The 112,431-nt window shown below is 65.0% G+C and carries 108 protein-coding genes and 4 tRNA genes (1 of these 112 only partly in view); 39 read left to right on the forward strand and 73 right to left on the reverse strand.

The annotated features are described in order from the left end of the window. The coding region (locus tag CQ050_RS00005; RefSeq protein ID WP_233213766.1) for a PhoH family protein at positions 1 to 1,473 on the forward strand (1,473 nt) is incomplete at its 5' end. A 79-nt stretch (positions 1,474 to 1,552) separates the two neighbouring features. Here the strand turns inward: CQ050_RS00005 and CQ050_RS00010 are convergent. The 7 genes from CQ050_RS00010 to CQ050_RS00040 all read right to left on the reverse strand — a co-directional run bounded on the left by CQ050_RS00010 (position 1,553) and on the right by CQ050_RS00040 (position 7,016). Further along, positions 1,553 to 1,684, reverse strand: coding sequence for an entericidin A/B family lipoprotein (locus tag CQ050_RS00010; RefSeq protein WP_008164311.1), 132 nt, complete (start codon positions 1,682 to 1,684; stop codon positions 1,553 to 1,555). A gap of 78 nt (positions 1,685 to 1,762) precedes the next feature. Continuing rightward, entirely contained in the window at positions 1,763 to 2,458 is a 696-nt protein-coding gene (locus CQ050_RS00015) for a fumarylacetoacetate hydrolase family protein (protein WP_105554848.1), read from the reverse strand. A gap of 120 nt (positions 2,459 to 2,578) precedes the next feature. Then, positions 2,579 to 2,881 carry a Dabb family protein gene (locus CQ050_RS00020; RefSeq protein WP_105554849.1) on the reverse strand — a complete coding sequence of 101 codons (303 nt, stop codon included), beginning with the start codon at positions 2,879 to 2,881 and terminating at the stop codon, positions 2,579 to 2,581. Next, entirely contained in the window at positions 2,881 to 4,758 is a 1,878-nt protein-coding gene (locus CQ050_RS00025; RefSeq protein WP_105554850.1) for an ABC transporter permease, read from the reverse strand. Before CQ050_RS00025 ends, CQ050_RS00020 begins: the two co-directional genes overlap by 1 nt. Before the next feature lie 13 nt (positions 4,759 to 4,771). Then, positions 4,772 to 5,464 carry an ABC transporter ATP-binding protein gene (locus CQ050_RS00030; protein ID WP_105554851.1) on the reverse strand — a complete coding sequence of 231 codons (693 nt, stop codon included), beginning with the start codon at positions 5,462 to 5,464 and terminating at the stop codon, positions 4,772 to 4,774. Position 5,465: 1 nt separating this feature from the next. Next, entirely contained in the window at positions 5,466 to 6,227 is a 762-nt protein-coding gene (locus CQ050_RS00035) for an ABC transporter ATP-binding protein (RefSeq protein WP_105554852.1), read from the reverse strand. A gap of 9 nt (positions 6,228 to 6,236) precedes the next feature. Then, positions 6,237 to 7,016 carry an SDR family NAD(P)-dependent oxidoreductase gene (locus CQ050_RS00040; protein WP_105554853.1) on the reverse strand — a complete coding sequence of 260 codons (780 nt, stop codon included), beginning with the start codon at positions 7,014 to 7,016 and terminating at the stop codon, positions 6,237 to 6,239. A gap of 174 nt (positions 7,017 to 7,190) precedes the next feature. Here CQ050_RS00040 and CQ050_RS00045 point away from each other — a divergent pair, with 174 nt between their 5' ends. The 4 genes from CQ050_RS00045 (at position 7,191) to CQ050_RS00060 (ending at position 10,495) form a co-directional block, all read left to right on the forward strand. Beyond that, a complete protein-coding gene (locus tag CQ050_RS00045) occupies positions 7,191 to 7,589 on the forward strand; it encodes a cupin domain-containing protein (protein ID WP_006225001.1) in 399 nt (132 codons plus the stop codon). 81 nt (positions 7,590 to 7,670) lie between these two features. After that, positions 7,671 to 8,882 (forward strand): ABC transporter substrate-binding protein, encoded by a 1,212-nt coding sequence (locus tag CQ050_RS00050; RefSeq protein ID WP_105554854.1) that lies wholly within the window; start codon positions 7,671 to 7,673, stop codon positions 8,880 to 8,882. Beyond that, positions 8,882 to 9,643 (forward strand): SDR family NAD(P)-dependent oxidoreductase, encoded by a 762-nt coding sequence (locus CQ050_RS00055; RefSeq protein ID WP_105554855.1) that lies wholly within the window; start codon positions 8,882 to 8,884, stop codon positions 9,641 to 9,643. Before CQ050_RS00050 ends, CQ050_RS00055 begins: the two co-directional genes overlap by 1 nt. 15 nt (positions 9,644 to 9,658) lie before the next feature. Then, complete coding sequence (locus CQ050_RS00060; RefSeq protein WP_105554856.1) at positions 9,659 to 10,495, forward strand: IclR family transcriptional regulator; 837 nt, start codon at positions 9,659 to 9,661, stop codon at positions 10,493 to 10,495. Here the strand turns inward: CQ050_RS00060 and ppa are convergent, their stop codons facing one another. The 14 genes from ppa to metE all read right to left on the reverse strand — a co-directional run bounded on the left by ppa (position 10,496) and on the right by metE (position 27,420). Beyond that, a complete protein-coding gene (ppa, locus tag CQ050_RS00065; protein WP_006225005.1) occupies positions 10,496 to 11,026 on the reverse strand; it encodes an inorganic diphosphatase in 531 nt (176 codons plus the stop codon). It lies immediately after the preceding gene. Between the two features lie 32 nt (positions 11,027 to 11,058). Beyond that, on the reverse strand, positions 11,059 to 12,678 hold the full coding sequence (locus tag CQ050_RS00070) for a heme biosynthesis HemY N-terminal domain-containing protein (RefSeq protein WP_105554857.1): 1,620 nt from the start codon (positions 12,676 to 12,678) through the stop codon (positions 11,059 to 11,061). Positions 12,679 to 12,683: 5 nt separating this feature from the next. Continuing rightward, on the reverse strand, positions 12,684 to 13,877 hold the full coding sequence (locus tag CQ050_RS00075; RefSeq protein ID WP_105555533.1) for a uroporphyrinogen-III C-methyltransferase: 1,194 nt from the start codon (positions 13,875 to 13,877) through the stop codon (positions 12,684 to 12,686). Between the two features lie 37 nt (positions 13,878 to 13,914). Beyond that, complete coding sequence (locus CQ050_RS00080; RefSeq protein WP_105554858.1) at positions 13,915 to 14,715, reverse strand: uroporphyrinogen-III synthase; 801 nt, start codon at positions 14,713 to 14,715, stop codon at positions 13,915 to 13,917. Next, the gene (gene hemC, locus CQ050_RS00085; protein ID WP_105554859.1) at positions 14,715 to 15,662 is read right to left on the reverse strand and encodes a hydroxymethylbilane synthase; all 948 of its coding nucleotides are present in this window, start codon (positions 15,660 to 15,662) and stop codon (positions 14,715 to 14,717) included. Before hemC ends, CQ050_RS00080 begins: the two co-directional genes overlap by 1 nt. A 9-nt stretch (positions 15,663 to 15,671) precedes the next feature. Continuing rightward, positions 15,672 to 15,794, reverse strand: a complete 123-nt coding sequence (locus CQ050_RS31235) for a hypothetical protein (RefSeq protein ID WP_006218348.1) — start codon at positions 15,792 to 15,794, stop codon at positions 15,672 to 15,674. Continuing rightward, positions 15,781 to 16,497: a TerC family protein gene (locus CQ050_RS00090; RefSeq protein ID WP_105554860.1), complete on the reverse strand. Its 717-nt coding sequence runs from the start codon at positions 16,495 to 16,497 to the stop codon at positions 15,781 to 15,783. The genes CQ050_RS31235 and CQ050_RS00090 overlap by 14 nt, the downstream gene beginning before the upstream one ends. A 114-nt stretch (positions 16,498 to 16,611) precedes the next feature. Next, a complete protein-coding gene (locus CQ050_RS00095; RefSeq protein WP_105554861.1) occupies positions 16,612 to 17,310 on the reverse strand; it encodes a TerC family protein in 699 nt (232 codons plus the stop codon). A 282-nt stretch (positions 17,311 to 17,592) separates the two neighbouring features. After that, a complete protein-coding gene (gene sucD, locus CQ050_RS00100) occupies positions 17,593 to 18,474 on the reverse strand; it encodes a succinate--CoA ligase subunit alpha (protein WP_006218345.1) in 882 nt (293 codons plus the stop codon). 22 nt (positions 18,475 to 18,496) lie between these two features. Then, a complete protein-coding gene (gene sucC, locus CQ050_RS00105) occupies positions 18,497 to 19,657 on the reverse strand; it encodes an ADP-forming succinate--CoA ligase subunit beta (RefSeq protein ID WP_105554862.1) in 1,161 nt (386 codons plus the stop codon). Positions 19,658 to 19,667: 10 nt separating this feature from the next. Further along, on the reverse strand, positions 19,668 to 20,270 hold the full coding sequence (locus CQ050_RS00110) for a DUF2889 domain-containing protein (RefSeq protein ID WP_105554863.1): 603 nt from the start codon (positions 20,268 to 20,270) through the stop codon (positions 19,668 to 19,670). 82 nt (positions 20,271 to 20,352) lie between these two features. Continuing rightward, positions 20,353 to 20,955 (reverse strand): 4'-phosphopantetheinyl transferase superfamily protein, encoded by a 603-nt coding sequence (locus CQ050_RS00115; RefSeq protein WP_105554864.1) that lies wholly within the window; start codon positions 20,953 to 20,955, stop codon positions 20,353 to 20,355. Next, positions 20,952 to 24,950 carry a Pls/PosA family non-ribosomal peptide synthetase gene (locus CQ050_RS00120; RefSeq protein ID WP_105554865.1) on the reverse strand — a complete coding sequence of 1,333 codons (3,999 nt, stop codon included), beginning with the start codon at positions 24,948 to 24,950 and terminating at the stop codon, positions 20,952 to 20,954. Before CQ050_RS00120 ends, CQ050_RS00115 begins: the two co-directional genes overlap by 4 nt. Positions 24,951 to 25,122: 172 nt before the next feature. Beyond that, a complete protein-coding gene (gene metE / locus CQ050_RS00125) occupies positions 25,123 to 27,420 on the reverse strand; it encodes a 5-methyltetrahydropteroyltriglutamate--homocysteine S-methyltransferase (protein WP_105554866.1) in 2,298 nt (765 codons plus the stop codon). A 186-nt stretch (positions 27,421 to 27,606) separates the two neighbouring features. Here metE and CQ050_RS00130 point away from each other — a divergent pair, with 186 nt between their 5' ends. Beyond that, on the forward strand, positions 27,607 to 28,524 hold the full coding sequence (locus CQ050_RS00130; protein WP_105554867.1) for a LysR family transcriptional regulator: 918 nt from the start codon (positions 27,607 to 27,609) through the stop codon (positions 28,522 to 28,524). A gap of 590 nt (positions 28,525 to 29,114) precedes the next feature. Here CQ050_RS00130 and recX read toward each other — a convergent pair. Together recX and recA are read right to left on the reverse strand one after the other, a co-directional pair. Further along, positions 29,115 to 29,804 (reverse strand): recombination regulator RecX, encoded by a 690-nt coding sequence (gene recX, locus CQ050_RS00135; protein ID WP_105554868.1) that lies wholly within the window; start codon positions 29,802 to 29,804, stop codon positions 29,115 to 29,117. A gap of 124 nt (positions 29,805 to 29,928) precedes the next feature. After that, positions 29,929 to 30,990 carry a recombinase RecA gene (gene recA / locus CQ050_RS00140; RefSeq protein ID WP_105554869.1) on the reverse strand — a complete coding sequence of 354 codons (1,062 nt, stop codon included), beginning with the start codon at positions 30,988 to 30,990 and terminating at the stop codon, positions 29,929 to 29,931. A 388-nt stretch (positions 30,991 to 31,378) separates the two neighbouring features. On the opposite strand from recA, the gene CQ050_RS00145 reads away from it, so the two are divergent. From CQ050_RS00145 to CQ050_RS00155, 3 genes are all read left to right on the forward strand, one after another. Continuing rightward, positions 31,379 to 32,068, forward strand: coding sequence for a response regulator transcription factor (locus CQ050_RS00145; protein ID WP_006218337.1), 690 nt, complete (start codon positions 31,379 to 31,381; stop codon positions 32,066 to 32,068). A gap of 115 nt (positions 32,069 to 32,183) precedes the next feature. Further along, positions 32,184 to 33,560, forward strand: a complete 1,377-nt coding sequence (locus tag CQ050_RS00150) for a sensor histidine kinase (RefSeq protein ID WP_105555534.1) — start codon at positions 32,184 to 32,186, stop codon at positions 33,558 to 33,560. A 220-nt stretch (positions 33,561 to 33,780) separates the two neighbouring features. Further along, positions 33,781 to 35,442 carry an MFS transporter gene (locus CQ050_RS00155; RefSeq protein WP_369868244.1) on the forward strand — a complete coding sequence of 554 codons (1,662 nt, stop codon included), beginning with the start codon at positions 33,781 to 33,783 and terminating at the stop codon, positions 35,440 to 35,442. 513 nt (positions 35,443 to 35,955) lie between these two features. Here CQ050_RS00155 and CQ050_RS00165 read toward each other — a convergent pair. After that, on the reverse strand, positions 35,956 to 36,165 hold the full coding sequence (locus CQ050_RS00165) for a hypothetical protein (RefSeq protein WP_105554872.1): 210 nt from the start codon (positions 36,163 to 36,165) through the stop codon (positions 35,956 to 35,958). Between the two features lie 151 nt (positions 36,166 to 36,316). On the opposite strand from CQ050_RS00165, the gene CQ050_RS00170 reads away from it, so the two are divergent. Continuing rightward, the gene (locus tag CQ050_RS00170) at positions 36,317 to 37,216 is read left to right on the forward strand and encodes a recombination-associated protein RdgC (protein ID WP_088590243.1); all 900 of its coding nucleotides are present in this window, start codon (positions 36,317 to 36,319) and stop codon (positions 37,214 to 37,216) included. 89 nt (positions 37,217 to 37,305) lie between these two features. On the opposite strand, the gene CQ050_RS00175 is transcribed toward CQ050_RS00170, so the two are convergent. The 5 genes from CQ050_RS00175 to CQ050_RS00195 all read right to left on the reverse strand — a co-directional run bounded on the left by CQ050_RS00175 (position 37,306) and on the right by CQ050_RS00195 (position 41,365). After that, entirely contained in the window at positions 37,306 to 38,727 is a 1,422-nt protein-coding gene (locus tag CQ050_RS00175) for a diguanylate cyclase (RefSeq protein ID WP_105554873.1), read from the reverse strand. A 134-nt stretch (positions 38,728 to 38,861) separates the two neighbouring features. Next, on the reverse strand, positions 38,862 to 40,154 hold the full coding sequence (locus CQ050_RS00180) for an aspartate carbamoyltransferase (protein ID WP_105554874.1): 1,293 nt from the start codon (positions 40,152 to 40,154) through the stop codon (positions 38,862 to 38,864). Positions 40,155 to 40,262: 108 nt separating this feature from the next. Beyond that, positions 40,263 to 40,673, reverse strand: coding sequence for a hypothetical protein (locus CQ050_RS00185; protein WP_105554875.1), 411 nt, complete (start codon positions 40,671 to 40,673; stop codon positions 40,263 to 40,265). 3 nt (positions 40,674 to 40,676) lie between these two features. Beyond that, the gene (locus tag CQ050_RS00190; RefSeq protein ID WP_105554876.1) at positions 40,677 to 41,108 is read right to left on the reverse strand and encodes a BPTD_2524 family lipoprotein; all 432 of its coding nucleotides are present in this window, start codon (positions 41,106 to 41,108) and stop codon (positions 40,677 to 40,679) included. Positions 41,109 to 41,233: 125 nt separating this feature from the next. Beyond that, the gene (locus CQ050_RS00195) at positions 41,234 to 41,365 is read right to left on the reverse strand and encodes an entericidin A/B family lipoprotein (RefSeq protein WP_105555535.1); all 132 of its coding nucleotides are present in this window, start codon (positions 41,363 to 41,365) and stop codon (positions 41,234 to 41,236) included. 260 nt (positions 41,366 to 41,625) lie between these two features. Between CQ050_RS00195 and CQ050_RS00200 the strand changes: the two genes are divergently transcribed. The 4 genes from CQ050_RS00200 to CQ050_RS00215 all read left to right on the forward strand — a co-directional run bounded on the left by CQ050_RS00200 (position 41,626) and on the right by CQ050_RS00215 (position 44,268). Beyond that, a complete protein-coding gene (locus tag CQ050_RS00200; RefSeq protein ID WP_105554877.1) occupies positions 41,626 to 42,261 on the forward strand; it encodes a glutathione S-transferase family protein in 636 nt (211 codons plus the stop codon). Between the two features lie 64 nt (positions 42,262 to 42,325). Then, the gene (locus CQ050_RS00205; protein ID WP_369868179.1) at positions 42,326 to 43,366 is read left to right on the forward strand and encodes an LLM class oxidoreductase; all 1,041 of its coding nucleotides are present in this window, start codon (positions 42,326 to 42,328) and stop codon (positions 43,364 to 43,366) included. Between the two features lie 71 nt (positions 43,367 to 43,437). Continuing rightward, positions 43,438 to 43,797 carry a hypothetical protein gene (locus CQ050_RS00210; protein WP_105554879.1) on the forward strand — a complete coding sequence of 120 codons (360 nt, stop codon included), beginning with the start codon at positions 43,438 to 43,440 and terminating at the stop codon, positions 43,795 to 43,797. 69 nt (positions 43,798 to 43,866) lie between these two features. Next, positions 43,867 to 44,268 (forward strand): hypothetical protein, encoded by a 402-nt coding sequence (locus tag CQ050_RS00215; protein WP_105554880.1) that lies wholly within the window; start codon positions 43,867 to 43,869, stop codon positions 44,266 to 44,268. A gap of 19 nt (positions 44,269 to 44,287) precedes the next feature. Here CQ050_RS00215 and CQ050_RS00220 read toward each other — a convergent pair whose 3' ends face one another. The 4 genes from CQ050_RS00220 to CQ050_RS00235 all read right to left on the reverse strand — a co-directional run bounded on the left by CQ050_RS00220 (position 44,288) and on the right by CQ050_RS00235 (position 46,982). Next, positions 44,288 to 45,544, reverse strand: a complete 1,257-nt coding sequence (locus CQ050_RS00220) for a TIGR03862 family flavoprotein (protein WP_105554881.1) — start codon at positions 45,542 to 45,544, stop codon at positions 44,288 to 44,290. A 423-nt stretch (positions 45,545 to 45,967) separates the two neighbouring features. Beyond that, entirely contained in the window at positions 45,968 to 46,312 is a 345-nt protein-coding gene (locus CQ050_RS00225; protein ID WP_105554882.1) for a hypothetical protein, read from the reverse strand. A 183-nt stretch (positions 46,313 to 46,495) separates the two neighbouring features. After that, positions 46,496 to 46,572 (reverse strand) — tRNA-Met (locus tag CQ050_RS00230). A gap of 20 nt (positions 46,573 to 46,592) precedes the next feature. Beyond that, complete coding sequence (locus tag CQ050_RS00235) at positions 46,593 to 46,982, reverse strand: hypothetical protein (RefSeq protein WP_105554883.1); 390 nt, start codon at positions 46,980 to 46,982, stop codon at positions 46,593 to 46,595. A gap of 169 nt (positions 46,983 to 47,151) precedes the next feature. On the opposite strand from CQ050_RS00235, the gene CQ050_RS00240 reads away from it, so the two are divergent. Together CQ050_RS00240 and CQ050_RS00245 are read left to right on the forward strand one after the other, a co-directional pair. Then, positions 47,152 to 48,591, forward strand: a complete 1,440-nt coding sequence (locus CQ050_RS00240) for a PLP-dependent aminotransferase family protein (RefSeq protein ID WP_105554884.1) — start codon at positions 47,152 to 47,154, stop codon at positions 48,589 to 48,591. After that, entirely contained in the window at positions 48,588 to 49,151 is a 564-nt protein-coding gene (locus tag CQ050_RS00245; RefSeq protein ID WP_105554885.1) for a DedA family protein, read from the forward strand. The genes CQ050_RS00240 and CQ050_RS00245 overlap by 4 nt, the downstream gene beginning before the upstream one ends. A 7-nt stretch (positions 49,152 to 49,158) precedes the next feature. Here the strand turns inward: CQ050_RS00245 and CQ050_RS00250 are convergent, their stop codons facing one another. Then, entirely contained in the window at positions 49,159 to 49,392 is a 234-nt protein-coding gene (locus CQ050_RS00250; RefSeq protein WP_105554886.1) for a hypothetical protein, read from the reverse strand. A gap of 225 nt (positions 49,393 to 49,617) precedes the next feature. Beyond that, complete coding sequence (locus CQ050_RS00255) at positions 49,618 to 49,863, reverse strand: hypothetical protein (protein ID WP_006225041.1); 246 nt, start codon at positions 49,861 to 49,863, stop codon at positions 49,618 to 49,620. 170 nt (positions 49,864 to 50,033) lie between these two features. Between CQ050_RS00255 and CQ050_RS00260 the strand changes: the two genes are divergently transcribed. The 5 genes from CQ050_RS00260 to CQ050_RS00280 all read left to right on the forward strand — a co-directional run bounded on the left by CQ050_RS00260 (position 50,034) and on the right by CQ050_RS00280 (position 53,704). Next, positions 50,034 to 50,639 carry a hypothetical protein gene (locus tag CQ050_RS00260; protein ID WP_105555536.1) on the forward strand — a complete coding sequence of 202 codons (606 nt, stop codon included), beginning with the start codon at positions 50,034 to 50,036 and terminating at the stop codon, positions 50,637 to 50,639. 148 nt (positions 50,640 to 50,787) lie between these two features. Next, complete coding sequence (locus tag CQ050_RS00265; RefSeq protein WP_006225043.1) at positions 50,788 to 51,246, forward strand: Lrp/AsnC family transcriptional regulator; 459 nt, start codon at positions 50,788 to 50,790, stop codon at positions 51,244 to 51,246. Between the two features lie 82 nt (positions 51,247 to 51,328). Then, complete coding sequence (locus tag CQ050_RS00270; protein WP_105554887.1) at positions 51,329 to 51,637, forward strand: hypothetical protein; 309 nt, start codon at positions 51,329 to 51,331, stop codon at positions 51,635 to 51,637. Next, complete coding sequence (pdxA, locus tag CQ050_RS00275; RefSeq protein WP_105554888.1) at positions 51,634 to 52,614, forward strand: 4-hydroxythreonine-4-phosphate dehydrogenase PdxA; 981 nt, start codon at positions 51,634 to 51,636, stop codon at positions 52,612 to 52,614. Before CQ050_RS00270 ends, pdxA begins: the two co-directional genes overlap by 4 nt. Before the next feature lie 112 nt (positions 52,615 to 52,726). Further along, positions 52,727 to 53,704, forward strand: a complete 978-nt coding sequence (locus CQ050_RS00280; protein ID WP_105554889.1) for a bile acid:sodium symporter family protein — start codon at positions 52,727 to 52,729, stop codon at positions 53,702 to 53,704. Between the two features lie 63 nt (positions 53,705 to 53,767). On the opposite strand, the gene CQ050_RS00285 is transcribed toward CQ050_RS00280, so the two are convergent. The 12 genes from CQ050_RS00285 to CQ050_RS00340 all read right to left on the reverse strand — a co-directional run bounded on the left by CQ050_RS00285 (position 53,768) and on the right by CQ050_RS00340 (position 63,916). After that, positions 53,768 to 55,150, reverse strand: coding sequence for a replicative DNA helicase (locus CQ050_RS00285; protein ID WP_006218311.1), 1,383 nt, complete (start codon positions 55,148 to 55,150; stop codon positions 53,768 to 53,770). Then, positions 55,147 to 55,986, reverse strand: coding sequence for a hypothetical protein (locus CQ050_RS00290; RefSeq protein WP_105554890.1), 840 nt, complete (start codon positions 55,984 to 55,986; stop codon positions 55,147 to 55,149). Before CQ050_RS00290 ends, CQ050_RS00285 begins: the two co-directional genes overlap by 4 nt. Positions 55,987 to 56,113: 127 nt before the next feature. Further along, positions 56,114 to 56,569: a 50S ribosomal protein L9 gene (gene rplI / locus CQ050_RS00295; protein WP_105554891.1), complete on the reverse strand. Its 456-nt coding sequence runs from the start codon at positions 56,567 to 56,569 to the stop codon at positions 56,114 to 56,116. A 14-nt stretch (positions 56,570 to 56,583) separates the two neighbouring features. Then, positions 56,584 to 56,856 (reverse strand): 30S ribosomal protein S18, encoded by a 273-nt coding sequence (gene rpsR / locus CQ050_RS00300; RefSeq protein WP_006218308.1) that lies wholly within the window; start codon positions 56,854 to 56,856, stop codon positions 56,584 to 56,586. A 108-nt stretch (positions 56,857 to 56,964) separates the two neighbouring features. Beyond that, complete coding sequence (priB, locus tag CQ050_RS00305; RefSeq protein ID WP_105554892.1) at positions 56,965 to 57,288, reverse strand: primosomal replication protein N; 324 nt, start codon at positions 57,286 to 57,288, stop codon at positions 56,965 to 56,967. 51 nt (positions 57,289 to 57,339) lie between these two features. After that, positions 57,340 to 57,714, reverse strand: coding sequence for a 30S ribosomal protein S6 (gene rpsF / locus CQ050_RS00310; RefSeq protein ID WP_006225050.1), 375 nt, complete (start codon positions 57,712 to 57,714; stop codon positions 57,340 to 57,342). A gap of 247 nt (positions 57,715 to 57,961) precedes the next feature. Then, on the reverse strand, positions 57,962 to 58,885 hold the full coding sequence (locus CQ050_RS00315; protein WP_105554893.1) for a DUF817 domain-containing protein: 924 nt from the start codon (positions 58,883 to 58,885) through the stop codon (positions 57,962 to 57,964). Between the two features lie 7 nt (positions 58,886 to 58,892). Further along, the gene (gene folE2, locus CQ050_RS00320; RefSeq protein WP_105554894.1) at positions 58,893 to 59,690 is read right to left on the reverse strand and encodes a GTP cyclohydrolase FolE2; all 798 of its coding nucleotides are present in this window, start codon (positions 59,688 to 59,690) and stop codon (positions 58,893 to 58,895) included. Between the two features lie 186 nt (positions 59,691 to 59,876). Next, positions 59,877 to 61,739: a 1-deoxy-D-xylulose-5-phosphate synthase gene (gene dxs, locus CQ050_RS00325; RefSeq protein ID WP_105554895.1), complete on the reverse strand. Its 1,863-nt coding sequence runs from the start codon at positions 61,737 to 61,739 to the stop codon at positions 59,877 to 59,879. A gap of 53 nt (positions 61,740 to 61,792) precedes the next feature. After that, positions 61,793 to 62,704 carry a polyprenyl synthetase family protein gene (locus tag CQ050_RS00330; protein ID WP_105555537.1) on the reverse strand — a complete coding sequence of 304 codons (912 nt, stop codon included), beginning with the start codon at positions 62,702 to 62,704 and terminating at the stop codon, positions 61,793 to 61,795. A 7-nt stretch (positions 62,705 to 62,711) separates the two neighbouring features. Beyond that, positions 62,712 to 62,978, reverse strand: a complete 267-nt coding sequence (locus CQ050_RS00335) for an exodeoxyribonuclease VII small subunit (RefSeq protein WP_105554896.1) — start codon at positions 62,976 to 62,978, stop codon at positions 62,712 to 62,714. An 83-nt stretch (positions 62,979 to 63,061) separates the two neighbouring features. Then, a complete protein-coding gene (locus CQ050_RS00340; RefSeq protein ID WP_105554897.1) occupies positions 63,062 to 63,916 on the reverse strand; it encodes an IclR family transcriptional regulator in 855 nt (284 codons plus the stop codon). Between the two features lie 170 nt (positions 63,917 to 64,086). On the opposite strand from CQ050_RS00340, the gene CQ050_RS00345 reads away from it, so the two are divergent. The 3 genes from CQ050_RS00345 to CQ050_RS00355 all read left to right on the forward strand — a co-directional run bounded on the left by CQ050_RS00345 (position 64,087) and on the right by CQ050_RS00355 (position 67,719). Next, on the forward strand, positions 64,087 to 65,055 hold the full coding sequence (locus tag CQ050_RS00345; RefSeq protein WP_105554898.1) for a tripartite tricarboxylate transporter substrate binding protein: 969 nt from the start codon (positions 64,087 to 64,089) through the stop codon (positions 65,053 to 65,055). A 214-nt stretch (positions 65,056 to 65,269) separates the two neighbouring features. Next, positions 65,270 to 66,280 (forward strand): acyltransferase, encoded by a 1,011-nt coding sequence (locus CQ050_RS00350; RefSeq protein WP_105554899.1) that lies wholly within the window; start codon positions 65,270 to 65,272, stop codon positions 66,278 to 66,280. A 293-nt stretch (positions 66,281 to 66,573) separates the two neighbouring features. After that, entirely contained in the window at positions 66,574 to 67,719 is a 1,146-nt protein-coding gene (locus CQ050_RS00355) for an aromatic ring-hydroxylating dioxygenase subunit alpha (protein WP_105554900.1), read from the forward strand. 90 nt (positions 67,720 to 67,809) lie between these two features. Here CQ050_RS00355 and CQ050_RS00360 read toward each other — a convergent pair whose 3' ends face one another. The 5 genes from CQ050_RS00360 to CQ050_RS00380 form a co-directional block, all read right to left on the reverse strand. Continuing rightward, positions 67,810 to 68,940, reverse strand: coding sequence for a TIGR03364 family FAD-dependent oxidoreductase (locus CQ050_RS00360; RefSeq protein ID WP_105554901.1), 1,131 nt, complete (start codon positions 68,938 to 68,940; stop codon positions 67,810 to 67,812). Positions 68,941 to 69,042: 102 nt separating this feature from the next. After that, positions 69,043 to 70,065, reverse strand: a complete 1,023-nt coding sequence (locus CQ050_RS00365) for a putative 2-aminoethylphosphonate ABC transporter substrate-binding protein (protein ID WP_105554902.1) — start codon at positions 70,063 to 70,065, stop codon at positions 69,043 to 69,045. A gap of 122 nt (positions 70,066 to 70,187) precedes the next feature. Beyond that, complete coding sequence (gene phnX, locus CQ050_RS00370) at positions 70,188 to 71,009, reverse strand: phosphonoacetaldehyde hydrolase (protein ID WP_369868188.1); 822 nt, start codon at positions 71,007 to 71,009, stop codon at positions 70,188 to 70,190. 24 nt (positions 71,010 to 71,033) lie between these two features. Continuing rightward, positions 71,034 to 72,848 (reverse strand): putative 2-aminoethylphosphonate ABC transporter permease subunit, encoded by a 1,815-nt coding sequence (locus CQ050_RS00375; protein WP_369868189.1) that lies wholly within the window; start codon positions 72,846 to 72,848, stop codon positions 71,034 to 71,036. Next, on the reverse strand, positions 72,826 to 73,899 hold the full coding sequence (locus CQ050_RS00380) for a putative 2-aminoethylphosphonate ABC transporter ATP-binding protein (protein ID WP_105554904.1): 1,074 nt from the start codon (positions 73,897 to 73,899) through the stop codon (positions 72,826 to 72,828). The genes CQ050_RS00375 and CQ050_RS00380 overlap by 23 nt, the downstream gene beginning before the upstream one ends. A 147-nt stretch (positions 73,900 to 74,046) precedes the next feature. Between CQ050_RS00380 and CQ050_RS00385 the strand changes: the two genes are divergently transcribed. Together CQ050_RS00385 and CQ050_RS00390 are read left to right on the forward strand one after the other, a co-directional pair. Next, positions 74,047 to 74,910 carry a LysR family transcriptional regulator gene (locus CQ050_RS00385; RefSeq protein WP_105555539.1) on the forward strand — a complete coding sequence of 288 codons (864 nt, stop codon included), beginning with the start codon at positions 74,047 to 74,049 and terminating at the stop codon, positions 74,908 to 74,910. Between the two features lie 54 nt (positions 74,911 to 74,964). After that, on the forward strand, positions 74,965 to 75,534 hold the full coding sequence (locus CQ050_RS00390) for a phosphonate degradation HD-domain oxygenase (protein ID WP_105554905.1): 570 nt from the start codon (positions 74,965 to 74,967) through the stop codon (positions 75,532 to 75,534). Positions 75,535 to 75,611: 77 nt separating this feature from the next. On the opposite strand, the gene CQ050_RS00395 is transcribed toward CQ050_RS00390, so the two are convergent. Continuing rightward, positions 75,612 to 76,463, reverse strand: a complete 852-nt coding sequence (locus CQ050_RS00395) for a sulfurtransferase (protein WP_105554906.1) — start codon at positions 76,461 to 76,463, stop codon at positions 75,612 to 75,614. Between the two features lie 30 nt (positions 76,464 to 76,493). Beyond that, on the reverse strand, positions 76,494 to 77,348 hold the full coding sequence (locus CQ050_RS00400; RefSeq protein WP_035213204.1) for a DMT family transporter: 855 nt from the start codon (positions 77,346 to 77,348) through the stop codon (positions 76,494 to 76,496). Between the two features lie 154 nt (positions 77,349 to 77,502). Between CQ050_RS00400 and htpX the strand changes: the two genes are divergently transcribed. Continuing rightward, positions 77,503 to 78,384, forward strand: coding sequence for a protease HtpX (htpX, locus tag CQ050_RS00405; RefSeq protein ID WP_105554907.1), 882 nt, complete (start codon positions 77,503 to 77,505; stop codon positions 78,382 to 78,384). 92 nt (positions 78,385 to 78,476) lie between these two features. On the opposite strand, the gene CQ050_RS00410 is transcribed toward htpX, so the two are convergent. Continuing rightward, positions 78,477 to 79,868 (reverse strand): L-serine ammonia-lyase, encoded by a 1,392-nt coding sequence (locus CQ050_RS00410; RefSeq protein WP_105554908.1) that lies wholly within the window; start codon positions 79,866 to 79,868, stop codon positions 78,477 to 78,479. A 174-nt stretch (positions 79,869 to 80,042) separates the two neighbouring features. On the opposite strand from CQ050_RS00410, the gene CQ050_RS00415 reads away from it, so the two are divergent. After that, entirely contained in the window at positions 80,043 to 81,704 is a 1,662-nt protein-coding gene (locus CQ050_RS00415; protein ID WP_105554909.1) for a Na/Pi cotransporter family protein, read from the forward strand. Positions 81,705 to 81,755: 51 nt separating this feature from the next. On the opposite strand, the gene CQ050_RS00420 is transcribed toward CQ050_RS00415, so the two are convergent. From CQ050_RS00420 to polA, 3 genes are all read right to left on the reverse strand, one after another. Continuing rightward, the gene (locus CQ050_RS00420; protein WP_105554910.1) at positions 81,756 to 82,544 is read right to left on the reverse strand and encodes a dienelactone hydrolase family protein; all 789 of its coding nucleotides are present in this window, start codon (positions 82,542 to 82,544) and stop codon (positions 81,756 to 81,758) included. A gap of 58 nt (positions 82,545 to 82,602) precedes the next feature. Next, positions 82,603 to 83,445: a ZIP family metal transporter gene (locus CQ050_RS00425; RefSeq protein WP_105554911.1), complete on the reverse strand. Its 843-nt coding sequence runs from the start codon at positions 83,443 to 83,445 to the stop codon at positions 82,603 to 82,605. A 113-nt stretch (positions 83,446 to 83,558) separates the two neighbouring features. Further along, complete coding sequence (polA, locus tag CQ050_RS00430) at positions 83,559 to 86,276, reverse strand: DNA polymerase I (protein WP_105554912.1); 2,718 nt, start codon at positions 86,274 to 86,276, stop codon at positions 83,559 to 83,561. Between the two features lie 64 nt (positions 86,277 to 86,340). On the opposite strand from polA, the gene CQ050_RS00435 reads away from it, so the two are divergent. After that, complete coding sequence (locus CQ050_RS00435; protein WP_105554913.1) at positions 86,341 to 86,967, forward strand: TIGR00730 family Rossman fold protein; 627 nt, start codon at positions 86,341 to 86,343, stop codon at positions 86,965 to 86,967. A 77-nt stretch (positions 86,968 to 87,044) separates the two neighbouring features. On the opposite strand, the gene CQ050_RS00440 is transcribed toward CQ050_RS00435, so the two are convergent. Then, a complete protein-coding gene (locus CQ050_RS00440; RefSeq protein WP_105555540.1) occupies positions 87,045 to 87,908 on the reverse strand; it encodes a LysR family transcriptional regulator in 864 nt (287 codons plus the stop codon). A gap of 107 nt (positions 87,909 to 88,015) precedes the next feature. Here CQ050_RS00440 and CQ050_RS00445 point away from each other — a divergent pair, with 107 nt between their 5' ends. After that, on the forward strand, positions 88,016 to 88,414 hold the full coding sequence (locus CQ050_RS00445) for a 4-oxalocrotonate tautomerase (protein WP_105554914.1): 399 nt from the start codon (positions 88,016 to 88,018) through the stop codon (positions 88,412 to 88,414). A 95-nt stretch (positions 88,415 to 88,509) separates the two neighbouring features. Here CQ050_RS00445 and typA read toward each other — a convergent pair whose 3' ends face one another. The 8 genes from typA to scpB all read right to left on the reverse strand — a co-directional run bounded on the left by typA (position 88,510) and on the right by scpB (position 100,277). Continuing rightward, complete coding sequence (gene typA / locus CQ050_RS00450; RefSeq protein WP_105554915.1) at positions 88,510 to 90,333, reverse strand: translational GTPase TypA; 1,824 nt, start codon at positions 90,331 to 90,333, stop codon at positions 88,510 to 88,512. Beyond that, a complete protein-coding gene (gene truB, locus CQ050_RS00455) occupies positions 90,330 to 91,082 on the reverse strand; it encodes a tRNA pseudouridine(55) synthase TruB (RefSeq protein WP_006218274.1) in 753 nt (250 codons plus the stop codon). The genes typA and truB overlap by 4 nt, the downstream gene beginning before the upstream one ends. Positions 91,083 to 91,120: 38 nt before the next feature. Next, positions 91,121 to 91,522, reverse strand: coding sequence for a 30S ribosome-binding factor RbfA (gene rbfA, locus CQ050_RS00460; protein ID WP_006218273.1), 402 nt, complete (start codon positions 91,520 to 91,522; stop codon positions 91,121 to 91,123). Positions 91,523 to 91,545: 23 nt separating this feature from the next. Continuing rightward, positions 91,546 to 94,608: a translation initiation factor IF-2 gene (gene infB, locus CQ050_RS00465; RefSeq protein WP_105554916.1), complete on the reverse strand. Its 3,063-nt coding sequence runs from the start codon at positions 94,606 to 94,608 to the stop codon at positions 91,546 to 91,548. A 95-nt stretch (positions 94,609 to 94,703) separates the two neighbouring features. Next, the gene (gene nusA, locus CQ050_RS00470) at positions 94,704 to 96,182 is read right to left on the reverse strand and encodes a transcription termination factor NusA (protein WP_006225085.1); all 1,479 of its coding nucleotides are present in this window, start codon (positions 96,180 to 96,182) and stop codon (positions 94,704 to 94,706) included. Continuing rightward, positions 96,179 to 96,679, reverse strand: a complete 501-nt coding sequence (rimP, locus tag CQ050_RS00475) for a ribosome maturation factor RimP (protein ID WP_105555541.1) — start codon at positions 96,677 to 96,679, stop codon at positions 96,179 to 96,181. The genes nusA and rimP overlap by 4 nt, the downstream gene beginning before the upstream one ends. A gap of 521 nt (positions 96,680 to 97,200) precedes the next feature. Beyond that, entirely contained in the window at positions 97,201 to 99,030 is a 1,830-nt protein-coding gene (locus CQ050_RS00485; protein WP_199196700.1) for a pseudouridine synthase, read from the reverse strand. A gap of 35 nt (positions 99,031 to 99,065) precedes the next feature. Beyond that, positions 99,066 to 100,277 (reverse strand): SMC-Scp complex subunit ScpB, encoded by a 1,212-nt coding sequence (gene scpB / locus CQ050_RS00490; protein ID WP_105554919.1) that lies wholly within the window; start codon positions 100,275 to 100,277, stop codon positions 99,066 to 99,068. 62 nt (positions 100,278 to 100,339) lie between these two features. Between scpB and CQ050_RS00495 the strand changes: the two genes are divergently transcribed. Next, positions 100,340 to 100,416 (forward strand) — tRNA-Met (locus CQ050_RS00495). A 780-nt stretch (positions 100,417 to 101,196) separates the two neighbouring features. Here the strand turns inward: CQ050_RS00495 and CQ050_RS00500 are convergent. The 3 genes from CQ050_RS00500 to CQ050_RS00510 all read right to left on the reverse strand — a co-directional run bounded on the left by CQ050_RS00500 (position 101,197) and on the right by CQ050_RS00510 (position 103,573). Then, complete coding sequence (locus CQ050_RS00500) at positions 101,197 to 102,120, reverse strand: LysR family transcriptional regulator (protein WP_105554920.1); 924 nt, start codon at positions 102,118 to 102,120, stop codon at positions 101,197 to 101,199. A 118-nt stretch (positions 102,121 to 102,238) separates the two neighbouring features. After that, the gene (locus CQ050_RS00505) at positions 102,239 to 103,240 is read right to left on the reverse strand and encodes a GTP-binding protein (RefSeq protein WP_105554921.1); all 1,002 of its coding nucleotides are present in this window, start codon (positions 103,238 to 103,240) and stop codon (positions 102,239 to 102,241) included. Positions 103,241 to 103,497: 257 nt separating this feature from the next. Next, positions 103,498 to 103,573, reverse strand: a tRNA-Asn gene (locus tag CQ050_RS00510). A 232-nt stretch (positions 103,574 to 103,805) separates the two neighbouring features. Here CQ050_RS00510 and CQ050_RS00515 point away from each other — a divergent pair. The 4 genes from CQ050_RS00515 to CQ050_RS00530 all read left to right on the forward strand — a co-directional run bounded on the left by CQ050_RS00515 (position 103,806) and on the right by CQ050_RS00530 (position 107,532). Beyond that, positions 103,806 to 103,881 (forward strand) — tRNA-Thr (locus CQ050_RS00515). Positions 103,882 to 104,020: 139 nt separating this feature from the next. Next, a complete protein-coding gene (locus CQ050_RS00520) occupies positions 104,021 to 104,680 on the forward strand; it encodes a response regulator (RefSeq protein WP_105555542.1) in 660 nt (219 codons plus the stop codon). Beyond that, positions 104,677 to 106,011 (forward strand): ATP-binding protein, encoded by a 1,335-nt coding sequence (locus tag CQ050_RS00525; RefSeq protein WP_105554922.1) that lies wholly within the window; start codon positions 104,677 to 104,679, stop codon positions 106,009 to 106,011. The genes CQ050_RS00520 and CQ050_RS00525 overlap by 4 nt, the downstream gene beginning before the upstream one ends. A gap of 78 nt (positions 106,012 to 106,089) precedes the next feature. Beyond that, a complete protein-coding gene (locus CQ050_RS00530; protein ID WP_105554923.1) occupies positions 106,090 to 107,532 on the forward strand; it encodes a DegQ family serine endoprotease in 1,443 nt (480 codons plus the stop codon). Positions 107,533 to 107,547: 15 nt separating this feature from the next. On the opposite strand, the gene maiA is transcribed toward CQ050_RS00530, so the two are convergent. The 3 genes from maiA to CQ050_RS00545 all read right to left on the reverse strand — a co-directional run bounded on the left by maiA (position 107,548) and on the right by CQ050_RS00545 (position 109,710). Then, positions 107,548 to 108,192: a maleylacetoacetate isomerase gene (gene maiA, locus CQ050_RS00535; RefSeq protein ID WP_105554924.1), complete on the reverse strand. Its 645-nt coding sequence runs from the start codon at positions 108,190 to 108,192 to the stop codon at positions 107,548 to 107,550. A gap of 62 nt (positions 108,193 to 108,254) precedes the next feature. Next, positions 108,255 to 109,232, reverse strand: coding sequence for a 4-hydroxy-3-methylbut-2-enyl diphosphate reductase (ispH, locus tag CQ050_RS00540; RefSeq protein ID WP_105554925.1), 978 nt, complete (start codon positions 109,230 to 109,232; stop codon positions 108,255 to 108,257). Between the two features lies 1 nt (position 109,233). Next, complete coding sequence (locus CQ050_RS00545) at positions 109,234 to 109,710, reverse strand: peptidylprolyl isomerase (RefSeq protein WP_105554926.1); 477 nt, start codon at positions 109,708 to 109,710, stop codon at positions 109,234 to 109,236. Between the two features lie 49 nt (positions 109,711 to 109,759). Here CQ050_RS00545 and radC point away from each other — a divergent pair, with 49 nt between their 5' ends. The 4 genes from radC to CQ050_RS00565 all read left to right on the forward strand — a co-directional run. Then, positions 109,760 to 110,437, forward strand: a complete 678-nt coding sequence (gene radC / locus CQ050_RS00550) for a DNA repair protein RadC (RefSeq protein WP_105554927.1) — start codon at positions 109,760 to 109,762, stop codon at positions 110,435 to 110,437. 95 nt (positions 110,438 to 110,532) lie between these two features. Continuing rightward, positions 110,533 to 111,159 (forward strand): arylformamidase, encoded by a 627-nt coding sequence (gene kynB / locus CQ050_RS00555; RefSeq protein ID WP_105554928.1) that lies wholly within the window; start codon positions 110,533 to 110,535, stop codon positions 111,157 to 111,159. 152 nt (positions 111,160 to 111,311) lie between these two features. Then, positions 111,312 to 112,160, forward strand: a complete 849-nt coding sequence (gene kynA / locus CQ050_RS00560) for a tryptophan 2,3-dioxygenase (protein ID WP_105554929.1) — start codon at positions 111,312 to 111,314, stop codon at positions 112,158 to 112,160. 244 nt (positions 112,161 to 112,404) lie between these two features. Continuing rightward, positions 112,405 to 112,431, forward strand: the 5' end (the start) of a protein-coding gene (locus CQ050_RS00565) for a type B 50S ribosomal protein L31 (RefSeq protein ID WP_006225101.1). 240 nt of this gene lie beyond the right edge of the window; only the first 27 of its 267 coding nucleotides appear in the window; the start codon lies at positions 112,405 to 112,407; its stop codon lies beyond the right edge, outside the window.

Genomic DNA, 112,431 nt, shown 5'->3' on the forward strand with positions numbered 1-112,431 from the left:
GCTCCTGCCGCCGTCCCCGCCCCCACGCCAGCGCGAGCGGCTGTGGCCAAGACCGCTTCTTCCAAGCGCGGCAAGGCCCGCGCCCAGAACGCGCCGCGCAAGCTGTTCGTGCTGGACACCAACGTGCTGCTGCACGATCCCAGTTCGCTGTTCCGCTTCGAAGAGCACGACATCTTCCTGCCGATGATGACGCTGGAAGAACTGGACCACCAGAAGAAGGGCATGTCGGAAGTGGCGCGCAACGCGCGCCAGGTCAGCCGTTCGCTGGATGCGCTGGTGCAGGACGCCACGCAGCTGGACGAAGGGCTGGAATTGGCCAAGCTGGGCAACAAGGACGCCACCGGGCGCCTGATGTTCCAGACGACGGCCATCCATAGCACCCTGCCCTCCGACCTGCCGATGGGCAAGGCCGATAACCAGATCCTGGGCGTCGTCCGGGCCTTGCAGGAAAAGTACCCGCAGCGCGAGGTCGTGCTGGTGTCGAAAGACATCAACATGCGCCTGAAGGCGCGCGCGCTGGGCATGGCCGCCGAAGACTACTTCAACGACCACGTCCTGGAAGACTCGGACCTGATGTATTCGGGCGTGATGCAGCTGCCCGAAGACTTCTGGAACAAGCACGGCAAGGACGTGGAGTCCTGGCAGCAAGGCGGCACCACCTTCTACCGCATCCACGGCCCGCTGTGCTCGCAGTTCGTCGTTAACCAGTTCGTCTACTTTGAAGGCCAGATGCCGCTGTACGCGCAGGTGCGCGAAGTCAGCGGCAAGATGGCGGTGCTGGCGACCTTGCGCGATTACACCCACGGCAAGAACAACGTCTGGGGCATCACCGCGCGCAACCGCGAGCAGAATTTCGCCATGAACCTGCTGATGAACCCCGAATGCGACTTCGTGTCGCTGCTGGGCCAGGCAGGCACGGGCAAGACGCTGCTGGCGCTGGCCGCGGGCATCACACAAGTGCTGGAGACCAAGCGCTACACCGAGATCATCATGACGCGCGTCACGGTGCCCGTTGGTGAAGACATCGGTTTCCTGCCCGGCACGGAAGAAGAGAAGATGCTGCCGTGGATGGGCGCGCTGGAAGACAACCTGGACGTGCTCAACATGGGCGACGGCGAAGGCAACGGGGACTGGGGGCGCGCCGCCACCATGGACCTGATCCGTTCGCGCATCAAGGTGAAGTCGCTGAACTTCATGCGCGGCCGCACGTTCTTGAACAAGTATCTGATCATCGACGAAGCGCAGAACCTGACGCCCAAGCAGATGAAGACGCTGGTGACCCGCGCGGGCCCTGGCACCAAGGTGATCTGCCTGGGCAACGTCGCCCAGATCGATACGCCGTATCTGACCGAAGGCAGTTCGGGCCTGACGTTCGTCGTCGACCGCTTCAAGGGCTGGCCGCATTCGGGGCACGTCACGCTGCAGCGCGGCGAGCGTTCCCGTCTGGCCGACTACGCCGGGGATGTGCTGTAGGGCATCCGCGGTCAAGCATGAAAAAAGCCCCTTGAGCGATCAAGGGGCTTTTTTTCTTGCCTGGGCAACGGGCCGACGGTTACTTGTCGGCCGCGTTGGTGATGGCATTGCCGGCCCGAGACATATCCTTGCCCATGCCCGCGACGGTATTGCAACCGGCGAGCACGAACCCGAACACGACAAAGGCGGTCAGCACGATCTTGCCGCGCATGCTGGAACTCCTGAACAAAAAGAAAGAAAAAGGTGCCAGGTCAGGCGGACTGCACGTGCAGTCCGCCCGGGGCCGGGATCAGGCGATTTGGACGCGCAGTTCGCCCAGGCCTTCCACGCCGCCGGTGATCACATCGCCCTGCACGACTGCGCCCACGCCTTCGGGGGTGCCGGTGAAGATGATGTCGCCCGGCTGCAATTCGAACAGGCCCGACAGGTACGAGATGCTTTCGGGAATGTTCCACAGCATCTGCGAAATGTCGCTGGATTGCTTGCGCTGGCCGTTCACGTCCAGCCAGATCGCGCCCTTGTCCAGCGTGCCCACGACGCTGCGCGGGTGGATCGGGCCCATCGGGGCGGATTCGTCGAACGCCTTGCCGATTTCCCAGGGGCGGCCCTGCTTCTTCATTTCGCCTTGCAGGTCGCGGCGGGTCATGTCCAGGCCCAATGCGTAGCCCCACACGCATTCGTTGGCTTCTTCGACCGGAATGTCGCGGCCGCCCTTGCCCAGCACCACCACCAGCTCCATTTCGTAGTGCAGGTTGGAGGTCTTGGGCGGATAGGCCATCTTGCCGGTTTCTCCGTCGGCCACGCTCAGCACGGCATCGGCCGGCTTGCAGAAGAAGAACGGGTCTTCACGGCCGGTGAAACCCATTTCCTTGGCGTGTTCGGCGTAATTGCGGCCAACGCAATACACGCGACGGACCGGGAACAGCGCGGCGCTGCCGGCGACGGGGACCGCCACGGGCGGCTGGGGAGGTAGTACGTAGTCCATGAGCGATCAACCTATGACAAATACGTGAGGCGGGCGGGCTTATCCTGGGGCGGCCCGGATATCAAAAAATCATCCGCGAGTTTATCGCTTTCCCGGGCGCAAGGCGCGCCCCTTGCGCGTTCAGGAAAACGTAGGGATATCCCCATCGAACACCACCAGGCGTTCGATGAAAGCCGCCATGTACGCCTTCATCTCCTGGTGGGCGGCGGACACCTGGTAGCGGTCATGCGCCGCGCCGTCCGCGAAAGCGGCCACAACCGCATGGGTCAACCCGTCTGCGCGCCCCGCCCGGTTGGGCCGGAACGCATACCCCGCCACCCCGTCGCATTCCGCCAGTATCCGGTCGCAATACCCCTGGACCCGCCCATGGAAATCGGCGTCGGCCGCGGCCGACAGTTGCAACATCACGACATGCAGGAACATCAGGACTCCTTTTTCACGCGGGTCGCGGCCCGCCAGGCGCGCGACACCAATCCCATGATGCCGTCTCGCAACAGGAGCACGCACAAGACAAAAATCGCGCCCTGGACGATCAGCACCCAGGACCCCAGCGGCGCCAGGTAGTTCTGCAGCGACACGAAAGTCAGCGCGCCGGCGAGCGGCCCGAACACCGTGCCGATGCCGCCCAGCAGCGCCATCAGCACGACCTCGCCGTTCGCATGCCAGTGCACGTCGGTCAGCGAGGCCACGCCGAACACCAGCACTTTCAGCCCGCCCGCCAGCCCGGCCACGGACGCCGACAGCGTGAACGCGATCAGCTTGTAGTGCGACGTGGAGTAGCCCAGAGACCGCGCGCGCTGCTCGTTGTCGCGAACCGATCGGATCACTTCGCCGAAGGGCGAATTCAGCACGCGCAGGACAAACGCGTAGCCCAGCGCGAACACCGCCAGCGTGAAGTAGTACATCGGCATCACGTTTTCCAGGTCGAACACGCCGAACAGCTTGCCGCGCGGCACGCTTTGCAGGCCGTCCTCGCCCCCCGTGAACCCGGCCTGCACCGCAATGAAATAAACCAGTTGCGACAGCGCCAAGGTGATCATCGCGAAATAGATGCCCTGGCGGCGGATGGCGATGGCTCCGAACAGCAGGCCCAGCAGCCCGCCCGTTACCACGCCGGCCAGCAAGCCGAGTTCCGGCGTGGCGCCGAACAGCTTCATGACGATGCCGGTCGCGTAGGCCGCCGCGCCGAAGAACGCCGCATGGCCGAACGACAGCAGGCCCACATAGCCCACCAGCAGGTTGAAAGCCGCCGCGAACAAGGCGAAGCACAGCACCTTCATGAGGAACGTGGGATAGACGAACCAGGGCGCGATCAGCGCCACCACCGCCAGTGCCGCCATCGACACCCGCATCGCGCGCCGGCTCAACTGCACGGGCTGACGCGTCGCTTCCGCGGCCAGCACGTTCTGCACTTGCAAGGGCTTGCCGAACAGCCCCGCCGGCTTGCACAACAGCACCAGCACCATGATGATGAAGATCGCCAGGTTGGCGGCCTCGGGGTAGAACACCTTGGTCAGGCCTTCGATGATGCCCAGCCCGAAGCCGCTGACGATGGCGCCCATGATGGAGCCCATGCCGCCAATGACCACCACCGCGAACACGACCACGACCAGGTTCGATCCCATCATCGGGCTGACCTGGTAGATGGGCGCCGCGATCACGCCCGCGACCGACGCCAGGGCCACTCCCAACGCATAGGTCAGCGTGATCAGCAGCGGCACGTTGATGCCGAAGGAGCGGACGATCGTGGGGTTCTCGGTGGCAGCGCGCAGCATCGCCCCCACGCGTGTCTTTTCAATCAGCACCCAGACGGCCAGGCACAACACCAGCGACACCGCCACGGCCCAGCCGCGATACCAGGGCAAGAACATGAAACCCAGATTGACGCCGCCGGTCAGCGCCTTGGGGATGGTGTAGGGCAGGCCCGACACGCCGTAGGCCTGCCGCAGGCCGCCTTCGATCAGCAGCGCGATGCCGAAGGTCAGCAGCAACCCGTACAGATGGTCCATGCGGTAGGTGCGAGAAATCAGCAAGCGCTCCGTCACGATGGCGAACACCGCCATGATGAGGGGCACCAGCACCAGCGCTGCCCAGTAGTTCACGCCCAGATAATTCAGCAGCATCCAGGCCAGGAACGCGCCCGCCGTGTACTGCGCGCCATGGGCAAAATTGATGATGTTCAAGAGGCCGAAAATGACCGCCAGGCCGATCGACAGCAAGGCGTAGAAGGACCCGTTGATCAGGCCGAGCAATAGCTGGCCGAACAGCGCCGTGGACGGCACACCGAAAATTTCGAACACAGGCATTCTCCTTTCAGACGCCCAGGCGGCGCGCGATCCGGGCGGGATCGCGGCGCGCCTCATCCGCCGACAGCTGGTCAACCACGCAGCCGTGCTCCATGACGTAGTGGCGGTCCGCCACCTTGGTGGCGAAGCGGAAGTTCTGCTCGACCAGCACGATGGTGAAGCCCCGCTCCTTCAAGGTGCGGATGGCCTGCCCGATCTGTTGGACGATGACGGGTGCCAGCCCTTCGGTGGGTTCATCCAGCAGGATCAGTTGGGCGCCCGTGCGCAGAATGCGCGCAATCGCCAGCATCTGCTGTTCGCCGCCGGACAGGTTGCCGCCCGAACTGGCGCTGCGTTCGCGCAGGTTCGGAAACAGTGTGTAGATCTCGTCCAGCGACATGCCGCCGGCGGCCAGCCGCGGCGGCAGCATCAGGTTTTCGGTGACGCTCAGGCTGCGGAATACCGCGCGTTCCTCGGGGCAATACACCACGCCCAGCCGCGGAATGCGGTGCGGCGCCATGCCTACCGTTTCTTGCCCGTTCAGCCGGATGGATCCGCGCCGCTTGTCCAGGATGCCCATGATGGCGCGCAACGTGGTCGTCTTGCCTGCCCCGTTGCGGCCCAGGATGGTAACGAGTTCGCCCCGATTCACATCGATGTCCACGCCGTGCAGCACATGGGATTCGCCATACCAGGCGTTGAGGTCTTTGATCGCCAGCATCTCAGTGCACCTCCTCGTCGGAGCCCATATAGGCGGTGATGACCCTTTCGTCTTGCGAGACAGCGGCGTAGTCGCCCTGCGCCAGCACCGCGCCGCGCGCCAGGACGGTGATGGTGTCGGACAGGTCGGCCACCACCGACAGGTTGTGCTCGACCATGAGGATGCTCCGGTTCACCGACACGCGCCGGATCAGGGCCGCGATGCGTGCGACGTCTTCCTGGCCCAGCCCCGCCATGGGTTCGTCCAGCAGCATGACCTCGGGCTCCAGCGCCAGCGTCATGGCGATTTCCAGCGCGCGCTTGCGGCCATAGGGCAGCAACGCGGCGGTGGTATCCGCCAGCGGCGCCAGACCAACCGCGTCCAGCAACTCCATGGCGCGGCCGTTCAGGCGATCGACGCTTCGGCGGCTGCGCCAGAAGCGCAGCCCGTCGCCGTGCTGGCGCATCAGGGCCACGCGCATGTTCTGCAATACGGTCAACCCCAGGAAGACGGCGGAAATCTGGAATGAACGGACGATACCCAGCCGCGCGATCTGCTCCGGGGCCAGCGAGGTGATGTCGCGCCCGCGGTAGTGGATGACGCCGGCGTCCGGCGCCAGGAATTTGGTCAGCAGGTTGAAGCAGGTGGTCTTGCCGGCGCCGTTGGGGCCAATCAGCGCGTGGATGGAGCCTTCTTGCAGGGCGAGGGTCACGCCGTCCACGGCATTGAAGCCGCCGAACCGCTTGACCAGCCCCTGCGCGGACAGAACCGCTTGGGTGCTCATGGGTCGCTCCTACATGCGGGCCAACAGGCCGCCGTCGATCGCCAGGACATGCCCGTTGACGAACGACGCGCCCGGCGACGCCAGATACACGACCGCGGGAGCAATGTCTTCGGGCGCGGCCCAGCGCCCGGTCGGCACGGCGGTGGACAGGAACGACTGGAACTGCGGATTGTCCTGCAGCCCTTGCGTGAAATCCGTGCGGACGAAACCCGGCGCGAGCGCGTTGCACGTCACGCCGCTGGCGCCGTATTCCACGGCCAGCGCCCGCGCGAACGCCGCGATGGCGCCCTTGGCGGTCGCATAGGCGGCGATGTTCGGCATGGTCGCCTGCCCCGCCACGGACGACATCAGGATGATGCGGCCAAAGCCGCGCCGGCCCATCCCAGGCAGGACGGCGCGGGCGCAATGGAAGGCGCCGTTGACATGCACGTTCTGTAGCGCCTGCCATTCGGCGGGGCTCATCTCGACCACCGGTTTGCGATTCTGGTTGCCGGCGTTGCTGACCAGCACATCGATGGCGATTCCAGCGGCCTCCAATTGCGCGACGGCGGCGGCCACCGCCGCCCCGTCGGCCACGTCGAAGGCGGCGCCGCGGGCCTTGATGCCATCATTCGCCAGCTGGGCGCAGGCGGCATCGCAGGCCTCGGTCGACAGGTCGTTGACCACGACCTCCGCGCCAGCCATTCCCAGGCCCCGCGCGATGGCGAAGCCCAATCCCCTGGCGGCCCCCGTCACCAGCGCGACGCGCCCTGCCAGACCGAACGTCTGGTTCAGATAGTCGTGTTTCAAGCTTGTCTCCTTGTCTTATATGCACCGGATCTCTGGGTCCGGCCTGTGTCGCCTTGCTTTCTGGATGCAAAAACAAAGTTGACATCAATCTCAATATACGCGACTATTTTTAAACACTCAATAACAAGATTTTTGCTTTATCTTCAATAACGAGTTACGGCTAGGAGACAAACCATGGCCCTCGAAACCCCCGGCTGCCCTGCGGCCAATGCGCTGCCGCCGCTGGCCTCGCGCTTCCTGAAAGTCGCCGACCTGCCTTGGAAACCCACCCAGGTGGAAGGCATCGAGATGAAGGTGCTGATGCAGGACAAGGAGTCCGGCCTGCTCACTGCCCTGTTCCGCTGGCAGCCCGGCACCGAACTGCCGCTGCATGAACATGTGGAGGTCGAGCAGACCTACGTGCTGGAGGGGTCCATCGTGGATGCCGAAGGCGAAGTGTGCGCGGGCGACTACGTCTGGCGTCCGCGCGGTAACCAGCACGTGGCGCGCGCACCCAACGGCGCGCTGGTGCTGAGCTTTTTCCTGAAACCCAACCTGTTTATCGACGCCTACGCCGGCCAGACGCTGGAATAGGCCTGACCGTTCCGCATGACCCCGCGCGACCGCCCGGCACAGGGCGGCGCGCAAAGAACCAAGCCCCCGAGGAGACACCCCATGAAGACCCGAATCAAGAACAGCCTTGCCGCCTGCGTGCTGGGCACCCTGTCCCTGTCCGCTCAGGCGCAGGTGTCCGACGATGTCGTGAAAATCGGCGTGCTGGGCGACCAGTCCGGCATGATGGCCGACCTGTCCGGCAAGTTCGGCGTGGAAGCCGTGAAGATGGCCGTCGAGGATTTCGGCGGCAACGTGCTGGGCAAGCCCATCGAAGTGATTTCGGCCGACCACCAGAACAAGGTGGATATCGGCGTATCGGTCGCCCGGCGCTGGTACGAGAACGACAAAGTGGACTTGATCCTGGACGTGCCGAACTCGGCCATCGCGCTGGCGGTGCAAGACCTGACCCGGCAGAAGAAGCGCGTCGTGATCTTCACCAGCGCGGGGTCGGCGGACCTGACGGGCAAGGCCTGCTCGCCCAACGGCATGCACTGGACGTACGACACCTACGCCTATGCCACGGGCGTGGCCAACGGGGTGATGCAGGACGGCGGCAAGAGCTGGTACTTCATCACGTCCGACTACGCCTTCGGCCATTCGCTGGAACGCGACGCAATGGCGGTGGTGAAGGCCAACGGCGGCCAGGTAATCGGCAGCGTGCGCCACCCCATCGCCAGTTCGGACTTCTCGTCGTTCCTGCTGCAAGCACAGGCGTCCAAGGCGCAGGTGATCGGCCTGGCCAATGGCAGCGGCGACACCATCAACAGCATCAAGCAGGCGTTCGAATTCGGCATCATGGGCAGCAAGCAACGCGTGGCCGCGCTCTTCATGAGTATCGTGGACGTGCGCAGCGTGGGGCTGGAATACGCCCAGGGCCTGAATCTGGTTGAACCCTTCTACTGGGATCAGGACGACAAGGCGCGGCAATGGTCCGAGCGCTACTTCAAGCGCACCGGCCGCATGCCCTCGATGGTGCAGGCCAGCAACTACAGCGCCACCATGCATTACCTGAACGCCGTCAAAGCCGCGGGCACCGACGGGTCCGAAGCGGTGCTGAAGAAAATGCACGACACGCCCATCAATGACTTCATGACCGAAAACGGCCGCATCCGCGAAGACGGTCGGGTGATGCGCGACCTGTACCTGTTCCAGGTGAAGAAGCCGTCGGAGTCCAAGCGCGACTGGGACTACTACAACCTGGTGCGCAAGATCCCGGCCGAGCAGGCGTTCCGACCGCTGAAGGACGGCGGCTGCTCGCTGGTGAAGTCGTGATGGACGGCGCGCTTGGCCTCTTGGCCGGCAAGCGCGCCGTGGTCACGGGGGGCGCCAACCCCCGTGGCATCGGCGCGGCCGTCGTCGACCTGTTCCTGGCGCAGGGCGCGACCGTGGCGGTGCTGGACCAGGCCTATCCCGAACGCGCAGGCGCCGGGCTGGCGGATGGCCGCGTGGACGTGCATTGCGACGTGTCGCGGGGCGAATCGTGCGAAGCGGCCCTGGCGCAAGCCACGCAAGCGCTCGGCGGCGTCGACGTGCTGGTCAACAACGCGGGCATCGTCGCCGCGACCCGCATCTGGGACCTGGCCGAGGACGAATTCCGCCGCATGATTGACGTGAACCTGACCGGCACGTACAACGTCACGCACGCAGCCTTGCCGGCCCTGCTGGAAAGCACCCGGCGGCCAGCCATCGTGAACCTGGGCTCCACGGCCGCGCTGCGCGGCGGCGGCCTGCTGGGCGGTTCGCACTACGCGGCCTCCAAGGGCGGGGTCATCAGTTTCACCAAAGCGCTGGCACGCGAACTCGGCCCGCGCGGCGTGCGCGCCAATTGCGTGGCCCCGGGCATTATCGAAACCGACATGACGCTGGGAAAATTCGGCGAAAATTGGGAACAAGAACTCAAACAGGGCATTCCGCTGCAACGCTTCGGCCTACCCGCCGACGTCGCGCAGGCCATTCTCTTCCTGGCTTCGGACCTGTCCTCCTACTCAACCGGCATCGTGGTCGACGTCAACGGCGGCTTCCACATTCACTAGGCATTCCCAGAAGCAATGAGCACTCCCGACCGCATGCTGTCCATCCTCGACCTCTTTCGCGACGGCACCACCGCCGCGTTCCAGGAAGACGTCATGGCACATCTGGAGTGCTCGCGCGCAACCGCCTACCGGTACCTGAAATCGCTGACCGAAAGCGGTCTGCTCGCGCCCACCGCGGGCGGCGCGTATGTGCTGGGATCGCGCATCATCGAACTGGACCGACACCTGCGCCAGCATGATCCGTTGATGCGCGCCGCGCGCGACGTCATGCGCGCCACGGGCGACGAACTTCACGCCAACTTGATGCTGTGCAGCTATTACGGCGACAAGGTCCTGTGCGTGGACCGCTATTGGACCGACAACTCCATCGAATCCAGCTATGCGCGCGGCCGCCCTTTTCCGATGTTCCGCGGCGCCACCGCCAAACCCATCCTGGCCAACCTGCCGCCCTATCAGCTGCGCAACCTGATGCTCTGGCATGCGGCCGAAATCCGCGAGGCGGGGCTTGGGGACGACTGGGACGCGTTCAGGGCGAACCTGAAGCGGTTGCGCACGGCTGGCGTGTGTGTCTCGCACGGCGAGGTCGACCGTGGCCTGATGGGTATCGGCGCGGCGATATTCAGCGCTGAACAGAAGGTCGTGGGCAGCCTGGTGTTCATCGCATCGCAAGCACACACCCCGCCCGAGCGCCTGGATCTGCTGCAGGCGCGCATCCAGGTCGCCGCGGCCGAGGTATCCCGCAATCTGCAGGCGCCACAAAGCAACGGCGCGGCGGCGATCGGCATCATGCCGTCGCGGCCGCGCCGCATCAGAGCGCCGGCCGGCTCAGCGCCGGCACGGCCCAAAGCCTGATCAGGCCTTGTTGTAGCGTTCCACGCTGTTCACGATTTCCTCGTGGGCGGCGTCGACGCCCTTCCAGCCTTTGACCTTGACCCACTTGCCCTTCTCGAGATCTTTGTAGTGCTCGAAGAAGTGCTGGATACGCGCGACGTCTTCGGTCGGCAGATCTTCGTAGGACTTGATGTTGCGGTACGGGGGGTACAGCTTTTCGATCGGCACGGCCAGCAGCTTGGCATCGCCGCCCGATTCGTCGTCCATTTCCAGCACGCCGATGGCGCGGCAGCGCACGACGGCGCCGATCTGGATCGGGAACGGGGTCAGCACCAGCACGTCGGCGGGGTCGCCGTCGTCGGACAAGGTCTGGGGGATGTAGCCGTAATTGCACGGATAGTGCATGGCCGTCAGCATGAAGCGGTCAACGAAAATCGCCCCCGTCTCTTTGTCGACCTCGTACTTGACCGGGTCGGCGTTCATGGGGATTTCGATGATGACGTTGAAGTCTTCCGGCAGCTTCTTGCCAGGGGAGACGCGATCAAGACTCATGATTCAACCTTGTTGAGTGTCTGAAGAAATGTTCAAAGCGAGCCGTCGTCCTTGAACGGCGGCTTGGTGGCCGGCACCGGCGCCGGCGCGGTGGCGGGCGCAGGCTTCGGGCTGGCGGGAGGGGCCGGCGAGTACGTCGGCACGGGCTCGTCGAAAGCCGCCGCCGGGATCGGGGCGCTGTCGAAGTACTCGTCGATGTCGGACGTGCCGCCCGCAAGCGGCGCGTCTTCCGGCGCCAAGGCGCGGTCGCGCTGGTCCTTGTTGACGCGCGCATCGGGATCCAGCACGTAGTCGGAGGCCGATGCGGCCACCGAAGGCGGCAACGCCGGGTAGTCGCCACCGATGTCGGCATCGCCGTCGTTGTCCGACAAGCCCACCGCGTAGCCGCCTTCGGCGTCTACCCGGTATGGGTCGGATCCCGTATCCGCGGCAGGAAGCGCGGCATCCGCCGCCAGCACCGGCAGCGCCATGCTGGCCGCCGTGGCCAGGCGCCAGTGGCGCACCGCATCCGCGGGACGTTCCAGGCGATCGTACAGGCTGCCCAGCAATGCATGGGTCTGCGCATCGCTGCGGCGGCTGAGACTACGCAACAGATAGCGTTCGGCCTGCCCCCACAATTGGCCGTTCAGGCAGAGCATGCCCAACGCGGTCAGGAGGTCGGGATCCGTGGGGCGCTGTTGCAGCCACGTTTCAGCGCGGGCCAGGCGGCGCGATACCTGCTCGGCTTCGCAGCGGGCATAGGCCGCCACCAGCGTCGGATTGAACTTCACGGCCACGGCGGCTTCCAGCACGCGGGCCGCTTCGTTGGCTTCACCCGCCGCGTCGAAGGCGGCCGCGCCGGCCAGCGCGATATCAGGCAGCAGGCGCTCTTCGGCCTTCAGGTCTTTCCAGATGGCGCGCCAGGCATCGCTATTGGCAGCCGCGCGCAAACGCGCCGCGCCGGAAGCGTCGATCAGCTGGTCGGCTTCGCTGCGCGCCAGGGCGTTGCGGCGCACCAGGCCGCGGGCCAACGTAAAGACCTGCTCGTCATGCTGGAGCGCGGTGTGTGCGCGCAACAGCAGGCGCATGGTGTGCAGGTGGCGGGCTCCGCCGTCGGCCAGCGGCGCCAGCACCGCCAACGCGCGCTCGGCGCGGCCTTGATCCAGCAGCATGTCGGCCGAAACCGTGGCCGTGGCTTCCACCAGGCCCGGTTCGGTGCCGGCGTGTTCCTGCGCGGTCGCCAGCAGGCGGTCACGGCGGTCGAATTCGCCCAGGCCATGCGCGGCCCGCGCGGCGGACAGCGCCGCCAGCACGCGGCGGGTCTTGACCTTGGTCTGCTCAAGCAGTTTGGTCAGATCCTTTTCGGCATGGGTGTAGCGGCCTTCCAGCAAGCCGATCCAGCCGCGCTCCAGCAACTCGTGGTCGCGGGCCTGGGCGCGTTTGCCCCGCCATACGCGAACGCGGTCGGGGATGGCCAGCAGCCACGCCAGCAGGCGCAAACCGATGTACAGCACGATGAAGGCCGCGACGATCAGCAGGACGGCCAGCGTCAGCGACATCCCGATGCGCCACGGCCAGACCAGCAACAGCACGTTGCCGGAATGGGATCGCAGCACCACCGCCAGAGCGACGGCGATGACGGCAAGCAGCAGAGTCCAGAACCAGGTACGCATAAGGCTCAGTCCTGCCCGCTAGTCTTGAAACCCGCGGCGCGCAACGCGGCCACGGCGTTCAGGCTGTCGGCCACGTCCGGCATGCGCACGGCGATGTCGGTCTGCGCCAGTTCGCGCGCCAACGTCTGGGCGGCGACGGTGTCGGGGGAACGGTTGTCGAAGTACTTGGCCAGCGTCACACCGACATTGTCGAGTTCGCTCTTCCAGACGGCGGGCTGGCGCATCAGCATGGCCAGTTGCACGGTCAGCAGGCGCTGGCGCAGCGTGCCGCGCACCTGATCGGCCTGTTCGGGCGACAGCAGCAAGGCGGCGGGTTCGTCCACGCGCTGGATGGTGATCAGTCCGCCCAGCTCTTGCGCCAGCGCGGAACCCGCGCGGCCGGGCCACGAGACCACTTCGGCGCGCCAGCGCTGCCACCACGGGGCATCGGCCGGCAGGCCTGCCTGCGGATCGACCACCGGCGCGGGCGCCACGGCCGGGCGGCTTTCGCCGGCGGCAGCCACGCCCGGGGCAACGGTGTCCGGCACCAGCAACGGCGCCTTGCCAACCAGCGACACCAGCCGCTCGATGCGAGCCGATTGGGCGGGGATATCCACGGTGGAGACGGCGCGCAGGCGGTCCAGGTCGCCGTTGATGGCCTGTTGCAAGCTGGAGAAGCGGGGGCGGTCGGCGCGGGCCAGGCGCGATTGCGCGGTTTCCAGCGCCACGATCGCGTTGGACACGTTGCCGGCCAGGCGCAACTGCTGGTTGGCGATGGTCAACAGGCGTTCGACGTCATTGGCCAGCAGCTCATCGCTGGCGCCGTCGTTGAAGTTCTGCCAGGCCAGTTGCAACGCGTTGTATTGGCTTTGCGTTTCGCGCACGGTGTCTTCGAGTTCGCCCACGCGGCCGGCTTGGGCCTGCGCCAGCGCCAAGGCCTCGCGCGTGTCCTTGCGGGCTTGCGCCACGTCGGCCGTCAGCGTGTCGATGCGCGACGCAACCTCGCGCCCGGCGGACACGAACTGCGTGCGCTGCTTCCACAGCGCATACCCCAGGCCAACGGCCAGCAGGATGACGATTATCAGGGCGGTGACCAATGGGCCACTGCCGCGCTTGGCCGGACGGGCCTTGACGGAATCGGCCGGGGCCGATGCGGGCGCACTTGCGCCCGGGGCGGCCGTGGGAACGACCGGATCGGTAGCGGGAGTCTTGTCTGTCATGACGCGATTGTATTCGGTGTCTGTCCGATGCAACGAATCAAGCAGCAACAAAAGCCTGGAAAATCGACTCGTCGTTGGGTAAGCAGATTTTTACCATTGCTGGTGGCGCATCGCCATGACAACCCGCCGGCACGCGGCGCGCCAGCGAGGGATGGGTCAGCACGAAGCGGCATCGCTCCCACCAGGAAGCCAGGCCCGCGGCGTCCAGGCCGGCGCGCACGGCATCCGCGCCTTCGCCGCTGGTGATGAGCCACGTGGCGCTGACGCCGGCATCCGCCCAGCGCCGCAGCGGCGCCAGTTGCGCCGCATCCCAGCTGGCCGGGCGGCGCAGATAGGCCGCGTGGCGCGTAACGGCCGCGCCGTGCGCCTCAAGCCGGTCTCCCAGCCAATCCCGGCCCTGGGTGCCGCGCACCAGCAGCACGCGGGCCGGTAGCTGCGGCAACCCGCAAAGCACCTGCCACAAGGCCTCGGAGTCATGGCTGGGCGCATCCTCGCCGGGATGCAGAACTGTTGTATTCGCGCCAAAGCCGGGCGACTCGCGCAGCCCCCCGGCACTGGCGGGCCCGACCGTGGCGGCAATGGTGCCGGCCGGCCAGACGGACGGCCCGTCCGCGCGGGCCAGTTGGTCCAGGTACTGCTTGCCCGCATTGCCGCTGACGAACACGACCATGTCAAAGTCGGCCGGCCGCGGCAGGTCCGTGGTGGCGACGTCCAGGGGCTGGATTTCAAGGGCAGGCAGCATGCAGACCGACCAGCCGGCGTCGTTCAGGCGGCCGGCCAGCGCTTCGTTTCGGCCCGCGGGCCGTGTCAGGACAGCGACTCGCGGCGGCGTGGACATCAGTCCGGCCGGGGGTCGGCTTGCAGCAGTTCCTGGAGGATGGCGGCTGCGCCGGCATCCAGCAGTTCTTGCGCGGCGGCGATGCCCAGGGCTTCGGCGCCCGCCACCGGACCGCTGCGGGTCGCATGGACCATGCGCGTGCCGTCGGGTGAAGCCACCAGCGCGCGCAGCGAGAGCGTGTCGCCCGAGATCTCGGCGAATGCCGCCAGCGGCACCTGACAGGAGCCGCCCAGCTTGCGGGACACGGCCCGCTCGGCCAGCACGCAGGACGTGGTGGCCGCGCTGATCAGCGGCGCCAACCACGCGCGCATGTCGTCGCGATCGTCGCGGATTTCGATGCCCAGCGCGCCCTGCCCGGCAGCCGGCAGACTGTCGGCCGGGTCCAGCAGGCTGCTGATGCGCCCACCCAACCCCAAGCGTTCCAGTCCGGCGGCCGCAAGGACGATGGCGTCGTATTCGCCCTTGTCCAGCTTGCCCAGGCGCGTGTCCAGATTGCCGCGCAGCGGCTTGACCGACAGGGCCGGATAGCGCGCGCGGATCTGCGATTCGCGGCGCAGGCTGGACGTGCCCACGACTGCGCCCGCCGGCAGGTCTGCCAGCGTTGCATAGCGATTGGACACGAAGGCATCGCGCGGATCGGCGCGATCAAGGACGGCGCAAAGCTCGAACGGGGCTTGCAGATCCACCGGCACGTCCTTCAAGGAGTGCACGGCGAGATCGGCGCGCCCGTCGAGCAGCGCGTTTTCGAGTTCCTTGACGAACAGTCCTTTGCCGCCCACTTTGGACAGGGTGCGGTCGAGGATCTGGTCGCCCCGGGTCGTCAGGGTAAGAAGCTCAACCGCGCACGCCGGGTAGAGCGTGCGCAGCCGGTCGCGCACATGCTCGGCTTGCCACAGGGCAAGCCGGCTGGCGCGGGTCGCGATGACCAGGCGTTGCGGAAGAGACACGTGACGTCATCAAACGAAATTGGAGACGATGACCGTCGCGACTACCCCGAGGATGGCCAGCACGAAAAGGCCCTGAAGGAGGCTCAGGCCCGATTCGGATTGCTGGGGATCAACGGATCTACGCAGACTCATGGGATTCCTTGGAAGCGATTTTGCGGCTTGCCAGCCACCGTCCAAGGACAACAACGAGCAAGGCGCCGATAATTTCAGCGGCGATTTTAACCGTAGTGGGCTGAACACCGAATTGACGTTCGACAACAACGTCGGTAATCAGCATGCCACCAGCGATCCAGCCCAGCAAGGCGGCGCCAAACGTAACCACCAACGGGTACTTGTCGATCAGCTTGAGGACCAGCGTGCTGCCCCAGATGATGATCGGCACGCTGACGATCAGGCCGAACGCAACCAGACCGATCTGATGGTCGGCATGGGCGTTCTGGGCTGCGCCGGCAATGGCGATCACGTTGTCCAGGCTCATCACGAAGTCGGCGATGATGATGGTCTTGATGGCCGCGGCGATGGATGTCCCACCCTTCACGTTGCCATGCGCATCGTCTTCAGGAACCAAGAGCTTGACGCCGATCCAGACGAGCAGCAGGCCGCCGACGACTTTCAGGAACGGGATCGACAGCAGCGTCAGTGCGAAAGCGATCAGCACGACACGCAGGATGATGGCGCCCGCGGTACCCCACAGGATGCCCTGCATGCGCTGTTTGGGTGCCAGATTGCGGCAAGCCAGCGCGATCACGACGGCGTTGTCGCCGCCCAGCAGGATGTCGATGAGGATGATCTGGAATACCGCTGCCCAACTCAGCGTCTGGAAAAACTCAAGCACTATAGAACCCCCGAAGGCATTTATATGAAAAGAAAGGCCGGTCCCGAGCCGGCCATCCCGCCGTGCCATGCACGGCAGGATCATTCAAAACAACTGATTATTGTAATTCAGCTTTCAGTCAGCTTTCTGGCGCATCAGCAAAACTTTACCAATTGCCAACACCAGCACCGCACCCAGTGCGCCCGTCATCAGCTCGAAGCTGTGATGCGTGACGCCCAATGCCGCGTCGATGCGCGCCACCGGTTCCTGCAGGGCGGGGTCGCCCACCAGCAATTCGCCTGCGATGAAGCCCAGCAGCGCCGCCCCCACCCAGACAATGAGCGGAAAACGTTCGATGACCTTCAGAAGCAGCGTGCTGCCGAAGATGACCAACGGAATGCTGATGGCCAGGCCCAAAACCAGCAAGGTCGTGTCGCCCATCGCGGCGGCGGCAACCGCCACCACGTTGTCCAGGCTCATGACCAGATCGGCAATCATGATAGTGCGAATTGCAGTCAGCAGATTGCCTTGCGTCTTGCCTGCGCCGTCTTCGTCGCCTTCCGGCATCAGCAGCGTCACGCCGATGTAGACCAGAAGCAACGCGCCGATCAGCTTGAGCCACGGCAGCAGCAGCAATTTGGCTGCCACCAGGGTCAGCACGATACGCATGATGATCGCGGCGGCCGAACCGATCGTGATCGCTTTCTTCTGTTGGGCCGGGGGCAACGAACGCGCCGCCAGCGCAATCACCACGGCGTTGTCGCCTGATAGCAGGATGTTGACCCAAATGATCTGGAGCAGCGCTATCCAGAATGCCGCTGAACTGAGTTCCATGCCTCTCTTTCCTAGGTGTGATCCCCCTAGGACAAACCAAATTAATGGATGAAAAAAAACGAAAGCCGTACTGACCGTCTTGGTGCGAGCCCGACGGCATTCTTGCTGGGTACGTGCGAAATTTCTTTCATTATAGTTTCGTTCAGCTTTCCGTATGATTGGACGACCGCGATATGGACACGGGATTTCCCTAGGTTCGCCCGGGAATTCCACGCCTTTACCCCTGTGCACGGACAAAAAAAAGCCCGCCGAAGCGGGCTTTTTGGCGCAATGCTGAAAGACTTACAGCACCGACTTGAGCAGCTTGCCCATTTCGGAGGGGTTGCGCGTGGTGCGGATGCCGCAAGCTTCCATGACTTCCAGCTTGGCGTCGGCCGTGTCGGCGCCGCCGGAGATCAGGGCGCCCGCGTGGCCCATGCGCTTTCCGGGAGGAGCGGTGACACCAGCGATGAAGCCGACGACCGGCTTCTTCATGTTGTCCTTCGCCCACTCGGCAGCGTTGACTTCGTCCGGGCCGCCGATTTCGCCGATCATGATGACGGCGTCGGTGTCGGGATCGTCATTGAACATCTTCAGGACGTCAACGTGCTTCAGGCCGTTGATGGGATCGCCACCGATACCGACGGCGCTGGATTGACCCAGGCCCAGTTCGGTGACTTGCGCCACGGCTTCGTACGTCAGGGTGCCCGAACGGCTGACGATGCCGATGCGGCCCTTACGGTGGATGTGGCCCGGCATGATGCCGATCTTGATTTCGTCCGGCGTGATCAGACCCGGGCAGTTCGGGCCCAGCAGCAGCGTCTTGCTGCCCTTGGCCTTCATGCGGTTCTTGACTTCCAGCATGTCGCGAACGGGGATGCCTTCGGTGATGCAGATCACCAGATCCAGTTCGGCTTCGACAGCTTCCCAGATGGCGGCGGCGGCGCCGGCGGGCGGCACGTAGATGACGGACACGGTTGCGCCGGTGTCGGCCTTGGCTTCCTTCACCGAAGCGAAGATCGGCACGCCTTCAAAGTCTTCACCCGCTTTCTTGGGGTTCACGCCGGCCACGAAGGCAGCTTTACCATTGGCGTACTCACGGCACATGCGGGTGTGGAACTGGCCCGTCTTGCCCGTGATGCCCTGGGTGATGACTTTGGTGTCCTTGTTGATCAGAATCGACATTTGTGAATCCTTGGGTATTTTTTTACTTGACGGCCGCTACGACGCGGGTGGCGGCTTCGGCCATCGTGTCGGCGCTGATGATCGGCAGGCCGGAGTCGGCCAGCATCTTCTTGCCGAGTTCTTCGTTGGTGCCCTTCATGCGGACGACCAGCGGCACGTTCAGGTTGACGGCCTTGCAAGCAGCGATCACGCCTTCGGCGATGACGTCGCAGCGCATGATGCCGCCAAAGATGTTGACCAGAATGGCCTTCACGCTCTTGTTCGCGAGCATGATCTTGAACGCTTCGGTGACCTTCTCGGCCGTAGCGCCGCCGCCGACGTCCAGGAAGTTGGCCGGCTCGCCGCCGAACAACTTGATGGTGTCCATCGTGGCCATGGCCAGACCGGCGCCGTTCACCAGGCAGCCGATGTTGCCGTCGAGCTGGATGTAGGCCAGGTCGAACTTGCTGGCTTCGATTTCAGCCGGATCTTCTTCGTCCAGGTCGCGGTAGGCGACGATTTCCGGGTGGCGGAACAGGGCGTTGGAGTCGAAGTTGAACTTGGCGTCCAGGGCGATGATGTTGCCCTTGCCGTCGCGGTTCAGCGGGTTGATTTCGACCAGCGAAGCATCGGTGTCCATGTAGCACTTGTAGAGCTTCTGGAACACGTCCACGGCTTGGGCGGTGGAGTCGGCGGGCAGGCCGATCGCGTTGGCGATCTTGGTGGCTTGCTCGGCGGACAGGCCGGTCAGCGGGTCGATGTATTCGGTGATGATCTTCTCGGGCGTGGAGTGAGCCACTTCCTCGATGTCCATGCCGCCTTCGCTGGAAGCGATGAAGGCCACCTTCTGCGTGGCGCGGTCAGTGACCAGCGACACGTAGTATTCCTTCTGGATGTCGGCGCCGTCTTCGATGTACAGGCGACGAACCTTCTGGCCTTCCGGGCCGGTCTGGTGCGTGATCAGCTGCATGCCCAGGATTTCCGAGGCCAGCTTGCGGACGTCGTCCAGCGAGCGCGCCAGCTTGACGCCGCCGCCCTTGCCGCGGCCGCCCGCGTGAATTTGTGCCTTGACGACCCAAACCGGTCCACCCAGCTTTTCAGCGGCAGCCACGGCCTCGTCGACGGAAAGAGCGGGGATCCCGCGCGGCACCGGGATGCCAAATTGCTTCAGCAGTTCCTTGCCTTGATACTCGTGGATTTTCATGTGTTACCTGTCAGGACGTATGAGAAAGAGAAGGTGAATCGGAGGACGAATCGGCCGATGCCTCAGCGCTACCCCCGGTGTACCACTTGGGATAGTGCTCAGCCACCACCGGACCGCCAGTGCTGAGCGCATGACAGCCATCCAATTGGAATGGACGCCGGTTCGGGTTGGTTTCCTGCCGCCGGCGGTTGGCCATGGTCTGGACTGCCGCGGTGGGAAGCACCTGCGACAGCTCGGTCATGTGCGTACAGCCTTCCACGTGCCCGAACCGCTCTTTGACCTGGCGGCGGAATCCCTTAAGCAGATTCATGCCGATCAGATCAGTGTAAGCCGGCTCGATGGCCATGCAATGACCGCCGTAAGGGGCCGCATCATAGACAGCCTGCGCCGCCACGATCGAGAAATTCTCGTCGATGGTGATGCGCAGGTGCATATGGTGGATGGGCTGCCCGGCCTTGAACATCTTGCCGTCGCTCTTGGGAAAATCGTACGCCTTCACGTCGATCAGCTCGGCTTCCAGATCCCAGTTGCCGTCCTCGCGCGCATACGACTGCACGCGTATGGAACGCGTGTGTAGCGGTTGACGAGGGTAATCCGGCGGTGGCAAGGGCATGCTGGGGGCCTGCGGGGCGAAGATGGCCTGCGCATGGTGCGCGGCAACAAAACCTTGAAAGTATAGCGCAGGCAGCCGGGCCTCAACCGGCTTGCCGCGGGTCGTTTTCTGGGGGACAGAGCGCGGCGGAGGCCCAGAGACCCTCGTGGCGCACCTGGCTGGTCAGGCGCGCGGCGGCCAAATGGCATTCGCGCACGGGCGTGTATTCCTCCAATCCGCGGCGGCACGCCTTTAACCGGGCTTCCAGTGCGCTCCAGGCGCGGGCGAAGGCGTCCGCGCGTCCGGCTGGCTCGCAAGCCGCCAAGCGGGCCGCGGCCGCCGGCCCGCAGTAGAGCCGGGCAACGTCGATGTCGCCTTCCCCGCCCCCGGCCCCGCCATCCACGGCGGCCAGGTCCACGCCCGGCATGCCCAGGCGCGACAGGCCGCACAGAATATAAGGGCCACAGTAAGACAAGGAACTGTTCCACCGCGAGCCCGCAGCCGGGGCGGGCCCCTTGGGCGTCTCGATCCAGCCTGCCTGCGCCTCTCCCCGGCGCACCCGTTCCGCCGCCAACCAGGCCCGGGCGGCCAGGCGCTGCCTTTCCCGGCCCGCGACCACGTGCAGCAGCCACAACTCGACCGGCGCGCCCTCCCCGGTCAGCCGTAGCGCCGGCGCGGTCATCGGCGCGGCGAGAGCGGCCGTCATCGTTTCCACGGCGTGGCCGGACTGCCCATCCAGGCCTGCCCGGCCGGGATGGTTTCGCCCTTCAGCACCAGGGTCAGGGGCCCGAGCACGGCGCGGTCCTCGACCTGGGTGTCGTACAGGATCGTGCTGCGGGGACCGACATTGACGCCATGGCCGATGTGGACCCGCCCGATCTTCATGACACGGTCCTCGAACAGGTGGGTCTGCGGCCCGGACCCGGCATGCAGCACCGCATCGTCGCCGATCAGGACGCAGTCGTATTCGGTGACGTCGGTGGTGTCCATGAATACGCGCTTGCCGATGCGGGCGCCCATGCAGCGCAGCGCCAGCGGCAGCCAGGGCGTGGCGCGCAGGAAGTTGAAGAAATTGGGCACTGCGATCGACTCGTACAAGCTGGTCACCGCCTCGCTCTTCCAGACGAACGGCGTCCACATGGGCTCGGCCCGCGGCCGGTACCGCCCCATCAGCGCCCACTTCAGCAGCACCAGGAACAGGAACGTGCCCAGGCCGTACAGCACGCCCGCCAGCATCAGTTCATCGAAGGCGGCCAGGAAACCCTGGGCCGCGGCGATCGGGATGATCTTCATGACGGTCAAATAGCCCACCGCGATCACGACCGCCAGCGGCAGGATCATCCGCATGCCCTCGACCGCACCGCGCGCGACCTTGCGGCCCAGGCTGGGCCGGAACGTCAGATGCGCGGCGAACCCCGCCGTCTGCTCGCGCGCCGGCAAGGCCAGCGGCGGATTGCCCAGCCAGGTTTGGCCGCTGGCCATGCGGCCGTTCGCCGGCGCCCGGCTCTGCACCCCGATGAGCACGTCGTCGGGCAGCACCGAGCCGTCGGGCACATAGGCGCCGTTGCCCACAAAGGTGCGGTTGCCAATGACGGTGGGCCGCATCGTCATCCACCCGCGATCGATTTCCTCGTCGCCCAGCATGACGCCGTCGGCGATGAAGCTATCGCGGCCCAGGGTCAGCATGTCGGGCACGATTCCCATGGCGGTGGAGATTTCGGTGCCGCGTCCGACTTTCGCGCCCAGCAGCCGGTACCAGGTGCCGGCGTAGATCGACGCATACAAGCCATGCAGCACGCTCAGGCTGGATTCCTGGATCTGGTTGGTGAGCCAGCGGCGCAGATAGATCTGCCCGTAGACCGGCCAGCGCCCGCCCGTCAATCTGGGCAGGAGCGCCCAGCGCAGCATGGCGGACACCAGCACCGTCAACAACAGCAGCAAGGCGCTGGCGGGCAGCGCCAGCAGCAGATAGCAGAGGAAGGCGTAGGGCCAGGACACGCGGTCGCCCATCAGGTCCAGCCAGCGCGCGTCGATCCAATCGATCAGCACGAAGCTGGGAAACACCGGCATGAAGAACAACGCCGCGATCAGCGTGCCGCCCAGGGCGTAAGCCATCACGTCCAGCTGGCGCAGGCGCCCTGCGCGCGCGGGGCGAGGCGGCAGATCGGGCTTGGTCGCCAGAGGGTCGTGGCGCGCAGGCGCGCCCGTCCACACCTGTCCGGCGGGCACCCGTGCCCCCGATGCCAGCGACGACAGGCCGTCCAGCCGCGCGCCCTCGCCCATCGACACGTTGCCTTGCAGCACGGCGTACGATCCGACGTGGGCGTTGTCCGCCAACGTGATCGGCGCCACTTCCCAGACGTCGCCACGCACCACGAAGTTCTCGAGGTTGACGGCGGCCCCGATGCTGACGCCATCGCCAATCGACAGCAGGTCCGGCGCGCGGACCGAGATGCGGCCGATGGCGGCGTCGCGGCCGATGCGCGCCCCCAGCGCGCGCAGGTACCAACCCTGCAGCGGCGAGCCGGCCAGCAGATGCGCTGGCGGAATGTCCAACACCCGGTCCACCAGCCACCAACGATAGAAGCGCCAGCCATACAGCGGATAGCGGCCCGGCCTGAGTCTTCCCAGGATGCCCCATTTGCAGGCCACGGCCACGCCGAAGCTCAGCAGATTGCAAGCCAGATAGCTGGCGATGGACAGCGCCACCGCGCGCCAGACCGAGTCGCCCTCATCGCCTGTCCAATAGTGATAGGTGAAGAACGGCGTCAGCCAGATCAGCATGCGCACGCCGATCAGCAGCGGCAGCGCGGCAAGCTGGCCCAGGCCGCAGAGCCAGCGCCGCCATTCCGGCACGCGGCTGGCGACATCGTCGGCCTGGGTCGCGCCCGCACTTCTGCCATCGCTTTCATCTTGCGCCGCCGTGGGCGGTGCGGCCGTCAACGCATCCAGCCGCGCCGCCAGGGCGCCCAGGCCAGGGTGCTGATAGAGGTCATGCATCGTCAGCGCCGACAACGGCGGATGCTTGCGCAACGCGGACACCAACCGCGCGGCCAACAGCGAATGCCCGCCCAGGTCGCGGAAGAAATCGCTGGCCAGACGCAGCGGCTGGCCGGGGAACAGCGCACGCAACGCGTCGAACAGCGCCTGTTCGCCAGGGGTGACGGCATCGTCGTCTTCGCCGCCGGGTTCGGACACGGTGTCCAGTTCACGCGCCTTGAGCGCCTTTCGGTCGATTTTTCCGGACGTCAGGCGCGGCACCTCGGCCACCCGTTCAAAACGCGCCGGAATCATATAGGCGGGTAGATCCTGCGCCAGCGCGGCCCGCAAGGCATGCAGGTCCAGCCGCGCCTCGCCCTCGGGTTTCACGAACGCCACCAGCTGGTCGATGCCTGCCAGATCGCGCAACACCACCGCCGCCGCGCCCACGCCCGGCTGCCGGTACAGCGCTGCTTCGATTTCGCCCAGTTCGACGCGGAACCCGCGCACCTTCACCTGGTCATCGCTGCGGCCCAGGCACTGGATCTGCCCGTGTTCGTCGATGCGAGCCAGATCGCCGCTGCGATACATGCGCGTGTCATGACTGCCGCCGGGCCTGGGGTTGGGCAAGAATTTTTCCGCCGTCAGTTCGGCACGTCCCAGATAGCCGGCCGCCACGCCCGGACCGGTGATGCAAAGCTCGCCTACCTGCCCTTGCGGCAGCACGGCGCCATCTTCGCCGCGAATCAGCATGCCGTAATTGGGCAGCGGCGTGCCGATGGTCACGGGCTGGCCCGGCAGCAATTCCGCCAGGCTGGCCGATACCGTGGTTTCCGTCGGGCCATAAGAGTTGAACAGACGCCGGCCCGGGGTGGCCCAGCGCGGCACAAGAAAGTCCGGGCACACCTCGCCGCCCAGATTCACCAGCCGCAAGCCGGGCACGTCGCGCGCAAACAGCGCCAGCAGGGTCGGCACGGCATGCAGCACGGTGATGCCTTCCCGCGCCAGCGCCTCGGGCAGACCTTCGGGGTCGGTCGTCAACATCTTGGGGGCGACCCACAGACTTGCGCCGACCAGGTAGCTGATCCAGATTTCTTCGAACGACATGTCGAAGGCCACCGAGAAGCCCTGGTAGACCTTGTCGCCGTACCGCACGCCCAGCACCGCGTTTTCGCTGCGCAGGAAATGGCAGATGGCGGCCTGGCTGATCGGCACGCCCTTCGGTTTGCCGGTCGAGCCGGACGTGTAGATCACGTAGGCGGGATGCTCGGGCAGCAGCTCCTCGCGCTTGCGCAAGACGCCGTCGACAGGCGTCGACAGTTCACCGGGTGTCCATGTGATCAGGCCATCCAGGCGCACATCGGCGCACGCGATCAGCCCCTGCGCGCCCGCATCCTGCAGACAGGCGTGCATGCGGTCGGGTGGCGTATCGGATTCGAATGGCAACCAGGCCGCGCCCGCCTTGGCGATGGCTGCCTGCATCACAAGCAGATCGGCACCGCGCGGCAGGCACAGGCCCACGATATGGCCGGCGCGCACGCCAGCCTCGATCAGATGGTGCGCGGCCAGATCGGCACGCCGTCCCAGCCCGTCGTAGTCAAGTGTTTGATCGCGCCAGTGGATGGCGGTGGCGGCGGGATGCCGCAGAATCGTGGCTTCCAGAATATCGGGCAACGTTTCCGCGGCAAGCAGATCGGGCCGATAAGGGCCTTGGAGAATCATAGGGACGGCGACGATCCGGCTGTGGGGATTTTCTGTTTATTGACCCGTGCCGTCAAAATTCGTTCAGAGCATCCATAAAAAAAGCCCCTGGTTCGTGCGTGCAACGCACGAACCAGGGGCGCTTGCCCAAGCCGCCGATCACCCCGAAGGCTGGCGGTCGGACGGGCGGTCGTCAGGCCGATTGGCGCAGCGCGCGGGCCGCTTGCACCATGCTGATCAGCGCGGCTTCGGTTTCGGGCCAGGCGCGCGTCTTCAGGCCGCAGTCAGGATTCACCCACAGGCGTTCCTTGGGCAGGCGGGCGGCCGCCTTTTCCATCAGGCCGACCATCCAGTCCACTTCCGGCACGTTGGGCGAATGGATGTCGTACACGCCGGGGCCGATATCGTTCGGATAGTCGAAGTCTTCAAACGCTTTGAGCAGATCCATGTTGGAGCGCGACGTTTCGATCGTGATGACGTCCGCGTCCATCGCGGCGATCGATTCGATGATGTCGTTGAACTCGGAATAGCACATGTGGGTGTGGATCTGCGTTTCATCGCGCACGCCGGCGGTCGACAGGCGGAAGCAGTCCACGGCCCAGTCCAGGTACGCCTTCCAGTCGGCGCGGCGCAGCGGCAGGCCTTCGCGGATGGCGGGCTCGTCGATCTGGATGACGCTGATGCCGGCGGCTTCCAGATCCACCACTTCGTCGCGCAGCGCCAACGCCAATTGGCGGCAGGTCTGTTCACGCGGCTGGTCGTCGCGCACGAACGACCATTGCAGAATGGTGACCGGACCGGTCAACATGCCCTTCACCGGTTTGTCCGTCAGCGACTGCGCGTAGGACGACCAGCCCACCGTCATTGGCGCGGGCCGGGCTACGTCGCCGAAAATGATCGGCGGCTTGACGCAGCGCGACCCGTAGCTTTGCACCCAGCCATTCTTGGTGAACGCGAAGCCGGCCAGCAGTTCGCCAAAGTACTCCACCATGTCGTTGCGCTCGGGTTCGCCGTGCACCAGCACGTCCAGGCCCACCTTTTCCTGGAAGCGAATGACTTCCTCGATTTCCTTGCGGATGGCGGTCTCGTAACCCGAGTCCGTCAGCGCGCCGGCCTTCCAGTCGCGGCGCAGCGCGCGGATCTCGGCGGTCTGCGGGAATGAACCGATCGTGGTGGTCGGGTAGGCGGGCAAGCCCAGTTGTTCTTGCTGGCGGGCGATGCGGCCGGCGAACGGCGCGCGGTCGCGCGACACGCCGGCGGCGCCGGACATGCGCTGGCCCACCACGGGATTATGGATGCGGGCCGACGAACGGCGCGCCGCCAACGCGGCGCGTTGCTCGACCAGCCCCGTCTGCACCGTGGGTTCCGTGGCGCTATCCAACGCGCGGCCCAGCAGGCTCAGTTCTTCCAGCTTCTGCGCAGCAAACGACAGCCAGCTCTTGAGTTCGGCGTCCAGTTCCGTTTCGCGGGCCAGGTCCACCGGCACATGCAATAGCGAGCACGACGGAGCCAGCCACAGGCGGTCGCCGAGTTGCCGCTTGATCGGCGCCAACGCGGCGATGGCGGCGTCCAGATCGGTGCGCCAGATGTTGCGGCCGTTGATGATGCCAGCGGACAGCACCTGATCGGCGCGCAGGCCGGCCACGACGTCGGCCAATTGCTCCGGCGCGCGGACCAGGTCTACATGCAGGCCGGCCACGGGCAGGGACTGGGCGGTGGCCAGGTTGTCCTTCAGCCCGTCGAAGTACGTGGCGATCAGCAGCTTGACCGGGCTGGCGGCCAACGCCGCATACACCCGCTTGAAGGCATCGCGCCACGCTTGCGGCAGGTCCAGCACCAGGATGGGTTCATCAATCTGCACCCACTCCACGCCCTGCTTGGCAAAGCGGGCCAGCACGTCTTCGTACACCGGCAGCAGCGCGGCCAGCAGTTGCAGCTTGCCTTCGTCGGCAGCGCCCGCCACAAAAGCATCGCCCTTGCCCAGGTACAGCCAGGTCAGCGGACCCGGGATCACCGGTTTGACGGCGTGGCCCAGCGCTTGCGCTTCCTTGATCTGCTCGAACAGCGATTCGCGCGCAATGCGAAACGTCTGGCCGGGAACCAGTTCCGGCACGATGTAGTGGTAGTTGGTGTCGAACCACTTGGTCATTTCGCAGGCGGCGGCAGGCTTGCCCGTGGGCGCGCGGCCGCGGCCCATGCGAAACAGCGTGTCCAGCGTCACGGGTTCCTTGTCGTTCTGGCCGAAACGGGCGGGTACGGCGCCCAGCAGCGTGCTCCACTCCAGAATCTGGTCATACCAGGCGAAGTCACCCACGGGCACGAACTTCAGGCCAGCCACGGCTTGCAGCTTCCAGTGCCTGGCGCGCAATTCACGGCCAGTTTCTTCAAGCGCTTCGGCACTTTGCTTGCCGGCCCAATATGCCTCCACCGCGCGCTTCAGTTCGCGCTGGGCGCCGATACGGGGAAACCCAAGATTATGAATAGTAGTCATGACAACACCGCCCTTAGACAAGATTTGCTCAAGTGATGGTTATTGTGCAGGCGAAGTTATATGAATCAAAATCAATGTCTACATTCATTAGATGAGGAAACCTCATACAATATAAGTTCATTCCACCCTGAGGAATCGGCGCCTGCCGGGGCACTCGCCAGACGCCGCCGCCCTGCGCCTACACCGATGCTAGAAATCCGCCATCTTGAAACGCTGACCGCCATCCGCGAAGGCGGCAGCCTGCAAGAAGCCGCCGAACGCCTGCACCTGACCCAATCGGCCCTGTCGCACCAGTTGCGCGACCTGGAAACCCGATTGGGCACGGCCCTGCTCAACCGGCGCACCCGGCCGGCCCGCCTGACCACCGCCGGGTTGCGCGTCCTGGCGCTGGCGGACGAGGTGCTGCCCCGCATCCGCGCCACCGAACGCGAATTGCAGCGCCTGGCCGCAGGCCGCACGGGCCGCCTGCATCTGGCCATCGACTGCCACTCGTGCTTCCAATGGTTGATGCCGGCGCTGGACGCCTTTCGGGTGCAATGGCCGGACGTGGCGCTAGACCTGTCGGCCGCCTTTTCGTTTGCCCCCTTGCCCGCCCTGGTGCGCGGCGACCTGGATCTGGTTATCACGTCGGACCCGCAACCGCTGGAAGCGGTCGAGTACCTGCCGTTGTTCAAGTACGAACTGGTGTTGGCGGTGTCGGAGTCCAATCCGTTGGCGGGCAGCAAATTCGTCATGCCCGACCAGTTGGCCGACCAGACGCTCATCACCTATCCCGTGGACAAGCAGCGCCTGGACGTCTTCACCGCCTTCCTGGACCCGGCCGATGTGGAACCCGCCGCCATCCGCAAGGCGGAACTCACGCCAATCATCGCGCAACTGGTGGCCAGCAACCGCGGCGTGGCCGCGCTGCCGAACTGGGCGTTGACGGAATATATGAACCAGGGCTGGCTGCGGCAATGCCGTCTGGGGCCGCAAGGCGTGTGGCGCACCCTGTACGCGACGGTCCGCAGCGAAGACACGGACGCGTCCTACATCGGTGAATTCCTGAGCATCACCCGCGACGTCTGCTTCAAAACACTGTCAGGGATTAAATCCGCTAAATAGTGCCCCCACGCTGCGCACGCCTTGCGTGCTTGCTGCCCCCCGAGGGGGCTTTTTTACCTTGGGGCGGCCCGGCGGTAAAAAGGGCCCCCACGCCGCGCGTGCTTCGCACGCTTGCTGCCCCCCGAGGGGGCTTTTTTACCTTGGGGCGGCCCGGCGGTAAAAAGGGCCCCCACGCCGCGCGTGCTTCGCACGCTTGCTGCCCCCCGAGGGGGCTTTTTTACCTTGGGGCGGCCCGGCGGTAAAAAGGGCCCCCACGCCGCGCGTGCTTCGCACGCTTGCTGCCCCCCGAGGGGGCTTTTTTACCTTGGGGCGGCCCTGCGGTAAAAAGGGCCCCCACGCCGCGCGTGCTTCGCACGCTTGCTGCCCCCCGAGGGGGCTTTTTTACCTTGGGGCGGCCCTGCGGTAAAAAGGGCCCCCACGCCGCGCGTGCTTCGCACGCTTGCTGCCCCCCGAGGGGGCTTTTTTACCTTGGGGCGGCCCTGCGGTAAAAAGGGCCCCCACGCCGCGCGTGCTTCGCACGCTTGCTGCCCCCCGAGGGGGCTTTTTTACCTTGGGGCGGCCCTGCGGTAAAAAGGGCCCCCACGCCGCGATCACTCTTCGTCGTGGTCGCCCACGATACGGCGGATGACGTCGTGCGCGAAGCCGCGGCTGGCCAGGAAGCGGGCTTGCTTGGCGTAGGCCGCGCCGTCGGCGGGCTTGGCGTCGAAGCGCTTCTTCCAGACTTCAAGCGCGCGGTCGTACTCGGTGGCGCGCAACTGGTCGCGCAACTCGGCCACCTGAACGTCGTCAACGCCATGCTGGCGCAACTCCTGCACGATGCGTGCCGCGCCTTGCCGCGACGCACGCCGGTGCACCAGGCTTTGCGCGAACCGTTCGGTGGATAGCCAGCCTTCTTTTTCCAGCGTATCCAACACGGCCTCGACCTCGGCGGCATCGTCGGCGTAGGCGGAAAGCTTGCGCGCCAGCTCTTCGCGTGCGTGTTCTCGCCGCGACAAATACCCCACGGCCCGCATCTTCAACGAAGGCCCTTTACGTTCGGGCTTGCCGTCGTCGGCGCCCGCCTGGCCGTCAACGCTGGCGGCGCGCCGGCCACGGGCGGGCGCGCGCTGCTCGGAACTGCGTTGCCATTCGCCCGTATCCACCGTGGGGGCCACAGCTTCCTGTTCACGGCGCGCATCGGACGTGCGCCGCAAGCCCTGAGGCTTGGCGACGGTTTCAAACTCGTCATCCAACTTGGCGCGAAGACGGTCGGCTGACGCGAGGGTCGGTTTCCAGCTCATGCGCTTTCCTGCTTGCTATGCAAAAACGGCAGGCCCGTCATGGCGCCTGCCGCATGTCGCCAGCCCGAAGGCACGGCCAATGTACGAGCCGCCTGCGGAGATCCGCGGGCAGCCGCAAGATGGCTTATTCGGCGGCGTCTTCCGCCGTCGGCACGAATTCGGCGGCACGGCTGACGATGCCCTGGTTTTCGCGAACGCGGTTTTCGATCTCGATGGCAATTTCCTTGTGCTCTTTCAGGTATTCGCGAACGTTGTCCTTGCCCTGGCCGATGCGGTTGCCGTTGTAGCTGTACCACGCGCCGGACTTGTCCACCACGCTGGCAGCCACGCCCAGATCGATGATTTCGCCTTCGCGCGAGATGCCGGCGCCGTACATGATGTCGAACTCGGCCTGCTTGAACGGCGGCGCGACCTTGTTCTTCACGACCTTGACGCGGGTCTCGTTGCCGACGACTTCATCGCCCTTCTTGATGGAGCCGATGCGGCGGATGTCCAGGCGCACGGAGGCGTAGAACTTCAACGCGTTGCCGCCGGTCGTGGTTTCGGGGTTGCCGAACATCACGCCGATCTTCATGCGGATCTGGTTGATGAAGATGACCATGCAATTGGTGCGCTTGATGGTGGCGGTCAGCTTGCGCAGCGCCTGGCTCATCAGGCGGGCTTGCAGGCCGGGCAGCGAATCGCCCATTTCGCCTTCGATTTCAGCCTTGGGCACCAGCGCGGCCACCGAGTCGATGACGATCAGGTCGACCGAACCCGAACGCACCAGCGCGTCGGTGATTTCCAGCGCTTGCTCGCCCGTATCCGGCTGCGAGATCAGCAGGTCGGTCAGGTTGACGCCCAGCTTGTTGGCATACTGCACGTCCAGCGCGTGTTCCGCGTCGACGAAAGCGCAGGTGCCGCCGATCTTCTGCATTTCAGCGATGACCTGCAACGTGAGCGTCGTCTTGCCCGACGATTCCGGGCCGTAGATTTCAACCACGCGGCCGCGCGGCAGGCCGCCGACGCCCAGTGCGATGTCCAGCCCCAGGGAACCCGTGGAAACGACCTGGATGTCATGCGAGACCTCGTTGTCGCCGTAGCGCATGATCGAGCCCTTGCCGAACTGCTTTTCGATCTGCGAAAGCGCGGCGGCAAGCGCCTTGGCCTTTTCCGAAGCGGCGGCCTTGGTGGTTTTGTCGTCCATGTAGAGTCCTGTCTGTAACGTATCTGGTGTCGAAGGGTGCCGGAGAAGTCGCCGGTCAGGCTATGCGGGCTTGCTATGCGGGCTTGCTGTTCGGGCTTGCTGTGCAGGCTTGCGCCGGAAATCTGCGCTGCGCTTTTCATCCAAGTGCAGATTATGGCATCGGATTGTACTGTACAAAAAACCAGTGTGCCACAGTTTTGCACGTATACCCTGAGTGGGCAAGCCCCCCGCCATATGACAGAATCCAAAGCGAACCCGGCGTTTCGTCCCTATTCCGCCGCCGGGCCCGCCCATCAAGCGGATTAACAAGGCGGACAGCCTCCCATGCGGGGCAGGCCAAGCGCGCAAAGCGGTGGCCGCACAGGAGGGACCTCTTCACTAGCAGCCCATGCGTATCCTGATCGCCGAAGACGACAGCATTCTGGCCGATGGCCTGTCCCGGTCCTTGCGCCACAACGGCTATGCCGTGGACGCCGTGCGTGACGGGCTGGCCGCCGATTCGGCGCTGGCTGCCCAGGCGTTCGACCTGCTCATCCTCGATCTCGGCCTGCCGCAACTGGCCGGCCTGGAAGTGCTGCGCCGCCTGCGCGCCCGCAATTCCGCCCTGCCCGTCCTGATCCTGACCGCCGCCGACAGCATCGAGCAACGCGTCAAGGGCCTGGACCTGGGCGCCGACGACTACATGGCCAAACCCTTTGCGCTGTCCGAACTGGAAGCGCGCGTGCGGGCGCTGACCCGGCGCGGTGCCGGCGGGGGCGCCACGATGCTCAAGCATGGCCGGCTGCTGTTCGACCAGACCGGCCGCGTCGCCATCGTGGATGACCAGACACTGGACCTGTCCGCGCGCGAGGTCAGTCTGCTTGAAATCCTGCTGACCCGTAGCGGCCGCATGGTCAGCAAGACGCAACTGGTGGACCACCTGTGCGAATGGGGCGAGGAAGTCAGCACCAACGCCATCGAGGTCTATGTGCACCGGCTGCGCAAGAAGCTCGAACCCAGCGGCGTGAAGATCGTGACCGTGCGCGGACTGGGCTACTGTCTGGAGCGGGACCAGGGTGCCGCGTACCTCGCCAGCTGAATCCACGCGGCCCGAGCCGCTGAATCAGGAAGCACTGGATATCTTGCAAGCCGGCTCCAAAGGCCCAAGCTTCGCACCGCCCCAGCGTTCGCTGCTGGGCGAAATCCTGGACTGGATGCTGGCGCCGCTGTTCCTGCTGTGGCCCATGAGCGTCGCGATCACCTATGTGGTCGCGCAAAATATCGCCAACGTGCCGTACGACCGGGCGCTGGCCAACAACCTCCATGTGCTGACCCGCCAGGTCCACGCCCAGGACGGCCGCGCCATCCTGAAGATGACCGACCCCGCGCGCGACGTGCTGCGCGCCGACGAAACCGACAGTGTGTTCTGGCTGGCGCTGGGCAGCCGCGGCGAATACCTGGGCGGTGACCGCGCCCTGCCGCTGCCGGCCTCGGTGGGCCAGCCGCGCCCCGGCGAAGTCCAGTACGAAGACGACACCATGCGCGGCTTCGGCATCCGCCTGGCGTTCACGTGGGTCGATCTGAATCTGCCCAACACCCAGCCAGCGCTGCTGATCGTGGCCGAAACGGTGGAAAAGCGCACCCAGCTGGCCAACGACATCATCAAGGGCGTGATCATTCCGCAGTTCGTCGTGCTGCCGATCGCCGTGCTGCTGGTGTGGTTCGGGCTGTCGCGCGGCGTTGCGCCCCTGAACGCCCTGCAGCAACGCCTGCGCGCCCGGCGTCCCGACGACCTTTCCCCCATCGACGAACGCGCGGCGCCGTCCGAAATCGCCCCGCTGGTCGCGGCGATGAACGACCTGCTGGACCGCTTGTCGGCCAACGTTCAGGCGCAGCGCCGCTTCGTCGCGGATGCCGCGCATCAGTTGAAGACGCCGCTGGCGGGCCTGCGCACACAAGCCGAACTGGCGTTGCGCGACGCCAGCCCCGAAGAGATGCAGTCCAGCCTGCGCCAGTTGGTGACCGGATCCGAACGCGCGACGCGGCTGGTCAATCAGCTGCTGTTGCTGGCGCGCGCCGAAAACCCCAGCGCCATCGGCCTGACGCGCACGGATATCAACGCCATCGCCTATGAACAGGCCATGCACTGGGTGCCGCAGGCGCTGTCGCTCAGCACCGACCTGGGCTTCGAGGGCTCGGACGAGCCCGTCGAGATCAGCGGCAACCCGTTGCTGCTGGCAGAGCTGCTGAACAACCTGGTGGACAACGCGCTGCGCTATACGCCGCGTGGCGGCCACATCACGGTACGCGTGCAGCGCGTGGGCGAGGAAGCCGTTCTGGAAGTCGAGGATTCCGGCCCCGGCATCCCGCTCGAAGAGCGCGAGCGCGTGTTCGACCGGTTCTACCGCGTACTGGGCACCGGGTCGGACGGCAGCGGGCTGGGCCTGGCGATCGTGCGCGAAATCGCCCAAAAACATCAGGCCACCGTCTTGATCAGCGATCACCCCACCCCCCATTCGGACCTGCCCGGCACCCGCATCCGCGTGGTGTTCCCGCGGTACGCCGACGAGCCGGATCTGCTTGAAAGTTGAGCGGCAGGGGCGGATTGCGCCCCTAAGGACTATCCCTAGCTCCGCGCGGAACGATTACATAATGTTTCAAATTTAAGATTCGGGTAAGGGTTACGTCAGAACCTCGTCAGCCTAGCGCCTCAATGTTGCGTATAGCTCGATGTCGGCTCGCCGGCGGAGGGCCAAGCACGGCGGAGAACCGCTGGCCAAAAAACGAGGAGACATCATGAGCACAACAACCATGGCAGGCCGCGGTCCTTCCGCGGAACCGCGCCCGATGACCAAGGATGAACGCCGCGTCATCTTCGCGTCGTCCCTGGGCACGGTTTTCGAGTGGTACGACTTCTACCTATATGGCTCGCTCGCAGCCATCATCGCGCAACACTTCTTCTCGGGCGTGAACCCCACCGCGGGCTTCATTTTCGCGCTGCTGGCGTTCGCCGCGGGCTTCGCCGTGCGACCATTCGGCGCACTGGTGTTCGGACGCCTGGGTGATCTGGTCGGCCGCAAATACACGTTCCTGGTCACCATCGTGATCATGGGCTTGTCGACATTCCTGGTCGGCGTGCTGCCCAGCTACGCCAGCATCGGCCTGGCCGCTCCAGCCATCCTGATCGTGCTGCGCCTGCTGCAAGGCCTGGCGCTGGGCGGCGAGTACGGCGGCGCGGCGACCTACGTCGCCGAACACGCCCCGCACGGCCGTCGTGGCTTCTACACCTCGTGGATCCAGACCACCGCAACGCTGGGCCTGTTCCTGTCGCTGCTGGTCATCCTGGGCATCCGCACGGTGATGGGCGAAGACGACTTCAAAGCCTGGGGCTGGCGCATTCCGTTCCTGATCTCGGTCGTGCTGTTGGGCATCTCGGTGTGGATCCGCCTGCAACTGAGCGAATCGCCCACCTTCAAGCGCATGAAGGAAGAAGGCAAGGGTTCGAAGGCCCCGATCGCTGAATCGTTCGGCCAATGGAAGAACCTGAAGGTCGTGATCCTGGCGCTGCTGGGCCTGACCGCCGGCCAGGCCGTGGTCTGGTACACGGGCCAGTTCTACGCGCTGTTCTTCCTGACGCAGACGCTGAAGGTCGACGCCAACACCGCCAACATCATGATCGCGATCGCGCTCCTGATCGGCACCCCGTTCTTCGTGGTCTTCGGCGCGCTGTCGGACAAGATCGGCCGCAAGCCCATCATCATGGCGGGCTGCCTGATCGCCGCGGCGACCTACTTCCCGATCTTCCAGGGCATTACCCACTTCGCCAACCCGGCGCTGGAAAAGGCCCAGGCCACCGCCCCGGTCACGGTCATCGCCGACCCCGGCACCTGCTCGTTCCAGTTCAACCCGGTGGGCACGTCCGCATTCACCAGCTCCTGCGACGTCGTGAAGTCCTTCATGGCCCGCAACTCGGTGAACTACAAGAACGAAGCGGCCCCGGCCGGCGCGGTTGCCAAGGTCAAGATCGGCAACGACGAGTTCGCCTCGTTCGACGGCAAGGGCATGGCCCCCGCCGACTTCAAGGCCAAGGCCGCTGAACTCGACAAGGCGCTGACCACCGCGATCCGCGGCCACGGCTACCCGGCCAAGGCGGATCCGGCGCAAACCAACAACGTCATGGTCGTGGTGCTGCTGGCGATCCTGGTCCTGTACGTGACCATGGTCTACGGTCCCATCGCCGCCATGCTGGTGGAAATGTTCCCGACGCGCATCCGCTACACCTCGATGAGCTTGCCGTACCACATCGGCAACGGCTGGTTCGGCGGCTTCCTGCCCCCGGTCGCCTTCGCGGTGGTGGCTGCCACCGGCAACATCTACGACGGCTTGTGGTATCCGATCATCATCGCAGTCATGACCCTGGTCATCGGCACGCTGTTCGTGCGCGAATCCAAGGACAACGACATCAACGCCTAAACGACCATCCCCCGCCGGGTGGGACTGCTGCGCCTGCCCGGCCTTTAAAAGCTCCTTATGGAGCTTTTTTTTTCGCCCCCACGCTACGCGCTTCGCGCTTGCTGCCCCCCGAGGGGGCTTTTTCCCCTTGGGGCGGCCCGGCGGGGAAAAGGCCATTCTTGCGAAGGTCGTGGAGGCAGGTGGCGGCTATCGCCGCGCACCTTCGCCCCCGGCCCAAAATCTCTTCGGCACTTTCAGGACGATGTCAGACCCTCGCGCTTAGACTGGCGCTTCAGATTACGGCCTTGCGCCAGATCGGCTGACGATTGATCCCCCTGTCAGACGATTGCAGGGCTAGTGTTCTGACACCGATACCGCGTTCCCCGCGAGCCTTTTATGACGCGGTATTGTGTGCTCCCGTACCGGCCCGGCCTTTATTGAGCCGGGCCGCTTTTTTTGCGCGCGGACAAAAGAATGGCGGCCGCAAAGCGGCCGCCATGGTCGAGTCGAGGGCCGGCGGGGCCGGCCGCCCTGTCAACGGCGCATGCCGACGCCAATCGCCAGCACACCCGCCACGATGGCCGCGATGCCGGCCCAAGCGGGGATCGGCACCGACTTCTCGGTTTCGGCCGTGGCCTTCACCGAACCGATCTGCAAGACGGTTTCTTCGGACTTGTAGTTGAAGCCCTTGTAGGCCAGGGCCGCGATGCCCAGGACGATCAGGATGGCGCCAATGATTTTCATGTAGTTCCTCTCCGATTCCATGTCGGTGCGCGGAAGTTAACGCATAGCACCGCATGTGTCAGTGACAGAACGTGTCGCCTGTCGCAACCGTATTGCAGGACTTCGGCAAACTGTCCGCGTCGTATAGAATCTACCCTTTTGGCCGACGCTCATGTGGTTCAAAAACCTCAAGATTTACCGCCTCTCCTCGCCGTGGACTCTCGTTGGCGATCAGCTTGAAGAAACGCTTGCGCGCCACGCCTACCAAGCGGGCAACAACCTCGAAATGCAAAGCCTAGGCTGGGTCCCGCCGCGCGAAAACGGCGGGCTTGCCCACGTCGTCAACGGCCAGATCCTGCTATCCCTGCGCGCCGAAAAGAAGCTTCTTCCCGGCACCGTCGTGAACCAGGTCGCCAAGGCGCGCGCCCAGGAAATCGAAGAGCAGCAAGGCTACAAGCCGGGCCGCAAGCAGATGAAGGAAATCAAGGAACGCGTCACGGATGAACTCCTGCCGCGCGCCTTCAGCGTGTACCGCGACACCCGCGTCTGGATCGACCCGCAGAACCACTGGCTGGTCATCGACGCCGCCGCCTCGGCGAAGGCCGACGAAGTCATTGGCCTGCTGGCCAAATGCGTGGACCCGTTCCCGCTCGAAAACCTGTACGTGGCGCAATCGCCCGCGTCCGCCATGACGGGTTGGCTGGCCGAAGACGAGGCCCCCTCCAACTTCACCATCGACCAGGACACCGAACTGCGTTCGTCCGGTGAAAGCGGCGCAGCCATCCGCTACGTGAAGCACTCGATCGACGCCGACGACGTGCGTCGCCACATCCAGTCGGGCAAGCAGTGCACGCGCCTGGCCATGACGTGGGCCGACCGCATCTCCTTCGTCCTGACCGAAGGCCTGGACGTCAAGCGCGTCTCGCCGCTGGACGTGCTGAAGGAAGGCAACGAAGGCGTCGCGGCCAACGACGACGAGAAATTCGATTCCGACATGATGCTGATGACGGGCGAACTCGCCAAGATGATGGCCGAGCTGGTCGAGGCGCTGGGCGGCGAAAAGAAAATTTAAGCCGCGCTGGAAGCTGCTGGAAAAGCACAGGCCGCTCTTGTTCAGAGCGGCCTTTTTACTGGCGAACGCAGGCTGGCTTGCCGCCGCCCTCAGGCGGCGACGCTGCGGTCCCGGCCGGCCTGCTTGGCGCGGTACAAGGCCTTGTCGGCGCGATCGATCAAATAGGCATAGTCCGGGTGCCCGTCGAACGTCGCCACGCCGATGCTTGCCGTGATGCGCAAGGCGCCGGCTTCCGGAATCGAGAACGCGTGCCGCCGGATTTCGGCGCCCAGTTTTTCGGCGGCGGCCACCGCGGCCTCTTGCCCCGTGTCCACCAGCACCACCAGGAACTCTTCACCGCCGTAGCGGAACACGAAGTCGCTGGACCGGCAGGCCTGATGCACCACTTCCGCGAACTGCCGCAGCACCTGATCGCCGCCGGCATGCCCGTGCGCGTCGTTGATCGCCTTGAAATGGTCGATGTCCAGCAGCAGCACCGAAAATCGGCTGCCCTGGCGCCTGGAGATGGCGATTTCGCGTCCCACCACCGACGGCAGGAAGCGCCGGTTCAACACATTGGTCAACGGGTCGCTGCCGCTCTCGATCTCGGCCACCATGTCGAACAGGCCATTGAGCAGATGCTTGATGCGCGCCACCAGTTCCTGCAGCTCGCGCACCTGGTCGGGCATCGGCACCTGCTGTTGCGCATCCGCCAGCATCAGCTGCGGCAGCACGACATCGTCCAGCCGCATGACCGCCTCGGTGATCTGCCTGAGCGCCGGCGCGCTTTCGAACAGCACACCGCCCTTGTGCTGCAGCCACAACCCGAACTCCGATGCCGCCAGGCGCGGCAGCGCCTGCTCCGGGGCGCGGTAGTGCAGGCCGATCAGCACGGCCTGGCTCCATTCCAGCAACGCGGCGCGCTGGCGCTCGCGTTCGGTCGAAATATTCTGGCCCAGCGCGAAGAGGCGATACGCCTCGTCGTTGCGCGCGCCGCGGTTGATGTCGCGCATGAAGGCACGGCTCATCTGCTCGATCGCCAGGTCGAATAGATTGCAGACATACTGCGTGGCGATGGATGCGGCCGTGCCGTCCAGGTCGCTTGCGCGCAGCCGTTCGGCAATCTCGTTCTTCAGGATGCGGGCGCCCGCCATCACCAGATGGATGGGGATATGGACGCGGGCATGCACTTCGCCCACCTTCTTCTGCGTCGCCATCAGCGCGGCAATGTCGCCCTGGTCGCGCACACAGAACAGGCCTTTCAGCCAGTGCTTCATGCCGCTGTGCAGGCGGGTCGACACGATCTCATGGGACAGGCGTGGACCGGCCTCGGCATCGGCCAGCAAGGTGGAATAAAAGGCATCCACCAAGTCTTTGGCGCTATCACCCACCACGGCCGCGACCTGGCCACGCGTATAGGCGTCGACCGATTGATAGACCGCTTCCCAGGCTTGCGCGTTCGACGCGCTCAGGTAGCACGCTTGGCCCGCGCCGCCCGTCCACGCCGGAACCGCGCCATTGCTCGAAGACATATGATCATCCGCCCCAAAGACTCCGCGCGTGTCTTGGAGCGACACGCGACGGCAAAACAGCGCGGATTATCCTTCAAATCTCAAGGACCGCCCGCCTAGGTGCAATTTGCCGGCGGAGCGGAAGGCGGCGTGGCTTATTCCAGGCCGTGAAAGACGGAGTCATCGGGACCGACATGCGACGGATGCTGCCACGTCACGTCGCGCAGCGAATGCTGCACCAGCCCTTCCACGCCCAACAGCACCGCGAAGATCGCCATGCGGATCGGGATGCCGTTATCGGTCTGGCGGAAGATGGCCAGGCGCGGATCGTGGTTCAGGTCCACGCTCAGATCATTGGCGCCCGGGCGGCTATCGCGCGGCAGCGGGTGCATCACGATGGTCTCGGGGCTGCAGTAGGCGTCGATGATGGCGCGGTTGATCTGGAAGTCGGGCGTGTAGCCTTCGTTCTCTTCGTTGGCGAAGCGCTCTTTCTGCACGCGCGTCGCATAGATCACGTCTGCGCCGGACAGCCCTTCGGCCAACGACGTCTTCTGTTCGATCACGTTGCCGTTGCGGCTGGCCTGCTCGATGATGTAGCTGGGCATTTCAAGGCCCTTCGGCGACACCAGCGAGAACTTCACGTTCTTGTACAGCGCCATCAGCTTGATAAGCGAATGCACGGTACGGCCGTACTTCAGGTCGCCGACCATCGCGATGTGCGCGCCGTCCAGCAGTTTGCCCAGGCGCGAGAACTCGGTCAGGATCGTGTACAGATCCAGCAGGGCCTGGCTGGGGTGCTCGCCGGGGCCGTCGCCGCCGTTGACCACCGGGATGTTGGTTGCCCGCGCGAATTCCGCGACCGAACCCTGGTCCGGATGGCGGATCACCATGGCGTCGACGTAGCCGCTCATGACGCGGCTGGTGTCATAGATGGATTCGCCCTTGGCCATCGACGAAAACGTGAAGCCCGTCGTGTCGCAAACCGACCCGCCCAAGCGGCAGAACGCCGAACCGAAGCTGACGCGGGTACGCGTGCTGGCTTCGAAGAACAGGTTGCCCAGGACGGCGCCTTCCAGCACCCGCGACACCTTCTGGCGGCGCGCGATGGGCTGCATCATGTCCGCCACGCGGAACAGGTCTTCGACCGACTCGCGCGTGAACTGATCCACCGACAGCAGCTGATTCTTGCCTTCGACGGCGATGCGCTCGCGCAACGGCCCATCTTGTACGCTTTGCGTATACTTTTCCAGCAAAACGCCGTTCTGCACGATTTCGCTGACGAAGCGCTGGACCACTTCCGGCATCGCGCGGAATTCCTGCGAGCCCTCAGGCAGCAGCCAGGTATCCAGGGCCCGGCGCTTCACGCCGATCCGGGTGGCGAACACGTCGCGCGTGAGGTTCAGACGGCGCATGGCGTCGCGCAGAAAGGCTTGCTGGGAGATGGTCATGACGGGCCCCGAGAAAGAGGATTTATATACGCAACGCGCATATTATTCTCAACACAAGTCCAAGTCCAACATTTTTGCGCACAAGGGTTTACCCTTGTTCTTGAATTCTTAGCGGCTCGCGTAGGACGTCATTTGCTGGGCGTCCGGGGTGGCCTGCCCCAGCGAGAACCAGCAGGCGCCGCAAAACGCCAGGGCGCTAAGCAGGTAGCAGACCATCGCCAGCAGCTGGGCGGGCCAATGGCCGCGCGTCGAATGCCCTCTGTCGCCCTGGCGCAACAAGCTGACCTGCGCCAGATAGGCGAACAGCAACCCCAGGCACGACGCCAGCAGTCCTGCCAGAAACAGCGCCAGCGGCAATTGGAGGTCTGGCGCGGCGATGTCGCCGCCCACGATCCCCAGCGAAAAGGCCACCAGGGCCAAGGCCGCGCCCCCGTTCAACCACCCCAGGAAACGAAACGCCCCCGCCAGCAGCGAGAACGGCATGCCCGATGATCGAAGCTGCAGTGCGCGGGGATCCATGCGTCAGCCGCCGTTGCCCGTGCGGCACACCGGCGTCGCGCTCTGGATCGAGGCCCGGGCGGCGGCGATTTCCGCCGCATCCCAACGCCCTTCGCCCAGCACGGTCACCGTCACCTTGGATTTGGCCGGGCCGTCGGCCTCCGCTGAAATCAGCTCAAGCACCGTGGCAGGCTCGCCCACCTTGTAGAGCTGGATTTCGTCGGGGGCGCCTTTTTCGCCCAGGGTGTGGCGCCATGCGTAAGCGGCGCCGTAGGGATGCTGCACGTTCACATGGCAGGCGCGGACATATTCACCGCCACGGCGGAATGCAGCCTGGTAGTTGGTGTCGACGCTGAAGGTCTCTTTTCTGACGGTGTCGGCCTCGTAGACGCCCTTGCTTGCACAACCGGCCAACAGAGCCGCCACCGCCACCCCCATCCATACTGACTTGCGCATGATTCTTCCCGCATTGAAATTCGGACTCCCGCGATTATGCCAGCCGCTGCAAAAAGGCCACGCGGGAAATGCCTGGACATTTCTGGCGTGGCCTTGAGCCGGCTAGGCGGCAACGGGATGGCGGCCTACTTGTTCGCGGCGCCCTCGATTTTCTCACCGCCTCGCTGGATGTCCTTGCCAGCGCCCGCAACAGTGTTGCAGCCGGCCGTGAGGGCGGCGATCGAAAGCAGCATGACGAGAACGACTCTGTTCTTCATAAACCTCTCCTGTCTGGGCTTAGAAACCGAAGCCAGCATACCCCAAAGGCCCCAATCTGCGCATCATCCCGATTCCGCTCGCGAGCCGCGGCGGTCAGGCCACGCAACGGAATCCGCGGCCAGGTCGTGGCCCCACGTCTTGTGGTTTTAGAAAATCTATCCTTAGTCGGCAGGAATGATCGTTTTACGGCAGATGGCACGGAATCCAGAATGGGTTCAATCCTGTATTCCAGGAAATAGCCTTTCTCTCTTTTTTGCCCATGACCGCTCCTGCCTTGCACCTCTATACGGACAGCTCGCCCAACGGCTTCAAGATCACCATCGCGCTCGAAGAATTGACGGTGCCCTACCTGCTGCACCATGTGCGCATCGACCAGGGCGCGCATCGCCACCCGGACTTCCTGGCGCTGAATCCCCATGGCCGGATCCCGGTGCTGCATGACGCCGACACCGGCATCACCCTGTTCGAGTCGGCCGCCATCTTGTTGTACCTGGCCGACAAGACGGGCCGCCTGCTGCCCGCCGATCCCGCGGCGCGCTGGGAGGCCATCACCTGGTTGATGTTCCACAGCGCCAGCATGGGGCCGCTGCTGGGCCAGCGCGTGCACGCCGAATGCTTTGCGAAAGACCGCCACGACGCCGCCATCCAGCGCTATCGGCGTTTAAGCGAAGACACCTTCGCCGTGCTCGACGCGCGCCTGGCAGCGCGCGAGTGGCTGGCGGGCGAGCAGTTCTCTATCGCCGATATCGCGACCTTCGGCTGGATGCACATTGCGCGGATCGCGGAATTCGATTTCAGCCAGTACGCGCACCTCAGCGCCTGGCACCTGCGGGCCAGCCTGCGCCCGGCCGTCCAACGCGGCATCGCCCTGCCCCAGCCGGCCACCGGCCCCTGATCCTCCCGCCGCATTCCTCGCTGGCCCCATGACTGCTTCCGCGACTGCCCCTATGACTGTTTCCATGCCCCATTCCTCTCCCGCCCCGGCACTTCCCTCTGGCGCCTCCGCGCCCGCGTTTGCCATGCATCCCGGCTACCGGCGCATGTTCGCGCCCGACCGGCTGACGGTGGGCATCTTCCTTCCCTTGCGGTTCTACCAAGGCGACATGGCAGTGCTGCAAGGCCAGGCCGACCTGGTCGCCGACATCGACCGCCGGGGCTTTGCCGCGGCATGGGTTCGCGATGTCCCTCTTTTCGATCCCAGCTTCGGCGACGCGGGACAGGTGTTCGACCCCTTCTCCTATCTTGCCTACCTGGCGGCCCGCACCGAACGCGTCGCGCTCGCCACGGGCAGCGCGGTGTTCCCATTGCGGCATCCGATCGATCTCGCCAAGGCGGCCGCCACGCTGGACCAGCTGTCCGGCGGCAGGCTGGTCATGGGAATCGCCTCGGGCGACCGCCCCGTCGAGTTCCCCGCCTATGGGCTGGATCCCGCGCAGCGCGGCGACCGGTTTGCCCAAACCGTGTCCTATTTCCGGCAGCTGATGCAAGCCCCTCACGGCGCCATCGATTCGCCCCTGGGCCGGCTGGCGGGACCGCAGTTGCTGCCCAAGCCGTCGGCGGGGCGCGTGCCGTTGCTGATCACGGGCTCTTGCCGCCAGACGCCGCAATGGGTCGGCGAACACGCGGACGGCTGGCTGACCTATCCCGACAGCACCCACGACGACGCCGGCCCGCAACGGCTGGCGCAAAAGATCCGCTCCTGGCGCGCGTTGATCCCGGATGCCGGGTTCAGGCCGCACGCGACCAATGAATGGCTGGACTTGAGCGCCGATCCGGACCATCCGCGCACGCCGATGCAAGGCGGCTACGTGCTGCGCACGGGCCGCCGGGGCCTGCTGGACCTGCTGGCACGTTGGCAAGCGGCCGGCGTCAACCACGCGGCGCTTGGCATCCAGTTCTCGGAACGCCCGCCTGCCGAAGTGATCCAGGAACTGGCCGAGGAGGTCCTGCCCCACTTCCCCTCGCATGACGGCGTGGCTCCCGCCCCCGCCCGCTGGTAGACCGGTCCGGCCTACAATGCGGCCCGGCCGCGGCGGTCGCGTATTTGCCGGCAATGGATTAGGATTCGAAAATGAACAAAAAACCTGTACCGCAGAACGCTGGCGCAGCCCCCCAGGGCTGGGGCTGGGAACAGCCGCAATGCCGTGGACAAGCGGCATTGGCGCTGTTCATCGACGATCTGCACCGAATTCTGCAAGCCCATGCCGCTGGCAAGCTCGCGGACAGCAGCACCCTGGCTGATGCGCAAGCGCACGTTGACGAACTGCTGGCCCGCTACAACGAAATCAACGCCGCGCCGGAAATTTTCCTGGGACAATCGGTCGAACTCAAGGAAGGCGTCGACCGGAACGGCGTTTCTCATACGGTACCGATTTTTTCAGCCCGCCTGAAGAAATCGCTGGTGTCGATGCTGGGGCAAGGCCCCGGCTAAACGCCCCTTATTCCCGGCCCGTCAGCGGCGGCCGGCACTGAACCAGAACAGCCACAGGAGACCCCCACAATGAATTCAGACAACGTCGTAGAGTTTCTCCGCCTGCTGTCGCTGGATGTCTCGCTGGGCGCTGCCGCCCAGCACGCTGCTGGCCAGCCGGACGCGCCGCTTGCCCTGGCCCGCCTGGCTACCGCGCATGGCCTGCCTTGCAGCGCTTCGGACTGGTCCTTCTTCGCCCGCAGCTGCCTGGATACCTCGACGGAAACGCAGGGGGATGTGGACCCGGTCGCCACGATCTGGCAACTGGTGCAGGATCCTGCCCACGGCACCGATATTCCCGCCAGCGCGATCACGCGCGTCATCGGCATCATCACGCAGCCCGACGGCGGCCCGCCAGTCGTGGGCCATGTCGTGGGCGACCTGGCGCCGCGCACGCCGCTGGGCATGGCGCCCTACCCCACGGGTTCCTGAGCCGCGCAGGCGAAAGCCCCTAGGGCTTGCCCGCCAGATAACCCGTCACGCCCAACGCGGCCACTCGGCCGCTGGCCATGCAGGCCGTCAACAGATAGCCCCCCGTGGGCGCTTCCCAATCCAGCATTTCGCCCGCGGCGAACACGCCCGGCGCCAGGCGCAGCATCAGGTTGGCGTCCACGGCATCGAACGACACCCCCCCTGCGGTGCTGATGGCTTCGTCCATGGGACGGGCGCGTAGAAGCGTCAGTGGCAGGGCCTTGATCCGCAACCCCAACCGCTCCGGATCCTTGAAATCGTCCGCGGAAGCGCATTCGCGCAATAGGCCGGCTTTCACGCCGGTCAACCCCAGGCGGCTTTGCAGATGGCTCGACATGGAGCGCGCCCCACGCGGATGCGTGACCGCGGCCATGACCTTTTCCTGTGACCAGTCAGGCGCCAGATCCAGCGTGGCGACGGCCTGCCCTTGCGCGTCAATCCGATCACGCAAGGGCGCGGACAGCGCATAGACCAGACTGCCCTCGATACCCGTCTGCGACACCACGAATTCGCCCTGCCGGGCCAACAGGCCGCCAGCGGGCAGCGAACACGACATCGAGACGGATTTGACCGGCTGGCCTGCGTAGCGCTGCCGGAAGTGCTCGGACCACGCCACGTCGAAGCCGCAGTTGGCGGGGCGCAGCGGCGTCACATTCACGCCATGCGCCTGCAATCCGGCGACCCAGGCGCCATCCGATCCCAGTTTGGCCCAACTTCCGCCGCCCAAGGCCAGCACCACGGCATCTGCCGCCACGGTGCGCATGCCTTCCGGAGTGTCGAACCGCAGGGCTTGCGCGGACGGCGCATCGCCTGCCGGCCACCCCAACCAGCGATGCCGCATATGAAAGCGCACGCCGCTTGCACGCAGCCGGGCCAGCCAGGCCCGCAACAACGGCGCCGCCTTCATTTCCTGGGGAAAGACGCGTCCCGACGACCCCACGAAGGTCTGGACGCCCAGTTGATGCGCCCATTCCCGCAACGCGGCGGCGTCCATCATGGCAAGCCAGGGTGCCACTTGCGCGGCGCGCTCGCCGTAGCGCGCCAGGAACGGGGCCGCGGGCTCGCTGTGCGTCAGGTTCAAGCCGCCGCGCCCCGCCATCAGGAACTTGCGGCCGACCGAGGGCATCGCGTCGAATACGTCTACCTGCAGGCCTTGGGCAGCCAGCCCCTCTGCCGCCATCAGGCCCGCCGGACCGCCACCGATGACGGCGACGCGCTTGGAAGCGTTCATGGTCATGGCGCCAGCGCCATCAAGGCGGGGGCGTGCGGGGTCAAAGGACACGGCATGGGGAAATCAAGGTTGTCAGGACAGGCGGCACGCGGTGCGCGCCGCGAAGGGAAGGATTGTCGCACGACGACTAAAACCGAAAGGGAGGCCCCATCGGCGCAATTCTCCCTTGGCCCCCACGCCGCGCATGCTTCGCATGCTTGCTGCCCCCCCGAGGGGGCGCTTTTTCCCTTGGGGCGGCCCGGCGGGAAAAAGCCCCCCCACGCCGTGAAAAGGTGGCGGGTGCAGAAAAAAAGGCCCGGCGCCGGCCATTTATTGACCGCAGGCGCCAAGCCTTTGTTATGACAGGACAATTTGGACATGCGCAAAGGCTATCCCAAGGCTTGTCCACAGTCGCTGTGGGTAACTTCCCCCGTCAGGCGTTTTCCGGCGTCAGGCGTTCCCCGCCGCCTGCATCGGGCCCGACCAGGGTTCCGCGTCCAGCTGGAAACGCAACTCCTGGTATTCGCCGTCCACGCCCACCGAACGCAGCAGGCCGGCGTCCATGGCCTGGCCCAACGCACGACGGCACAGGGTTTCGGGATCGTCGGGGAGTGACTGGAAGACACCGTCGGGAATGCGCAGGCGCAGCAGCGCCTGGGGATCACCGCGTTCCGCTGGCCGGCCGATATGGATGTGCGCGGGGTAACCGTGCGGGCACCAGATGCCGACGTGATACTTGCCTTCGGCGCCGGCGTCGGCGACATAGCCGGGATGATCGTATTTTGCGGTACCCATGGACCCTCCTCGAGTGCGGCGAACTAGCGCGCGTGACCCATGGTAGCTCAGGGCTGCGGCGCTGTGCGGCCTGCAATACCCGGGAAACTCCGGGCTGGAACAAAGGATTGACCCAAGGCAAGTCACAGACAAAAAAAGGACGAAAAAAAGCCGCGATTGGAATCGCGGCTTTTTCTCTGAAACTGGTTGCGGGGGCAGGATTTGAACCTACGACCTTCGGGTTATGAGCCCGACGAGCTGCCAGACTGCTCCACCCCGCGTCTGATGTTTGAACTATACATCAGTTTGAAATCTTGTGCAGCGCAACCAGCGGATTATTCGTGTTTTCAGGCCCATTTATTCGAAAAATTCTCGCCGCCAGCCGGAAAAAGCGGTCCAAAGGACCCAGAACGTCCAAACAAATCACCTCCGCCGGGGCAATCGCCGTCACCCGCACTGCCCCACCGTAGCCGACCCCGTGCGCTTCACCCGCATTCAGGCGGATGGGCACCGGCATAACCAGGCCATTCGCGGCTTCAACGCCGGCCGATGGCTCTTCGACGCGCACGCTGCCCGCCACGCAGACCAGCGTTGCGCCGGCTCGCAGCGTCAAAAACCGGCATGCGCCGGTGGCGATTTCCAGGCGATGGGCCGCGGGTTGGGTGAATTGGGCGTCGGGTTCGGCATTCATGGTGATCTCCAGTCGGACCGTGACAGGCTACGCGGCCCCTGCTTTGCGCAACAGCCACACCCCGCGCCTTTCTGTACCGATGCAGATGCTCGATTTCGATGCTGTTATGGTGTACTTTCCATGAATCTGTGCCTACCTTCATTCCAACCTCGGGGAGCATGATCGGCGCATGGACCCACAACCGCTGTACCTCCGCCTGGCGAACCACTATCGGCGCGCCATCCAGACGGGCGTGCTGGCGCCCGCCCAGCGCATGCCGTCAGTCCGCACGCTGGTGCGCACCCATCATGTCAGCCTGTCCACCGCGTTGCAGGCGTGCCGCCAATTGGAAGACGACGGGCTGATCGAAGCCCGGCCCCGCTCGGGCTATTTCGTCTTGCAACCGCGCCGCAACAGCATCCCGCCGGTCAACGAACCCGACATCCGCCAGACACTCGGCGCAGCGCAGTACGTGGGCATTCATGACCGCGTCTCGGATTTCATCGCCAAGTGCGAGGCGCATCCCGTCAGCGCCAACTTCGCGCTGGCTGCGGCGGTGCCCGAGGCGTATCCGATGGAAGCGCTGAAACAGGCGATGACGCGAGCCCTGCGCATGTCGCCGCAGGTGCTGGTCAGCCCCGTCCCGCCGCAAGGCCATCCGGAGCTGCGCACGGTGCTGGCGCGCCGCGCGCTGGCCAACGGCATCAACGCCACGCCCGACGACGTCATCGTCACGCACGGCTGCATCGAAGCGCTGAACCTGGCGCTGCGCGCGGTGGCGCGGCCCGGCGACACCATCGCCGTCGAATCGCCGACCTACTTCGGCCTGCTGCAGATCCTGGAGAGCCTCGGGATGCGGGCGCTGGAGATTCCCACCAGTCCGCAGAACGGCTTGTCGATCGAGGCGCTGGACCTGGCTTTCCAGACGCATGGCAATATCCGCGCCGTCGTCGTGGTGCCCAACTTTCAGAACCCGCTGGGCTGCGTGATGCCCGACGCGGAAAAAGCCCGGCTGGTGGCGCTGTGCGAACGCCAGCAGGTGCCGTTGATCGAAGACGACACCTATGGCGCCCTGACCGACGACGACACCCCGCTCGCCGCGGCCAAGTCCTGGGACGCGACCGGCAACGTCATCTATTGCTCATCCATGCACAAGACCCTGGCGCCGGGCATGCGCCTGGGCTGGCTGCTGGGCGGGCGCTGGAAGGCCCGCATCGCCATGCTGAAGTTCGCGCAAAGCCGGCCCAACGAGCCCCTGGCGCAGATCGCGGTTGCCGAGTTCCTGGGATCGCGTGCCTATGACCGGCATCTGGCACGACTGCGCAGGCTGTTGAAAATCCAGCGCGACCAGACGGCCGAAGCCATTGCCGCGCACTTTCCGCGCGGCACCCGCCTGAGCGTGCCACAAGGCGGCATGCTGCTGTGGGTGGAAATGCCCGGCGGCCGGTCGGGCATGGACGTTTTCGAGGCCGCGCTTGAACAAGGCATCCGCGTCGCGCCGGGCGCGATGTTTTCGAATGGCACACGCTATAACCACTTCCTGCGCATCAGTTGCGGCCAGCGCACCACGCCTGACATCTCCCGCGCCCTGCTGACCCTGGCGCGCATCGTCGGCGAGCGCGAGGGATGAATCCGGCGCTGCACCAGTTCATCGTCGACTACGGTTTATGGGCCGTGCTGGGCGGCACCTTCCTGGAAGGCGAAAGCGTGGTGGTGTTCGCGGGATTCCTGGCGCATCAGCATCTGCTGCGCTTGCCCGAAGTGATGCTGTGCGCCTTCGCCGGTTCTTTCGTGGCCGACCAGTTGCTGTTCTTCCTGGGCCGGCGCTATCGCGATCACCGTCTGGTGCGGCGCATCCGCGAGAAGCCCGCCTTCGAACGCGCCCTGGCGCTTGTCGACCGGTATCCGCACGGCTTTATCCTGAGCCTGCGTTTCCTGTATGGGCTGCGCACCGTCGGTCCGGTGGCCTTGGGTATGTCCCGCGTGCCGGCGCTGCGCTTCCTGGTGCTCAATGCGATCGCCGCCGCCATCTGGGCGGCAGGCTTCAGCCTGCTGGGCTACGTCTTCGGGCAGACCATCGAGTCGCTGCTGGGGCGCCTGCATGGCGTGGAAACCAAACTGGCGGTGGCCGCCGTGATCGGCGTGGCGATCTGGCTGGCATACCACCTCGCCGCACGGCGCAGGCGCTGACCGGAAGTCAACAGACGACGCGGCCGCTGGCGTACAGCACGTGACGCCGCCGTGCCTTGCGGTACCAGCCGCCGATCAGCGGCAGCAACGCCAGACGGCGCAGGATGGGATGACGCTGGTCGAAGTCGTGCCAGGCCTTGAAGCCATGCCCCATGCGCTCCCAGCTCTGGCGCGCTTCGGGAGTAAGTTTGCCGGGGTCGAACGCCGCCAGCTTTGCCGCTTCCGAGACGCGGGCCAACATGGCCCCGCCCCGGTGTTCCAATCGATACTGAGTCCGCATGGGGCCGCATATTACCCGGCTTGGGCGTCCCGTGTAGGACATTGAAACAGGGACTTTGAAAGCGCAAAAGGAGCCACCTTTGACCGCCCTTTCCAAGCCCTTGTTAACAAAGGAAATTACGCATCTATGCCCGGACTATCCCAAGGCTTGTCCACAGAAGCTGTGGGTAACTTCCGCGCGGAACCGTTACTTCAGCGCGGTGGCGATCATGTCGCGCACGCTTTCGAAACCCGCCACGTATTGCGGATTTTCGGAGCGGGCCAGCAGGCTGGAGTAGTTCTGCTCAAGTTGGGCCTCGATCGCTTCGCGCAAACCGGGCGACGCCTTGACCAGATGCAGCATCGACAGCAAGGTCGAATTCAGCGCATCGATACGGCCGCCCTGGTGCGAAATGGTGTGCACGATGACGGCGATTTGTTCCTGGATGTCCATGTATAAGCCTCCTGGCATTGTGAGTCGGCGCAAATCCTAGCATGGCGCTGCGGGCCCGACGGCGCTAGGCAAGCGCCACGCGCCGCGCTAGCATGAAGCGTAGCCGCAAGGGCACCGCGGCGCACGCCCCCGGCGCCATCCACGGCGCCCCGGGCCACCGGAGCGCGCTCATGAAGACGATCCAGAACTACGCCCCCCCGGACGCCCAGTCCCTGCAGCGCTTGCAGGACAGCCTGGGCTACAGCGACGCACGCATGGCGGAACTGGCGGGGTTGGATGCAGCCACGCCCTGGCCCAGCTACGCCGGCGGCCCCGAACCGCGCCAGCTGGGTCGCCAGCGCCTGTTCTATATGATGGCCCGCCTGACGCTGGACGAGCGGGAATGGCAGAAGGTGCTGGCCGCCATGCACGACGCTGGCGCCCGCTTCGACTACGAAGACCCACTGGTCGCCGAAGCGCCGCCCGCGCCGGAACCCGAGGCCGACGAAGAGCGCAAATTCGGCATGCTGCTTGTCAGCCGCAACGGCGCCTTCCACGAAATGGAGCAGCTGCGCGAGTTCGCGCATTTCGCCCATGAATCCGATGTCAGCCGCTTCGTGCATACGGTGTTCTACGACAGCGACATCGACCTGTGCCGCTTTCGCTTCGCCGATCACGACGGGCTGGACGACGCCAGCCGCGACCGCATCTTCGACGCCGCGCACAAGACCATCACGCGCTTCGAGTTCGACGGCCGCATCTACCATGGCGGCATCCCGCCGGAATCCGACGGCTAAGCCGCCCGCCTCTCCGCCCATGCCGCATCGGCAGTCACGCATCGGCCGTCAAGCATTGGCAGCCACCCGCGCGCATGCCTGCGCATTGACGCCGGCATGCCGCGGCCTGTACCGTCGGCACTCCTGTCCCCGCCCCTTCGCCCTCCGCATGAACGAACGACTCGACGCCATTGACCGGCAACTGCTCAGCCTGCTTTCCGCCAACGCGCGCGAACCCGCCGCCATTCTGGCGCGCAAGCTGGGGCTGGCCCGCACCACCGTGGTGGCGCGCATTGCGCGGCTGGAGCGCGAGCACATCGTTTCGGGTTATGGCGTGCGCCTGGGCCGGCTACTGGAAGAAGCCGCCGTGCGCGCTTACTGCTTCATCAGCGTGCTGCCCAAAACGCCCGCTGCCGTGATCCGCGAACTGGAACGGATGCCCGAAGTGGAAGAGGTGTCTTCCGTGAGCGGCCCCTACGACTATCTGATTTTCCTGCGTTGTGAAACCCATGAACAGCTGGATGAATTGCTGGACCGCATCGGCCTGATCGACGGCGTCAAGCAGACGCAGACGTCGATCGTGCTGAGCCGCAAGGTGGACCGCCGCAGCGCCGTCGCTGCCCCCTGACGCGCGGGCCCCGCGCCGCCCGCCTTTTCTCGCGGCCCGACATGGTGTTGTAATGGCGGATAACGAGATTTCTGGACAACCCATGCTTGCACGCCTTGCCTCCGCCGCCGCCCTGTTGACCCTGCTTGCCGCCTGTTCCAGCATGAGCGAGGTCACGTCCGTCGACAAGGACACGTACAGCGTTACGTACAGTTCGGGCACGCAGCTGCTGACCTGGGTCGAACTCAAGAATCAGACGCTGCAACGCGCCGATCAATACTGCCAATCCCTGGGCCGCAAGCTGCAAAAGCCCAAGGTGACGTCCAACCATGCGACGGGCCTGGGCTCCAAGCGCGCGACCGTGACATTCGAATGCGGCGTCATCGATCCTCCTAAAGACAAAGCATCGTGAAATCCTCCCTGCCCGTGGGAATCACCATGGGCGATGCCGCCGGCATCGGCCCCGAAATCGTCGTCAAGGCGTATGCGCGAGGCTTGAATGCGCCCTGCGTGGTGTACGGCGACGCCGGCGCGCTGCGCCGTGCCGCGGCCCAGTTGGGCGCGCGCCTGGATATCGTTGAAATCGGCAGCGTGGACCAGGCCCAGCCCGATGCGGGGCGCATCAACGTCGTTGCCTGCAGCCCCGCCTTGCCGGCCGACCTGCCCGCCGGGCAGATCAGCGCCGCCGCCGGGCGCGGCGCCTACGACTACGTCTGCGCCGCCATCGACGACGCGCAGGCCGGCCGCATCCGCGCGATCGTCACCGCCCCGCTGAACAAGAAGTCCATGCACGAGGCCGGCATCGATTATCCCGGGCACACCGAGATCCTGGCGGAGCGTTCCGCAACGCAGGACTTTGCCATGATGCTGGCCAACGACGAGCTGCGCGTCCTGCTGGTCACGATCCATGTCTCGCTGGCGGACGTCATCGCCCGCATCACGCCCGACGCCGAATTGACCGCGATGCGGCTGGCCGACCGCGCGTGCCGGCAAATGGGCATTGCCGCGCCCCGGGTGGCGGTGGCCGGACTGAACCCGCATGCGGGCGAAGGCGGCAAGTTCGGCCGCGAAGACATCGACATCATCGAGCCCGCCATCGCTCGCGCCCGCGACGAAGGCATCGATGCCAGCGGCCCGTGGCCCGGCGACACGATCTTCATGCGTGCGCGCCGCGGCGAATTCGACATCGTCGTGGCCCAGTACCACGATCAAGGCCTGATCCCCGTCAAGTACCTGGGACTGGACCACGGCGTGAACGTCACGGTGGGGCTGCCTTTCGTGCGCACCAGTGTCGACCACGGCACCGCTTTCGACATTGCGGGCCGCGGCGTGGCCGACCAGGCCTCGCTGGTCGCCGCCTTCGATCTGGCGCTGGCCATGACGCCCTAGGGGCTCCGGCCCGGCGTGGGCCCTAGGGCCGCGGCGGGCGCGGGACTACAATACGCCCCGTTTCCGGCGCCCTTGCGCGCCGCCGCTTTCCCGACTTGCCCTTTATCCCTTTATGTCACGCCTTGTCCGCCTTCTGCCCGACCGCTTCACCCTCTACCTGATCTGCACCGTCATCATCGCCAGCATCGTGCCCGCGCACGGCCAAGGCGTCGTGATATTTGGCTGGATCACCAACATTGCCGTCGGCCTGCTGTTCTTCCTGCACGGGGCGCGCCTGTCCCGCGAGGCCATCATTGCCGGCCTGACGCACTGGAAGTTGCACCTGACCATCTTCTCCGCCACGTTCCTGATGTTCCCCTTGCTGGGCCTGGCCCTCAAGCCGGTGCTGGAACCGCTGGTGACCCCCGAGCTTTATCTGGGCATCCTGTTCCTGTGCTGCCTGCCCGCCACGGTGCAGTCGGCCATCGCGTTCACCTCCATGGCGCGCGGCAACGTGCCCGCCGCCGTGTGCAGCGCGTCGGCATCCAGCCTGCTGGGTATTTTCCTGACGCCGCTGCTGGTCGGCACGGTGGTGGCCAACGCCGGCAGCGCCCCGATCTCGTTCGACGCGGTCGGAAAAATCATGCTGCAACTGTTGCTGCCCTTCGTGCTGGGCCAGTTCGCCCGCCGCTGGATCGGCGCCTGGGTGCACAAGCACAAGGCGATGCTGAAGTTCGTCGACCAGGGTTCGATCCTGCTGGTGGTCTACACCGCGTTCTCGGAAGCCATCAATGAAGGCCTGTGGAGCACCACGCCGATCCCCGCCCTGGTGGGTCTGGTGGTCTGCTGCGCCGTGATCCTGGCCCTGGCGCTGGGCCTGTCCGCGCTGGCCGGCAAGCTGTTGGGCTTCAATGTCGAAGACCGCATCACCCTGCTCTTCTGCGGCTCGAAAAAGAGCCTGGCCAGCGGCATCCCGATGGCGCAGGTGCTGTTCGCCGGCCACGCGGTCGGCGCCATCGTGCTGCCCCTGATGCTGTTCCACCAGATCCAGCTGATGGTGTGCGGCGTCCTGGCCGCACGCTACGGCAAGCGTCCTGAAATCGAAGGCTGAGCCCGCCCGAGACGTAAAAAAACCGCGCCACGGCGCGGTTTTTTTTGGGGGTATCGCCAGGCGTCAGTACATGTCGCGAGGCTGCGCGCCCGAGAAGTTCAGGAAGCGCGTGCTGGACCCTTGGAACGTCAGCCGCACCGTGCCGATCGGCCCGTTACGCTGCTTGCCGATGATGATCTCGGCCGTGCCCTTGTCCGGCGAATCGGGGTTGTAGACCTCGTCGCGGTAGATGAACAGGATCACGTCGGCGTCCTGTTCGATAGCGCCGGATTCGCGCAAATCGCTCATCACGGGGCGCTTGTTCGGACGCTGTTCCAGGCTTCGGTTCAACTGCGACAGCGCGATCAGCGGGCAGTTCAGCTCTTTGGCCAGGCCCTTCAGCGATCGGCTGATTTCCGACACTTCGGTTGCCCGGTTTTCGCCGGAACCGTTACCCGACATCAGCTGCAGGTAGTCGATGATGATCAGGCCCAATTGGCCGCACTGGCGGGCCAGGCGGCGCGTGCGCGCGCGCACTTCCATCGGGCTCAATGCGGGCGTCTCGTCGATGTAGACCTGCGCATCCTGCATGAGCTGCACTGCGTGGGTCACGCGGGGCCAGTCATCGGCGATGAGCTTGCCGGTACGCATGCGGTGCTGGTCCAGCAAGCCGACCGAACCCAGCATCCGCATCGCCAGCTGCACCGCGCCCATTTCCATGGAAAACACGGCCACGGGCAGGCCTTGTTCGATCGCCACGTGTTCGCCGATGTTCATCGAGAACGACGTCTTGCCCATGGACGGACGTCCCGCCACGATGATCAGGTCGCCGCCCTGCATGCCCGAGGTCATCTTGTCCAGGTCGGTGAAGCCCGTCGGCACGCCGGTGACGTCCGAACTGCCTTCCCGGTGGTAGAGCTCGTCGATGCGTTCGACGACCTGGGTCAGCAGCGGCTGGATCTCCTGGAAGCCCGCGGCGCCGCGCGAGCCTTCCTGGGCGATCTTGAACACCTTGGATTCGGCTTCATCCAGCAGTTGCCGCGCTTCCTTGCCCTGGGGGTTCAATGCCGCCGAGGAGATCTCGTCGGCAATCGACACCAGCTTGCGCAACATGGCGCGCTCACGCACGATTTCGGCGTAGCGGCGAATGTTGGCGGCCGACGGCGTGTTGTGCGCCAGCGCGTTCAGATAAGCCAGCCCGCCCGAATCTTCGGCCTTGCCGGCGCTGATCAGCGATTCATTGACGGTGATGACGTCGGCGGGACGCGCCAGCCCGATCAGGCGGGCAATGTGGTGCCAGATCAGCCGGTGGTCGTGGCGGTAGAAGTCTTCTTCGACCAGCACATCGGCGATGCGGTCCCACGCGGTATTGTCCAGCAGCAGGCCGCCCAGAACCGACTGCTCCGCCTCGATCGAATGGGGAGGAACGCGCAGGTATTCGAGCTGGGGATCGGCAGGTGTGTTCATAACTTCAATAGTAACGGCTGCAAGATATCGGCAGCGCGGAAAAAGCCTTGGACGTCGCGCGAGGGCAACCGGCGCAACAGGGGCCGCAACGGCGTTGCGACGCCGCACAGGACGCGCGCCAGGCGCGTCAGGCGAACTTTGACCTCGGGGTCGGGGTTGCTCTCGAGATAGACGCGCAGCGCCAGTTCACCCAGCGTCACGGCTACCTCATCTGGCAGTTTACGCAAAGACACGAGCGAAGCCAGCATCTGGAACAGATCGTACGCCTGGGCTAACGGGCGGGACAGCGTGGATCCGATGTTCTCTTCGAAATCGATGCGCCACAGTTCGCCGTCGCGCAGCGTGATATTGCGGATTTGCGCGCCGCCATGCCACATGCCACGGGCGTGGAACGTCGCCATGTCGTTGGCGGCCGCGCGAGTCAGCCATAACTGCGAGGTGGAATCCTCGTTGCGGATCAGGTCGGCCAGGTCTTCGCCCACGTACTCCAGCACCAGCAGGCCCTGCTCTTGCCACCACACTTCGGGCACGCGGCAACCCGCCTGCAACAGCGTCGACAGGCGTTGGGCCTCATGGGCCAGGCCGTTTTGCAACAGCACGCCGGGGCGCGGGAATTCACCCAGGAACAGCTTGCAGCCCACGCCCAGCAAAACGGCCCGGACATAGCGCAGCGCATAGGCCACGCCGCGGCCGAAGCTTGGGCGGCGGCGCTTGATGATGCAGCGCACGCCATCGATCGTCACGTCCCGCACGGAGGGTTCGCGCGAGGCATCAACGCTGTCAAGCCAGGCGCGCAGGCCGGGCGGCGCGTTGTGATGAACGGGCGGCTGAGTCAAAGGGTCCTCGGTACGAAACAGTGGCGCGCTTCATGCGCGATGCCCGAAAGGCTACACGCAATGGCGGCCGGGCAAAAAGAAAAAAAGCCGGCGCGCGGGCCGGCTTCTTTGTACTGCGGGTACCGGCTTAGGACAGTTCGCCTTCAACCAGAACCGTGACGTCGACGAGAACGTCGGCGTGCAGGGCGACCTGGATCGGGAACTCGCCGATCGACTTCAGCTGGCCATTGGGCAGACGCACTTGCCCCTTTTCGATGCCTTCGAAACCGGCCTTCTTCAGCGCTTCGGCGATGTCGGCATTGGTAACCGAGCCGAACAGACGGCCGTCAACACCGGCCTTCTGAGCGATCTTCAGCTGGAAGCCGGAGACGCGCTCGCCCAGAGCTTGGGCGACGGCCAGCTTTTCAGCCTGAACCTTTTCCAGCTCGGCGCGGCGAGCTTCGAATTCCTTCAGGGCGGCGTCGGTTGCACGACGAGCCTTGCGCTGGGGAATCAGGAAGTTGCGGGCGTAACCATCACGCACGCGAACGACTTCACCCAGGTTGCCCAGGTTGACGACTTTTTCGAGCAGAATAACTTGCATTTCAGTGCCCCGGATTAGTTGTGGTTGTCGGTGTAAGGCAACAGGGCCAGGAAGCGCGCGCGCTTGATGGCGGTGTCCAGCTGGCGCTGGTAGATTGCCTTGGTGCCGGTCAGACGAGCCGGGATGATCTTGCCGTTTTCTTGCACGAAGTCGCGCAGGGTGTCCAGATCCTTGTAGTCGATCTCTTCGACGCCGGCTGCGGTGAAGCGGCAGAACTTACGACGCTTGAAGAGCGGGTTCTGCTGCGTGAATTTGCGTTTTTCTTTGCGTTTTCCGAAGAAAGCCATGATATGTGCCTCTATGTTTGAGGGATCTGGTGGTTATCAATAACCGGGCCAAACTCCCATAACCTATCCGTATTCAGAAGGCGCTCTCGCACCTTTTGCCCATTCCCTTCAAGCCACCTGCGGATCGCGCCCTGCGCTGCCGCTGACCTTGCGTGCCTGCTGCAAATGCAGCTTGATCTTCACCGAGTCTTTGCGGGCGGGAGCCAAAAACCCCTGCACCAGCAATTCAGACCCTAACGCGGTGTTCTTCAACAGCAACGCCAGATCGCCTAGTGCCACGGCGGTAATCGTCAATTCGACACGGCGCGGGTGGCCGGCTTCAATGACTTCCGATTCGTGTGCCAGCAGCATTTCCAGCGCTGGCAGTCCGGCGGGAGTGTGGCGCAAAGGCTCGCATTCAAGAACGCGGGCGCTGAGTTCCAGCTTGTTCATCCTGCCGTGCACCAAGGGGGCTTCACGGGATGAGCTCTGCGTGAGCCCTGCTTACTCGGCCTGAGCCGGCGCTGCTTCAGCCGAAGCCTTACGGGCTTCTTCGCGCTCAACCGACTTCATCATGATCGAGGGCGTGGACTGGGCCTTCTTGGTCTTGATGACCAGGTGGCGCAGAACGGCGTCGTTGTAGCGGAACGAGTGCTCCAGCTCATCCAGCGTGGCTTGGCCGCACTCGATGTTCAGGCAAACGTAGTGAGCCTTGACCAGCTTCTGGATCGGGTAGGCCAGTTGACGGCGACCCCAGTCTTCCAGGCGATGAACCGAGCCGCCTTGGCCCGTGACCAGCGCTTGGTAACGTTCGACCATGGCGGGCACTTGCTCGCTTTGGTCGGGGTGAACGATAAACACTACTTCGTAGTGACGCATGAGTAAAACTCCTTGAGGATGTCTCGCTGGCCAACATCCTGCACCCGCGCTTTCCATCATGGGTGTCGCACTGCCCTGTTCCTGGTCCACCGCCGCGGATTGCTCCATTTTGGGGTCCCGGTAGGGTTTCAGCACGCTAAGACGTCGGCCCGCAAGGGGCAGCCCGCTACCCAAAAACCATGGGCGGTCGAGCAAGAAAGCCCTCGATTATCACCGATCGGACGGCATGGCGCAAGCCGCAAGGGGCTCAGGAAATAAGGGACGGGCTATTTCCATCGCCTTGGGCAACTGGCTGAGGCAGATCGGCAACACCGATTGCCTGTGGCCGGTTGACCACGCTGACCATCACATAGCTGATGATCATCAAGAGGAACCACGAGCCCAGCTTGGCGATCGACACCCATTCCCAGGCATGCGACTGGTTGGGATAGCGCCAGGCATTGGCAAAGGTGCCGATATTTTCGGCAAACCAGATGAACAGGGCCACCAGCACGAAACCCAGCAGCAACGGCATGCGCCGGTAGACGCGCCAGATCCGGAAATACACCCAGGTGCGCGCGAACAGCGCCGCCGTCAAGCCGAACAGCGCCCAGCGGAAATCCATGATGAAGTGGTGCGCGAAGAAATTCACATAGATCAGCACCGACAGCGCCACGGTCGCGGCCATCGGCGGATGGGCGCGGAAGCGGAAATCAAACAGGCGCCACACCCGGGCCAGGTAGCTGCCCACCGCCGCATACATGAAACCCGTGAACAGCGGCACGCCGCCAATCCGGAGCACGCTGGCCTCGGGATAGATCCAGGACCCCGCCGCCGTCTTGAAGAGTTCCATGCCGGTGCCCACCACATGGAACATGAGGATCACGCGGGCTTCGCTCCAGGTCTCCATGCGCAGCGCCAGCAGCACGGCCTGAATGCCCAGCGCGGCAAGGGTCAGGAAATCGTAGCGGGCCAGCAGCGCATCCTTGGGATACCACCAGTGCGTGCCCAACAACAGCGCGCACATCAGGCCGCCGAACAGACAGGCCCAGGCCTGCTTTGCGCCAAAGCGGAAGAACTCGTAGAACGCGACGCCAAAACGGCCGCGGCCGGCCAAATTGCTGGCCAGCCGCGATTCCCACTCTTGCAGCCCCGCGATAAGCGGCCAGTCCCTGGCCGCCGGATGGCTCACGGAACGCTCAGCCTTCCACGACGGCGTAGGCCGAGTGGTTGTGGATCGATTCGAAGTTTTCGGCTTCGACGCGATAGCGGGCGATACCCGGATGCGCGTTCAGGCGGGCGGCCACGTCGCGCACCAGGTCTTCGACGAACTTGGGGTTGTCGTAGGCGCGCTCGGTCACGTACTTTTCGTCAGGGCGCTTGAGCAGGCCCCAGAGTTCGCACGAGCCTTCCTCTTCGATCAGGCGAATGACACCATCCATGCTGATGTCGTCGCTGAGGATCGCCGACACCGTGACATGCGAGCGCTGGTTGTGCGCGCCATATTCCGAGATGGCCTTGGAACACGGACAGAGGCTGGTGACGGGCACCTGCACGATCAGTTCGAATTCGACGCCATCGCCCTGGGCACGCGCGATCCACTGGACTTCGTAGTCCAGCAGGCTTTGCACGCCGGAGATCGGCGCCGACTTGTTGATGAAATACGGGAACGACGCCGTGATGTCGCCACGGTCGGCATGCAGCAACGGCAGCATGTCGGCCGCCATGGCGCGGAACAGCGTCGGCGTCATGGGGGTGCTGCGGTATTTTTCCAGCAGCGCGACGAAACGGGACATATGTGTCCCTTTTTCTTCGGGCGGCAGCGCCACCGTCAGCGTCCAGTTGGCGACAGTGCCTTGGGCCGAGCCATCGCCGCTTTCAATCAGCATGGGGTGGCGCACGCCACGGATGCCCACGCGTTGAATCGGGATGTGCCGGGTGTCCGCCGAGCTCTGGACGTCGGGCATCACGATGGCGGGGTCGATCGGAGAATTCATGTCAGCTTACCTGTCTAGGCAATCAGTCGCTCGCGCACGGCCTAGGAAACTTTGAGAGACGGCCATTATCGCCCAAACCCCGGCAACCGCCAGGGAAAACCCTTCTATCCGTAGGTTGGCGGGGCCGGAACAGTGTGTTTCATATGCCGGACAAAAGCGTCGCCTTTGCCCGGAACCCTAAACCCGTCAGGCCAGCAGATCGGCGTAGCGGGCGCGGATCGACTGCTCGATGCCGGCGGCATCCAGGCCGATGCCCGCCAACAGGGCCGATTGTTCGCCATGGTCGATGAAGGCGTCCGGCAAACCCAGCTGCAGCACGGGAATCTGCACGCCGGCGGCGCTCAGGGTCTCGAGCACCGCGCTGCCCGCCCCGCCCATGATGGACGCGTCTTCCAGCGTAACCAGCGCATCGTGCCGGGCCGCCAGGTCAAGGATCAGTTCGCGGTCAATGGGTTTGACGAAGCGCATGTCGGCCACCGTGGCGTCCAGCTTGCCGGCGGCCGCCAACGCGGCCTGCACCAGGGTGCCGAAGCCCAGGATGGCGATCTTCTTGCCTTCGCGGCGCACCACGCCACGGCCCAATTCAACCGTGTCCAGCCCGGCGCCTTCCGGCGCGCCGCAGCCCGCGCCGCGCGGATAGCGCACGGATGCCGGGCCGGGGTACTGATAACAGGTGGACAGCAGCAGACGCGTTTCGCTTTCGTCCGACGGCGTGGCGACCACCATGTTCGGCACGCAGCGCAGGAACGCGGTGTCATAGTTGCCGGCATGGGTGGCGCCATCGGCGCCCACGATGCCCGCGCGATCCAGCGCGAAGGTCACGTCCAGGTTCTGCAAGGCCACGTCATGGATGAGCTGGTCGTAGCCGCGCTGCAGGAAGGTGGAGTAGATCGCGACGACAGGCTTCTGGCCTTCGCAGGCGATGCCGGCGGCAAACGTCACGGCGTGCTGCTCGGCGATGCCCACGTCGAAATAGCGCAGCGGGAACCGCTTTTCGAATTCCACCAGGCCACTGCCTTCGCGCATGGCGGGCGTGACGGCGACCAGGTGCGAATCCTGTTCGGCCATGTCGCACAGCCAGCCGCCGAACACCTGGGTGAAGGTGCGCTTGCCGGGCGCCTTGGATTGCTGGATGCCGACGGCGGGATCGAACTTGCCCGGCCCGTGATACAGCACCGGATCAGCTTCGGCCAGCTTGTAGCCCTGCCCCTTCTTCGTGACCACGTGCAGGAACTGCAAGCCTTGCAAGGCCTTGAGGTTCTGCAACGTGGGCACCAGGGCGTCCAGGTCGTGGCCGTCGATGGGGCCGACGTAATTGAAGCCGAACTCTTCGAACAGCGTGGCCGGCGTGACCATGCCCTTGGCATGCTCTTCGAACCGGCGCGCCAGCTCAAGCACCGGCGGCACATGCTGCAAGACGGCACGGCCGACATTCTTGGCCGCGGCGTAGAAGCGGCCCGACATCAGGCGCGCCAGATAGCGGTTCAGCGCCCCCACCGGCGGCGAGATCGACATGTCGTTGTCGTTCAGGATCACCAGCAGGTTGATGTTGGGCGTGACGCCCGCGTTGTTCATGGCCTCGAACGCCATGCCGGCGGACATGGCGCCATCGCCGATGACGGCGATGTGCTGACGCTGCACGCCGGCGTTGCGCGACGCGACCGCCATGCCCAGCGCGGCCGAGATGGACGTGGACGAATGCGCGGTGCCAAAGGCGTCGTATTCGGATTCGCTGCGCTTGGGAAAGCCCGAAATCCCGCCCGCCTGACGCAGTTGCGCCATGCCGGCGCGGCGCCCGGTCAGGATCTTGTGCGGGTAGGACTGGTGGCCCACGTCCCAGACGATGCGGTCATGCGGCGTGTCGAACACCTGGTGCAGCGCCAGCGTAAGCTCGACCGTGCCCAAGTTGGACGACAGGTGCCCGCCCGTTTTGGATACCGACTCCAGCACGAAGCCGCGCAGTTCGTCCGCTAGCTTTTTCAGCTCGCGACGATCCAGGCGCTTGAGGTCTGCCGGGGATTGAATGCGGTCCAATAAATCAGTCGTCATGCTTTTATGGGGTTCGTTGACCCGGCATGAATTCAGGCCGGGCTGGTCACGGATCAGCGGTCTCGAAGGACGATGAAGTCGGCCAATTGCGCCAGACGCCCGCCAGCATCGCCCAAAGGCGCCAACGCCGCCAGCGCCGCTTCACGCAATTCGTCGGCGAACGCCCGCGCCTCGGACAAGCCCAGGAGCGACACGTACGTCGGCTTGTTCTCCGCCGCGTCCTTGCCCGGGGTCTTGCCCAGGCTGGCCGTGTCGGCGGTCACATCAAGAATATCGTCCACGACCTGGAAGGCCAGGCCCATCGCTTGCGCATAGGCGTCCAGCGCCTGGCGCGAGGCCGAGCTGGCGCCCGCGACGATGCCGCCCAGCGCGACACTGCAGGCCAGCATGGCGCCGGTCTTCATGCTGTGCATGGTTTGCAGATCGTCGCGCGACAGGGAACGGCCGACGCTGAGCAGGTCGATGGCCTGGCCGCCCGCCATGCCTTGACTGCCGGCGGCGCGCGCCAGCGACTGGGTGGCCTGCACGACCAGGGCGGGCGCGATCGGCATCGAGGCCAACAGGTCGAAGGCCAGCGGCTGCAAGGCATCGCCCGCCAGCATGGCGGTGGCTTCGTCGAACTTGACGTGCGTGGTGGGCTGGCCACGGCGCAGCGTATCGTCGTCCATGCAAGGCAAGTCGTCGTGGACCAGCGAATACGCGTGGATCAGTTCCACCGCCGCGGCGGCACGGTCCAGCGAGGCCTCGATGGCCAGCACGCTGCCGCTGACCGGGCAGGCTTGGCCGGCGGCATAGACCATCGCGGCGCGTACCCGCTTGCCGCCACCCAGGACGGCGTAGCGCATGGCTTCATGCAGGCGGACCGGCAGCACATCCGCGGGCGGCATCAGGTCGTCCAGGACGTCTTCGACGTGCCGCACGCGACCCTGCAGCCACTCCGGAAAAGCGAGTTGAGTTTGCTTCATCGGATTCTTATTCGTCATCCAGCGCCGCGGGGTCCAGTGGGCGCAGCAAGTCGCCCTCCAGGACCTTCACCTGCTGTTCGGCCTGCGCCAAGCGGTCTTGGCAGACCCGGGTGAGCGCAACGCCGCGCCGGTAGGCGGCCAGCGATTGCTCAAGCGGCAACGATCCATCTTCCATGGCCGCAACCAATGACTCCAATTCGGCCAGGGCCGTTTCGAAATCCTGGGGCAAGGGACGGTCGTCGATCTGCGGATCGGCTTGTGTGGGTTTGGCCAAACGGGTCTCCGAGGGCGCTAGGGGGTGGATCAATCTCCGAATTGTACGAGATCGCCACGCCGGAGCCGGCTACGCCCGCGCGATCATGCGGATGCCCCCGCAAGACCCGCGATCGCCGCCCGCAGCGCGGGCGCCACGCGCGTGCGCAGCTCGGGTTCCGGCAACAGGCTGGCAGGGCCGCCGCAGCTCATCACGAAGACGCCTTCGCCGGTGATGGACGTAAACGGCACCGCGACGGCGTTGATGCCCGACTGCCACTCGCCAATGGCGAAGCAGCAGCCTGATTCCTGGAGTTGCTCGCGTGCACGGGCAATGGCGTCAACGGGCGGCGCGGCGGCCTCCAGGCGCGCCATCGTCTCGTCGCACGCGCCAGGCGGCAGGCTGGCCAGATAGGCCCGGCCCATTGCACTGTCGAGGCTGGCGCGATAGCCGACCGGCAGGCGCAGGTACAGCGCGGAAGATCCGTGGATCGCTTCGACATAGGTCATGGCGTCGCCGTCGAACGCGCCGAGCGCGACCGCGCCGCCAGTGTCGCGGGCCAGTTCGGTCATCGAGGCCTTGGCCAGTTCGCGCACCTCGAGCCCGGCCAGCAGGCCAAAGCCCAGCGCCAGCACGCCATAGCCGGGCGAGTACTTGCCGGTATCCGGGTGATAACGCAGGTAGCCCAGCTCGGTAAGCGTGTAGGTGATCCGGCTGATGGTGGGCTTGGGCAGGCCGGTCAGGCGCGCCAGGTCCAGGTTGCCCAGCGCGGTCACGCCATGGCGAAAGCAGCGCAGCACGTCCAGCCCCCGCGCCAGCGCGGTGATGAAATCGGGGGAATTGGCGCCCTCGCCCACGCCGGCCGTGCGCTTGCGGCGCGCCGGCTGGCTAAGTTCCAGCCTTTCGTCGGGCTTGGTGGCCGCATGGATTACCCGCTTGGCATCAGAAAAAGATTGCATTTCTATTCGCTTCGTTTTTATAGTTTATTTCGAATAACAAAACTAAATTCCATATAACGGAATTTAAATGATTCAAGGAGACTTGGCAAGCCACTGTGGCGCCCCTGGCGGCGCGATCCGGCCAAGCCAAGCCCGTCCTCCACTCACGCACGCGATTTCAAGGGGAAAACATGATTCGCACGAGTATCAAACTGCTGGCCACCGTACTGCTCAGCGCCGCCGCGCTGGGCGCACACGCCGACACGTATCCGGCACGGCCCATCAAGGTCGTCTCGCCCTTCCCGGCGGGCGGCGCCACCGATGTGCTGACCCGCATCCTGGCCGAACGCATGGCCAAGACCTTGGGCCAGCCCATGATCGTGGAAAACAAGGCAGGCGCGGGCACGTCCATCGGGGCGGCGTTCGTGTCGCGGGAACAGCCGGACGGCTACACCATTCTGATGGCCACGAACTCGACACTGGTGACCAACCGCTACCTGTATAAGGAACTGCCCTACGACCCGGACGGCTTCGCCCGCATCGGCATGGTGGGCGTCGGCCCGCTGGTGCTGCTGTCCAGCCCCAAGCGGCCGTTCAACAGCACGCAGGACGTGGTGGCCTACGCCAAGCAGAATCCGGGCAAGCTGACGTTCGCAACCTTCGGCCCCGGCACGTCGTCGCACCTGGCGGGCGAACTGTTCAAGGAACGCGCCGGCATCGACATCCTGCACGTCCCCTTCAAGGGCGCGACCCAGGCCCTGCCCGCGCTGATCAGCGGCGACGTGGACCTGTTCTTCGACATGGTCGCCACCGGCATGCCGCAGGCGGACGCCGGCAAGGTCAAGGTCTTCGCCATCACCAGCCCGTCTCGGCTGGCAACGCTGCCCAAGCTGCAGACGCTGGCCGAAGAGGGCTACCCTGCCTTCGACATGACGGCCTGGTTCAGCTTCGTGGCGCCCAAGGGCACGCCGGCTCCGGTGCTGGAAAAACTGCAGGCCGCGTTGACCGAGACCTTGCAGGACGAAGCCGTGAAGAAGCGCATGCTGGACATGGGCATCGACCCGCGCTCGGGCACGGCGGCCGAATTGGACAAGCAGATCAAGACCGAACAACCGATCGTGTCGCAACTGATCAAACAGGCCAACATCGTCCTGCAATAAGCGCGCACGGTTGCCCGCCAACGGTTTAGTGACAAATCGTTCGCGGCCTTGCCGGCCCGCGAAACGGTGGCGGGCCTCTCGGTCCGCCACTCTTTCCACCGACAGCGCCCATTCGGGTCCTGTCGGTTTTTTACGCCTTGCCTAACCGCTGGATACAGAAGCCGGGCGCATGCCGCTGCTAAGGTGAAAAAGGATTCACCAGCGGGAGCCCGGATTGCCTGATACCGAAGACCGATACGCCCGCCTGGACGCCGCCCGCTGGCTGGCGGCCGTGGCGGTCGTGCTGCTGCATAGCGCGGCGCTGATCGTCAGCGACCCGGCCGCCTATGGCCGCGGCGCCTGGCTGGCCGCCAATCTTTATGACTCGGCGGCGCGTTGGTGCGTGCCCGTCTTCGTGATGGTCAGCGGCGCCCTGCTGCTGGACCCCGGCAAGCCCAGCGACGCGCTCACGTTCTACAGCCGCCGGATGGCGCGCATCTGCGCGCCGCTGGTCTTCTGGACCTTGTTCTATCTGGCATGGCGCACGGGCCTGGACTGGTGGGACGACGGGCGCGTGGACTTTTCGTTCTGGCCGCGCAAGGTCGTCCAGGGCGAACCGTACTACCACCTCTGGTACCTGTACATGATCGTGGGCCTGTACCTGTTCGCCCCGCTGGCCCGCCTGCTGTATGCGCGGAGCACGCCGCGCGGCCGCGCCCTTTGGGTCGTGGGCATTCTGGGCGTGGCAATCCTGGACGCGCTGTACCGACGCGCGCTGGGCGCCCCGCACGGCTTCTTCCTGACCTGGTTCCTGCCCTATCTGGGGTACTTCGTGGCCGGCCGTCTGATTTTTGACGGCGAAATGCGCATTCCCCGGCCCGGCCTGATGCTGGCGGCCAGCGTGGCCGCCACCGCGCTGGGCGTAAGCGTCATGTCCAATGGCCATGCGCTGGACACCTATTTCTATGACTATTTCAGCCTGACGGTGCCGTTCATGTCGCTGGCCGCGTTCCAATGGATCGTCTCGTCGCCACGCCTGCCGCGGCTGGCTGCGCTGGCGCCGCTGACCTTCGGCGTCTATCTGATCCACCCGGTGTTCCTCGACGTGGCGCGGCGCGCGGGCGCATTCACCGGCGGGGACCGCGATGCCTGGACCGTGCCCTTGCTGACCGTGGCCGTGTTCGCCCTGTCGGCCGCCAGCAGCTGGCTGCTGCGACGCCATCCGGCCACCCGCCGCCTCGTCTGAAAGACCTACGCCACGAAGGGTTAATGGGGTTTTACGCCCCGCCGGACATCCCCCTGTTCAACTTCACCAAGCTTCACGGATCTTCACGGGCGTGGGGGAATCCCTTGGGGTACAATTCACGGCTTATTTGATCGGCCAGACACCGATTTTTCTTCGCGCCAGCATGGATTTAGCCAAGCTCGACTGTTGAGCTCAAGCGTTTGCAAAAGCAGTTCGCAAAATCGCTGGGCTTGAACAAAAGCGCTTGGCAGAGTTCAAACCGTCCTGGCTTTTTTATCCGAGCGGAGGGAATCATGACCGACATCGGTCGGATGGCACATGTCGTGCCAGCTCGCACCCAGCTACCCGTCAGTGCTTACTTTGACGAAGCCCTCTTTGCCCGCGAGCAAGAACTCATTTTCAAGCAATCCTCGCAATATGTCGGCCACCAGAAATTGGTGCCCGAAATCGGGGATTGGCGTACGTTGGTTCAGGAAAACGCAGGGCGCGTGCTGGTTCGCAACCAGCAAGGCGTTGAACTCATCTCAAATGTCTGCCGTCACCGTCAGGCGTTGATGCTGGGCGGCGAGGCCGGCAATGTGGCCGGCAACTGCAATTCCCAAGGCAATCTGAAAGCCACCGGCGGCAACATCGTTTGCCCGCTGCACCGCTGGACGTACAACAACCAAGGCGAGTTGTTGGGCGCGCCCCAATTCGAGACCACGCCCTGCATGAACTTGCAGAAGTTCCGCCTGCGCGATTGCCACGGCCTGTTGTTCGAAGGCCCGCGCGACCCGGCCTCGGACATGGCCCCGCTGTTCTCGCGCCCGGAGTTCAACTTCGGCGACTACGTGCTCGACCATGTCGAAGTGCATCAGTGCAACTACAACTGGAAGACCTTCATCGAGGTCTACCTCGAGGACTACCACGTCGGTCCGTTCCATCCCGGCCTGGGCCGCTTCGTCACCTGCGACGACCTGACCTGGGAATTCAACGACTGGTACAGCCTGCAGAAGGTCGGCGTGCACAACGCGTTGGCACAGCCGGGTTCTGATGTGTACAAGCAGTGGCACGACCGCCTGCTGTCGTTCCGCGACGGCGACGCCCCGGACTTCGGCGCGGTGTGGGTCACGTATTTCCCGACCCACATGATCGAGCTTTACCCGCACGTGCTGGTGCTGTCGACGTTGTATCCGAAGAGCCCGCAGGAAACGATCAACGTGGTCGAGTTCTACTACCCCGAGGAAATCTCGGCGTTCGAACGCGAATTCGTCGAGGCGCAACGCGCGGCCTACATGGAAACGGCCATCGAAGACGACGAGATCGCCGAACGCATGGATGCGGGCCGCAAGGCCCTGATGCTGCGCGGCGTGAACGAAGCCGGCCCGTACCAGTCGCCAATGGAAGACGGCATGCAGCACTTCCACGAGTGGTACCGGCGCATCATGCACAACATCTAGTCGCGCCCCCGCAAACGCGGGTTCGCCGCAATCGAAGAAAGGGCCTCGCATTCGTGCGAGGCCCTTTTTCTTGTGCAAGGCGTTAGCGCGTCAGTGTCCGATCGCGCCCGCCACCGTTCGCTCGCCAATCGCCAGCCCCACCGTCATGCCGACGCCCGAGTGCATCACGGCGACGGTCGTCGCCGCGTCCACGGGCATCACCGAGAACGGCGCCGGGCCGTGGGCGCCGTAGACACCCTGCCAACGCTCCAGCACGCGCAATCGCGCGCCCAGCGCCTGCGACGCCAGGTCCAGCATGGCGTTGTCGACGGCCTCGTCGTTGAATGGAAGCGCATCCTGCCCGTAGCGGTGCGAATCGCCGATGATCAGTTCGCCATAGGGCGTGGGGCTGATCAGCAGGTGGATGCCGTTCTCAAGCAGCATCGGTGTGCGTGCCTGGATCACGTCACGCAGGACTTGCGCCGACGGCAGGTCCGAAAAGGCGCCGTAATGCACGCACGACAACCCCGTCAGCACGGGACGGTCCAGCGCGATGGAGTTCGTCTCGAAAGCCGCGCGCAGCATCTGCAAGCGGGTGATTTCCAGGTTCAACGGCGCGAACCGTTCGGGCAGCAAGGTCAGGTAGTCGTGGCCCGGGCAGACGAACACGTGCTTGCCCTGGAAATCGCCGGCGGTGGTGCCGACCACGCCATTTTCCACGGCGCGCGCCAGCGTCCCGGTGATGAACGTCACGCCCAGCGATTCCGCCAGGTAGCGCGTGATCGCAGGCAACGCCTCGCGCGAATAGATCTGCAGGTCGTCGTGGCCGCGCAGGCCCATGCAGTGGTGCGCCAACTGCCCGTCGTACAGACCCGCCACGTCGCGGGCGGACAGCAGGTCGGCGCGGTAGCCTTCCTGCGCAAGCCGCGTATCCGCGAACTCCTGCAGCACGGCGGCCTCGTCGGCATTGCGCGCCAGCACCAGGGCGCCGTTGGCGCGCACGTGGAAGCCGGCCTTGTCGGCCAGATCCAGCCACAGTTCGCGGGCCTGCTGCGCATGCGACAGCATCATGCCAGGCGCCTGGCCGGTCACGATGACCTGGCCGAAGTTGCGGATCGTGGCGCCGTGCGCCTGGCGGCTGCGTTCGATCACGGCCACCGACAGGCCGCGCTTGGCGGCCGCCCAGGCGTGCGCGATGCCGAGCATGCCCGCGCCCACCACGATTACGTCGTAAGTTTTCATCTCAGGAACATTGCTAGAGGAATAGCGGAGGAAGCCGCCGCGTGGCGGCGCTTCCGGTAAGCGGCGGCACGGCAAGCGCCGCGCCGCTGCGTGGTCGGACGCTTACTTCTTCTTCGGCTCGGACTTGCCGTCGTAGCGCTTCGTCCATTCGGCGATGATGCGTTCGCGGTTCGTGGCGGCCCAGACGAAGTCGTTCTTGATCATGCGCTTGGTCAGGTCGGCCGGCAGGTTCGGGTTGACCGTGGCGATCGACGGGATCGCCAGCACCGCGAAGTTGGCCTTGTACAGCTCGTTGGCTTCGCGGCTGGCCGAGAAGTCGGCCAGCTTGCGCGCGGCCTCCAGGTTCTTCGTGCCCTTCATGATGGCGGTGGCTTCCACTTCCCAGCCCAGGCCTTCCGACGGGAACACGGCTTCGACCGGCGCGCCGTCGGCCTTCAGCTTGGCGGCGCGGTAGTCGAACGACACGCCGATCGGGAATTCGCCCGCCGCGGCCATGTTGCAAGGCTTCGAACCCGAGTGCGTGTACGAACCGATGTTCTTGTGCAAGGCGTCCATGTAGGCCCAGCCCTTTTCTTCACCGAAGATCTGCAGCCACGCGCTGACGTCCAGGAAGCCCGTGCCCGACGAGGCGGGGTTCGGCATGACGATCTTGCCGGCGTAGACGGGCTTGGTCAGGTCTTGCCACGACGTGGGCTTGGGCAGCTTCTGCTTTTCGGCTTCGATGGTGTTGAAGCAGATGGCGGCGGCGTAGCCGTCCATGCCGACCCACGACGGCTCGGCCTTGGCGTCGCGCATGTTGGCGGCGATCTGGTCCAGCCCCTTGGGCGCGTAGGGTTGCAGCATGCCTTCCTTGTCCATCAAGCCCAGCGCCGTGCCGGCCAGGCCCCAGATCACGTCGGCCTTCGGGTTGCTTTTTTCAGCCAGCAGCTTGGCGGCGATGATGCCGGTGGAGTCGCGGACCCACTGGATCTTGATGTCGGGGTTGGCGCGCTCGAAGGCGGCCTGGTAGACCTTGATCTGATCGGCTTCCAGCGCGGTGTAGACCGTCAGCGTGGTTTCGGCGGAGGCGGCGCCCATCAGGCCCGTCAGGGCGGCGGCCAGTGCAAGCAGCTTGTAGCGATTCATGAGGAACTCCGTGGAAGAGCGGAAAAAAGGGTGAGAGCCGCCGCCACGGCCGGCGATTGCGGCTGCGGTATGCGGGGTGAAAGAGGAATGCGGCCGGCGGCGCCGGCCAGTCAGGAGCTAGTTCAGGGCCGTTCGCCTCGCGCCAGACGGGCGTCGATATCGGTCACGACGGCCGGCAGGTCCGCCACGGTATCGATCAGATAGTGCGGCGCGGCGGCCGACAGTTCGCGGGTGGCCTCGGCGCGCGCCTTGTCGCGCCCGGCTTCGTCCAGGCTAAGGTATTCGTCCAGCGTCAGGCCGGCGGCGTTGCCCGACAGCAGCAGGCCCACCGTCCACATGCCGGCGCGGCGGCCTTCCTCGATGCCGGGCGAGGTGTCGTCGACCTTGATGCAGCCTGCGACGTCGGTCAGGCCCAGTTCCACGACGTTCTTCAGCGCCATCGCCGGCGCCGGACGCGCGCGCGGCACGTCATCACTGGCCACGATGCAGTCGGGCTCCAGGCCTTCGGAGGCCGCCCGTTCGACGACGCGGCGCATGACGCTGGCGGGATAGCCCGAGCAGGAGCCGATCTTCAGGCCGCGCTGGCGCAACGCGCGCAGCAGTTCAGCCGCGCCGGGAATGGCCGCCGAATACTGCGCGACCTTTTCCAGCTGCATCGGCAGGAAGCGTTCATAGATGGCGGTCACGTCCTCGTCGGTCGGCAGGCGGCCGAACTGGGCCTGGTATTGGCCGGCGATGGCGGGCTGATCGCACAGGGCGCGGATGTGGTTCCACTTGCCCACGCCCATCGGGCCGCGGGCTTCTTTCAACGACACGTCCATGCCGAACTGTGAAAACGCATCCACGAACACCTTGGTGGGCGCGAACGAACCGAAGTCGACCAGCGTGCCGGCCCAGTCGAAGATCACGGCTTCCAGCTGGACGGGCAAAGGGGAAACTTTCATGAGGGTCATCCTAGAAATAAGCGTTCAGAGGGCCGCGGGTCGGCGCCAGGCCTGGCTGCGCGCCACCAGCGCGCGGCTGGCCAGGTGCAACGCAAGCGCCGCGACGGCGGAACTGGCCATGATCACGGTGCACATGGCGGCGGCCGGGCCGATGAAGCCGGCATCGTCCATGTTCAGCACGGCGACGGCAGCCAGCACCGTGGACGGGCTGTACAGGAACACCACGGCCGACACGGTGGTCATGGCGGAAACGAACAAGTAACGGGCGACATCCAGCGCCGCGGGCAGGCACATGGGCAAGGTCACGCGCAGGAAGGTCGTCATGCGCGGCACCTTCAGCGACGCCGAGGCGGCTTCAAACTCGGGGTCCAGGGCATTGAGCGCCGTGGCCGCCGTCAAATGCGCGCTGGTGTAGAAGTGGACGACCGTGCACAGGATCAGCAGCGGCATCGTCCCGTAGAGCATGTTCAAGGGGTTCATCAGGCTATTGAAGAAAAAGATGTAGCCCAGGCCCAGCACCAGGCCGGGAACGGCCATCGGCATCAACGCCAGCATGCTCACCGCGCCGCGCAAGCCGCGCGCCACCCCGCCGCGCGCGGGCACTTTCTCCATCATCCAGGCGCCGACAAACACCACCACCGTGCCGATCACCGCCGTGCAGAACGCCAACTGCAAGCTGTTGCGCCAGGCCAGCCAGCCACCGCCATCCATGTTGTCGAAATCATAGGACCGCAACGACAGCGACAGGTTGTACGGCCACATCTTCACGAACGATGCCCAGACGGCCACGCCGATAATCAGCAGCAGGAAGGCGGCCATCGCGCCGGCCAGCGCCAGGAAGGCCGCATCGCGCCGGACGTTAACGCCCGAGACGTAGGGCTGCGCCCGGCCGCTCATCTGGGCGCCTTGGCGGGCGCGCAGCCGGCGGTCCAGCACGAACGTCAGCAAGGCGGGCAGCAACAGCAAGATGCCGATGGCCGCGCCCTTGGGGAAATTCTGCTGGCCGACCACCGCCTTGTAGGCCTCCATGGCCAGCACGTTGTAGTCGCCGCCCACCACCTTGGGCACGCCGAAGTCGGTCACCGTCAAGGTGAACACGACGCAGCAGGCCGAAAACACGGCATAGCGCGTGCCGGGCAGGGTCACGGTAAGAAAGGTGCGCCACGAGCCGGCACCCATGGCGCGCGCTGCGTCATACAGGCGGCCGTCGGCCAGGGTCAGGCCGGTCAGCAAGATCATCAAGGCATGCGGAAAGGTGTAGAAGGCCTCGCCCACGACAATGCCCCAAAAACCATAAATGGTGGCGCCGCCCGTCAGCCCCTTGAGCAGGCCCTGATTGCCCAGCAGATAGACCAGCGCGATGCCTGGCAAAAGCGACGGCGCCAGCAGCGGCAGCAAGGCGATGGTACGCAGCAGGCCCTTGCCGGGCAGGCGCGTGCGGGTCAAGCCATAAGCGAAACCGTAGGCGCAAGGCACCACCAGCAGCATCGTGACGATGCCGACGGTCAGGCTGCGCCCGACCATGGCCATGAAACCGTCCGCGCCGATGATGCCGGTGACGACAGACAGGCCGGCCCACGCGCCGTCGCTGTCGGTGACGGACTTTGCCAGGATCGCCGCCAGCGGTAACGCCAGAAACAGCACCAGGAACAGGACGAGCGCGCCCTGCCCCGCCGTCAATCCCAACGTGCCGATCCAGCCGGGTAGCGGACGGCGGCCCAGGACGGCCGCGGTGGCGGCCTGAGACGGCGGCGAGGCGGGCATGGCGGCCGCGGTGGCGGCGGCCTCGGCGGCGGAGGGTCCCGTCACGGCGTCATCAAGCGTAGGCGCGAATCGCATGGCGCGGCAGCTCCACCCAGCAACGGCTGGCAGCGTGAGGCCCCAACAGGGCATCTCCGATTTCAGGGGACACGATGGAGTGCACGGTTGACCCGGGCACGCCTTCCAGCCGCAGCGCCAGGCGATAGCCCCGGCCCAGGAACACGCCGTCCAGCACATCGGCCAGCATGGAGTTGGGTTCTTCCGGGCGCGCCATGCTGACGCGCACGGCTTCCGGACGCACGAACAGCTTGCCCGACGCGCCATCCAGCGCCTCGTCCACAGCCAGTTCCTGCCGGCCCACGCGGGCGCGGTGGGCATCGACGCGCTCGAACGGCAGCCAGTTCGCCTCGCCCACGAAATCGGCAATGAAGGCCGAACCCGGCTGGCGGTAGAGCTCGCGCGGCGTGCCGTACTGTTCGATCACGCCGCCGTTCATCACGGCGATGCGGTCAGCCATCACCATGGCCTCTTCCTGGTCGTGCGTGACCATCAGGGTCGTGATGGACAGGCGTTTCTGCAAGGCGCGCAGCTCGATGCGCAGGTGTTCGCGCACCCGGGCGTCCAGGGCGGACATGGGCTCGTCCAGCAGCAGCAGCGACGGCGACGGCGCCAGCGCCCGCGCCAGGGCCACGCGCTGCTGTTGGCCGCCGGAAATCTGTCCCGGATATTTTTCCGCCGCGCCCGACAGCCCCACCAGGGCCAGCATTTCCTCGACCCGGCTGGCGACGTGCTTGCGGTGAGCGCGCTTGCCGCTCAGGCCGTAGGCGACGTTCTGGGCCACGGTCAGGTTGGGAAACAACGCATAGGACTGGAACAGGATGCCGTAGTCGCGCTCTTGCGGCTCGGCGCGCGAAATATCCCGGCCGGACAACACGATCGTGCCGCTGTCCTGGCGCTCCAGCCCGGCGATGGCCCGCAGCAGGGTCGTCTTGCCGCAACCGGACGGTCCCAGCAGGCACACCAGTTCCCCGGCGCGGATATCCAGCGAAACGTCCGCCAGCGCCGTATGGCTGCCGAACCGTTTCACAAGATTTCGAACTGAGAGGAAGGCGTTATTCGGTTGGGGCATGGTGCCTCCGGTCTGGGAACGAAGGCAGTATGGAAGGCGCGTATTGAGTGTTTATGACACTTCGCGCAAATGCAGTAATAAAAACATCAAATTATTTTGGTGTACTGGCGGTCTTGCGCATTGCGTCCCTTTCCCGCCCCCATCATCGTGCTCGTCGCCGAACTCAAATCCTTCTACGCCGTGGCCCGCTGCGGCACCGTCACCAAAGCCGCCGCCCAGTTGGGCGTCAGCCAGCCCACGGTGACGGGGCAATTGCGCCAGCTGGAGTCGCGTTACGGCATCGAACTGTTCCACCGGCAAGGCCGCGGCATGCGCCTGTCCGACGCCGGCCACAACCTGATGCCCATGGTCGAGAAGCTGGTCCAGCAGGAAACCGAGATCGATTTCCGGCTGCGCGACGCCAGCGACCTGCGCGAAGGCAATCTGCGCATCGGCGCCACCGGCCCGTTCTACATCATGGACACGGTGCGCCGATACAACCAGCGTTATCCGGGCATCGACCTGACCGTCACGATCGGCAATTCGCAGTCAATGCTGCAAGCATTGCACGACTACCGCATCGAGATTGCCACGTCTTCCTTTCTGATGGATGACAAGCACCTGTACCGCCGGATGATTGCGGCCGACCCGATCCGTGTGGTGACGCATCGCGACCACCCTTTGGCGCGTCGCAGCCAGGTCCGCCTGGCCGATCTGGCCGACCACGCGGTGCTGCTGCGTGAGCCGGGCTCCATGACGCGACAGCTGACCGAGGACGCCCTGGCGGCGGCCGGGGTTGCCGTGCGGCGCACCCTGGAGATCGGCAGCCGCGAGTCGATTCGCCAAGCCATCCTGTGCGATTTGGGCATCAGCCTGATCCCCTCGCGTGAAATTCCATCGCACCCCGATCTGGCGGCCCTGGATATCCAGGGCGCGGACATCGTGATGAACGAATACCTGTACTGCCTGCGCGAGCGCCAACCGGTGCAACTGATCGCGCGCTTTCTGGAGATGGCGCCGGCAGCCGGCTGACCCGCCAGGGTCACTGCCCGCCTCTCCCCCCTTGCGGCCACTCAGGAGACAACCATGGCCTTGACCTTGCAAGATATCGAGCAGATTTTCCTGGAACGCGGACATCGTTCCTATCACGGCGAGTCCGTCAGCCATTTGCGGCATGCGCTGCAGACGGCGGCGCTGGCCGAACGCCATGGCGCCAATGCGCAACTGATTACCGCCTGCCTGCTGCACGACCTTGGCCATCTGATCGCCGACCAGCCAGGCACGCCCACGCTGCGCGGCATCGACGACAAGCACCAGTATTTCGTGCTGCCGTTCCTGCGCGGCCTGTTCAGTTCGGCCGTGCTGGACCCGATCAGGCTGCACGTGGAAGCCAAGCGCTACCTCTGCTATGTGGAGCCGCAATATGAAGCGTCGCTCTCCGAGGATTCAAAGCGCAGCCTGGCGTTGCAGGGGGGCAGTTTCGACGCAGGCCAGGCGGTGGATTTCGCCAGCATGCCCGGCGCGCCGGATGCGATTCGTCTAAGACGCTGGGACGATATGGCCAAGGTGCCGGGGCTGGCCACGCCGCCGCTGGACCACTTCCTGGAGATCGCGGAAAGCGTCTCGGGACGGGTCAAGCTTGCCGCGATCTGGTAGCGGCTGAAAGAAACACGCCGGCGAAAAAAAGCCAGGGCAACCGCCCTGGCCTACGATCGCCAGCCGCCCCGGCCGCCTCAGGCGCCCTTGGCCACCGGTCGCGACGGATCGCTGCACCACTCGCTCCACGAGCCCGGATACAGACGCGATCCCGTCAGGCCCGCGATCTCCATCGACAGCAGGTTGTGGCAGGCCGTGATGCCCGAGCCACACTGGTGCACGATGGCGGCCGGGTCGCGGCCACCGAGCAGGCCCGAGAACTCGGCGCGCAGTTGGTCGGCGCTCTTGAAGCGGCCGTCGGCTTGCAGGTTTTCGCCGTTGGGGCGGTTCAATGCGCCCGGGATGTGCCCCGCCACCGGGTCCATGGGCTCGACCTCGCCGCGGTAGCGGTCGGCGGCGCGCGCGTCGATCACGGTAAAGGACGGCTGGGCGATGTTGGCCAGCACGGCGTTGGCGTCCACGGCCCCCGCCAGGGACGGGCCCGGCTCCACGGGTTTTCCGGCCTGCACCGGGGCTGCGGCCTCGGTCGTGGTCGGGAGTCCGGCGGCCACCCAGGCCTGCCAGCCGCCGTCCAGCACGGCCACGCGGTCATGGCCCAACCAGCGCAGCATCCACCACAAGTGCGCGGCATACATGCCGCCGCTGGCGTCGTAAGCCACGACCAGCGTCTGCGGCGTCACGCCGTGCGCGGCCATCAGCGCGCCGAATTCGGCGCGCGCGGGCAAGGGATGGCGGCCGTTCTTGCCGGTGCGCGGCGCGGCCAGTTCGGTCTCGTGGTCCAGGTAGCGGGCGCCGGGGATGTGGCCGGCGTCATAGGCCTGGCGGCCGGCCGCATGGTTGGTCAGGTCGTGGCGCACGTCGAACACGCGCACATCGGGCGTATCCAGGCGCGCGGCCAGATCGGCGGCGGAAATCAGTGTCATCGTCATTCGTGTGCTCCGGGTCGAGAGGAACGCGGGTCAGGCCGGCTTGGGGTCGCGCATCGTGCGCCACACCGACAGCAGCCCCGCGGAAATGATCAAGCCCATGCCGGCCCAGGCCACGCCGTCCAGGTGGTCGCCCCAGAAGCCCATGCCCAGCAAGGCCGCGAAGATAATGGTGCTGTATTGCAGCGCCGCGGTCAGCAGCGCGGACCCCATGCCGAACGCCCGCGTCATGGCCAACTGGCCGAACATGCCGGCCACGCCGACGCCGAACAGCGATGCGTAGCCCTGCCAGTCGGCCTGGCCCCAGCCTTCGAACCACAGCCCGGCGACGCTGGACACGCAGACCGCCACGGAAAAGAACAGCACGGTGCGCCATTCGGGTTCGCCGATCCGGCCCAGTTGGCGGATCTGCATCATGGCGATCGCCGACATGGCGCCGGCGCCCATCCCCATCACCGCGGCCACCCACTGGTCGTCATTGATGCTGGGCCGCAGCACGGCGATCACGCCCAGGAAGCCCAGCGCCACCGCCACGATGCGCACCGGGTCGCGCTGCGCGCCGCCCCAGCCCAGCATCCAGCAGGCGATGAAAAGCGGCGCGGTGTAGTTCAGGCTGGTGGCCGTGGCCAGCGGCAGGTGCGAAATGGCGAAGAAGCCCAGCCACATCGACGTGACGCCGGACAGGTTGCGCCACAGATGCAGTTTCCAGCTGGTCGGAATGATGGATTGCCGGCCGGCGCGCGCCCACAGCAGCAAAAGGATCACCGAAGGCAGCCCGCGGAACAGCACGATCTGCGGGAGGGAGGCGCCGTGCTCGGTACCGAGCTTCACGAACGACCCCATGATGGCGAACATGGCGGACGCCAGCAACATCCAGAGAGCCTGCATTGGGGGTCTGCGCTAAGGGAAAAGTGGGGGAGGAATAGGGGAAAGCGATACTATACTCTTCGTCACCGGGAGCGGCGCCGGCGAGTCGGGGAACTGGCGGGCCGCCGCGATGTCGAACCCGGGTATTTCCCGCTCGCAGAGGAACACAAAAAACATGAAACGCATTGTCTTGTTCGTCATCACCAACCTGGCCGTCATGCTCGTGCTGTCGGCCACGCTGCGCATTCTGGGCGTAGACCGCTACATCACCGCCAACGGCCTGAACCTCAACGCCCTGCTGATTTTCTCGGTCGTCGTGGGCTTCACGGGCGCGATCATCTCGCTCCTGATCAGCAAGCCGATGGCCAAATGGAGCACCGGCGCACAAGTGCTGGATCCCAACGCCCCGCGCAACCAGCGCGAAGCCTGGCTGCTCGACACCGTGCACCAGTTGGCTGACCGCGCCGGCATCGGCCGCCCCGAAGTCGCCATCTATGACGGCGCCCCCAACGCGTTCGCCACCGGCGCGTTCAAGAACGACTCGCTGGTCGCCGTGTCGACGGGCCTGCTGGAAAGCATGAGCGAAGAGGAAGTCGCCGCCGTGCTGGCGCACGAAGTGGCCCACATCGCCAATGGCGACATGGTCACGTTGACGCTCATCCAGGGCGTGGTGAACACGTTCGTGGTGTTCCTGGCCCGCGTGGTTGGCTACTTCATCGACCGCGTCGTGTTCAAGAACGAACGCGGCATCGGCCCGGGCTACTACATCACCGTGCTGGTCTGTGAAATCATTTTCGGCGTCCTGGCGTCGATCATCGTGGCCTGGTTTTCGCGCCAGCGCGAATACCGCGCCGACGCCGGTTCGGCTCAGCTGATGGGCGCGCGTGAACCCATGATCCGCGCCCTGGCCCGTTTGGGCGGCCTGGAACCGGGCGACCTGCCCAAGTCGTTCGAAGCCTCGGGCATCACCGGCCGTGGCGGCCTGGCGGCCATGTTCGCCTCGCACCCGCCGATCCCGTCCCGCATCGCCGCGCTGCAGAATGCGCGTGTCGTCTAAAACCGGCTCGGGGCTCGCGCCCCAACGCTAGCGGCTGGCAGTAAAAAGCCCCTCCTCGGAGGGGCTTTCTCATGGGCAGCGCCCGGCAGCCATCAGCATTCGACGATGTTCACCGCCAGGCCGCCGCGCGCGGTTTCCTTGTACTTGGTCTTCATGTCGGCGCCGGTTTCGCGCATGGTCTTGATCACCGAGTCCAGCGACACGTAGTGCTGCCCATCGCCGCGCAGCGCCATCCGGGCAGCATTCACCGCCTTGATGGAGGCCATGGCGTTGCGTTCGATACAGGGAATCTGCACCAGACCGCCCACCGGATCGCACGTCAGTCCCAGGTTGTGTTCCATGCCGATCTCGGCGGCGTTCTCGACCTGCTCGACCGAGCCCCCCAAGGCGGCGGCCAGCCCGCCGGCCGCCATCGAACACGCCACGCCCACCTCGCCCTGACAGCCGACTTCGGCGCCCGACAGCGAGGCGTTGTACTTGTACAGCAGGCCCACCGCAGCGGCCGTCAGCAGGAATTCCCGCACGCCCTCGCGGTTGGAACCCGGCACGAAGCGGTCGTAATAGTGCAGGACGGCCGGAATGATGCCCGCCGCGCCGTTGGTCGGCGCCGTCACGACGCGGCCGCCCGCGGCGTTCTCTTCGTTGACCGCCATGGCGTAAAGGTTCACCCAGTCCATCACGGACAAGGGGTCGGACAGCGTGCGCTCGGCGCGCTGCGTCAGATTGCGATATAGCTCGGGGGCGCGCCGGCGCACCCGCAGCGGGCCGGGCAATTCGCCGTCGGCTTCCGGATAATTGATGCCACAGCCGCGCGCCACGCAGTCCTGCATGACCTGCCAGATGCGGTCCAGGCCGCTGCTGGTTTCCGAGGCGTCGCGCCACGTCAATTCGTTCTGCATCATCAGCTGCGCCACCGACAGCCCGCTTTCGCGGCACATGGCCAACAGCTCACGGCCCGAACGGAACGGGTACGGCAGCTGGTTGTGCGCGGCGATGACCTGGCTGTTCGAGGCGCCCGCCGTCACCACGAAGCCGCCGCCCACCGACAGGTAGCGCGATTCGCGCAACGACTCGCCGTTGGCGTCGAAGGCGTGGAATTTCATGCCGTTGGGGTGTTCGGCCATCGCCTCGCGGCGGTAGAACACCATGTGTTCCTTTTCGATGAAAGGAACCGGGTAGCGGCCCAGCAGCGGCAATTGGCGGCTGGCGCGCACCGAGGCGACCATGCCGACAATCGCGGCCGGGTCGACCGTATCGGGGGCTTCGCCCATCAGGCCCAGCAGCACGCCCTTGTCGGTGCCGTGCCCCTTGCCGGTGGCGCCAAGTGATCCGTAGAGCTCGGCGCGGACATGACCCACGCGCGGCATCAGGCCGTCACGTTCCAGGCCTTGCGCGAAAAGCAAGGCGGCCCGCATCGGGCCCACCGTATGGGAGCTAGACGGGCCAATGCCTATCTTGAACAGATCGAATACGGAAACGGCCACGCAAAACTCCAGTACATCAAAGAATAGTCAGGCAATGATACGCGTAGCCACCGCCATACGCAGCAAAGCCCCGCCGGGCGTATGCTGTATCAGGCCCCCGGGTTTCCCCGGCAGGTCAGGCATGCGATCATTACAGAATTATTTCATGTCATAAAAAGAAGGGAACACCCCTGGATGTCTGGACTTATTACCCTGCTTGACTTCGCCGGCTATGTCGCCTTGCTCCTTTGGGGCGTGCACATGGTGCAAACCGGCGTCCAGCGCGCTTTCGGCGCGGCCTTGGGCGCGGCGCTGGGCAAGGCCTTGGGCACGCGTCTGCGGGCCTTCGCTGCCGGTCTGGGCATTACCGCCGCCTTGCAAAGCAGCACGGCCACCGGCCTGATGATCACCGGCTTTGCCGCCGGTGGGGTCGTGGGCCTGGTGCCCGCCCTGGCCGCCATGCTGGGGGCCAATGTCGGCACCACGCTGATCGTCCAGTTGCTGTCCTTCGACCTGACCTCGCTCGCCCCGATCCTGATCCTGGCGGGCGTCTGGATGTTCCGCCGCTATCCGCCCGGCCGCACGCGCGACCTGGGCCGGGTGTTCATCGGCCTGGGGCTGTTGCTGCTCTCTTTGCACCAGTTGGTCGAACTGTTCGAACCCTTCCAGACCGCCCCCATGCTGGGCATGATCCTGGATGCCCTGGCCACCCAGCCAGTGGCCGCGGTGCTGCTGTCAGCCGCCTTCACCTGGGCCGCGCACTCCAGCGTGGCGGTGGTGGTGCTGGTGATGTCGCTGGCCAGCCACCATATGGTTGCGCCCCATGTGGCCTTCGCGCTGGTGCTGGGCGCCAACCTGGGCACGGCCATCAATCCGATGATCGAAGGCGTGACGGGCGACGACCCCGCCGCGCGCCGGCTGCCGTTGGGCAACCTGTTGACCCGGGTACTGGGCGTGCTGGCCGGTTTGTTGCTGCTGCCGGTGCTGCAGCCGCTGATGAGCGGCATGGCCAGCGACCCGGCCCGCGCCGTCGCCAACTTCCACACGCTGTTCAATGCGGTGATCGCCCTGGTGTTCCTGCCGCTCTTGACCCCCTACGCCGCCCTGCTCACCCGCTGGCTGCCCAAGCGCGCCGATCCCAACGACCCGTCCCGCCCCCAATACCTGGACGAATGGGCGCACGACGTGCCGGCCGTGGCGCTGGGCAATGCGGCCCGCGAAGCCCTGCGCATGGCCGACATGGTGCAGACGCTGCTGCTGTACGCCCGCGCCGGATTCAAGCGCGACAACCGGCACCGGATGGTGCAGGCGCGCCAGCTGGACGCCGCGCTGGACAAGCTTGAAAACGCCATCACGACCTATCTGGCCACGCTGGACCAGGAAAACATGACCCGCGACGATGTCCAGCGCATGGATGACATCCTGGCCTTCACCAGCAATATCGGCCATGCCGGCGACATCGCCCATCACGGCCTGCTGAGCCACATCGCCAAGCTGCGCAAGCAGGGCTGGACCTTCTCGCCCGAGCAGCGCGCCAGCCTGGACGACACCCTGGGCCAGTTGATCGCCAACGAACGCCAGGCGGCCGCGCTTTTCGTCAACGACGACCTGCGCCAGGCCCGCGCCCTGGCCGGCGAGAAGAACCGCTTCCGCACGATCGAAACCCAGGCTTCGGACACGCACTTGCAGAAGATCAAGGCGGGCCAGGTCGACGCCGCCGAAGTCGGCTCGCTCTACCTGGACATCCTGCGGGACATGAAGGGAATCAACTCACATCTGGTGGGCGCGGCGGCTTATCCGCTACTGGCCCGCCACGGCGAGTTGCTGCCCAGCCGACTGCGAGAGGCCGGAAACTAGAATCCGGGCGCATGCCTACTTTGCGCGATGCCCCGTCCTACGGTCGCACGCCTACAGATATCGCTGGAACCATTCCAGCATCCGCTTCCAGCCGTCTTTCGCGGCCTCGGGCTTGTAGCTGGCCCGGTAGTCCGCCATGAAGGCGTGGTCGGCGTCGGGGTACACCACGAATTCCGACTGTTTGGCGGCGGCATTGCCGTTGGCCAGTTTGGTCTTCATCGTATCGATGTCGGCCAACGGGATGCTGGCGTCCTGGGCGCCGTACAGCCCAAGCACCGGGCCGTGCAGCTCATCGACCACATCGAAAGCGACGCGTTTGATCAGCGGGCCGTGGCCGGTGCTGAGCTTGCCGTACCACGCCACGGCGGCACGCACGTCGGGATTGTGCGCGGCGTACATCCACGTCAGGCGCCCACCCCAGCAAAATCCCGTGACCGCCACGCGGCGGGCGTCGCCGCCGTTTTGGGCGGCCCAGGCCACGCTGGCATCCAGGTCGGCGAACACCTGCTCGTCAGGCACCTTGCTGACCAGCTCGGCGATGAGCTTCGGGATGTCGGTATAGACCGACGCGTCGCCCTGTCGCTCGTACAGGTTGGCGGCCACGGCCAGGTAGCCGGCCTTGGCGACGCGGCGGCAGATGTCCTTGATGTGCTCGTGCACGCCGAAGATCTCCTGCACGACCAGCACGATGGGCAGGTCGCGGCGGCCTTCGGGCGCGGCGTAGTAGGCGGCGATGGAGCCATCGGCCACGGGTAGCTTGAAATCCCCGTGGACGAGGCCCTGCGTGTCCGTATGGATGACGGTGGGCGCGACGTTGCCGGCGGCGGCGGAAAAACTCATGGAGTACTCCTGTGTAGGGATCAACGACACCGGGTCTCCCGTTTCGCGCGCGTCCTGCCTAGTGCGCCGGGTGAACGTGCTCCGCATGGGGCGTGCCGGGGCCAGGATCGGCCACGTGCTCGTGCCCATGGTGCATCAGGGTCGTCACGCTGTAGATCAGCGCCACGCCCACGCCCACCAGCAGCAACTGCGGGACGGCATCCGAAAGGGATACCCGTTCGTGCATCTGCGGCATCAGGTCGGCCACCGAAATGTAAAGGAAGCTGCTGGCGGCAATCACCAGCACATAGGGCACCCAGCCCTGCGCTTGCTGAAGCACGAAGTACCCTATTATGCCGCCCACGGCTGAACACAAGCTGGTGAACAGGATCAGGAAAAACGCCCGGCGGCGCGCCAGCCCCGCATTGAGCAGCACGACGAAATCGCTGAGCTTGTGCGGCACTTCGTGCACGATGATCGAGGCGGCCGTCAACACGCCCAGCAGCGGATCCGTCAGGAAGGCCGCCGCCACCAGTACGCCATCGCACAAGTTGTGCAGCGAACTGCCGATCAGGATCAACACCCCGCCCCGCCCCGCTTCGTGGTGGTCGTGGCCCTTGTGATGGTGGTGGCCGTCGCCCTCATGGTGATGGCTATGGCGCAACAGCGCGATCTTCTCCAGCACGAAGAAACCGATCAGCGACGCCAGCATCAACCCGAAGAGCGTATGGGCGTCGCTTACCCCGCCCTCGAAGGCTTCGGGCAGCAAATGCAGCAGCGCCACCGACAACAGCACGCCCACCGACAGGCTCACCATGTGATGCAGGTATTGGGCGAACACCTTGTAGGCCAGCCAGCTGGCGACAAGGACGGCGATAAGACCACCGGTGACAGTGGCAAGCAGGACCCAGAGCAGCAACATTTTGGGGACGCAATATAGGCGGGGGAAGCGCAACATTATATTGTTGCAATCCCAAAATCGGAAATGGGCCGCCCAAGGGCGGCCCACCTGTGTTCAGAGACCGGGCGCCGGGCTTAGTGCGCCTGTTCCCAGTTCTTGCCCATGCCCACCTCGGCCACCAGCGGCACGCGCAACTCGGCAACATTGCACATCAGGCGCGGCAGTGCTTCCTTGACCCGCTCGATCTCGGCGTCCGGCGCTTCCAGCACCAGTTCGTCGTGCACTTGCATGATCATGCGCGTCTGCAGCTTTTCGGCTTCCAGCCAATCTTGCACGGCCACCATGGCCATCTTGATAAGGTCGGCAGCCGTGCCCTGCATGGGCGCATTGATGGCCGCCCGCTCGGCGCCCTGCCGGCGCGGGCCCGAGGCGCCGCGGATTTCCGGCAATTGCAGGCGGCGCCCGAACACCGTTTCCACGTAGCCCTGCTCGCGCGCCAGCCGGCGCGTATTTTCCATGTACATCGCCACGCCGGGATAGCGGGCGAAATAGCGGTCGATATACGCCTGCGCCGCGTCACGCGTGATACCCAGGTTGGACGCCAGGCCAAACACGCCCATGCCGTAGATCAGGCCGAAGTTGATTGCCTTGGCGGCGCGGCGCTGCTCGGTCGACACGTCCGCCAGCGGCACGCCGAACACCTCGGACGCCGTGGCACGGTGGATGTCCTCGCCGGCGGCGAAGGCGCGCTGCAGATTGGCGTCGTCGGAGACGTGCGCCATGATGCGCAGCTCGATCTGCGAATAGTCGGCCGACAGCAGCAAGCCCTGTTCGGCGATGAAGGCCTCGCGCACGCGGCGACCGGCCTCGGTGCGGACCGGGATGTTCTGCAGATTGGGATCGGACGAGGCCAGGCGACCCGTGATCACCGCCGCCTGCGCATAGCGCGTGTGCACGCGCCCCGTGTCCGGGTTGATCATGCGCGGCAGCTTGTCCGTGTAGGTCGACTTCAGCTTGGACAGGCCCCGGTATTCCAGCAGCACCTGCGGCAGCGGATAGTCCAGCGCCAGCTTGGTCAGCACGTCTTCGTCCGTGGACGGCGCGCCGCCCGCAGTCTTGCGGACCACCGGCAACTGCATGCGGTCGAACAGGATTTCACCCAATTGCTTGGGGGAATTCAGATTGAAGGGCTGGCCGGCCAGCTCATAGGCCTTTTGCTCCAGGCGCAACATTTCCTGGCCCAGCTTGTGACTTTGGCGGCCCAGTTCGGCGGCATCCACCTTCACACCGTTGCGCTCGATGGTGGTCAGCACCGCCGACACCCGGATCTCAAGCTGGTAGACGCGGTTCAGCCCTTCGTCGGCCGCCACCATCGGGCGCAGCACCTGATGCAGCTGCAAGGTGAAATCTGCGTCCTCGGCGGCATAGTGGCCGGCCTTGTCGACCGCCACTTCGTCAAAGCCGATCTGCTTGGCGCCCTTGCCGCACAGGTCCTCGTAGGACACGCCGCTGCGGCCCAGATAGCGCTGGGCCAGATCGTTCAAACCCACGCCGCGATGGGATTCCAGCACATACGCTTCAAGCATCGTGTCTTCGGCAATGCCCGCCAGCCGGATGCCTTCATTCGCGAACACATGGGCGTCGTACTTGGCGTGATGCAGCAGCTTGGCGCGCGAGGCGTCTTCAAGCCACGGCTTCAGGCGCGCCAGTACCTCGGCCTTGGGCAACTGGGTCGCGCCGTCGGGGCCGCGATGCGCCACGGGGATGTAGCAGGCCACGCCCGGCTCCACCGCCAGCGACAGGCCGACAAGCTTGGCCTGCATCTGGTCCAGCGACGTGGTCTCGGTATCCAGCGCCACCAGGGATGCGCCCTGCAGCTTTTCCAGCCAGGCGTCGAATTCCGCCCAGTCGGAAATGATGCGGTAATCCAGTTCGGCGGGGGCCGCGGGCACGTCCGCCGCGATGCGCGCATCGCCGGTCGGCACGCGCTCGGCGTCGCCGGTCAGATCGCGCAGCCACGTGCGGAACCCGTAGCGTTCGTACAGTTCGGTCAGCGTGGCGTCGTCGCGTTCCCGCGGCGTCAGGTCATCCACGCTTTCCACATGGCCGGTCAGGTCGCAGTCGTACTTCACGGTCAGCAACTGGCGCGTCAGCGGGAAGTTCGGGATGGCCTCGCGCAGGTTGCTGCCCGCCACGCCCTTGATGCCTTCGGCACCTTCGACCAGCTTGTCGATGGACCCGAATTCCGTCAGCCACTTGACCGCGGTCTTGGGGCCGACCTTGGTGACGCCCGGCACGTTGTCCACCGTGTCGCCCACCAGCATCAGATAGTCGACGATGCGGTCCGGCGGCACGCCGAATTTGTTGACCACGCCGGGTTCGTCAAGCACTTCGCCGGTCATGGTGTTGACCAGGGTGACGTGGCTGTTGACCAGTTGCGCCAGGTCCTTGTCGCCGGTGGAGACGATGGTGTGCACGTCGTGTTCGGCCGCGCGCTTGGCCAAGGTGCCGATCACGTCGTCCGCTTCGACGCCCTCGATGGCCAGCACCGGCCAGCCCAGCGCGCGCACGGCGCGGTGGATGGGTTCGATCTGCGCGGCCAGGTCTTCCGGCATGGGCGGACGGTGCGACTTGTACTCGGGATACAAATCGTCCCGAAAGGTCTTGCCACGGGCATCGAAAATACATGCGGCATACTCTGCCTTGTGGTCAGATACAAGCTTGCGCAACATGTTCACCACGCCATAGAGCGCACCCGTAGGTTCGCCTTGCGCATTGCGCAAATCAGGCATAGCGTGGAAAGCACGGTACAAGTAACTTGAACCGTCGACCAGTAATAAGGTTTTTTTCATGGTTACAAAGGCAGATATGGCAATAACTGCGGAAACACCCGCCAACAAACAAATTCCGCTGATTATGTCAGAGATACGGACGGCGGCAGACAAGCTCGCGAACATCGGGCCCGCAGTCAGCGTCTTCGGCAGTGCACGAGTCAGTCGCAATTCCCCCCACTATGAAACCACCATCGCCATATCGGCCGCCCTTGCTGGCGCCGGTTTCGCGGTCATCGCCGGGGGCGGCCCCGGCATCATGGAGGCAGCCAATAAAGGCGCATTCGAAGCGGGCGGCACCAGCATCGGGTTGAACATCAGCCTGCCGCACGAAGCGCACAATAACGAATACCAGACCATCAGCCTGTCGTTCGAGTATTTCTTTTCGCGCAAGGCCACGTTCTTCATGCACAGCTTCGCCTACGTGGCGATGCCGGGCGGCTTCGGCACCCTGGACGAGCTCTTCGAAGCGTTGACGCTGATCCAGACGGGCAAGGTCCCGCCCGCGCCCATCGTGCTGGTGGGCAGCGAATACTGGTCCGGCCTGGTGGAATGGTTGGGCGGCCAAGTGCTGGGCAACGGCATGATTGGCGCGCACGACCTGGACCTTTTCATCATCGAGGACGATCCCGTCAAGGTGGTGCGCCGCGTGGTCGAGTTCCACGAAAAGATCAGCTCGGACGCGCAGTACGCGCCTTCCTTGCCGGCCTGATCTTTCGCCGGCCCCATGAAAAATGCCCCTACGGGGCATTTTTTACTTCCGGAATGGTTGCGCGGCTGACGCGATCGTCAGCGCATCGCGCGAACGATGGCGTCGCGCGCCAACCCCATGAATTCGCTTTCGCCGGGCCGGGCGGGCAACAGGCGGAATTCCACCATCGGCAACGCCGGCAAGCCCGGGGCATGCAGCCGCGCGACGCCTGGGGCCAACGCCGATTCGTTCAGGCAGGCCACGCCCAATCCCGCCGAAATGGCCAACTGCAATCCCGCCACGCCCGAGGCCACGTGCGCCACCGAGTACGGCACGCCGCGGCGCGACAGCAGCCGCTCGACGTACTGCCGCAAGGCGCATGTTTCCGGCAGCACCAGCAACGCCAAGGGCTCGCCGGCCGGCGCGGCCGCGCCCTCCGCCCCCATCCATAGCAAGGATTCGCGGCGCAGCAATTCTCCTTGCGCCCGCGCGCGGGGCGCGCCGCGCTCCTGGATCGACATCGATATGCCCACGTCGATCTCGCCGCGTTCATAAGCGGCCTCGATGGCGCCGCTCTTCATGATCGTCACATGCAGGCGCACCTGCGGATACTGCTCGTTCAGGCGCCGCAGCATGCGCGCCACATCGCCCGGGCGGAAATAGTCCGTGATGCACAGCCGAAGCTCGCCCCGCAGCGACACGCCCCGCAGGTCACGGTACGCTTCGTCGCTCAACGCCAGGATGGCGCGCGCATGGGCCAACAGGCGTTCGCCGGCGGGCGTCGCCGTCACCCCCGCTTTACCGCGCACCAGCAACGGCTGGCCCGCGCGATCTTCCAATTTGCGCATTTGTTCGCTAACGGAAGATTGCGACAGGAATACCTTTGGCGCCGCCGCCGTCAGGCTGCCGGACTCCAGCACGGCAACCAGCGTGCGCAACTGGTCCAGATCAAATCCCGACATGGGCCCATCCAACGGATTAAACGATGGATAGAATCGTAATTTCCCGCTTTTCCGATGTCAACTGGGCTCCTAAACTGCCTTCACACCTACCCGCTCAGGAGCTTCTCATGCCTCACATCGTCGTTCACCTCTCCGGCGCCTCCAATGCTGCCATCAACCGCCGCGTCGTCGACGCCGTCGCCGGGTTGACCCAATCCGTGCTGGGCAAACAGCTGCCGGTCATCGCCATCACGCTGCAGCACATCCCGCATGACCTGTGGTTCATCGGCGGCCGTCCGCTGTCGGAACTGGGCAAGAATGCCTTCCACCTGGACATCAGCGTCACCGACGAGACCAACACCAAGGCCGAGAAAGCGCGCTTCATCAAAGAGATCTACGCGTCATTCCAGGAAATCCTGGGCGAGCTGCATGAATGCTCATACGTCCACGTGATCGACGCGCGAGCGGCCGCCTATGGCTACGGCGGCGCCACGCAGGAATACCGGCACCAACAGAACGGCGTGTAGCGCCCCGGACCGCGAACGAAAAAAAGCCGCGCACCCGAAGGTGCGCGGCTTTTTCGCATACTGCCGAAACGCAAGGGGCGTTGCCCCCGGTCCGCTTAGACGGCGGCGTCGCGCGCAGCGCGCTTGCGTTCGTTTTCCAGCAGGTAGCGCTTGCGCAGACGGATCGACTTCGGCGTGATTTCCACGAGTTCGTCGTCGTCGATGAATTCCACGGCATATTCCAGCGACATCTGGATCGGCGGAACCAGGCGCACGGCTTCGTCGGTGCCCGAGGCGCGCACGTTGGTCAGCTGCTTGCCCTTGATCGGGTTCACGACCAGGTCGTTGTCGCGGCTGTGAATGCCGATGATCATGCCTTCGTACAGCGCATCGCCCGGGCTCACGAACATGCGGCCGCGGTCCTGCAGCTTCCACAGAGCGTAGGCCACGGCGTCGCCATGGTCCTGGCTGATCAGCACGCCGTTGCGGCGCTCGCCGATCGAACCTTCCTTGACCGGGGCGTACTCATGGAAAATGTGGCTCATCAAGCCCGTGCCGCGCGTCAGCGTCAGGAACTCGTTCTGGAAGCCGATCAGGCCACGTGCCGGAATCAGGTATTCCAGGCGGGTGCGGCCACGGCCGTCCGGCTGCATGTCCTGCAGGTCGCCCTTGCGGCGGCCCAGTTCTTCCATCACGCCGCCCTGGTGGGCGTCTTCGACGTCGACCGTCAGCGATTCAAACGGCTCGCACTTCACGCCGTCGATGTCCTTGAACACCACGCGCGGGCGCGACACGGCCAGCTCGTAGCCTTCGCGGCGCATCGTTTCCAGCAGAATCGTCAGGTGCAGTTCGCCACGGCCCGACACTTCGAACACCGTGTCATCGCCCGTGTCGCGCACACGCAGCGCCACGTTGGACTTCAGTTCGCGGTCCAGGCGGTCGCGCACTTGGCGGCTGGTCACGAACTTGCCTTCGCGGCCGGCCAGCGGCGACGTGTTCACCATGAAGTTCATGGTCAGCGTCGGCTCGTCGATGCGCAGCATCGGCAAGGCTTCCTGCGCCGTCACGTCGGTGACGGTGCAGCCGATGCCCAGTTCTTCAATACCGTTGATCAGCACGATGTCGCCAGCTTCGGCTTCATCCACCACGACGCGTTCCAGGCCATGGAACTTCAGCACCTGGTTGATGCGGCCGCGGCCGCCCTGGCCTTCAGGACCAAACTTGTAAGCCACTTCCATGCCGGGGCGCATACGGCCACGATTGATGCGGCCCACGCCGATCTTGCCGACGTAGCTGTTGTAGTCCAGCGAGATGATCTGCATCTGCAGCGGACCGTTGGGATCGTCGTCGCGCTGCGGCACGTGCTGCAGAATGGCTTCGAACAACGGGCGCATATTGCCTTCGCGCACATCCGGGGTCAGGCCGGCGTAGCCCGACAGGCCCGAGGCGTACACCACCGGGAAGTCAAGCTGCTCTTCCGTCGCGCCCAGCTTGTCGAACAGGTCGAACGTGGCGTTGATGACGAAGTCGGTGCGAGCGCCCGGACGGTCGACCTTGTTGACCACGACGATCGGCTTCAGGCCCAGGGCCAGCGCCTTGCGGGTCACGAAAATGGTCTGCGGCATCGGGCCTTCAACGGCGTCAACCAGCAGCAGCACGCCGTCGACCATGGACAGCACGCGTTCGACTTCACCACCGAAGTCAGCGTGACCCGGGGTGTCGACGATGTTGATGTGCGTGCCTTCGTATTCAACGGCACAGTTCTTGGCCAGAATCGTGATGCCGCGTTCTTTTTCCAGATCGTTCGAGTCCATGACCCGTTCGGTCAGCGCCTGGTTTTCGCGGAAGGTGCCGGATTGGCGCAGCAGCTGGTCGACCAGGGTTGTTTTACCGTGGTCCACGTGGGCGATGATGGCGACGTTGCGCAAGGCGCGAGTCATAGCGAGTCCTTTAAGGTCAGGGTGGAGGGCAGCAAGCCCTCCGGCAATTCGTTCAGTGCAAGCAATGCCTGCTTGGGGTCTGGCATGGCCTGCAAGGCTTCCAGCTCAACGGCGCGTTCCAGAGAAAATGGCCCGACATGCGTGCGCCGCAGCGCCGTCAGGTGGGCGAAACAGCCCAGCACGCGCCCGATGTCCTGGGCCAGTGTTCGGATGTATGTGCCTTTACTGCAAGCCACATCGATCTCTGCCTGCGTTCCCGAAAGGGACAACAGCTCGATGCGGTGAATCGTGATCTGGCGCGGGGCCCGTTCCAGCTCGATGCCGGCGCGCGCGTACTCGTACAACGGTTTGCCATCGCGCTTGAGCGCGGAGTACATCGGCGGAATCTGCTCGATCGTGCCCGAGAAACGTGACAGCGCGTCGCGCAGCGCCTGTTCGTCAACCGTAAAGCCCGGTTCGGCGGTGGACACGACGTTGCCGGTCAGGTCGCCAGAATCGGTTTCGCTGCCAAATTGCAGCGTAGCGCGATACGCCTTGTCAGCGTTGAGCATCGCGCCGGAAATCTTGGTCGCGCGTCCCATGCAGCACACCAGCAAGCCGGTGGCGAAGGGGTCCAACGTGCCCGTGTGACCGGCTTTCGCCGCATCCATGGCACGTTTGGCGCGTTGTAAGGCGTGGTTGCTCGACAAACCTACGGGTTTGTCGAGCAACAGCACACCGTCGAGCAAAAGCCCGCGTCGTTTAGCCATCGTCGGAATCCGTGTTTAGAGCAGTGACGACAGCCCGATCAGGACTGGTCTTCAGGTTCGTCGGGCACGCCCGAGTGGGGGCCGGGCCGGTTTGCGCGGTCGATAAGGATCGACATTTCGATACCACGGGCAATTTGCTCGTCGTGGAAGAAACGCAAAGTGGGGACAGTGTGAATGTGCAGCAGCTTATAGAGCTGCGAGTGCAGCCAACCGGCTTTCTCGTTCAGCAAGGCGGTCGCGGCTTCGGGCTCGGCGCCCAAAACCGTGAACCATACCTTGGCATGCGCGTAGTCGGTCGACAATTCCACACCAGAGAGCGTGATCAGTCCCGCGCGAGACATATCGATTTCGCGCTGGATGATCTCGGCCAGATCTTTTTGGATCTGGTCGGCCAGCCGCAGATTGCGGCCGGGGATGGCTTTGGACTTGTGACGGCTCATTAGCAATAATGCCTCGCGACGCTTTACAGCGTACGCGCGATTTCCTTGATTTCAAAGACTTCCAGCTGGTCGCCCACCTGGATGTCGTTGTTGCCGCGCAGCGTAAGACCGCAATCGAAGCCCGATTTGACTTCCTTGACGTCGTCCTTGAAGCGGCGCAGCGATTCAAGATGCCCCGTCCAGTGGACCACGTTGTTGCGCAGCAGGCGTACCTGGGAATCGCGGCGGACGATGCCGTCAAGCACCATACAACCGGCGATGTTGCCAAGGCGCGAGATGCTGTAGACCTCACGGATCTCGACCAGGCCGATGATTTCTTCTTTCTTCTCGGGCGCCAACATGCCCGACATGGCTGCCTTAACTTCATCCACGGCGTCATAGATGATGTTGTAGTAGCGCACGTCGATGCCGTTGTTCTCGGCCAGCTTCTTGGCGCTTGCTTCCGCACGCACGTTGAAGCCGATCACGACAGCGTTCGAGGCGATGGCCAGGTTGATGTCGGTTTCCGAGATGCCGCCGACAGCCGCGTGCACCACTTGCACACGGACTTCGTCGGTCGACAGCTTGACCAGCGATTGGACCAGCGCTTCTTGCGAACCCTGCACGTCGGTCTTGACGATAAGCGTAAGCGTCTGCGTGCCCTCGCCCAGGTTGTCGAACATCGACTCCAGCTTGGCGGCCTGTTGGCGGGCCAGCTTGACGTCGCGGAACTTGCCTTGACGGAACAGCGCGATTTCGCGCGCCTTGCGCTCGTCGGACAGCGCCATCAGCTCGTCACCAGCGGCGGGCACTTCGGTCAGGCCCTGGATTTCCACCGGGATCGAAGGGCCGGCCGATTGAATCGGCTTGCCGTTCTCGTCCAGCATGGCGCGGACGCGGCCGAAGCTTGCGCCGGCCAGCACCACGTCGCCGCGCTTGAGCGTGCCGCTCTGCACCAGAATCGTCGCGACCGGGCCGCGGCCCTTGTCCAGACGGGCTTCGATGACCAGACCCTTGGCGGCCGACTCGACCGGTGCCTTCAATTCCAGCACTTCGGCTTGCAGCAGCAGGTTTTCCAGAAGATCGTCGATGCCTTCGCCGGTCTTGGCCGACACGCCCACGAAGGGCACGTCACCACCGTATTCTTCCGGTACGACCTGTTCGGCAACCAGTTCCTGCTTGACGCGTTCCGGGTTGGCCGACGGCTTGTCGATCTTGGTCACGGCCACGACCATGGGCACGCCCGCAGCCTTTGCGTGGTGGATGGCTTCACGCGTCTGCGGCATCACGCCGTCGTCGGCGGCAACCACCAGAATCACGATGTCGGTCGCCTTGGCGCCGCGGGCACGCATGGCGGTGAACGCCTCGTGGCCCGGGGTGTCAAGGAAGGTCACCATGCCGCGCTCGGTTTGAACGTGGTAGGCGCCAATGTGCTGCGTAATGCCGCCGGCTTCGCCCGCGGCAACCTTGGCGCGGCGGATGTAGTCCAGCAGCGAGGTCTTGCCGTGGTCGACGTGGCCCATGACGGTCACGACCGGTGCGCGCGGCAGTTGCTCGGCTTCGGAAACCGTGGCGGTTTCGTCCAGGAAGGCTTCCGGGTCATCCAGCTTGGCGGCGATTGCCACGTGGCCCAGTTCCTCGACCACGATCATGGCCGTTTCCTGGTCCAGCACCTGGTTGATGGTGACCATCTGGCCCAACTTCATCAATTGCTTGATGACTTCGGCGGCCTTGACGGACATCTTGTGGGCCAGGTCGGCCACGCTGATGGTTTCCGGCACGTGAACTTCACGTGCGATGAATTCTTGCGGCGCCGGCTCGTTGCGGCGGTCGTTCTGCTGGTTGCGGCCACCACGGCCGCCGCCCTTGCCACCACCCTTGCCGCCTGCGCGCCAGCCATCACGGCTGGCCGGGGCTGCCGGCTTGTCGGCGGGCTTCTTGCGCGATGCGTCATCAGACCAGGTCGACGCGACTTCAGCGGTCTTGATGGTCTTCTTGGCACCGGGCGCGGCGGGCTTGGCGTCCTTCTTGGCGCCAGGCGTGGCGCCCGGCTTGCCAGCCGGCTTGTGCAGCGTGCCCGAAATGGGCGCCGCGGCGGGGGCGGCAGGCGCCTCCGGCTCGGGGGCGCGCAGCACCTTGCGCGGACGGTTCAGCATCTCGCGCAGCGCGGCGGCTTCGGCCTCGGCGGCACGGCGGGCCTCATCGCGGCCGCCCGACGTGGCGGAGGCGGCGAGCGGCGGGCCGGCGCGGCGGTTGTCGGCGCGGTTGCCCACGCGGACAGCAGGCGCGGCAGGCGTCGACGCGGCGGGCGCGGCGGATTTGACGGGTTCGGACTTCGCAGCAGGCTGAGCCTGGGCGACAGGCGCGTTGGCCTGGGAGGAAGATGTTTCTGACTTATTAGCTAGCACAACGGGTTCCGGCTTGGCTTCTTCAGCCAGGGGCTCGGTGGATTCAGTCTTAACTTCGGGCTTGGCCTCGTCGGCCACGGGCTCGGCAGGAGCAGGCGCCGGCGTCGGTTCGGGTTCAGGCTGGGCCTGGACTTCGGGGGCTTTCGCCTCGACGGGGGCGGGCACTTCGGCCGCGACGGATTCAACAGGCGCGGGCGCTTCAACCGGCGCGGGCGCTTCTACAGCAACGGGCTCTTCCGCCTGGACGGGGGCCGGAGCCTCTGCCTGGACGGGAATGGCCTCGCGGGGCTCGACCACGGCAGGAGCCTCGGGGGCAGCCGGCGCGGACACCTGCTGCTCGTCTTCGACGGAGGCTTCATCTTCGGCACGCGCGGACGCGGCCTGTTCCAGGGCGATTTCGGAGGGATCACGCTTGACGAACACGCGCTTCTTGCGCACTTCGACCTGAATCGTGCGCGAACGGCCGGTGGCGTCAGCCTGCCGGATTTCGGACGTTTGGCGGCGCGTCAGGGTGATCTTCTTGCCTTCGGTCGCGCCGTGGGCACGACGCAGCGATTCGAGCAATTTCGCCTTGTCGCTGTCGGTGACGGAATCGTCAACCGATTTGAGGTCAACGCCAGCCGAGCGCAGCTGATCCAGCAGCACATTGGCAGGCATTTTCAGCTCGGTAGCGAACTGGGCGACGGTGTTACTCGACATTAGGCTCTCTCTTCCCTATATGCAGCTATTACAAACAACGTGAACTTGCGGTGGATAAAACCAGCACTACCCACCGCAGACCCGTGTCCTTTTGGTTATTCTTCGTCGAACCAATGGGCGCGGGCACGCATGATGAGGTCGCTGGCTTCCTGCTCGGTCAAGCCGGCGATTTCCGCCAGTTCGTCCGTTGCCAGTTCGGCCAGATCATCACGCGTATGCACTTGACGCTCGGCCAGCTTGCCAGCCAATTCCTGCGTCATGCCTTCGAGTTCAAGCAAATCCTGTGCGGTCTCAAGGCGCTCTTCCTGGGCAATCGCCTCAGTCAGCAACGCATTGCGGGCACGGGCGCGCAATTCATTGATGGTGTCTTCGTCAAACGCTTCGATTTCCAGCAGTTCCTGCATGGGCACGTAAGCGATTTCCTCGATACCGGTGAAACCTTCGTCGATCAGGATGTCAGCGACTTCCTCATCAACGTCCAGCTTGCTCATGAACGTGGCGCGCAGACCCGACCGCTCGACTTCCTGGCGATTCAGGCTTTCTTCCGGCGTCATGATGTTGATCTGCCAGCCAGTCAGTTCGGACGCCAGGCGCACGTTCTGACCCTTGGCGCCGATGGCCTTGGGCAGGTTTTCTTCGTCGACGACAACGTCCATCGCATGCTTGTCTTCATCAACGACGATCGATTCGACGTTGGCCGGCGCCAGGGCGCCAATGACAAACTGCGCGGGGTCTTCCGACCACAGCACGATATCGACCTGCTCGCCGCCCAGCTCGTTGCGAACCGCGGTAACGCGCGAACCGCGCATGCCCACACACGTGCCGATGGGGTCGATACGCTTATCGTAAGCCACCACGGCGATCTTCGCACGCACGCCGGCATCGCGGGCAGCGGCCTTGATCTCCAGCAGGCCTTGTTCGATTTCCGGAACTTCGTTCTCGAACAGCTGGCGGATGAACTCGGGCGAGGTGCGCGACAGGATCACTTGCTGGCCACGCGCGGCGTGGTCAACACGCAACACGAAGGCGCGGACGCGGTCGGCCACCCGGAGGTTTTCCTTCGGGATCATCTCGGAACGCGGCAGGCGCGCTTCGATCTTGCCGGTTTCGACAATGGCGTCGCCCTTGTCCATGCGCTTGATCGTGCCGGACACGATGGTCTCGCCACGGTCCAGGAAGTCGTTCAGCACCTGTTCGCGCTCGGCGTCACGAATCTTTTGCAGAATGGCCTGCTTGGCCGCCTGCGCGCCGATACGGCCGAATTCGATGGGCTCGAGGGGCTCTTCGATGTATTCGCCTTCCTGGATGCCAGGGACGATTTCCACCGCGTCCGACAGCATTTCCTGCTTATCGGGTTCTTGCAGCCCGGCTTCGTCGGGCACGACCAGCCAACGGCGGAAGCCCTCGTGATCGCCGGTTTCCCTATCGATGGCGACACGAATGTCCGCATCATCCTTGAAGCGCTTTTTCATGGCCGAGGCCAGCGCACTTTCCAGCGCACCGAACACGACGTCGCGCGTGACGTTCTTTTCACGCGCCAAGGCATCGACCAACAGAAGAATTTCGCGACTCATCGCTTTTTGCCCTTGAAATCCAGAACGGGATCCAGTTTTGCACGTTCGATGTCATCGACCGTGAAGTTCAAAACCTGGACATCGTTCTTTTTTGCCTCAAATTCGAGACCGAAGACGGTCTTGTGCATGCCAGCAGCGGCGTCCGAGGCGGCGGCGTCTTCGGGCACGGTCAGCGTGCCGGAGAAGACCTTACGTCCGTCTAATGCCTCGCGCAGCTTGATTTCGATGCGCTCGCCTGCGAAACGGCGGAATTCGTTCTCGTTGCGCAGCGGGCGATCAATGCCCGGCGAACCGACTTCGAGCCGCTTATAGTCGATGTTCTCGACTTCAAACACCCGCGACAATTGGCGCGAAACCTGCTCACAGTCTTCGATGCGCACACCGCCGACCCGATCGATCGTCACGCGCAAAAGGCCCAGGGCGGCACGCTCGACGTCTACGAGTTCGAGGTCCATGCCGGCCAAAGCCTCTTCGGTCAATGCGAATAAATCAGCCATATACTCAAAAAAAATGGGCTGCACGCCCAGCCCACCGATATTGCGCAGAGCCCAGCCGCTTCCCTACTGCACGTAAGGAGCAATGCTGGGCAGCGCCCTATATTGCGACCTAATTTGTGGTTTGCGCCACGGGATTCCCCCCATGCAGCCCCGCCCCAACCCGTCAATCCGGGCCCGGCGGCACTTGGCGCAACTCCGATGCCAACTGCTCTTGCCTACCGCGCTTTGCCTACCGGCAATGTCCTTTACAGGCAACGCCCTACAGGCCATGCGCTTGATACTTCGCTTGATACTTCTGCTTGATACTGCGCCAGATACTTTCTTGCCGCACACCAAGTACGACCACCACACGCTACCGGACACGTTGTAAGGCCAATGTCGGGCGCAAGGCAATGGCGCGAAGCCATGAAAACCATTGATTTTACCAGATAAACCGGAAAAACGCCTGATTCGTCACGGGCTTACGTTTATATGGGACACATCGGACCCGGCGGCGCGCCCTGCGCGCCGCCTGACAGCGCTTAGCGGCCCTGACGGCCACGTCCGCCCATCACCCCAAGGCGGGATTCGTGGGCCGAAGCGCCACGCGGCTGCCAATCATCACCACGCGGGGATGACGACGACGAGGCATTGCGCGGAGCACGCGGCTTGCCGCCCGCACCCGGCCCCTTGCTGTTGCCGGCGCCGCCACCCGCCGCGCGCGGCGAGCCTTCGGCCTTGCTGCCGCCGCGACCGGCGCCTGCCGGCTTGCCGCCGCGGCTGTTGCCGCCGCCCGCGCCCGCCGGTTTGCCGCCACCCGGCTTACGGCCGGAAGGCTTGCGGCCACCACCACCCACCGGGGCTTCGGCCACATTGCCGACGGCATCCGCCGACGCCATGGGGCCCGACGGGCCGTTGGCCGCGGCCGAACGCGGACCGCGAGGCTTGCCACCCGGTTTGCCACCAGGCTTTCCGCCCGACTTTCCACCCGGACGGCCACCGCCCGCCGGCGCAGCCGAACGGCCGCCACCGGGCTTGCCGCCCTTGCGATTGCCGCCCGCGCCTTCCGCGGCCAACGGATGGCCGTTGGCATAGCCACCGGCAATCATCAAACCGGTACCGAACGGATCCGACGGACACGCGGCCGTTTGGCCTGCACTACCCAGACGACCGCCCTGCAGCTTGCCGCGGCGACCAATGCGGGCGCCATTCATGCCATTGCGGTCCATGGTGCCGAAGCCGGGAGGCAAGGCGCTGTCATGTGACTGCGGTTGCTTCGAGCGGCGGCGGTTGCCACCGGATTCGTCGTCTTCACGCAACAGTCCCAGCTGGACCATCAGCGCGGTCACGAGCGAACCGTCCAATTCTTCCCAACGGCCGCGCCGCAGCGTGCGCGGCAGCACCACATCGCCGAAACGGGTACGGATCAGGCGGCTGACCGTGACGCCGACGGCTTCGAACATGCGGCGGACTTCGCGGTTGCGGCCTTCCTGCAAGGTCACGCGATACCAGCGGTTGCTGCCATCGCCACCCAGGTATTCCAGCGCGCCGAAAGCGGCCAGGCCGTCTTCAAGCTCAATGCCATCGACCAGCGACTGGCGCTGGGCCTCGTCCATTTCGCCCAACACGCGGACCGCGTATTCGCGCTCGGTGCCGTAACGGGGGTGCATGATGCGATTGGCCATGTCGCCGGAGGTCGTGAAAATCAGCAGACCTTCGGTATTCAAGTCCAGGCGCCCGACCGACAACCATTTGCCGGTGCGCAGCTTGGGCAAGCGCGCGAAAACACTGGCGCGGCCACCCGGATCATCGTGGCTGACGATCTCGCCTGCCGGCTTGTGATACAGAATCACGCGCGGCGGCTTCTTCGTATTCACGCGCATGATCGGCTTGCCGTTGACACGGACCTGATCATTCGGCGCCACGCGCTGGCCAATATGGGCCGGCTCGCCGTTGACCGACACGCGGCCCGCGACGATCAACTCTTCCATCTCGCGGCGCGAACCGATGCCGGCGTCAGCCAGCACCTTGTGCAGCTTGGGCATGACCGAATCGCTGTTCAGGTACTTGCCCAGGCGCTGCTCCATGCGGTCGGCCGAGTCCAGGTACGACAGGGCCTGCTCGGCTTCCTGCTCGCCACCACGGGAGTCAGGCGACTCGACCGGAGCAGCGGCGGCCGCAGGTTGCTGGCCCTCGACGGCCGGCGCCTGTTCGGCCGTCGCATCGCCGCGACGGCGACGGAACGGCGTCCTCAGCTTGCGCCCGCGCCCACGGGCGCCGGCCTCACCTTCGGCTGCCGGCTCGCGCGCGGCGGAAGCTTCCGGTTGACCGTTGGAAACGGTGTCATCCGAACGGGGATTGTCGTCCTGCATTGCTGTATTCGTTGTCACTGGGACAGCTCCGAATTTCAAACTTGGGTAGGCCTGCCAGGGGCAGGCTCGTCATCATCAGGGGACGCCGACTCACGGCCGGCGCGAGGCCGCTCCGGATCTGCCTCGCCCGACGCCGTGGGGACGACATCGGGGTCGGGCCGAACAGATTCGTCAAGGCCGATGGCGGGCTCATGCCCGGCGGCGCCAGGCGCTGCGTGATCGGTCTCGTCAATCGGTTCGGTCGGTTCCGCGTGTTTTGCGTTCTCGACACTTTCCTTTGCAGCACCGGCTTCTGTGACGTCGGCGGCCATATCGGAAAGGTCGTTGCCTGCCCCTTCGTCGGGAAAACCGGACGGGGTTGGCGTATTGGACAAGCCTTCGGCTTGCTCCCGGACGGTGGGTTCGTCTGCGGGATCCGCGCCTTCTTCTGTGCGCGAAACGACGGATTCTACGCTATCGCCCGGGGCTATGGTTGCATCGTGTTCCGAAACAGACAATTCCGCAACTGGGATAGCGTCATTTTCTTCCACGCCCGGCGGCTCGTCGACGGCGATTTCGCCCTGCAAACCGCTGGTTTCACCATCGATTCCATCGCTGGCTTCGCCGTCGGTGACGGCGGCTGCGTCATCAGGCGCGGCAGCGTCGACGTCGGCGGGCGCAGCCCCCTCGCCTGTCAGTTGCTGCACTTCGCCCAAATCCAGACCGGCCAGCGCCGCAGCGGCTTGTGCCGATTCCAGCGGCGGAAGCTCGTCCAGCGCCCGCAAGCCCAGGTCATCCAGGAATTGACGCGTCGTGCCGAACAGGGCGGGACGGCCCGGCGCATCGCGATGCCCGATGACCTCGATCCAGCCCCGATCCTCCAGCGCCTTCACGATCTGCGAAGACACGGTGACCCCGCGGATGTCCTCGATGTCGCCGCGCGTGACCGGCTGACGCCAGGCCACGATGGCCAGCGTCTCCATGACAGCACGCGAATACTTGGGCGGCTTTTCAGGGCTGAGCCGCTCAAGGTAGCGCTGCATGTGCGGGCGGCTTTGGAATCGCCATCCGCTAGCCAGTTGCACCAGTTCAAGGCCGCCATCGGCCCAATTGCTCTGCAGCGTCTCCAACAGCCCGCGCAGCTTGCTGTTGTCGAATTGTTCATCGTCCCCGAATAGCTTGCGCATATCGGACAGTTGCATCGGCTGCACCGCGCATAACAGCGCGGTTTCCAGCACGAGTATTGCCTCGCTATCGTTCATCGACATTCAAATTCAAAAAGGGCTAACTTGCGCTAGGTTGAAAATAAGGTTAATATTCTTTTCTCAGACGCGGGGTGGAGCAGTCTGGCAGCTCGTCGGGCTCATAACCCGAAGGTCGTAGGTTCAAATCCTGCCCCCGCAACCAAATTGACGAAGGCCTGGCGAATGCGCCGGGCCTTTTTCATTGGTGCCCGCAAATTCGCGCCCGCAAGTTCATTTGTGCGCGCCAGACCATTTGTGCGCGCCAAACCGTTAGCGGCAACGGGCGCGACGAACCCCACAAACTTCGCATCCAACCCGGCCGCCGCGACTGACGCGGACTGCGCAACGGAGCTTGCGCCCGCACCCACCAGCAAGACCCCGGCAAAAGCGGGGTTGCTACAGACGGCATGGGTTTGCGTAGTGTTCACAACATTCCTGGGTTGACTGCCATGCATGACGGGCTGCGCGGCGGACCGCAAGCGGGCTATGCGCCGAAACGGCCGCACCAATCAAGATAGGGCGATATGCCTGCCAGATTTCCATCACGGCAGACGCCTTAAGCAAATTCTGGAAAAGCTGGCATTACACGCCAACACTAGCCTGCGGGACACGCCGGTAACCCGGCGACTGCTTCCCGCGGCGATCAGTATCAAGACCTGGATCGTCAGGCATCGGATTCGGCATTGTGGCTGGCCGCCACCGCTGAACCCCATGCACCCCCTCGCGCATACGAAGACCCGCTTCGTGATGCGATGACCAACCCTAGGCCGGACTTACGATTCTTAGCTGTTTTCGACGACTACATGCTAGCGGACATTGGCCCGCCGCAATATGGTTTGCTGGCGAAAGCCCGGAAAGAAATGCGGCCCGCCCGCCAAAGCAATACCCAAATTATACCGCCATAACCCGCCCCCTCAAGCCCGGCTGCCCGCAAGACCACCCCTCAAGCGGGCGCGCGCGGCGCCACGACGGGCTTGTCCCACGGCGCGGAACCCAGGCGCTCCACCAGAAAATCCAGCATCGAACGCAAGATCAACGGCATCTGGCGACGCGAGGCATAGACGCCATAAATACCCAATTCCTGCGGCTTGCACTGCGGCAAAATAGCTTTCAAGCGCCCGGCCGCCAGGTCCTCGGCCGCGTAGTAAGTCGGCAGCATCGCGATGCCAGCCCCTTCCAGCGCGGCGCTCGACAGCACCGAGACTTCATTCGCGCTGATATTGCCGCTAACCGGCACATCCACCGGCTGGCCGTCGCGTTCGAATCGCCACAGGCTTTTGCCAAAATAGGAATGCGTCAGGCAGTTGCGCAACGACAGATCCTCGATGCGCGCCGGCACGCCTTCGCGCGCCAGGTATTCCGGCGATGCGCACACCACCGAGCGGCAGACGGCCAATTTGCGCGCGATCAGATTGGGATCCAGGTCATTCGTGATCCGGACCGCCAGATCTACCCGCTCTTCGACCAGATTGACGGCGCGCTCGACCAGCATCAGATCCACGGAGGTGCCGGGATGCTGCTTGACGTAGTCGGTAACCACGCTGGCCAGATGCCTTGAACCGAAGGACATGCTGGTCGTGATGCGCAACAAGCCGCGCGGCGTGTCTTCGGGCGTGGACACCGCGCTGCGCAGGTCACCCACCATGTCCAGCATCTGCCGGCACCGGGGCAAGGTTTCCGCCCCCGCGGGCGTGAGGCTGAGCCGGCGCGTGGTGCGATGCAGCAAACGCACCCCTACCCACTGCTCCATTTCAGCCAGGTACCGCGACACCATCGCTCGCGACATGTCCAAATGGACGGCCGCCGCCGACAGGCTTCCCCGGTCGGCGACTTCCACGAACACCTGCATGGCTTTCAGACGATCCATGATTGTCTCGGTTCTTGCATCAGACCGTACCGGTTATACCGTATTTCCATGCAACATCCGTGCAGAAATAGCGACACGAGTATTCAGCGCGTGCCGCTATGAAGCCGGACGGCGGCACTCAGGCAGGCAACTGGCCCAAGGCCCGGAGGACCTCGGCGCGCACGCTCTCCGCGTCCAGCCCGCGCAAGATGTAGACCAGGCGCGACGCGCGATCATCACTGGGCCATTGCGACAGCGGGCGCAAGGGATAGAGTTCGCCGTGGACGCCATGCACCTCGCATGGCAGCGCCTCGCCCTCGAAGCACACCAGCCCCTTCATCCGCAGCAGCCCCTGGCCGAAGCGTTCCTGAATGCGCGACACCCCGGCCAGAAAGGCGGCCCGGCTCAACGGCGCGGACAAGACCAGGGAAAAACTGGCGACCTGCGCGTGGCGGCCCGCGACGGGATGCGTGAAGGCCTGCAGCCAGTTCGCCAGCGCGACGCCATCCCGGCGCGCGAGCGCATCAGGGCCGTCTCGCAGTATTCCAGCCAAGGGCGCATCCTGGCGTTGGACGCAACGTTGCGCACCAGGATTGACGGCGATGACCGCCTGCTCCACCCGCCGCAACTGCGCCGCGTCCGCCAAATCCGATTTGCCCAGCACGATGGCATCGGCCAACGCCAATTGCCGCGCCGCTTCGGGCTGTGACGCCAATTGGTCCTCGCCGTGCCGCACATCCACCACCACGATGGCGCCACGATACGCGTAACGCTCGGACAGGAACCGGTCGTGTTTGAGCATGAACAGAATCGACGCCGGATCCGCCAAGCCGCTGGTTTCAATCAGCACGCGGCGAAACGGCTTGATCCGGCGGCTGAGCGCCAGCATGAAAAGGTCGCGCAGCGCATCCACCACCGCGCCGCTGACGACACAGCAGAGACAACCGCCCTCGATCAGCACGACGTTCGCCGGCGCCAGGCGCACCAGATGATGGTCCACACCGACGTCGCCATATTCATTGACGATGACGTGTGCGTCGGCATACGCCGGCTCGTGCAGCAAGCGATTGAGCAGCGTGGTCTTGCCGCTGCCCAGAAACCCTGAAATCACCGCCACGCCAATGCGCTTGTCCTCGTCCATACCCATTCGTCCAACGGGTGCTACCCCGGATTTTGCGGCCGCCCCCCGCACACCAGGAACGGATCCGCCAGCGCAGCCCGCTCATTCGCGGGACAACAACTATGCGAACAAATACTAAACAAAAGACCCAGACAATAGGCCTAAACAAAAGACCTAAACAAAAGGCGGCCCAAACAAAAAGGGCCACTCACTTTCGTGGGTGACCCTTCTGCATTCGGCGCCAGCCTGGCGCTGAACTTATCGGTACTGAATTCTTTTGGCTCCCCGAGCTGGGCTCGAACCAGCGACCTGCGGATTAACAGTCCGTCGCTCTACCGACTGAGCTATCGGGGATCTGCCAAGAACGTAATTATGACCTAAATTTTTTTGGCATGCAAATCGCGATTTTTTTGGTTCTTTTTGAGCCCGTTGTTTCCCATCGCGAAAAAACTCTGATATGATTTCGGTCTTTCCAGATCAGGCCCCATAAACAGGGCAGCGAACTGGGAAGAATAAAGATGTTTTGCTTGAAGTTCAGCATTGCCGAATTCAACACCGGTACGCAAGAATCGAAGCAAATGGTCTTGCCGGCATAGCTCAGTTGGTAGAGCAGCGCATTCGTAATGCGAAGGTCGTAGGTTCGACTCCTATTGCCGGCACCAAATTCAAAAAGCAGCCCTCTCGGGCTGCTTTTTTCATTTCCGCTCCGCCATCCTTCTTGCAGGCCCGATCACGGGAACTCCATCCGCCTGCCACGCGTCCAACTTGCTGGATTTCCGTCACCACCAAGCGAAGACCACCATGCGCATCCTACTTGTCGAAGACGACATCATGATCGGTGAAAGCGTATTGGACTGCCTGCGTGCGGAGCATTACGCCGTCGACTGGGTCAAGGACGGCAACGCCGCGGAACTTGCCCTGCGCACCGACACCTATGACCTGATCCTGCTGGACCTGGGCTTGCCCAAACGCGACGGTCTGACCTTGCTGCGCGACCTGCGCACCCGCAAGGACCGCACGCCGGTGCTCATCGCCACCGCGCGCGACGCCGTCAGCGACCGCATCGCCGGATTGGACGCTGGCGCGGACGACTACATTGTCAAACCCTATGACGTGGACGAGCTCCTGGCCCGCATGCGCGCCCTGATTCGCCGCAGCGCCGGCCGCGCCGAGCCGGTGTTCGAACACGACGGGATCACCATCGACCCGCAATCGCACGCAGCCATGGTGGACGGCACCCCGGTGGCCCTGACCGCGCGCGAATGGGCGGTGCTGGAGCCCCTGATCGCCCGCCCCGGCATGATCTTTTCGCGCGCGCAGCTGGAAGAGAAGCTCTACAGCTGGAAAGACAGCGTCAGCAGCAACGCCGTTGAGGTTTATATTCATGGCCTGCGCAAGAAACTGGGTCAGGACCTGATTCAGAACGTCAGGGGCGTCGGCTATGTCATTCCCAAAACATGAGCATGCGGCTTAGCTACTCGCTGAGAGCCCGCCTGCTTTTCTTCCTTCTGGCCGCCATTGCGGTCGGCGCGCTGGTGCAAGGCGCAATCGCCTACCGCAGCACGCTGGCGCAGGCCGACGATATCTTTGATTCCCTGCTGCAACGAACCGCCCTGTCGCTGGGCACCGGCGACGGGCTGCTTAGAACCGGCCCGACCCATGCGCGCGGCGCGGGCTCGCCCGTCGCCGACGATCTGATCATCCAGATATGGACCCCGGACGGCCTGCGCGTGTTCAATTCGCGATCGCGCCGGCCCTTGCCCGATCAAATCGTGCTGGGTTTTTCCGACGCCCGGATGGAAGGCATTACCTATCGCGTGTATTCGCTGGCCACGCCGTTCCAGGTGATCCAGGTGGCGCAGGACATGGACGTCCGCAAGGACATGGCGCGCGCGCTCGCCCTGCGAACCATCGCCCCCATCGCTGCCGCCGCGCCCTTGCTGATGCTGATTATCTGGTGCGTGGTCAGCTGGTCACTGCGGCCGGTCAAGCGTGCCCGCGCCCAGGTGGCCGCACGCCAGCCCGAAGACCTGTCGCCGGTCAATGTGCAAGGCTTGCCCGATGAGATCCAACCCCTGATCCAGGAACTGAACCTGCTGCTGGAACGCATGCGCGGCGCCTTCGCCCAACAGAAGCAGTTCGTGGGCGACGCGGCGCATGAACTGCGTTCGCCGCTGGCCGCGCTGCGCCTGCAATTGCAGGCATTGCAACGCGCCGGCGACGCCGATAGCCGCCAACTGGCCGAACAACGGCTGGCGGCCGGCATCGACCGCGCCACCCGCCTGGTCGAGCAGCTACTGTCCATGGCGCGCCACGAAAGCGCGGCGGCGCCCTCGCCCGCCGGCCCGGTGGACCTGGCTGATGTGTTGCGCCAGGCCCTATCCGAAACGCTGCCACAAGCCAACGCCAAGTCAATCAGCATCGAGATGGAAGGGGCGGCGCAAGCCCCGCTTCAGGGGCATCGCGATGCGTTGGTGCTGCTGGCGCGCAACCTGCTCGACAACGCGGTCAAGCATACGCCCGAGGGCAAACACATCCGGCTGCGCCTGGAACAGACGGCGGACAAGACCCAATTCGTGATCGACGACGAAGGCCCGGGCATCGCGCCTGCGGAACGCGAACGCGTGTTCGACCGCTTCTACCGCGCCGAGGGCAACACGCAGCACGGCAGCGGCCTGGGGCTGTCGATCGCCCGCGCCATCGCCGAGCGGCACGGCGCCCGCATCTTGCTGGAAGACGCGCCCGGCGGCTCGGGACTGCGCGCCCGGGTGGAATTCCCCCGCCCTCGATGAGTCCCGCGATTTAAGATTCCCCTAAGTGTCAGGCCCGATGATTGCGCCATGCCCTCAAACATGAACGCAGGAGCCGACATGAAAACCTCGCAACTGACCCCTTCTCGCCTGGTGCTGGCGCTGCTGGCCGCTGGCGCCATTGGTGGCGCCGGCGCAACTGCCATGACCGGCAGCGTGTCGATGGCGGCCAACGCGCCGGCCGCCGTAGCCGCGCCGCAAACGATCGCCCCCTCCAGCCCACCGAATTTCGCGCAGATCACCCGCGACTTCGGGCCTGCCGTCGTCAACATCAGCGTCAGCGGTACCCGCAAGGTGTCCGCCGACGACGATGACCCCTTTGCCCAGTTCTTCGGCCAGATCCCCGGATCCCGGGGCCGCATGCCTTCGCGCGAAGTCCCGATGCGCGGGGAAGGCTCCGGCTTCATCATCAGCAACGACGGCATCATCCTGACCAACGCGCACGTCGTGCAAGACGCCAAGGAAGTCACGGTAAAGCTGACGGACCGCCGCGAATACAAGGCCAAGGTGCTGGGCGCGGATCCGCAAACGGACGTGGCCGTGCTCAAGATCGACGCCAAGAACCTGCCGGTTGTGAAGGTGGGCGACGTGAACCAGTTGCAAGTGGGCGAATGGGTGCTGGCCATCGGTTCGCCCTACGGCCTGGAAAACACGGCGACCGCGGGCATCGTCAGCGCCAAGGGCCGCTCGCTGCCCGACGACACCTCGGTCCCTTTCATCCAGACGGACGTGGCGGTCAACCCCGGCAATTCGGGCGGCCCGTTGTTCAACGACCGCGGCGAAGTCGTGGGTATCAATTCCCAGATCTATAGCCGCACTGGCGGGTTCCAGGGCCTGTCGTTCTCCATCCCCATCGACGTGGCCTACAAGATCAAGGACCAGATCCTGGAACACGGGAAGGTGCAGCATGCCCGGCTGGGCGTGACGGTGCAGGAAGTGAACCAGGACCTGGCCAACTCCTTCAAGCTTGCGTCGCCGTCGGGCGCACTGGTGTCCAGCGTCGAGAAAGGCAGCGCTGCCGACAAAGCCGGCCTGCAGCCCGGCGACGTGGTGCGAAAGATCGACGACAAGACCATCGTGTCCTCGGGCGATCTGGCCTCCCTGATCACGCTCGCCTCGCCGGGCGAAAAGATCAAGATGGACGTGTGGCGCGCCGGCGCTCCCAAGGAACTGGTGGCCACGCTGGGGGGTATTCCCAAAGACAAGACGCAGGCTTCGGCGGGCGATCAGGACGTACAGCGCGGCCAATTGGGCTTGGCGCTGCGCCCCCTGAGCCCGCAGGAACAGCAAGCGTCAGGCACCGAAGGCTTGCTGATCGAACGCGCCGCCGGCCCGGCCGCCAAGGCGGGCATCGAACCGGGCGACGTGCTGCTGTCTTTGAATGGCGTGCCCGTGCACAACATCGGGCAAGTGAAGGAAGCGCTGTCCAAAGCGGGCAAGACCGTCGCCCTGCTGGTCCAGCGCGGCGAAGACAAGATCTTCGTGCCGGTGCAGATCGGCTAAGCCGATCCGCGGGCGTTACTCCGCGTCGGGCTGCTTACCCGGCGCGGCGTCCGCGAAGGCAGGCAGTTCACGGCAGGCGGCATCGATGCGCACCACATTGGGCATGGCGGACAGGTCACACTCAAGGCGGTGCGCATTGGCCACTTGCGGCACCAGGCACAGGTCGGCGATGGTCGGCGTGTCGCCGTGGCAGAAGCGGCCCGTGGCACCAGACCGCGCCAGTTGCGTCTCCAGCGCTTCCAGCCCCTGATGCACCCAATGCCTGTACCAGGCGTTCTTGGCAGCTTCGTCCACGCCCAGCGTGTGCTTCAAGTATTTCAGCACGCGCAGGTTGTTCAGCGGGTGCGTGTCGCAGGCGATGCCAAGCGCCAGATCGCGCACGCGGGCGCGGCCAATGGCGTCAGCCGGCAGCAGCGGCGGCTGGGGATGCGTCTCTTCCAGGTACTCGATGATGGCAAGCGACTGCCCGATGACGGCATCGCCATCAATCAGGGTGGGCACCAGCGCCGTCGGGTTCATCTTGCGATACCCCTCCGACAATTGCTGCCCGCCATCCTTCAGCAAATGCACCGGCAGGTATTCGTACGACAAGCCCTTCAGGTTCAGGGCGATGCGCACGCGGTACGCGGCCGAGCTGCGGAAATAGCTATACAACTGCATCATGTCTCCTTGATGTTCTCCGGCGCTGCGGGCGCCTGTATTTTCAGCCGCGCAATCCGACGCTATTCCAGCGACTCCGTCTGCGCGGCCTTGCGCGACAGACCCTTCGGAAGCGGGAACGCCACGTTCTCTTCCAGGCCCGGCATCGTGCGCACGGATACCGCGCCCAATTCCTTGACGCGGTCGATCACCTGCTGCACCAGCACTTCGGGCGCGGACGCGCCTGCGGTCACACCGATGCGCTTGCGATCCACCAGCCACGCCGGGTCAATGGAGTCGGCGCCATCGATCAGGTAGGACGCCACGCCCTTGCGCTCGGCCACTTCGCGCAACCGGTTCGAATTCGAGCTATTGGGGCTGCCCACGACCAGCACCAGATCGCAGTCGGGCGCCATTACCTTGACCGCGTCCTGGCGGTTCTGGGTGGCATAGCAAATATCGCTTTTCTTGGGTTCGACGATCGAAGGGAAGCGCGTCTTCAGCGCCTTCGACACCGCCGCCGCGTCATCCACCGACAAGGTCGTCTGCGTGACGTAGGCCAGGTTTTCCGGGTTGACCACGTCAAGCCCGGCGACATCCTCCACGGTCTCGACCAGGTACATGCCGCCTTGCGCCTGACCGAGCGTGCCCTCGACCTCGGGATGGCCCTTGTGGCCGATCATGATGATCTCGCGGCCGGCGGCGCGCATGCGGGCCACTTCAATATGAACCTTGGTGACCAGCGGGCAGGTAGCATCGAATACTTGCAGGCCGCGGGACTCCGCTTCCGCCCGCACCGCCTTGGACACGCCATGCGCCGAAAACACGACGATCGAGCCCGCAGGCGCGTCGTCGAGTTCATCGATGAAGATCGCGCCCTTGGCGCGCAGGTCTTCCACCACATAACGGTTGTGGACGATCTCGTGGCGCACGTAGATCGGCGCGCCATGCAGTTCGATCGCGCGTTCGACGATGTCGATGGCGCGGTCAACGCCGGCACAGAAGCCCCGAGGCTGCGCCAGCAGGACTTCGGCGCCGACGGCGGTAACGGCCTTGCTCATGTCAGAGGACTCCCAGCAGCGCCACGTCCACGCGCAAGCTGATGCCCGCAAGCGGGTGGTTGAAGTCGAACAGAGCCGACTCGTCGTTGATTTCCTTCAGGACGCCCGAATAGCGGCCGCCGTTGGGCGCGGTGAATTCCACCAGGTCGCCCGGTTCGAAACCGGCATCCGCGCCCGCGTGTTCGGCCAGCATCGTGCGCGTGACGCGCTGGATCAGTTCGGGGTTGCGGTCGCCATAGGCGTCGGCCGGCTCCAGCGTGACGCTGAACCGCTCACCTTCCGCATGGCCGATCAGCGCGGCCTCCAGGCCGGGCGCCCACTGGCCGCTGCCCATTTGCAGCGTGCCGGGACGGCCGTCGAAGGTATCGGCGAACACCGAGTCCTTGCCCGGCCCGGAAGCCAGCGTGATCCGGTAGTGCAGCGTTAGGTAGGAATCCTGACGGACAAAAACGTTCACTTCGTTAGAGGCGATGCTCAAGATCTGCCACCGTATAGATATTGGATAAACCCTGATTTTAGAGCCTCTTATGAAATTGTCTGTGCGGCTGTCAAAACATGAGCGTCCCCGAGAGCGGCTGCTGCGCCACGGAGCCGGCGCGCTCCAGGACGCCGAACTGCTTGCCATCGCCCTGCGCACCGGCATTCCCGGGCTGAACGTGATGGATTTGTCCTACCGCCTGCTGGAGCGCTTTTCGGGCCTGCGGGGCCTGTTGGGCGCCACTCCCGAGGAATTAATGACCGTATCCGGCCTGGGCGAGGCCAAATCCTGCACGCTTGCCGCCCTGCTGGAACTGGCGCGCCGGACGATCGAGGAAGACCTGACCCGCAACAACACCCTGCGCCACCCCGGCCAAGTGAAACAATATTGCATGACCGCACTGGGGCATCGCCGGGTCGAGCACTGCATTGCCCTGTACCTGGACAACCAATTACGCGTCATCACCACCGGCGAACTGGCTCGCGGCACCCTGTCCCAGGCCTCGGTCTACCCGCGCGAGGTCGTCCGGGAAGCCCTGCGCCACCATGCGGCGGCCCTGATCGTGGCCCATAACCACCCCTCCGGCCTGGCCGAAGCCAGCGCCGCCGACCGTGGCTTCACGTCGCAACTGAAACAGGCCCTGGCGCTGGTGGACATCAAGCTGCTGGACCACTTGATCGTCGCCGGCTCGACGGTCGTCTCCATGGCCGAACTGGGCGACCTGTAGCCGCAGCGCGGCATGCCGGAATTCGTTAGACTACCGCCCTGAATTGCTTTAGGCTTTAACCTGTTCCGGCCTCACCCGACCGCTTCCCCGCCACCATGAAACGCCTGTGGGATATTTCCCCTCCCGTCTCCACGGCTTCGCCTGTCTTTCCCGGCGATACGCCGTACCGCCAGCAATGGAAGTGGTCGCTTACGCCCGGCTGTCCGGTCAATGTCAGTGAAATCACGCTGTCGCCGCACATCGGCGCGCACGCGGATGCCCCACTGCACTACCAGAACGGCGCCGCCGCCATCGGCGCGGTATCGCTGGAACCGTTCCTGGGCCCTTGCCGCGTCATCTACGCCATTGATTGCGGCCCGCTGATCACTACCGACCACCTGGCCCATGCCGCCTTGAACCTGCCGCCCCGCGTGCTGGTGCGCACGGCCAAGCATGCGGCGCAAGACTGGTGGACCGACGATTTCTCGGCCTACGCGCCCCAAACCATCGAATGGCTGGCCGAACGCGGCGTCATGCTGATCGGGCTGGATACCGCCAGCATCGACCCCGCCTCCAGCAAGACCCTGGACAGCCACCACACGATACTGCGGCATGACATGCGAGTACTGGAGAACCTGGTGCTTGATGACGTGCCCGAGGGCGATTACGAGTTGATCGCCCTGCCGTTGGCGCTGGTCCAGGCTGATGCCAGCCCGGTGCGCGCCGTCTTGCGCGAACTGTAGGCTGGTCCGCTTGCCATGGGCTGGCCGGCCCCGCCGGCTGCCCATTTTCGACTAGGCACGACCATGAAACCTGTTTCCCCCTACGCGCCCCATTGGCGCGCGTTGCCCGCATCCGCCCGCCGTGCGGCCCCTCCCTGCCACGGAGGCCAAGCATGAGCTGCCCCCACCGCCCCGAAGATATCGTCCGCGAGGAAAAGGCGCAGCTGGATTTCGCGCGCGACATGACCTACGGCGACTACCTGCATCTGGACGAATTGCTGGGCGCGCAGCACCCGCTGTCGCCCGAGCACAACGAGATGCTGTTCATCATCCAGCACCAGACCAGTGAACTCTGGATGAAGCTGATGCTGCACGAGTTGCGCGCCGCCATCGCCAACGTGGCCGCCGACCGGCTGCAGCCCGCCTTCAAGATGCTGGCGCGCGTCAGCAAGATCATGGAACAGCTGGTCCATGCCTGGGACGTGCTGGCCACCATGACGCCCCCCGAATATTCCGCGCTGCGCCCGTATCTGGCCCGCTCCAGCGGCTTCCAGAGCTATCAATACCGCCAGGTGGAATTCCTGCTGGGCAACAAGAACGCGGCGATGCTCAAGCCGCACGCGCACCGTGAAGACCTGCTGGCGCAGGTACGCACCGCCTACGAGGCCCCTTCGCTGTATGACGAGGCGCTGCGCCTGCTGGCCCGCCACGGGGTAGCCGTGCCGGCCGACCGCCTGGAGCGCGACTGGACGCAGCCCTATGAGGCCTCGGCCGGCGTCGAAGGGGCCTGGCTGACCGTCTACCGCGACACCGACCGCTATTGGGACCTGTACCAGTTGGGTGAAAAGCTGACGGACCTGGAAGATGCGTTCCGCCTGTGGCGATTCCGCCACGTCACGACGGTCGAGCGGGTCATCGGCTTCAAACGCGGCACGGGCGGCACGTCTGGTGTCGATTACCTGCGGCGCATGCTGGACGTGGTGCTGTTTCCCGAGATCTGGAAGCTGCGCACGGAACTCTGAAACCCGTCCCCAATTGATGGAAAGAAGGCGGCACGGGTCGTGCCAGCCTTCGGCCGCTGGCGCACCCCGATTTTCCCGTGCTAGAATTTGGGGTTACTTTTCGGATACGTGGCTAGCGTTCTTGCGTAAACGTCGCTTGCGAACCCGTTCTTTATGAACTCGTTTCCTGTGAACTGTTTTTCGCGTCCTGGCTGGCGACCCTAACACTTTGAGAAAGACTCCTTGCGAGTCCTAGGAAAGCACCATGAAAGAAGGCATTCACCCCGAATAC

The sequence above is a fragment of the Achromobacter sp. MYb9 genome, from assembly GCF_002975275.1.
Classification (GTDB): domain Bacteria; phylum Pseudomonadota; class Gammaproteobacteria; order Burkholderiales; family Burkholderiaceae_B; genus Achromobacter.

Coding starts and splice junctions, on each gene's coding strand:
- rimP (WP_105555541.1), bottom strand. CDS start 96,679: ATGGCTGATTTATTCGCATTGACCGAAGAGGCTTTGGCCGGCATGGAC.
- scpB (WP_105554919.1), bottom strand. CDS start 100,277: ATGTCGATGAACGATAGCGAGGCAATACTCGTGCTGGAAACCGCGCTG.
- CQ050_RS00530 (WP_105554923.1), top strand. CDS start 106,090: ATGAAAACCTCGCAACTGACCCCTTCTCGCCTGGTGCTGGCGCTGCTG.
- CQ050_RS00075 (WP_105555533.1), bottom strand. CDS start 13,877: ATGACAGACAAGACTCCCGCTACCGATCCGGTCGTTCCCACGGCCGCC.
- CQ050_RS00420 (WP_105554910.1), bottom strand. CDS start 82,544: ATGAGTTTTTCCGCCGCCGCCGGCAACGTCGCGCCCACCGTCATCCAT.
- CQ050_RS00395 (WP_105554906.1), bottom strand. CDS start 76,463: ATGACGATGACACTGATTTCCGCCGCCGATCTGGCCGCGCGCCTGGAT.
- CQ050_RS00045 (WP_006225001.1), top strand. CDS start 7,191: ATGGCCCTCGAAACCCCCGGCTGCCCTGCGGCCAATGCGCTGCCGCCG.
- rplI (WP_105554891.1), bottom strand. CDS start 56,569: ATGCAAGTTATTCTGCTCGAAAAAGTCGTCAACCTGGGCAACCTGGGT.
- CQ050_RS00010 (WP_008164311.1), bottom strand. CDS start 1,684: ATGCGCGGCAAGATCGTGCTGACCGCCTTTGTCGTGTTCGGGTTCGTG.
- nusA (WP_006225085.1), bottom strand. CDS start 96,182: ATGAGTCGCGAAATTCTTCTGTTGGTCGATGCCTTGGCGCGTGAAAAG.
- ispH (WP_105554925.1), bottom strand. CDS start 109,232: ATGAGCAAGGCCGTTACCGCCGTCGGCGCCGAAGTCCTGCTGGCGCAG.
- CQ050_RS00445 (WP_105554914.1), top strand. CDS start 88,016: ATGCCTCACATCGTCGTTCACCTCTCCGGCGCCTCCAATGCTGCCATC.
- polA (WP_105554912.1), bottom strand. CDS start 86,276: ATGAAAAAAACCTTATTACTGGTCGACGGTTCAAGTTACTTGTACCGT.
- CQ050_RS00095 (WP_105554861.1), bottom strand. CDS start 17,310: ATGGAACTCAGTTCAGCGGCATTCTGGATAGCGCTGCTCCAGATCATT.
- CQ050_RS00170 (WP_088590243.1), top strand. CDS start 36,317: ATGTGGTTCAAAAACCTCAAGATTTACCGCCTCTCCTCGCCGTGGACT.
- htpX (WP_105554907.1), top strand. CDS start 77,503: ATGAAACGCATTGTCTTGTTCGTCATCACCAACCTGGCCGTCATGCTC.
- CQ050_RS00505 (WP_105554921.1), bottom strand. CDS start 103,240: ATGGACGAGGACAAGCGCATTGGCGTGGCGGTGATTTCAGGGTTTCTG.
- CQ050_RS00280 (WP_105554889.1), top strand. CDS start 52,727: ATGTCACGCCTTGTCCGCCTTCTGCCCGACCGCTTCACCCTCTACCTG.
- folE2 (WP_105554894.1), bottom strand. CDS start 59,690: ATGAATTCTCCGATCGACCCCGCCATCGTGATGCCCGACGTCCAGAGC.
- CQ050_RS00120 (WP_105554865.1), bottom strand. CDS start 24,950: ATGATTCTCCAAGGCCCTTATCGGCCCGATCTGCTTGCCGCGGAAACG.
- CQ050_RS00330 (WP_105555537.1), bottom strand. CDS start 62,704: ATGAAGCAAACTCAACTCGCTTTTCCGGAGTGGCTGCAGGGTCGCGTG.
- CQ050_RS00500 (WP_105554920.1), bottom strand. CDS start 102,120: ATGGATCGTCTGAAAGCCATGCAGGTGTTCGTGGAAGTCGCCGACCGG.
- CQ050_RS00415 (WP_105554909.1), top strand. CDS start 80,043: ATGTCTGGACTTATTACCCTGCTTGACTTCGCCGGCTATGTCGCCTTG.
- CQ050_RS00250 (WP_105554886.1), bottom strand. CDS start 49,392: ATGTTGGCCCGCGTCTCGGAAGCGGCAAAGCTGGCGGCGTTCGACCCC.
- CQ050_RS00030 (WP_105554851.1), bottom strand. CDS start 5,464: ATGCTGGCGATCAAAGACCTCAACGCCTGGTATGGCGAATCCCATGTG.
- CQ050_RS31235 (WP_006218348.1), bottom strand. CDS start 15,794: ATGAGTCTGCGTAGATCCGTTGATCCCCAGCAATCCGAATCGGGCCTG.
- CQ050_RS00365 (WP_105554902.1), bottom strand. CDS start 70,065: ATGAATCGCTACAAGCTGCTTGCACTGGCCGCCGCCCTGACGGGCCTG.
- priB (WP_105554892.1), bottom strand. CDS start 57,288: ATGAACAAGCTGGAACTCAGCGCCCGCGTTCTTGAATGCGAGCCTTTG.
- CQ050_RS00235 (WP_105554883.1), bottom strand. CDS start 46,982: ATGAATGCCGAACCCGACGCCCAATTCACCCAACCCGCGGCCCATCGC.
- maiA (WP_105554924.1), bottom strand. CDS start 108,192: ATGCAGTTGTATAGCTATTTCCGCAGCTCGGCCGCGTACCGCGTGCGC.
- CQ050_RS00485 (WP_199196700.1), bottom strand. CDS start 99,030: ATGCAGGACGACAATCCCCGTTCGGATGACACCGTTTCCAACGGTCAA.
- CQ050_RS00265 (WP_006225043.1), top strand. CDS start 50,788: ATGAACGAACGACTCGACGCCATTGACCGGCAACTGCTCAGCCTGCTT.
- CQ050_RS00150 (WP_105555534.1), top strand. CDS start 32,184: ATGCTGGCGCCGCTGTTCCTGCTGTGGCCCATGAGCGTCGCGATCACC.
- CQ050_RS00360 (WP_105554901.1), bottom strand. CDS start 68,940: ATGAAAACTTACGACGTAATCGTGGTGGGCGCGGGCATGCTCGGCATC.
- phnX (WP_369868188.1), bottom strand. CDS start 71,009: ATGAAAGTTTCCCCTTTGCCCGTCCAGCTGGAAGCCGTGATCTTCGAC.
- CQ050_RS00340 (WP_105554897.1), bottom strand. CDS start 63,916: ATGCAATCTTTTTCTGATGCCAAGCGGGTAATCCATGCGGCCACCAAG.
- truB (WP_006218274.1), bottom strand. CDS start 91,082: ATGGCTAAACGACGCGGGCTTTTGCTCGACGGTGTGCTGTTGCTCGAC.
- dxs (WP_105554895.1), bottom strand. CDS start 61,739: ATGACGACTGATTTATTGGACCGCATTCAATCCCCGGCAGACCTCAAG.
- CQ050_RS00435 (WP_105554913.1), top strand. CDS start 86,341: ATGTCAGAGATACGGACGGCGGCAGACAAGCTCGCGAACATCGGGCCC.
- CQ050_RS00270 (WP_105554887.1), top strand. CDS start 51,329: ATGCTTGCACGCCTTGCCTCCGCCGCCGCCCTGTTGACCCTGCTTGCC.
- CQ050_RS00055 (WP_105554855.1), top strand. CDS start 8,882: ATGGACGGCGCGCTTGGCCTCTTGGCCGGCAAGCGCGCCGTGGTCACG.
- CQ050_RS00520 (WP_105555542.1), top strand. CDS start 104,021: ATGCGCATCCTACTTGTCGAAGACGACATCATGATCGGTGAAAGCGTA.
- CQ050_RS00375 (WP_369868189.1), bottom strand. CDS start 72,848: ATGCGATTCGCGCCTACGCTTGATGACGCCGTGACGGGACCCTCCGCC.
- CQ050_RS00355 (WP_105554900.1), top strand. CDS start 66,574: ATGACCGACATCGGTCGGATGGCACATGTCGTGCCAGCTCGCACCCAG.
- CQ050_RS00525 (WP_105554922.1), top strand. CDS start 104,677: ATGAGCATGCGGCTTAGCTACTCGCTGAGAGCCCGCCTGCTTTTCTTC.
- CQ050_RS00035 (WP_105554852.1), bottom strand. CDS start 6,227: ATGAGCACCCAAGCGGTTCTGTCCGCGCAGGGGCTGGTCAAGCGGTTC.
- CQ050_RS00425 (WP_105554911.1), bottom strand. CDS start 83,445: ATGTTGCTGCTCTGGGTCCTGCTTGCCACTGTCACCGGTGGTCTTATC.
- recA (WP_105554869.1), bottom strand. CDS start 30,990: ATGGACGACAAAACCACCAAGGCCGCCGCTTCGGAAAAGGCCAAGGCG.
- CQ050_RS00185 (WP_105554875.1), bottom strand. CDS start 40,673: ATGGATCCCCGCGCACTGCAGCTTCGATCATCGGGCATGCCGTTCTCG.
- kynA (WP_105554929.1), top strand. CDS start 111,312: ATGAGCTGCCCCCACCGCCCCGAAGATATCGTCCGCGAGGAAAAGGCG.
- CQ050_RS00220 (WP_105554881.1), bottom strand. CDS start 45,544: ATGACCATGAACGCTTCCAAGCGCGTCGCCGTCATCGGTGGCGGTCCG.
- sucC (WP_105554862.1), bottom strand. CDS start 19,657: ATGAAAATCCACGAGTATCAAGGCAAGGAACTGCTGAAGCAATTTGGC.
- CQ050_RS00215 (WP_105554880.1), top strand. CDS start 43,867: ATGAATTCAGACAACGTCGTAGAGTTTCTCCGCCTGCTGTCGCTGGAT.
- CQ050_RS00390 (WP_105554905.1), top strand. CDS start 74,965: ATGGCCTTGACCTTGCAAGATATCGAGCAGATTTTCCTGGAACGCGGA.
- CQ050_RS00180 (WP_105554874.1), bottom strand. CDS start 40,154: ATGACCATCTCCCAGCAAGCCTTTCTGCGCGACGCCATGCGCCGTCTG.
- CQ050_RS00245 (WP_105554885.1), top strand. CDS start 48,588: ATGAATCCGGCGCTGCACCAGTTCATCGTCGACTACGGTTTATGGGCC.
- radC (WP_105554927.1), top strand. CDS start 109,760: ATGAAATTGTCTGTGCGGCTGTCAAAACATGAGCGTCCCCGAGAGCGG.
- CQ050_RS00155 (WP_369868244.1), top strand. CDS start 33,781: ATGGCAGGCCGCGGTCCTTCCGCGGAACCGCGCCCGATGACCAAGGAT.
- CQ050_RS00240 (WP_105554884.1), top strand. CDS start 47,152: ATGGACCCACAACCGCTGTACCTCCGCCTGGCGAACCACTATCGGCGC.
- CQ050_RS00015 (WP_105554848.1), bottom strand. CDS start 2,458: ATGGACTACGTACTACCTCCCCAGCCGCCCGTGGCGGTCCCCGTCGCC.
- CQ050_RS00175 (WP_105554873.1), bottom strand. CDS start 38,727: ATGTCTTCGAGCAATGGCGCGGTTCCGGCGTGGACGGGCGGCGCGGGC.
- rpsF (WP_006225050.1), bottom strand. CDS start 57,714: ATGCGTCACTACGAAGTAGTGTTTATCGTTCACCCCGACCAAAGCGAG.
- CQ050_RS00200 (WP_105554877.1), top strand. CDS start 41,626: ATGACCGCTCCTGCCTTGCACCTCTATACGGACAGCTCGCCCAACGGC.
- recX (WP_105554868.1), bottom strand. CDS start 29,804: ATGAGCTGGAAACCGACCCTCGCGTCAGCCGACCGTCTTCGCGCCAAG.
- metE (WP_105554866.1), bottom strand. CDS start 27,420: ATGACTACTATTCATAATCTTGGGTTTCCCCGTATCGGCGCCCAGCGC.
- ppa (WP_006225005.1), bottom strand. CDS start 11,026: ATGAGTCTTGATCGCGTCTCCCCTGGCAAGAAGCTGCCGGAAGACTTC.
- kynB (WP_105554928.1), top strand. CDS start 110,533: ATGAAACGCCTGTGGGATATTTCCCCTCCCGTCTCCACGGCTTCGCCT.
- CQ050_RS00060 (WP_105554856.1), top strand. CDS start 9,659: ATGAGCACTCCCGACCGCATGCTGTCCATCCTCGACCTCTTTCGCGAC.
- rbfA (WP_006218273.1), bottom strand. CDS start 91,522: ATGAGCCGTCACAAGTCCAAAGCCATCCCCGGCCGCAATCTGCGGCTG.
- CQ050_RS00440 (WP_105555540.1), bottom strand. CDS start 87,908: ATGTCGGGATTTGATCTGGACCAGTTGCGCACGCTGGTTGCCGTGCTG.
- rpsR (WP_006218308.1), bottom strand. CDS start 56,856: ATGGCTTTCTTCGGAAAACGCAAAGAAAAACGCAAATTCACGCAGCAG.
- CQ050_RS00260 (WP_105555536.1), top strand. CDS start 50,034: ATGAAGACGATCCAGAACTACGCCCCCCCGGACGCCCAGTCCCTGCAG.
- CQ050_RS00205 (WP_369868179.1), top strand. CDS start 42,326: ATGCCCCATTCCTCTCCCGCCCCGGCACTTCCCTCTGGCGCCTCCGCG.
- CQ050_RS00210 (WP_105554879.1), top strand. CDS start 43,438: ATGAACAAAAAACCTGTACCGCAGAACGCTGGCGCAGCCCCCCAGGGC.
- CQ050_RS00020 (WP_105554849.1), bottom strand. CDS start 2,881: ATGTTCCTGCATGTCGTGATGTTGCAACTGTCGGCCGCGGCCGACGCC.
- CQ050_RS00195 (WP_105555535.1), bottom strand. CDS start 41,365: ATGAAGAACAGAGTCGTTCTCGTCATGCTGCTTTCGATCGCCGCCCTC.
- infB (WP_105554916.1), bottom strand. CDS start 94,608: ATGTCGAGTAACACCGTCGCCCAGTTCGCTACCGAGCTGAAAATGCCT.
- CQ050_RS00400 (WP_035213204.1), bottom strand. CDS start 77,348: ATGCAGGCTCTCTGGATGTTGCTGGCGTCCGCCATGTTCGCCATCATG.
- typA (WP_105554915.1), bottom strand. CDS start 90,333: ATGACTCGCGCCTTGCGCAACGTCGCCATCATCGCCCACGTGGACCAC.
- CQ050_RS00050 (WP_105554854.1), top strand. CDS start 7,671: ATGAAGACCCGAATCAAGAACAGCCTTGCCGCCTGCGTGCTGGGCACC.
- CQ050_RS00255 (WP_006225041.1), bottom strand. CDS start 49,863: ATGGACATCCAGGAACAAATCGCCGTCATCGTGCACACCATTTCGCAC.
- CQ050_RS00285 (WP_006218311.1), bottom strand. CDS start 55,150: ATGAACACACCTGCCGATCCCCAGCTCGAATACCTGCGCGTTCCTCCC.
- sucD (WP_006218345.1), bottom strand. CDS start 18,474: ATGTCGATTCTGATCAACAAGGACACCAAAGTCATCACCCAGGGCATC.
- CQ050_RS00130 (WP_105554867.1), top strand. CDS start 27,607: ATGCTAGAAATCCGCCATCTTGAAACGCTGACCGCCATCCGCGAAGGC.
- CQ050_RS00115 (WP_105554864.1), bottom strand. CDS start 20,955: ATGACGGCCGCTCTCGCCGCGCCGATGACCGCGCCGGCGCTACGGCTG.
- CQ050_RS00190 (WP_105554876.1), bottom strand. CDS start 41,108: ATGCGCAAGTCAGTATGGATGGGGGTGGCGGTGGCGGCTCTGTTGGCC.
- CQ050_RS00070 (WP_105554857.1), bottom strand. CDS start 12,678: ATGCGTACCTGGTTCTGGACTCTGCTGCTTGCCGTCATCGCCGTCGCT.
- CQ050_RS00110 (WP_105554863.1), bottom strand. CDS start 20,270: ATGCCCTTGCCACCGCCGGATTACCCTCGTCAACCGCTACACACGCGT.
- CQ050_RS00165 (WP_105554872.1), bottom strand. CDS start 36,165: ATGAAAATCATTGGCGCCATCCTGATCGTCCTGGGCATCGCGGCCCTG.
- CQ050_RS00145 (WP_006218337.1), top strand. CDS start 31,379: ATGCGTATCCTGATCGCCGAAGACGACAGCATTCTGGCCGATGGCCTG.
- CQ050_RS00380 (WP_105554904.1), bottom strand. CDS start 73,899: ATGCCCCAACCGAATAACGCCTTCCTCTCAGTTCGAAATCTTGTGAAA.
- CQ050_RS00345 (WP_105554898.1), top strand. CDS start 64,087: ATGATTCGCACGAGTATCAAACTGCTGGCCACCGTACTGCTCAGCGCC.
- CQ050_RS00080 (WP_105554858.1), bottom strand. CDS start 14,715: ATGTCCACGCCGCCGCGAGTCGCTGTCCTGACACGGCCCGCGGGCCGA.
- CQ050_RS00225 (WP_105554882.1), bottom strand. CDS start 46,312: ATGGGTACCGCAAAATACGATCATCCCGGCTATGTCGCCGACGCCGGC.